This is a genomic window from Halobacteriovorax sp. ZH5_bin.2 (assembly GCF_043196375.1).
In the GTDB taxonomy this organism is placed as follows: Bacteria; Bdellovibrionota; Bacteriovoracia; order Bacteriovoracales; family Bacteriovoracaceae; genus Halobacteriovorax_A.
Window position 1 is genome coordinate 173015 of the sequence record NZ_JBEBMJ010000004.1, and the last position, 115343, is coordinate 288357.

104 protein-coding genes, 2 tRNA genes and 1 pseudogene (2 of these 107 running past the window's edge) are annotated in these 115343 nt (G+C 34.4%); 44 read left to right on the forward strand and 63 right to left on the reverse strand.

The genetic code is table 11. From position 1 onward, the window contains the following. On the forward strand, window positions 1-907 hold the 3' portion of the coding sequence (locus ABMA76_RS11690; RefSeq protein WP_392910903.1) for a bacteriohemerythrin. Its footprint begins 590 nt before the window's first position; the window shows 907 of its 1497 coding nt (coding positions 591-1497); its start codon lies off the left edge, out of view; the stop codon is at window positions 905-907. Window positions 908-913: 6 nt separating this feature from the next. Here the strand turns inward: ABMA76_RS11690 and ABMA76_RS11695 are convergent, their stop codons facing one another. The 19 genes from ABMA76_RS11695 to ABMA76_RS11785 all read right to left on the reverse strand — a co-directional run bounded on the left by ABMA76_RS11695 (window position 914) and on the right by ABMA76_RS11785 (window position 18946). Then, a complete protein-coding gene (locus tag ABMA76_RS11695; protein WP_392910901.1) occupies window positions 914-1894 on the reverse strand; it encodes an alpha/beta fold hydrolase in 981 nt (326 codons plus the stop codon). A gap of 99 nt (window positions 1895-1993) precedes the next feature. Further along, window positions 1994-2557 (reverse strand): outer membrane beta-barrel protein, encoded by a 564-nt coding sequence (locus ABMA76_RS11700; protein WP_392910899.1) that lies wholly within the window; start codon window positions 2555-2557, stop codon window positions 1994-1996. Window positions 2558-2832: 275 nt separating this feature from the next. Beyond that, a tRNA-Ser gene (locus ABMA76_RS11705) sits at window positions 2833-2920 on the reverse strand. Between the two features lie 14 nt (window positions 2921-2934). Then, a tRNA-Ser gene (locus ABMA76_RS11710) sits at window positions 2935-3020 on the reverse strand. 59 nt (window positions 3021-3079) lie between these two features. After that, window positions 3080-6247, reverse strand: a complete 3168-nt coding sequence (locus ABMA76_RS11715; RefSeq protein ID WP_393061658.1) for a hypothetical protein — start codon at window positions 6245-6247, stop codon at window positions 3080-3082. 37 nt (window positions 6248-6284) lie between these two features. Further along, complete coding sequence (locus ABMA76_RS11720) at window positions 6285-7268, reverse strand: hypothetical protein (RefSeq protein WP_393061660.1); 984 nt, start codon at window positions 7266-7268, stop codon at window positions 6285-6287. Continuing rightward, entirely contained in the window at window positions 7258-7986 is a 729-nt protein-coding gene (locus tag ABMA76_RS11725; RefSeq protein WP_393061662.1) for a hypothetical protein, read from the reverse strand. Before ABMA76_RS11725 ends, ABMA76_RS11720 begins: the two co-directional genes overlap by 11 nt. Window positions 7987-8093: 107 nt before the next feature. Then, window positions 8094-9380, reverse strand: coding sequence for a hypothetical protein (locus tag ABMA76_RS11730; protein WP_393056983.1), 1287 nt, complete (start codon window positions 9378-9380; stop codon window positions 8094-8096). Further along, window positions 9377-9637: a hypothetical protein gene (locus tag ABMA76_RS11735; protein ID WP_392861294.1), complete on the reverse strand. Its 261-nt coding sequence runs from the start codon at window positions 9635-9637 to the stop codon at window positions 9377-9379. The genes ABMA76_RS11730 and ABMA76_RS11735 overlap by 4 nt, the downstream gene beginning before the upstream one ends. Further along, complete coding sequence (locus ABMA76_RS11740) at window positions 9630-10076, reverse strand: hypothetical protein (RefSeq protein ID WP_392861296.1); 447 nt, start codon at window positions 10074-10076, stop codon at window positions 9630-9632. Before ABMA76_RS11740 ends, ABMA76_RS11735 begins: the two co-directional genes overlap by 8 nt. Beyond that, a complete protein-coding gene (locus ABMA76_RS11745; protein WP_393056981.1) occupies window positions 10066-10890 on the reverse strand; it encodes a hypothetical protein in 825 nt (274 codons plus the stop codon). Before ABMA76_RS11745 ends, ABMA76_RS11740 begins: the two co-directional genes overlap by 11 nt. A 26-nt stretch (window positions 10891-10916) precedes the next feature. Further along, window positions 10917-11216, reverse strand: a complete 300-nt coding sequence (locus tag ABMA76_RS11750) for a hypothetical protein (RefSeq protein WP_392861299.1) — start codon at window positions 11214-11216, stop codon at window positions 10917-10919. Window position 11217: 1 nt separating this feature from the next. Beyond that, window positions 11218-12693 carry an NADH-quinone oxidoreductase subunit N gene (locus ABMA76_RS11755; RefSeq protein WP_393061664.1) on the reverse strand — a complete coding sequence of 492 codons (1476 nt, stop codon included), beginning with the start codon at window positions 12691-12693 and terminating at the stop codon, window positions 11218-11220. 18 nt (window positions 12694-12711) lie between these two features. Further along, window positions 12712-14244, reverse strand: a complete 1533-nt coding sequence (locus ABMA76_RS11760; RefSeq protein WP_392861301.1) for a NuoM family protein — start codon at window positions 14242-14244, stop codon at window positions 12712-12714. A gap of 18 nt (window positions 14245-14262) precedes the next feature. Further along, window positions 14263-16446: an NADH-quinone oxidoreductase subunit L gene (locus ABMA76_RS11765; RefSeq protein WP_392861302.1), complete on the reverse strand. Its 2184-nt coding sequence runs from the start codon at window positions 16444-16446 to the stop codon at window positions 14263-14265. 21 nt (window positions 16447-16467) lie between these two features. Beyond that, window positions 16468-16773, reverse strand: coding sequence for an NADH-quinone oxidoreductase subunit NuoK (nuoK, locus tag ABMA76_RS11770; protein WP_103218558.1), 306 nt, complete (start codon window positions 16771-16773; stop codon window positions 16468-16470). Next, window positions 16770-17303 (reverse strand): NADH-quinone oxidoreductase subunit J, encoded by a 534-nt coding sequence (locus ABMA76_RS11775; protein ID WP_103218559.1) that lies wholly within the window; start codon window positions 17301-17303, stop codon window positions 16770-16772. The genes nuoK and ABMA76_RS11775 overlap by 4 nt, the downstream gene beginning before the upstream one ends. A gap of 18 nt (window positions 17304-17321) precedes the next feature. Next, on the reverse strand, window positions 17322-18530 hold the full coding sequence (gene nuoH, locus ABMA76_RS11780) for an NADH-quinone oxidoreductase subunit NuoH (protein ID WP_392993901.1): 1209 nt from the start codon (window positions 18528-18530) through the stop codon (window positions 17322-17324). Further along, a complete protein-coding gene (locus ABMA76_RS11785; RefSeq protein ID WP_393056977.1) occupies window positions 18530-18946 on the reverse strand; it encodes an NADH-quinone oxidoreductase subunit A in 417 nt (138 codons plus the stop codon). The genes nuoH and ABMA76_RS11785 overlap by 1 nt, the downstream gene beginning before the upstream one ends. Window positions 18947-19113: 167 nt before the next feature. Between ABMA76_RS11785 and mfd the strand changes: the two genes are divergently transcribed. The 6 genes from mfd (at window position 19114) to ABMA76_RS11815 (ending at window position 28896) form a co-directional block, all read left to right on the forward strand. Beyond that, window positions 19114-22593 (forward strand): transcription-repair coupling factor, encoded by a 3480-nt coding sequence (gene mfd / locus ABMA76_RS11790; protein ID WP_393061666.1) that lies wholly within the window; start codon window positions 19114-19116, stop codon window positions 22591-22593. An 85-nt stretch (window positions 22594-22678) separates the two neighbouring features. Then, a complete protein-coding gene (locus ABMA76_RS11795) occupies window positions 22679-23485 on the forward strand; it encodes a peptidylprolyl isomerase (RefSeq protein WP_393056973.1) in 807 nt (268 codons plus the stop codon). Between the two features lie 90 nt (window positions 23486-23575). Beyond that, a complete protein-coding gene (locus ABMA76_RS11800) occupies window positions 23576-24496 on the forward strand; it encodes a hypothetical protein (RefSeq protein WP_392861308.1) in 921 nt (306 codons plus the stop codon). A gap of 5 nt (window positions 24497-24501) precedes the next feature. Next, window positions 24502-25359, forward strand: a complete 858-nt coding sequence (locus tag ABMA76_RS11805) for a PdxA family protein (protein ID WP_393056971.1) — start codon at window positions 24502-24504, stop codon at window positions 25357-25359. Beyond that, window positions 25349-28156: an excinuclease ABC subunit UvrA gene (uvrA, locus tag ABMA76_RS11810; RefSeq protein WP_392861312.1), complete on the forward strand. Its 2808-nt coding sequence runs from the start codon at window positions 25349-25351 to the stop codon at window positions 28154-28156. The genes ABMA76_RS11805 and uvrA overlap by 11 nt, the downstream gene beginning before the upstream one ends. Beyond that, a complete protein-coding gene (locus ABMA76_RS11815; RefSeq protein ID WP_393061668.1) occupies window positions 28153-28896 on the forward strand; it encodes a TrmH family RNA methyltransferase in 744 nt (247 codons plus the stop codon). Before uvrA ends, ABMA76_RS11815 begins: the two co-directional genes overlap by 4 nt. A gap of 169 nt (window positions 28897-29065) precedes the next feature. On the opposite strand, the gene ribE is transcribed toward ABMA76_RS11815, so the two are convergent. The 5 genes and pseudogenes from ribE to ABMA76_RS11840 form a co-directional block, all read right to left on the reverse strand. Next, window positions 29066-29533 (reverse strand): 6,7-dimethyl-8-ribityllumazine synthase, encoded by a 468-nt coding sequence (ribE, locus tag ABMA76_RS11820; RefSeq protein WP_392861316.1) that lies wholly within the window; start codon window positions 29531-29533, stop codon window positions 29066-29068. A 40-nt stretch (window positions 29534-29573) separates the two neighbouring features. After that, a pseudogene (gene ribB / locus ABMA76_RS11825) lies at window positions 29574-30173 on the reverse strand (3,4-dihydroxy-2-butanone-4-phosphate synthase); the annotation flags it as partial. Then, complete coding sequence (locus ABMA76_RS11830) at window positions 30166-30816, reverse strand: riboflavin synthase (protein WP_392910855.1); 651 nt, start codon at window positions 30814-30816, stop codon at window positions 30166-30168. The pseudogene ribB and the gene ABMA76_RS11830, both read right to left, overlap by 8 nt. Further along, window positions 30816-31949, reverse strand: a complete 1134-nt coding sequence (gene ribD / locus ABMA76_RS11835; RefSeq protein ID WP_392910853.1) for a bifunctional diaminohydroxyphosphoribosylaminopyrimidine deaminase/5-amino-6-(5-phosphoribosylamino)uracil reductase RibD — start codon at window positions 31947-31949, stop codon at window positions 30816-30818. Before ribD ends, ABMA76_RS11830 begins: the two co-directional genes overlap by 1 nt. Window positions 31950-32061: 112 nt before the next feature. Then, complete coding sequence (locus tag ABMA76_RS11840; protein ID WP_392910851.1) at window positions 32062-33312, reverse strand: Fic family protein; 1251 nt, start codon at window positions 33310-33312, stop codon at window positions 32062-32064. A gap of 322 nt (window positions 33313-33634) precedes the next feature. On the opposite strand from ABMA76_RS11840, the gene ABMA76_RS11845 reads away from it, so the two are divergent. Further along, the gene (locus tag ABMA76_RS11845; protein WP_393061670.1) at window positions 33635-34822 is read left to right on the forward strand and encodes a hypothetical protein; all 1188 of its coding nucleotides are present in this window, start codon (window positions 33635-33637) and stop codon (window positions 34820-34822) included. 35 nt (window positions 34823-34857) lie between these two features. On the opposite strand, the gene ABMA76_RS11850 is transcribed toward ABMA76_RS11845, so the two are convergent. The 3 genes from ABMA76_RS11850 to ABMA76_RS11860 form a co-directional block, all read right to left on the reverse strand. Beyond that, window positions 34858-35298, reverse strand: coding sequence for a hypothetical protein (locus ABMA76_RS11850; protein WP_393061672.1), 441 nt, complete (start codon window positions 35296-35298; stop codon window positions 34858-34860). A gap of 8 nt (window positions 35299-35306) precedes the next feature. Then, window positions 35307-36068 carry a hypothetical protein gene (locus tag ABMA76_RS11855; RefSeq protein ID WP_393061674.1) on the reverse strand — a complete coding sequence of 254 codons (762 nt, stop codon included), beginning with the start codon at window positions 36066-36068 and terminating at the stop codon, window positions 35307-35309. Between the two features lie 405 nt (window positions 36069-36473). Further along, on the reverse strand, window positions 36474-37601 hold the full coding sequence (locus ABMA76_RS11860) for an ATP-binding protein (RefSeq protein WP_392910843.1): 1128 nt from the start codon (window positions 37599-37601) through the stop codon (window positions 36474-36476). 183 nt (window positions 37602-37784) lie between these two features. Between ABMA76_RS11860 and ABMA76_RS11865 the strand changes: the two genes are divergently transcribed. Next, a complete protein-coding gene (locus tag ABMA76_RS11865) occupies window positions 37785-39017 on the forward strand; it encodes a hypothetical protein (protein ID WP_393061676.1) in 1233 nt (410 codons plus the stop codon). Between the two features lie 26 nt (window positions 39018-39043). Here the strand turns inward: ABMA76_RS11865 and ABMA76_RS11870 are convergent, their stop codons facing one another. Both ABMA76_RS11870 and ABMA76_RS11875 read right to left on the reverse strand, forming a co-directional pair. Further along, window positions 39044-39490 (reverse strand): hypothetical protein, encoded by a 447-nt coding sequence (locus tag ABMA76_RS11870; RefSeq protein WP_393061678.1) that lies wholly within the window; start codon window positions 39488-39490, stop codon window positions 39044-39046. A gap of 8 nt (window positions 39491-39498) precedes the next feature. Continuing rightward, window positions 39499-40257: a hypothetical protein gene (locus ABMA76_RS11875; protein WP_393061680.1), complete on the reverse strand. Its 759-nt coding sequence runs from the start codon at window positions 40255-40257 to the stop codon at window positions 39499-39501. A 343-nt stretch (window positions 40258-40600) separates the two neighbouring features. Here ABMA76_RS11875 and ABMA76_RS11880 point away from each other — a divergent pair, with 343 nt between their 5' ends. After that, window positions 40601-41974, forward strand: coding sequence for a sulfatase-like hydrolase/transferase (locus ABMA76_RS11880; protein ID WP_393061682.1), 1374 nt, complete (start codon window positions 40601-40603; stop codon window positions 41972-41974). On the opposite strand, the gene ABMA76_RS11885 is transcribed toward ABMA76_RS11880, so the two are convergent. From ABMA76_RS11885 to ABMA76_RS11915, 7 genes are all read right to left on the reverse strand, one after another. After that, window positions 41954-43744 carry an LTA synthase family protein gene (locus tag ABMA76_RS11885; protein ID WP_393061685.1) on the reverse strand — a complete coding sequence of 597 codons (1791 nt, stop codon included), beginning with the start codon at window positions 43742-43744 and terminating at the stop codon, window positions 41954-41956. The two genes, ABMA76_RS11880 and ABMA76_RS11885, sit on opposite strands and share 21 nt — an antisense overlap. Window positions 43745-43812: 68 nt before the next feature. Beyond that, the gene (locus ABMA76_RS11890) at window positions 43813-44757 is read right to left on the reverse strand and encodes a glycosyl transferase family 90 (protein WP_393061687.1); all 945 of its coding nucleotides are present in this window, start codon (window positions 44755-44757) and stop codon (window positions 43813-43815) included. 7 nt (window positions 44758-44764) lie between these two features. Then, entirely contained in the window at window positions 44765-45496 is a 732-nt protein-coding gene (locus ABMA76_RS11895) for a polyprenol monophosphomannose synthase (protein ID WP_392861331.1), read from the reverse strand. A gap of 75 nt (window positions 45497-45571) precedes the next feature. Then, window positions 45572-45850: a hypothetical protein gene (locus ABMA76_RS11900; RefSeq protein ID WP_392989051.1), complete on the reverse strand. Its 279-nt coding sequence runs from the start codon at window positions 45848-45850 to the stop codon at window positions 45572-45574. Between the two features lie 44 nt (window positions 45851-45894). Continuing rightward, window positions 45895-46029, reverse strand: coding sequence for a DUF4160 domain-containing protein (locus ABMA76_RS11905; RefSeq protein WP_393061689.1), 135 nt, complete (start codon window positions 46027-46029; stop codon window positions 45895-45897). A gap of 85 nt (window positions 46030-46114) precedes the next feature. Continuing rightward, a complete protein-coding gene (locus ABMA76_RS11910) occupies window positions 46115-46384 on the reverse strand; it encodes a helix-turn-helix domain-containing protein (RefSeq protein WP_392910826.1) in 270 nt (89 codons plus the stop codon). A 270-nt stretch (window positions 46385-46654) separates the two neighbouring features. Next, complete coding sequence (locus ABMA76_RS11915; protein ID WP_393061691.1) at window positions 46655-47419, reverse strand: glycosyltransferase family 2 protein; 765 nt, start codon at window positions 47417-47419, stop codon at window positions 46655-46657. Between the two features lie 66 nt (window positions 47420-47485). Between ABMA76_RS11915 and ABMA76_RS11920 the strand changes: the two genes are divergently transcribed. Further along, window positions 47486-48700, forward strand: a complete 1215-nt coding sequence (locus tag ABMA76_RS11920) for a UTP--glucose-1-phosphate uridylyltransferase (RefSeq protein WP_393061693.1) — start codon at window positions 47486-47488, stop codon at window positions 48698-48700. Here ABMA76_RS11920 and ABMA76_RS11925 read toward each other — a convergent pair. Further along, window positions 48674-49765 (reverse strand): glycosyltransferase, encoded by a 1092-nt coding sequence (locus tag ABMA76_RS11925; protein ID WP_393061695.1) that lies wholly within the window; start codon window positions 49763-49765, stop codon window positions 48674-48676. The two genes, ABMA76_RS11920 and ABMA76_RS11925, sit on opposite strands and share 27 nt — an antisense overlap. A gap of 74 nt (window positions 49766-49839) precedes the next feature. Between ABMA76_RS11925 and ABMA76_RS11930 the strand changes: the two genes are divergently transcribed. The 4 genes from ABMA76_RS11930 to ABMA76_RS11945 all read left to right on the forward strand — a co-directional run bounded on the left by ABMA76_RS11930 (window position 49840) and on the right by ABMA76_RS11945 (window position 53744). Further along, window positions 49840-50907: a hypothetical protein gene (locus ABMA76_RS11930; protein ID WP_393061697.1), complete on the forward strand. Its 1068-nt coding sequence runs from the start codon at window positions 49840-49842 to the stop codon at window positions 50905-50907. A gap of 89 nt (window positions 50908-50996) precedes the next feature. After that, a complete protein-coding gene (locus ABMA76_RS11935) occupies window positions 50997-52064 on the forward strand; it encodes a Gfo/Idh/MocA family protein (protein ID WP_393061699.1) in 1068 nt (355 codons plus the stop codon). Between the two features lies 1 nt (window position 52065). After that, window positions 52066-52647, forward strand: coding sequence for a DapH/DapD/GlmU-related protein (locus tag ABMA76_RS11940; protein ID WP_393061701.1), 582 nt, complete (start codon window positions 52066-52068; stop codon window positions 52645-52647). An 11-nt stretch (window positions 52648-52658) separates the two neighbouring features. Next, window positions 52659-53744 (forward strand): DegT/DnrJ/EryC1/StrS family aminotransferase, encoded by a 1086-nt coding sequence (locus tag ABMA76_RS11945; protein ID WP_393061703.1) that lies wholly within the window; start codon window positions 52659-52661, stop codon window positions 53742-53744. Here ABMA76_RS11945 and ABMA76_RS11950 read toward each other — a convergent pair. The 3 genes from ABMA76_RS11950 to ABMA76_RS11960 are packed head-to-tail and all read right to left on the reverse strand — an operon-like array spanning window position 53736 to window position 57226. Next, window positions 53736-54785, reverse strand: coding sequence for a class I SAM-dependent methyltransferase (locus tag ABMA76_RS11950; RefSeq protein ID WP_393061705.1), 1050 nt, complete (start codon window positions 54783-54785; stop codon window positions 53736-53738). The two genes, ABMA76_RS11945 and ABMA76_RS11950, sit on opposite strands and share 9 nt — an antisense overlap. 1 nt (window position 54786) lies before the next feature. Beyond that, on the reverse strand, window positions 54787-55665 hold the full coding sequence (locus ABMA76_RS11955; RefSeq protein WP_393061707.1) for a class I SAM-dependent methyltransferase: 879 nt from the start codon (window positions 55663-55665) through the stop codon (window positions 54787-54789). Continuing rightward, complete coding sequence (locus tag ABMA76_RS11960; protein WP_393061709.1) at window positions 55643-57226, reverse strand: hypothetical protein; 1584 nt, start codon at window positions 57224-57226, stop codon at window positions 55643-55645. The genes ABMA76_RS11955 and ABMA76_RS11960 overlap by 23 nt, the downstream gene beginning before the upstream one ends. Window positions 57227-57354: 128 nt before the next feature. Here ABMA76_RS11960 and ABMA76_RS11965 point away from each other — a divergent pair, with 128 nt between their 5' ends. Further along, the gene (locus tag ABMA76_RS11965; protein ID WP_393061711.1) at window positions 57355-58689 is read left to right on the forward strand and encodes a polysaccharide biosynthesis C-terminal domain-containing protein; all 1335 of its coding nucleotides are present in this window, start codon (window positions 57355-57357) and stop codon (window positions 58687-58689) included. A 4-nt stretch (window positions 58690-58693) separates the two neighbouring features. Here the strand turns inward: ABMA76_RS11965 and ABMA76_RS11970 are convergent, their stop codons facing one another. Genes ABMA76_RS11970 through ABMA76_RS11990 form a run of 5 tightly spaced genes read right to left on the reverse strand, consistent with a single transcriptional unit; the run spans window position 58694 to window position 65072 of the window. Next, window positions 58694-59857, reverse strand: a complete 1164-nt coding sequence (locus ABMA76_RS11970) for a glycosyltransferase (protein WP_393061713.1) — start codon at window positions 59855-59857, stop codon at window positions 58694-58696. Continuing rightward, window positions 59847-60944, reverse strand: a complete 1098-nt coding sequence (gene wecB / locus ABMA76_RS11975) for a non-hydrolyzing UDP-N-acetylglucosamine 2-epimerase (RefSeq protein ID WP_393061715.1) — start codon at window positions 60942-60944, stop codon at window positions 59847-59849. Before wecB (ABMA76_RS11975) ends, ABMA76_RS11970 begins: the two co-directional genes overlap by 11 nt. Further along, window positions 60937-61518 (reverse strand): acyltransferase, encoded by a 582-nt coding sequence (locus ABMA76_RS11980; protein ID WP_393061717.1) that lies wholly within the window; start codon window positions 61516-61518, stop codon window positions 60937-60939. Before ABMA76_RS11980 ends, wecB (ABMA76_RS11975) begins: the two co-directional genes overlap by 8 nt. Window positions 61519-61528: 10 nt before the next feature. Beyond that, complete coding sequence (gene wecB / locus ABMA76_RS11985) at window positions 61529-63763, reverse strand: non-hydrolyzing UDP-N-acetylglucosamine 2-epimerase (protein ID WP_393061719.1); 2235 nt, start codon at window positions 63761-63763, stop codon at window positions 61529-61531. Between the two features lie 16 nt (window positions 63764-63779). Then, window positions 63780-65072, reverse strand: a complete 1293-nt coding sequence (locus ABMA76_RS11990; RefSeq protein ID WP_393061721.1) for a sugar transferase — start codon at window positions 65070-65072, stop codon at window positions 63780-63782. 77 nt (window positions 65073-65149) lie between these two features. On the opposite strand from ABMA76_RS11990, the gene ABMA76_RS11995 reads away from it, so the two are divergent. Continuing rightward, on the forward strand, window positions 65150-66133 hold the full coding sequence (locus ABMA76_RS11995) for an EpsG family protein (protein WP_393061723.1): 984 nt from the start codon (window positions 65150-65152) through the stop codon (window positions 66131-66133). A gap of 2 nt (window positions 66134-66135) precedes the next feature. Further along, on the forward strand, window positions 66136-67185 hold the full coding sequence (locus tag ABMA76_RS12000) for an MraY family glycosyltransferase (RefSeq protein ID WP_393061725.1): 1050 nt from the start codon (window positions 66136-66138) through the stop codon (window positions 67183-67185). On the opposite strand, the gene ABMA76_RS12005 is transcribed toward ABMA76_RS12000, so the two are convergent. Next, entirely contained in the window at window positions 67182-68282 is a 1101-nt protein-coding gene (locus ABMA76_RS12005; protein WP_393061727.1) for a glycosyltransferase family 4 protein, read from the reverse strand. The two genes, ABMA76_RS12000 and ABMA76_RS12005, sit on opposite strands and share 4 nt — an antisense overlap. 54 nt (window positions 68283-68336) lie before the next feature. On the opposite strand from ABMA76_RS12005, the gene ABMA76_RS12010 reads away from it, so the two are divergent. Continuing rightward, on the forward strand, window positions 68337-69596 hold the full coding sequence (locus tag ABMA76_RS12010) for a nucleotide sugar dehydrogenase (RefSeq protein WP_393061729.1): 1260 nt from the start codon (window positions 68337-68339) through the stop codon (window positions 69594-69596). Beyond that, window positions 69596-70588 carry an NAD-dependent epimerase/dehydratase family protein gene (locus ABMA76_RS12015; protein ID WP_393061731.1) on the forward strand — a complete coding sequence of 331 codons (993 nt, stop codon included), beginning with the start codon at window positions 69596-69598 and terminating at the stop codon, window positions 70586-70588. The genes ABMA76_RS12010 and ABMA76_RS12015 overlap by 1 nt, the downstream gene beginning before the upstream one ends. Here ABMA76_RS12015 and ABMA76_RS12020 read toward each other — a convergent pair. From ABMA76_RS12020 to atpB, 5 genes are all read right to left on the reverse strand, one after another. Continuing rightward, window positions 70525-71808, reverse strand: a complete 1284-nt coding sequence (locus tag ABMA76_RS12020; protein WP_393061733.1) for a hypothetical protein — start codon at window positions 71806-71808, stop codon at window positions 70525-70527. The genes ABMA76_RS12015 and ABMA76_RS12020 overlap by 64 nt on opposite strands. 11 nt (window positions 71809-71819) lie before the next feature. Then, window positions 71820-73739 (reverse strand): acyltransferase family protein, encoded by a 1920-nt coding sequence (locus tag ABMA76_RS12025; protein ID WP_393061735.1) that lies wholly within the window; start codon window positions 73737-73739, stop codon window positions 71820-71822. A gap of 1 nt (window position 73740) precedes the next feature. Beyond that, window positions 73741-75042 (reverse strand): flippase, encoded by a 1302-nt coding sequence (locus ABMA76_RS12030; protein WP_393061737.1) that lies wholly within the window; start codon window positions 75040-75042, stop codon window positions 73741-73743. Between the two features lie 106 nt (window positions 75043-75148). Beyond that, on the reverse strand, window positions 75149-75373 hold the full coding sequence (locus tag ABMA76_RS12035; RefSeq protein WP_021267602.1) for an ATP synthase F0 subunit C: 225 nt from the start codon (window positions 75371-75373) through the stop codon (window positions 75149-75151). Between the two features lie 66 nt (window positions 75374-75439). Further along, window positions 75440-76243, reverse strand: coding sequence for a F0F1 ATP synthase subunit A (atpB, locus tag ABMA76_RS12040; RefSeq protein ID WP_392861376.1), 804 nt, complete (start codon window positions 76241-76243; stop codon window positions 75440-75442). 427 nt (window positions 76244-76670) lie between these two features. Here atpB and ABMA76_RS12045 point away from each other — a divergent pair, with 427 nt between their 5' ends. After that, window positions 76671-77843 carry an O-antigen ligase family protein gene (locus tag ABMA76_RS12045; protein ID WP_393061739.1) on the forward strand — a complete coding sequence of 391 codons (1173 nt, stop codon included), beginning with the start codon at window positions 76671-76673 and terminating at the stop codon, window positions 77841-77843. A 6-nt stretch (window positions 77844-77849) separates the two neighbouring features. Here ABMA76_RS12045 and ABMA76_RS12050 read toward each other — a convergent pair whose 3' ends face one another. The 8 genes from ABMA76_RS12050 to dnaA form a co-directional block, all read right to left on the reverse strand. After that, window positions 77850-78734 carry a polysaccharide biosynthesis protein gene (locus ABMA76_RS12050; protein ID WP_393061741.1) on the reverse strand — a complete coding sequence of 295 codons (885 nt, stop codon included), beginning with the start codon at window positions 78732-78734 and terminating at the stop codon, window positions 77850-77852. Continuing rightward, the gene (locus ABMA76_RS12055) at window positions 78709-78915 is read right to left on the reverse strand and encodes a hypothetical protein (protein ID WP_393056901.1); all 207 of its coding nucleotides are present in this window, start codon (window positions 78913-78915) and stop codon (window positions 78709-78711) included. The genes ABMA76_RS12050 and ABMA76_RS12055 overlap by 26 nt, the downstream gene beginning before the upstream one ends. After that, on the reverse strand, window positions 78916-79752 hold the full coding sequence (locus ABMA76_RS12060) for a tetratricopeptide repeat protein (protein ID WP_393061743.1): 837 nt from the start codon (window positions 79750-79752) through the stop codon (window positions 78916-78918). Further along, window positions 79700-82219, reverse strand: coding sequence for a DNA gyrase subunit A (gyrA, locus tag ABMA76_RS12065; RefSeq protein ID WP_393061745.1), 2520 nt, complete (start codon window positions 82217-82219; stop codon window positions 79700-79702). Before gyrA ends, ABMA76_RS12060 begins: the two co-directional genes overlap by 53 nt. 19 nt (window positions 82220-82238) lie before the next feature. After that, complete coding sequence (gene gyrB / locus ABMA76_RS12070; RefSeq protein WP_392861390.1) at window positions 82239-84701, reverse strand: DNA topoisomerase (ATP-hydrolyzing) subunit B; 2463 nt, start codon at window positions 84699-84701, stop codon at window positions 82239-82241. A 65-nt stretch (window positions 84702-84766) separates the two neighbouring features. Continuing rightward, window positions 84767-85849: a DNA replication/repair protein RecF gene (gene recF / locus ABMA76_RS12075; protein WP_393061747.1), complete on the reverse strand. Its 1083-nt coding sequence runs from the start codon at window positions 85847-85849 to the stop codon at window positions 84767-84769. Between the two features lie 4 nt (window positions 85850-85853). Continuing rightward, window positions 85854-86966, reverse strand: a complete 1113-nt coding sequence (gene dnaN, locus ABMA76_RS12080) for a DNA polymerase III subunit beta (protein WP_393061749.1) — start codon at window positions 86964-86966, stop codon at window positions 85854-85856. Between the two features lie 769 nt (window positions 86967-87735). Further along, window positions 87736-89367 carry a chromosomal replication initiator protein DnaA gene (gene dnaA / locus ABMA76_RS12085; RefSeq protein WP_393061751.1) on the reverse strand — a complete coding sequence of 544 codons (1632 nt, stop codon included), beginning with the start codon at window positions 89365-89367 and terminating at the stop codon, window positions 87736-87738. Window positions 89368-89609: 242 nt separating this feature from the next. On the opposite strand from dnaA, the gene rpmH reads away from it, so the two are divergent. From rpmH to ABMA76_RS12175, 18 genes are all read left to right on the forward strand, one after another. Beyond that, entirely contained in the window at window positions 89610-89762 is a 153-nt protein-coding gene (rpmH, locus tag ABMA76_RS12090) for a 50S ribosomal protein L34 (protein ID WP_021267474.1), read from the forward strand. Further along, window positions 89762-90121 carry a ribonuclease P protein component gene (gene rnpA / locus ABMA76_RS12095; protein WP_392861398.1) on the forward strand — a complete coding sequence of 120 codons (360 nt, stop codon included), beginning with the start codon at window positions 89762-89764 and terminating at the stop codon, window positions 90119-90121. Before rpmH ends, rnpA begins: the two co-directional genes overlap by 1 nt. A gap of 81 nt (window positions 90122-90202) precedes the next feature. Then, window positions 90203-91675: a membrane protein insertase YidC gene (yidC, locus tag ABMA76_RS12100; protein ID WP_393061753.1), complete on the forward strand. Its 1473-nt coding sequence runs from the start codon at window positions 90203-90205 to the stop codon at window positions 91673-91675. Between the two features lie 6 nt (window positions 91676-91681). Beyond that, complete coding sequence (locus tag ABMA76_RS12105; RefSeq protein ID WP_393061755.1) at window positions 91682-93229, forward strand: tRNA modification GTPase; 1548 nt, start codon at window positions 91682-91684, stop codon at window positions 93227-93229. A 141-nt stretch (window positions 93230-93370) separates the two neighbouring features. Beyond that, complete coding sequence (gene mnmG / locus ABMA76_RS12110) at window positions 93371-95212, forward strand: tRNA uridine-5-carboxymethylaminomethyl(34) synthesis enzyme MnmG (RefSeq protein WP_393061757.1); 1842 nt, start codon at window positions 93371-93373, stop codon at window positions 95210-95212. After that, the gene (locus ABMA76_RS12115; protein WP_392910764.1) at window positions 95209-95874 is read left to right on the forward strand and encodes a 16S rRNA (guanine(527)-N(7))-methyltransferase RsmG; all 666 of its coding nucleotides are present in this window, start codon (window positions 95209-95211) and stop codon (window positions 95872-95874) included. Before mnmG ends, ABMA76_RS12115 begins: the two co-directional genes overlap by 4 nt. 36 nt (window positions 95875-95910) lie before the next feature. Next, window positions 95911-96762: a ParA family protein gene (locus tag ABMA76_RS12120; RefSeq protein ID WP_392910762.1), complete on the forward strand. Its 852-nt coding sequence runs from the start codon at window positions 95911-95913 to the stop codon at window positions 96760-96762. Between the two features lie 16 nt (window positions 96763-96778). Continuing rightward, the gene (locus ABMA76_RS12125) at window positions 96779-97747 is read left to right on the forward strand and encodes a ParB/RepB/Spo0J family partition protein (RefSeq protein WP_393061759.1); all 969 of its coding nucleotides are present in this window, start codon (window positions 96779-96781) and stop codon (window positions 97745-97747) included. A 103-nt stretch (window positions 97748-97850) separates the two neighbouring features. After that, the gene (locus ABMA76_RS12130) at window positions 97851-98183 is read left to right on the forward strand and encodes a polymer-forming cytoskeletal protein (RefSeq protein WP_103218611.1); all 333 of its coding nucleotides are present in this window, start codon (window positions 97851-97853) and stop codon (window positions 98181-98183) included. A 144-nt stretch (window positions 98184-98327) separates the two neighbouring features. Further along, window positions 98328-98771, forward strand: a complete 444-nt coding sequence (locus ABMA76_RS12135) for a hypothetical protein (RefSeq protein WP_392910759.1) — start codon at window positions 98328-98330, stop codon at window positions 98769-98771. Window positions 98772-98794: 23 nt separating this feature from the next. Continuing rightward, window positions 98795-99322 carry a hypothetical protein gene (locus tag ABMA76_RS12140; protein ID WP_392910757.1) on the forward strand — a complete coding sequence of 176 codons (528 nt, stop codon included), beginning with the start codon at window positions 98795-98797 and terminating at the stop codon, window positions 99320-99322. 16 nt (window positions 99323-99338) lie between these two features. After that, window positions 99339-99878 carry an ATP synthase F1 subunit delta gene (gene atpH / locus ABMA76_RS12145; RefSeq protein WP_393061761.1) on the forward strand — a complete coding sequence of 180 codons (540 nt, stop codon included), beginning with the start codon at window positions 99339-99341 and terminating at the stop codon, window positions 99876-99878. Window positions 99879-99903: 25 nt separating this feature from the next. Further along, window positions 99904-101412, forward strand: a complete 1509-nt coding sequence (gene atpA, locus ABMA76_RS12150) for a F0F1 ATP synthase subunit alpha (RefSeq protein WP_392911198.1) — start codon at window positions 99904-99906, stop codon at window positions 101410-101412. Between the two features lie 17 nt (window positions 101413-101429). After that, on the forward strand, window positions 101430-102302 hold the full coding sequence (gene atpG, locus ABMA76_RS12155; RefSeq protein ID WP_392910753.1) for an ATP synthase F1 subunit gamma: 873 nt from the start codon (window positions 101430-101432) through the stop codon (window positions 102300-102302). Window positions 102303-102312: 10 nt separating this feature from the next. Then, window positions 102313-103731, forward strand: coding sequence for a F0F1 ATP synthase subunit beta (atpD, locus tag ABMA76_RS12160; protein WP_392910751.1), 1419 nt, complete (start codon window positions 102313-102315; stop codon window positions 103729-103731). A 57-nt stretch (window positions 103732-103788) separates the two neighbouring features. Further along, window positions 103789-104199 carry an ATP synthase F1 subunit epsilon gene (gene atpC, locus ABMA76_RS12165; RefSeq protein WP_021267680.1) on the forward strand — a complete coding sequence of 137 codons (411 nt, stop codon included), beginning with the start codon at window positions 103789-103791 and terminating at the stop codon, window positions 104197-104199. A 105-nt stretch (window positions 104200-104304) separates the two neighbouring features. Further along, window positions 104305-105864: a hypothetical protein gene (locus ABMA76_RS12170; protein ID WP_392910749.1), complete on the forward strand. Its 1560-nt coding sequence runs from the start codon at window positions 104305-104307 to the stop codon at window positions 105862-105864. 42 nt (window positions 105865-105906) lie between these two features. Continuing rightward, the gene (locus ABMA76_RS12175; protein WP_393061763.1) at window positions 105907-106398 is read left to right on the forward strand and encodes an outer membrane beta-barrel protein; all 492 of its coding nucleotides are present in this window, start codon (window positions 105907-105909) and stop codon (window positions 106396-106398) included. 47 nt (window positions 106399-106445) lie between these two features. Here ABMA76_RS12175 and ABMA76_RS12180 read toward each other — a convergent pair whose 3' ends face one another. Continuing rightward, window positions 106446-107624: a patatin-like phospholipase family protein gene (locus ABMA76_RS12180; protein WP_393061765.1), complete on the reverse strand. Its 1179-nt coding sequence runs from the start codon at window positions 107622-107624 to the stop codon at window positions 106446-106448. Between the two features lie 78 nt (window positions 107625-107702). Between ABMA76_RS12180 and ABMA76_RS12185 the strand changes: the two genes are divergently transcribed. The 4 genes from ABMA76_RS12185 to radA are packed head-to-tail and all read left to right on the forward strand — an operon-like array spanning window position 107703 to window position 112756. Next, the gene (locus tag ABMA76_RS12185; protein WP_146037886.1) at window positions 107703-108017 is read left to right on the forward strand and encodes a hypothetical protein; all 315 of its coding nucleotides are present in this window, start codon (window positions 107703-107705) and stop codon (window positions 108015-108017) included. After that, the gene (locus tag ABMA76_RS12190; RefSeq protein WP_393061767.1) at window positions 107989-109476 is read left to right on the forward strand and encodes a hypothetical protein; all 1488 of its coding nucleotides are present in this window, start codon (window positions 107989-107991) and stop codon (window positions 109474-109476) included. The genes ABMA76_RS12185 and ABMA76_RS12190 overlap by 29 nt, the downstream gene beginning before the upstream one ends. 32 nt (window positions 109477-109508) lie before the next feature. Next, window positions 109509-111386 (forward strand): NAD-dependent DNA ligase LigA, encoded by a 1878-nt coding sequence (gene ligA / locus ABMA76_RS12195; protein ID WP_393061769.1) that lies wholly within the window; start codon window positions 109509-109511, stop codon window positions 111384-111386. Then, a complete protein-coding gene (gene radA, locus ABMA76_RS12200) occupies window positions 111386-112756 on the forward strand; it encodes a DNA repair protein RadA (RefSeq protein ID WP_393061771.1) in 1371 nt (456 codons plus the stop codon). The genes ligA and radA overlap by 1 nt, the downstream gene beginning before the upstream one ends. Before the next feature lie 12 nt (window positions 112757-112768). On the opposite strand, the gene glpK is transcribed toward radA, so the two are convergent. Both glpK and ABMA76_RS12210 read right to left on the reverse strand, forming a co-directional pair. Further along, window positions 112769-114247: a glycerol kinase GlpK gene (gene glpK, locus ABMA76_RS12205; protein ID WP_392909557.1), complete on the reverse strand. Its 1479-nt coding sequence runs from the start codon at window positions 114245-114247 to the stop codon at window positions 112769-112771. Between the two features lie 37 nt (window positions 114248-114284). Then, window positions 114285-114503 (reverse strand): hypothetical protein, encoded by a 219-nt coding sequence (locus tag ABMA76_RS12210; protein WP_021267463.1) that lies wholly within the window; start codon window positions 114501-114503, stop codon window positions 114285-114287. A gap of 53 nt (window positions 114504-114556) precedes the next feature. On the opposite strand from ABMA76_RS12210, the gene ABMA76_RS12215 reads away from it, so the two are divergent. Beyond that, window positions 114557-115120 carry a TlpA family protein disulfide reductase gene (locus ABMA76_RS12215; RefSeq protein ID WP_392909559.1) on the forward strand — a complete coding sequence of 188 codons (564 nt, stop codon included), beginning with the start codon at window positions 114557-114559 and terminating at the stop codon, window positions 115118-115120. On the opposite strand, the gene hutI is transcribed toward ABMA76_RS12215, so the two are convergent. After that, window positions 115113-115343, reverse strand: the 3' end of a protein-coding gene (gene hutI, locus ABMA76_RS12220) for an imidazolonepropionase (RefSeq protein WP_393061773.1). The gene runs 996 nt beyond the window's last position; only the last 231 of its 1227 coding nucleotides appear in the window; its start codon lies beyond the right edge, outside the window; it ends in the stop codon at window positions 115113-115115. The genes ABMA76_RS12215 and hutI overlap by 8 nt on opposite strands.

Here is a 115343-nt window from a genome sequence, read left to right on the forward strand (position 1 = left end):
TTCAGTTGAGGCTGCACGTGCAGGTGAGCATGGGAAGGGATTTTCAGTTGTAGCTGAAGAAATTGGAAAACTAGCATCAACAAGTGGAGAGAGTGCTGAGGCCATCAATGCGACTCTTCACGAAGCACAATTAAAGCTAAATTCTCTTATTTCTAATATTCAAGAAAATAGTAAGAATCTAAATGAAAGACTTGATCAAACTGCTGATTCTTGTGACAGCACTCTACAAGAGTTCAGACATAGCTTTAATCAGACAAATGATGAAACAGTTAAGATGAACGAGCAAATTCAAGAAGTAACAATTGCGGCAAAAGAGCAAGAGAATGGTGTTATCGAATTACGTGATGCAATTCATGCCATTAATAACTCAACTCAAAGAAGTGCACTCGTTGTATCTCAAACGCTTAACTTAGCAAATACAATTAGCCAGTACCTTGGTGAGCTTTCTGGATCGATTAATCATACAAAAGAATCACAGAATATTAGAATCAATGAAAATATTGAGCTGATTCCATGGGAAGACAAGTACAACATTGGTATTTCTAAAGTAGATAGTGAACACCAAGAACTTCTACGTAAGATCAATGGACTTATTAACTCAATGAACACTGGAAAGGGAATGAAAGAGGCTTTCCAAACACTAAAAGAATATACTGTTTTCCACTTTGATGAAGAAGAAGAGTACATGCAAAGTATCAACTACCCTTCTTATGAGTCACACAAGAGAGTTCACGAGAAGCTTTTATCTGCAGTTGCACGCTTTGAGCAACAACTACATAACGGAACACTTGAAAAAGATAAATTAGCAAGTTTCTTAAAGAACTGGTTATTTACGCATATTATGGGAATTGATACTAAGTATGCAGCTCATGCAAAGAAGCAGCGAACAACTAAGTTCGCTGCCTAAATAGAGTTAAAACTCGGGATAGAATACTTTTGCAAATCTTGAGTAATTTTCAAATTGAGGCATATGCCCTAAACCATCTAATTCAATTAGCTTAAGTTTAGGGTTTTCCTTTTTTAAGTCCTTACCTAAATTCTGATATTGACCTAACTTCCTCTTAATACCTTTTCTCTTCCAACCTCGTCCAGGACCAGTTCGATCACGAGTCCCTAAGATTAAAACCGTTTTGGCCTTAATCTTTGAAAATTTAACAACAATATTATCATTAAAAATTGGGCCATAAGTTAAGGCCGCATTCCATGCAACATCATCATAATCAGGGCCATTTAACCACCCTTTAAAAGGAGTCAGAAGTTCTTCATATGGTTCGGCCCAGGCACCATCATAGTAATTCTTCTTTTGATAATTTCTAGCACCATCAACCGTTTTATTTTTTTCTATATGATAGAAAAACTCTGGGTCTTTATATTCTGCATAATCAAGATATGCTTCTAGGCCAATAGGATTTACAAGAATTACTTTCTTAATATCTCGATACATTGCTCCCATATTAACGGCCAGCATCCCCCCCATTGAGTGGCCGACAACAGTATACTTTTTTATGCCAATAGACTTTAGAAGATCATGTGTGTTCTTTGCTAGTTGAGGAAAGCTATAACTATAGTTCTTAGGTTTAGAACTTTTTCCAAAGCCAATTTGATCAGGGATGATAACTCGGTAACCTTTCTTTACAAGATCATTTGCTACTCGCTCCCAGTAAAATCCTGCAAAGTTTTTACCGTGAAGAAGAACGGCCACCTTATGTTTTGATTTGCCAATATCCATATAGCGCATTTTTAACTTCTGCCTTTGAGAAGAAAGCTCATATGTTTTTACAGGAAAGGGGTATTTAAATTGTGATAATTCAGCATCAAAGCTTAGTTTATTTTCAGTGCTGGTTGCACAAGAAACGAGAAGTAGCGCTAGAATTAGCGTCGAGATAATTTTCATTTTACATCCTTTGTTAGCATGTAAAATTCTAAAAACGACTAGCGTGGATGTAAACCCAACTAACAAAGAGTTAACAAATCAAATGTTTAAGTCGGATACTTAGATACGAATTCCAAAGCCTAGTGATGACTGATATTCATGTTCATCATCAGTGAAGATAACGTTCATCCCTGCATTTAGCGTAAATACATTCATAAGATTAATTGCAAGACCTGTTCCTGCATATGGATTAACGTATGTGGCAGGCTCAACAGTTGTTGTCACTCCTGCTTCAGTTCTTTCATACTTACTATCACGTGCGTGTGCTCCGGCCCTTAAATACCAATTTAGAGCTCGCCCAACATTGAATGAACTTCTAAGCCCAAGCATATAATTAGTTGAATTATCGCTGATATCAACACCTGTATCAAATGACTCATCTTCTTTTGCCTGTGTCACCTCTGCTTCAAGTGATAAGTACTTTGGGCCATAGTTTGCTCTTAGGCCGTAAAAGAGACGACTAGACGTATGAGGAGTTGGAAGAATCTTTTGTACACGCTCATACCCTACTACAGGCTCAATTTCCAAATTACCGCTCTTAAAGCCACCAAAGCTTCGTCCTTGAGCAAAAGTTGAAAGAGAGATAATAATTGTAAGTGCAGCTAGTAGTAGTTGAGTTTTCATAAAACTATTATCGCACGTCTATAGGGGCAATGTATTTGAGAGGTAAATTTGGCCTAAGGTGAAATTTAGGTACAAAAAAAGACCGCATTTGCGATCTGACATTTAATTGGGAATTTTAATTTGATTCAAAATGGCGGAGACTGACCTGCGGCACGTGCGTAAGCACAGTGACGTTGAGTCTGCTTAATATGCATAAGAAAAAAACAAGCGTTAGCGCCAGTTTTTTTGTGATCAATTTGATGTTGGATTTAATAAAAGAATTATTTGATTCAAAATGGCGGAGAAGGCGAGATTTGAACTCGCGGTACCCGGAGGTACGACACCTTAGCAAGGTGCTGGATTCGGCCACTCTCCCACTTCTCCACTAAGAAAAAAAGTGGCGGAGGACACAGGATTCGAACCTGCGGAGCTCGCGCTCAACGGTTTTCAAAACCGCCGCTTTCGACCACTCAGCCAATCCTCCGCAAAATACAAATATTTTGCATTCGTGAGATATATTATTAAGATTCTTACACACATTTGTCAACGCTTTAATGCATTTATTAATGCAAGAATATTTTGACGGTCTCTTGCGGCTGGGCTGAGCGTCAAATATCTTTGAAATTTATCAATGGCAAGGTTAGGTTGACCAAGTTCTTTATACAGAAATCCCATCATCTTATTTAAGTCTGGATCGTTCGGATTAAGCCTGTTAGCGCGCTGAAAGAACTGTAGTGATGGTACAAACTCTCTTGTTTGAAACGTTAGTTTTCCCATTGAGAAAATGGCATCAAAATAGTTTTTATTAATCTGTATTGCCTTAGATAAATTCTTTTTGGCCTCTTGGACTTTTTTGCCTATTAAATAAATTTCCCCTAGCATATAGTATCCAAACTCTGAATTTGGATGCTTTTCAATTTCAACGAGGGCCGCTTTTTCAGCATCTCTGAATTTTCTTTGGCTAAAAAGAATCTTAGAACGATAGTAATTAATCCTAGGGTAAGTAGGTAATCTCTTTTCTAAGATGTCTATATGCTGATTAGCAAGGCCGTAGTTATTCATATGAATATACGTGATGATTAGCTTTTCTCTTACGAGAAGGTTTCCTGGCTCGTATACAAGAAGTTTAATCGCGTTCTCTACTAACTCTTTATAATTTCTTTCAATCTCAGAAACTTCAACTAGGTAAGAGTATAGTGCACCATCTTTTTTATTCAGACGATCCAGAACCTCTTTCATCTCACGATAGGCTTCGTAGTTCTGATCACGATAGTAGAAGACTGCAATTTGCCCATAAAGCTTAGGGTTATCTCTGTGCTCTAAGAGTTCTTGACGAAGATAACCAATAGCAGTTGTCACACCATCTGTTTCGTAAAGGACCTTACTGTTTAAGATTTTATAATCAATATTGGAAGGGTTTAATCCCATCGCCTCATTTAGAAAAATCTTTGTTTGTTTAAACTTTTTATTTTTGAAAGCAATCTTGGCCATTTCAAACTGAGCAATATCACTAAGAGGATTTACTCTTGCTGCGGCCTTAAATTTATCAAAGGCCATCTTATCATTTGCAATTAAATTATAATAAAGTCCTAAGAGCATATGAAATTCAAAAGTCTCTCTAAATTTCTCACTTGTCGATAAGGCCGATAGTAAACGTTTGGCCTCATCTTTCTTGTAAGACATAATATTTGCTTTAATAAGCGCATAATTAATTCGAGGATTAACCGGATGCAATGCTCTAAGTTTAGTTAGTGTTGTTATCGCAAAATCAAAATACCCTCTTTTGACTTGTAGCTCTGCTAAGTAAAGTTTTGCATCAATACTCGTCTCATCCAACGAAACAGCTCTTAAGGCCAATTCAAAGGCCCTATCCCAATTTAAAAGCGCAACTTCGTCTTTTGATTGCCTAATAAGAACTTTAATCTTACTTGTTGAAATAACTTTTTGAGTGAGATCACTTCCCGCTACATCTAAAGTTGCAAGAGTATCTCTTAGAGATTCATCATCATAGATCTTAAGTGATTGTTGGAATAACTTTGTCGCACCTTGAATGTCCTTATTATAGGCTTTAACAAAACCCATAAATTTTAAACCTTGGGCAAAGTTATATGGTGATCCACCACCGTATTTTGCAATTAAGATCGAGGCAATCTTATTTAGTTCGCCCATTTTTTCTAATTCTAAGAGGAGGTCTCCATATATAATTAAGAATCGGTAATCACTTTGAAATTTTGTCTTATTCTCAGTTATAAGCTTAAGGGCCTCTGTACTATTCTCATTTAAGAGTAAGTAGTTAACCATTGCATCAATCGATTCAACTGTTCTTAGCTTTGCTTTAAATAGCTTGTCATAAACAATCTTGGCCTTATCGAGCTCACCTGCTTTTAAAAGATAATTCAAGTAAATTGAAAACATCTTAATGGAAGGCTTATTCGATTTTAAATAATTATATCTCTCGATAGCAAAAATCGCCGTTTCATACTTTTGAAAATAGGCATAGAATTGAGCGGCACCAATAACGACATCAATATCTGAGAGAAGCTTAGACTCTTCAATTCTAATAAGCTTAGACAGAACCTGACCTGCTTCAAATTTATTTTGTGTATCAATTAGTAAATCACTATAAGCGTGGATTAATTTGCTAATTGCAGGGTTTCCTGAAAACTTATAGCGAAGCGAGAGATTAAATTTGTTGGCCGCACTAATACGATTTACAAAGCCTTCTTGTTTAAACAAGGCCATACCTTCTTTATAGGCTAATTGTGCTTTTTGAGGTTGAGCAACTTCAGTTGCAACAGGAAATGAGATCTTTGGAACAACGACTGTTTCAATATCTTTCTTCTCTTCTGGCAATAGGAAGATGATTGTCACCACAAGAAATAATACAACAACGAGGTTTCTTTTCTTATTACTAGTAACTTCTTTCTTTTCGACTTTCTTTTGAACAACTTTTTTCTTCGGCTTCTTTTTAAGTCTACGCTCTTCCTGCATAATCTGAAGTTCAATATCACTATAATCTTCAGTCTTTGTTGGAAGCTCTTCTTTCTTTAATTCTGCAAGATTAAACATCTGAGTTGCAGCATCAGCATCCACAACTTCCTCAGGTTCCGGTTCTGGCTCTTTATCTTTCCCCTCACCTTCTTCACCTTCAGAATCTTCGTCATCGCTATCAAGATCAAACTCTTCTCTAAAATTATTTACAACGACAGTTTTAGCTACATCCTCGTCATCTTCTTGATTAGGACTTTGCTTTTTCAAACTAGAAACATTAACGAGAACTGTTTTATCAATTGGAGGAGGGCCTTCTTCTTCGACCTCATCCTTTGCTTCATCTTCTAATTCTTTCTTGGCCTTAAACTTCTCTTCGATCTCCTGATAGTCAATATCGATATCTTTGTCCTTAGAGAACTTAAATTCATTAAAGGCCGTCTTATCTTCACCAATTAGCGTGTGATGCTTTTGCTCACTATCTGTTTGAGCATATTTTACTTCTTTTTCTGTTTTTTCTTTAACAGGCGCTGGTTCTTCTATTTTAGAAAAGAGCTCACTTAGTTCTGGAATTGCATTTACAGGGGCCCAATCCCCAGTTGGAAACTTTTGAAATAGACATGAGTCATCGATTGCATCTTTATGACCCAACTCGATTAATTCTGAAAATACAAAGGGGCCCAAAACCTTATTCGATTTGGTTTTGACACGAAACTTTATCATGTCTTCATTATCCTAAGTATTTGAATTTAAATCAAATCTAGGCTGTGCGTGGATTATTTTTCACAATACCGAATATATTCTGTCTGTATGCTAGTGAAATAATCAAGAATATCGTCGAAAGTAATTGTAAATTCGTTAGATAATCCATGTGTAAATAAACAATATGTCCTATTAAAAATAAGTAGGCCACATGTACAATCCCCATTAGTTTTGAAACAAGCGGAGAATAATCAACCTTAATAGCAAATATTAATAAGTAGATGACTAAGAATAATTGATAAAAACTATCAATACCAAATGTTGGAAGATAGATAACTGCACTAGTCAAACATATCGACATAAGTTGAATGGCCTGATAACGAGTATCCACTTTTATAAACGAGAATATCACCTGCACACATAGGAATAGAAGGTAGAAATAAGGACTTAACTCTATATTCAAACTGATAAATCTTTCTAAGACAGATAAGCAGAAAATATATTGTAGGATTGATAGATATGGGCGCTTCTTTTCCTTAGGCATTAATAATGCTGTCGTAACAACAATTAAGATCTCATAAAAGAAATTCCCTAACTCAACACCTTGGAACTCTTTCACAAAGAAATAAACTACTGCGATGACAATCCAAGCGAGGATATAAAATAGGCTATGCTCACTCTTTTTGTCCGTATCAAAAAAACATAGTGCCCCTAAAAGCAGTACAATATCCGTAACACCAGTAAAATTCCAAATATTAAAAAGTGAAAACCATAAAAGTGTAAAACCTTTAAATAAAGATCTTAAGTCACCCTTACTATTAAAAAAGAAAAATGAAAAAGTAACTGCTGTTACAGCAAAATAACTTCTCTCTGTTGAAGAGAAAACAAAATCTTTAAATAGAAAATAAAACACACCTAAGAAAATAACTGAAAGAATCGATGTGCGTTGCTTTTCATTAATCCCAGAATATTTCTCTAAAATAGAGTTTAAAAAATATGTAACAGGATAGAATAATAATAGTGAATAAAAATTAGCTTGCATGGTTTAACTCCATACTCTTGTTACAGAAATCGACAAATATTGTAAGTAGAACCATCAAAGGTATCAGCTTTGCTAGACCTGAAACAAATGAAATCGATAAGATTATCGTCAGCATTGAAATATTAGCTGTCATAATAAATTGCATACGCTCCTTAGAACCTTTAATGAACTCAGATAATCCAAGTAAACTAAGGGACGTAAGTAATAGTGGTAATGTATGAACTTGAGTAAGTAGCAATAGAGATAGAGCAAGAATATTAATCGAATTAGTAACTCTTGATCTAAAATGAAGTCCTATTAAAAGAAGAACAATAAAAGGAACTATGATAATTGCGGAACTTGAAACATATTCTGCGTAATTGATAAGTGTTAGATATTTCAAAATGATAAGAGATAGTAAGACATTATCTTCTTTAGAAAAGAAAATGAATAATAAAGATGAAACGACTAGTGAATAGAAAAGATAGTAGAATTGATCTTTGAAGATTAATAGTCCTATTAAATTCACAAATAAATAAGCTAGAAATTTAAAATTATGTAATTTTGCAATCGAAAGTAGTGACATCGCTGCAAGGACAAAAGTTGCTAAGTTTGTAGCACCAAAGATAGCAAAAGCAAGAGGTGCCATTAATGACAAGCTTAGTGAATCAGACTTTCTTAAAAGATATAAGGTAAATAAGGCACCAACTGCTGGTAAGAAGCCAAATTCTATTCCCAAAGTTAATCCTGAGAATCCTGTTGCATACATAGTGCCACTAAATACAAAGCATAAAATAGCCGAAATAAGTATAGAAGCTATAAGAATAAGATGCTCTTTATTATAACTCATTTCATTACCACCTGGATAATTAGTACGAGAAAATACGATGCCATAAGAATCATACTTAATGCTCGTACACTTCGATAAGATAGAGCAAATACGCCAATATGTGATCGACTCATACTTATCTGAGAACTTGCTGTATCTTTAGATGCAAAAATTTCATCAAGAAATGCAAATCGTTTCATATTTCCTAAGTTAACTTTAGTCCCAATCATTGTTGTAAGTTCGGTTAACTTGATAGCAAGCCCAAAAACTAAAAGATTTAAAGTAAAATAAGAACCTACTGCATAGTAAATAGGGCCTCTGTTGATATCACCAATAAAGCCTTGGAAATAAATTAGCCCAAAAGAAATTAAGCTAATTGTGATTAAACAATAGAGAAATTCGAACCACTGAAGCTCTTGGCGATTCTTTAGTGTAGATTCAGTATTTAGTAGAAATACTATCGTCGCAACAAAGAAGGTTAAGACGAGAATCCCCGTATTTTCAATTGTAAAGGCCAAAGTAAATAGGCCCAATAACCAAACCTGATCAAATAATTCATATGAAAAGTACTTTTTTAGTACTTGTATCTCTTGCGCTAAAATATTCTTTGTAGCGATCAAGGACTTCCCTACATAAAAGAAAACTAGAATCGACATCAATAGCGACTCTAAATTCAATAAGACTGCAATAATTGAAGTTAGTAAGAATACGGCCTTAAAGATACTGGCCTTACTAATGACAGCTAAGAAAAGTAGAATCGATAAAGAGATAAGGAATATATTAAGAGTCGGTGAAATATGCTGGATATTTGATAATAACAAAAATGACATTATCACGCCGTCCGTAATAGCAAAGTCATCATCATTTGAATGTAAAAAGCTTAAAAATAAATATGCCGAAAATAGGTACTTGAATGAAGCGGACTTATCAACAAGTGTAAGAAAACAAATTATAGCTATTTTTAAGATTGCTAAAGATCGAAACTTAAAGTCCACCCTTGAGAAATTAAACAAGCTACATGTACTAAAACCTATAATCTTTAAATTAATATCAATTGGTAGAAGTAAGATACCAAATGGTAAAACTTCAAAAACCTTACGCTTAGACTGATCAATTACTAAGTAAGAAAAAACAAAAGGTATAATGGTATTAAAGAAATCAAATTCAACACCAGCAAAGTAATAAGTAAAATTTAAAAGTATAGGAAAAATGCTAATAAAGGCCTTAGCATAATTATTTAATCGACTACTAAAATGAAGGCCAATTAATGCTAGGATGAATAATGAGATATTAATATAAATCATTTTAAACCCTGCCTTACTTTAAACTCTTTGAAGATAGCATTGATAATAAGAAAGATAGGAGCTGAATAAATAAAAATCATGACTCCATCACCTAAACTAATAGACTCTTGTACCCTTAGATCAATTAACAGAAGAAAAATTGCTATGATTGTAAAAAGAGAGAAAAGTTTTTTTGTAAATCTCTTAGTGAAGAGATAAACACCAATATTAATAACAAATAGAGTTGATAATAGTGTAAATGGATCGATATTATGCATTCTTATCTCCATCTAAATTCACAATTGATAAAAATGCTATAAATACTAGCAGTACACTAAATTTTAATAATATTGTCCAATCAACATGTGTATCAACATTAAAGTTGTTAATTGAACCAATTAATCCACCGCTACTCTTAAGGTGATAGATATTAACTGAGAATACACCCAGTACGATTGTCGTAAATAGGAAGTAAGGCAGATACTCAAAACGCTTAAACCTAACTTCAGAAGTTGGAAAACAATATTCAACAACACTTAGAATTAGAATAAGCAGAGATAAGAAAATAAATAAGAAGTACAGTAGCACAGTTGATGATACACCTAGAAAATTTAAGAGAAGCATCGTTAGTGATACTGGATATAGAATCATCGTATATCTCTTCTTAGAAAATGCTGCCAACAAGAAGAATATAATGATTAAGATATTAAAATACATTGAATACCTTTGTAATACATAAAATCATAATAACGACTAAACTAAAGACGGCCCTACTGCGAGCGCTACTAAGTATAGTCGAATAGTCTTTGAGTGGTTGAAACTTTAAGTAAGTGTTACTCAAGATAATTAAAATGGTTTGATAAATTAAAACAAAAAGCGTTATGACAAAATAGTATAAAGCTACCGATTCAAACTTACTTTTAAACAGCAGTGACCAATCAGTATTAGTAAAAGTTAAATTAATAAAGAAGAGAGCAATAAAACTTTGGTATAAAAGCCTTACATATGAGCACTGTATACTAATATATTTCTTATCAGAGTAAATAGAACCAGCCTTTATAACTTCAATCTCAGTCGTATAAAAAAGAGCTAAGATCGGAAAAGCGAAAAATAATTTTATTAGGAAGCTATTAGACTGAATCAATGAGTAAATAATTAAAAGAGTACTCAGGACAATAAGCTGGCATATAACAATTTGAGTCTTTTCAATAATCTCAGAACGAATAAGAGAGAGTCTAAATCTAAAAATACCAACGAATACAGTGACCGCAACCATTAGAGCATAGAATGGTAAGATATATCTAATCTCATTTGTGAGTAAGAAAAACGCAGATAATGTCTGTCCAAAGATGGCCAAAAACAAGATCACGATAAAAGAGTTAAAACTTAAAGCATCAACACTTTCAACACTGTGAGAAGCTGCTAAATATTTCTTCAGGCTCAAAGTTGGTAAGATTTCTTTTGAGTTAAGAAGAGAACCCATTAATTGAATAACGATTAGCCAAAGCGGCAAAGCAATAATTAGTTCCAAGAACTATCCTCTTTAATTTTAGATAATTACAAAATAAGTAGTATTAAAATTGTAGCAAGACCAATCAATATTGAATACGCTTCTTTGTAAAAATCTAGCGTTTGGGCACCAAGAATGACAACAGTAATCATGGCAATAACCTGAAATACAATAAGAAGCTTAAATGTCGTCTTAAATGAAGTTAAGTTTGATTTGGCCAGATGAGACTCACGATTAAGTTTCTTGAAAGGAGCCTGGGCCATTTTAGGTTTGAAAAACAAGGGGTAGCCTAAGACTACCCCAAGAATAATAAAGAAAATTAAAGATGTTAGTAGTACTAATTCCATACTACTTAATTAGGAGCAAGGCTCCGTTAGCAAGAGCGATAAGCTTTTGCCAGAAAATACCAAGAAGTACAACTGGAAGCGTATAAGCACCAATTACTAGTTGGTTGATAAATCCGAAACCACCGATTTGCTCATCAGACTCTGCATCTTTAAGAATCATTACACGAACAACTTTCATGTAGTAATAAAGAGAGATTACAGAGTTAAGAGCAGTAATAACCGCTAGTACATAGAATTTCTTATCAATAATTGCAGCAAGAATGTTGAACTTAGCTACGAATCCCGATAATGGAGGAAGACCAGCTAAAGAGAACATTGTAATCGCCATAGCAATTGCCATAACTGGATGCTTCTTAATAAGACCTGAGAAACGATCGATATGATCATTACCGTAGTGATCTTGAATGAATGAAGCAACATAGAATGCTACAAGAGTCATAAATAAGTAAGTTACAGAATAGAAAAGAATTGCTGTCCATCCTGATTTACCAAGTACAATCGCACCAAGCATCATTACACCAGCGTGTGAAATTGAAGAGAAAGCAAGCATTCTCTTAATTGAGCGCTGACCGATAGCTGAAACGTTACCAACTGTCATTGTAAGAGCAGCTACGATACTTAGAAGAACTAGCCAAGAGTCCTTAAGAACACCAACATCTCCACCAAAGAATACCTGAGTTAGACGAGCAAATGCTACGATCCCTGCAAACTTAGGAACTAATGAGAAGAATGCTGTAACTGGCAGAGGTGAACCTTCGTAAACATCTGGAGACCACATGTGGAAAGGCACACAAGAAATCTTATAACCAATACCTACAAAGAAAAGTAGGAATGAAGGAATAAGAATTGCTGTTTGCTCAGTTGATAGAGTTGATAGCATTGGCATAAGTTCAGAGAAGTTAATTGTCCCTAGAACACCAAAGATGTGACTCATACCAAATAACATCATACCAGCAGTTACACCACCGTATAGAACATACTTAAGACCAGCTTCAGTTGAACGTTCATCGTTCTTCTTAAGCGCGGCCATTGCATATGATAGTAGTGAAAGTGTTTCGATCCCTAAATAGAATAGAAGCATATTGTTTGCAGAAGCTAGAAGCATCCCACCAACTAAAACACCCATTGCTAAAATTGTGTATTCAGCTTTTGTTCCTTCGTAAAGATCCTTAGAGATCTTAGAAAGGTAAATAACACCAGCTGTACTTAGGATCATTACGATCTTTGCAAAACCTGAGAAGTGATCAATAACTAAAGACTTAGTAAAGATATGTGTCGGTTCAATACCAAGACCTTTAACTTGATAGATAAGCGCACATAGTAGTCCAAGCATTGAACCCCAGTAAAACATGTTTTTTGAGCCACCTTTTTCATCATTTCCGTAAGTAGCTTCGATGAGGATTAAGGCCCCCATCGTGAAGCACACTAAAAGCTCCGGAATATAATGTGAGATACTCGCTAAATAATTTAAAGCCATCACTTCACCTATTGACTATTAAAAAGTCGCTAATAATGAAACTAGTTTACCTACAGAAGCCTTCATCATATCTAGTAATGGAGATGGCCAAATACCAAATAGGATTACTGCAATACATAGTGGAACCATGTAGAAGATTTCTCTAGCATTCATATCTGTATAAGATTTGTTTTCTTCAATAACCTCACCAAAGAACATTCTCTTGAACATCCATAGTAGGTAAGCAGCACCAAGAAGAAGACCAACAACTGCAAGAACAGTGATTGTTGTAAATCTATTGTAGATCCCTAGGAAAATTAGAGCTTCAGAGATGAAACCTGAAAGTCCTGGAAGACCCATTGATGCGAACATCGCGATGATGAAAACAATTGAGAACTTTGGAAGTTGTGTATAAAGACCACCAAAACCTTTTGTTCCATCTGGTCTAACGATCCATCTGTGGTGTGATCTTTCATAAAGAATACCGATAAGAAGGAACATCATAGCTGTTGAAGTACCGTGGTTGAACATCTGAAGAACAGCACCGTTCATACCTTGAACTGTCATAGCAGCAAGACCTAGCATTACGAATCCCATGTGAGAAACTGAAGAGTATGCAACAAGTTTCTTAACATCTGTTTGTGCCATGGCACAAAATGCACCGTAAATAACGTTAATTAAACCTAGCCATGCAATTGCGTCTGCAAAGTAAACAGAAGCTGATGGGAAGATTGGGAATGCAATTCTTAGGAAACCATAAGTACCCATCTTAAGTAGTACACCGGCAAGGATAACTGAGATCGCTGTTGGTGCCTGAACGTGTGCGTGTGGTAGCCACGTGTGGAATGGGAAAACTGGAACTTTGATCGCGAAACCAATGAAAAGTGCTACAAAGAATACTTTTGCAAATGGAAGTGCCATACCAAAGATATTTACAGTTTCGTTTACAAATTTACCGCCTGAAAGCGCTAGAATATTGAATGAATCAACACCTTGTCCTGTTACGAAGTATAGAGCAACCATACCAACAAGCATTAGGATTGAACCAAAGAATGTATATAAGAAGAATTTAACAGCTGCGTACTCTCTATTCTCACCACCCCAAATTCCGATTAGGAAGAACATTGGGATTAGCATTACTTCCCAGTAAACATAAAACAGGAAGAAATCCATTGATAAGAATACACCGTAAACAGTTGATTGAAGCATTAGTAGTAATGCAAAGTAACCTTTAACTTGCTTTTTAACTGTCCATGAAGAAAGGATACAGATCGCAAAAAGAAGCGAAGTTAAAAGAACCATTGGTAATGAAATACCATCAATTCCTAGGTGATAAAAAATGTTAAACTGCGAAATCCAAGAATGTTTAATTGTAAACATCTCTTGCATACCTGGCACAGTATTGTCGAATTTCATGTATAGACAACCTGATAAAACAAGTGTGATCACAGTATTAATCAAAGACCATACTCTAATTGCCGTCTCTTTCGTCTTAGGTAATAAAAGTACCCCAAGAACACCGATCATAGGCATCCACAGAATCCAACTTAATAGATTAGAATGTGCGTTCACTGTAACTCCTTAATTCTCTTATAAAGCTAAAATATAACCAAATAGTACTAAAATAATCATTGCGATGTAGAACTGGATCTTTCCGTTTTGGATCGTTCTTAAGATAACGTTGAATAAACGTACACTTGCCCCAGTACCATCTACCATCATTGTGTCGACAAATAAGTTATCGAACCACGCTGAAACTCTCATTACAAAACGTGTAACCGTTGCCCAACCGTCAACTGCGTATCTGTCATAGACCCCCATGTCAAACTTAGCTAATAGGTTGTTAAACGGAAGAAGTCCCTTCTTGATGAAGCCACCAATATAAAGATCATCCATAAAATATTTGTTTTGTAGTGTTCTGTAATAACGGTTAAATGAGTTAACCCAGAAACCTGGATTCCATTTACCCCATAGGTACATCATCATCGCGATGAATACACCAGAGAAAGCAATCACAATCGACATACCAGCACCAATATAGTGAACCTGGTGGATGTGGTGTGCTTCTTCTTCAGATAGTCCGTAAGTTGAATCATACTTAGAAGTTGTAAATGTACCTTTTTCACGTACATCAATTGATCCAAGTTGCTCACGCTTATAGTTTTCGAACTGACCTTTCTTAGGCTTTTGAATTAAAGTTTGGAACCACTCATACTTACCGTTTGCTTTATCTGCAACTTTAACAAAACCTTGTCCTGTTAATGAACCAGAGAACCAAACACCTAGAGTAAATACAGCTAGGATAAGTAGAGGTACGTTTCTGTTCCAAGTAAGCTTTTCTTCATGACAGTGATCGTATACTTCTTTGTCTCTTGGCTTACCGTGGAAAGCTAGGAACATCATACGACACATATAGAAAGCTGTTAGTAGAGCACCCATGAAACCAAGAACTGCCGGAGCAACCATTACTGGTGAGTGAAGTGCTTCAATTAAAGCATCCCCTAGGATTCTATCTTTCGATACGAAACCAGAGAAGAATGGAATACCTGCGATTGCAAGAGTACAACACCACATTGCAAACCAAGTAAATTTCATTTTATGTCTTAGACCACCCATTCGTGGCATCTCTTGTACGTGAGCATGCGTGTGGTGATCGTGTAGAGAGTGAATAACAGAACCAGCAGCTAGGAATAGACATGCCTTGAAAACAGCGTGTGTAATCAGGTGCATGAATGCAGCATTATATGACCCAACACCAATACCTAGAACCATGTATCCTAGTTGAGAGATTGTTGAGAAAGCTAGTACCGCTTTGAAGTCTGTTTGAACAAGAGCAATTGTTGCAGCACCGAAAGCAGTAATACCACCGATATAAGCAACAAAAGTTAAAAGTCCACCAGCATCAAGTAGCGGGTAAATTCTTAGTGATAGATAAACACCAGCAGCAACCATTGTCGCAGCGTGGATTAGCGCTGAACATGGAGTTGGACCGTTCATCGCATCTGGTAGCCAAACGTTTAAAGGGAATTGCGCTGACTTACCAATTGTTCCCATAAAGATACAGAAACCAGCAAATGTTGCTAGAGGGATACCAAGTACCGCCTGACCAGCTAATCCACCAGCATCGATCGCTTTATATAGGTCTACAAAACTTACTGAACCAACAACAGTCCAAAGAGCAACAATACCTAGTAGGAAGAAAACATCCCCTACTCTTGTTGTCATGAAGGCCTTAACGTTAGCAGCACCAGCAACTTCTTTCTCGTAGTAGTGACCGATTAGAGAGTATGAACAGAATCCCATAAGCTCCCAAAAGATAAATACTGAAAATAAGTTATCTGAAAGTGCAAGACCAAGCATTGCAGAAGTGAAGAGTGACATATAAGTGAAGAAACGACCGTTTCTACCGTAGTTCATGTCATCTTTCATATACCAAGTTGAGAAAACGTGGATAAGTGTAGCAACGGCCGTAACCATCATAAGAAGAACAGCAGTCATGTTATCAATATAGATACCCATGTTTACTACGAACTCTTGCCCACCACCAGTTAGGTCAAACCAAGTGAATACTTTGTGGATATGATAATCAGCAGAGTACGTTCCGAAAACGAAGTCGCTAAAAATTCTCCACGCATAAATTGTCGAACCTGCGATTGCTGCACAACTGATCGCTACAGCAGTTCTCGTAAAGCGTGATGCAATAAATGCATTAATCACGAAAGCAAAGAACGGTAGTAGAACAATTGGAGCAATACTTGAAATCGTATAATCCATTTTTTTCCCTTATATCTCTAATTAACTTTTTAGTTCAGTTGCATCATCAATATGAATCGAATCTTTAACTTGGAAGAAACGAATCACGATTGCTAAACCAACGGCCGCTTCAGCAGCAGCAACAATAATAATGAATAGTGACATGATATTTCCGTCAATATTCTGGTTTGCGTATCTTGTGTAGGCAGCAAAGTTAAGAGCAGCTGCGTTTAAAATTAGTTCAACACCAAGAAGGATCGCGATAATATTCTTTCTCGCTACCATTACTGCAATGCCTGCAAGGAATAAAAAGAAAGAAATTAGTAAGTAAGAAGATAAAGTCATCATTTTTTTAATCTCCTTGGTCTAGAAATTACTGCTGCACCAACAAGAGCTCCAAGAAGCAGGATTGAAGAAATTTCGAAAGCTAGTACGTGATCCGTAATTAGCTTAGTTCCGATCTCTTCAACTGTTGATTGCATATCTTCCAGTTGCACATGTTTTTGAATTTTTAAAACAGGTGCTAGGATTTTCATTAATACAAAACTGATTACAAGCATCATGATTGCTGCAATAGTGTACGTTTTAGTCGTTCCCATTGCTGCTACTTTCTTGATCCCCAGCTTATTGTAAGCTTGTTCAATCCCACCAGTTAACATGATGGCAAATAGCATGAGAATAACAACACCACCAGCATATACAACTAACTGAGTAGCAGCTAAGAAGTCAGCGCCTAGAGTTGCATAAAGACCAGCTACTCCAAAAAGAGTAAGTAGAAGGTAGATACATGCATGCATTAAATTTTTTGAAACGGCGACAAGGAATGCTCCTATAACTGTAGCCGCTGCTGAAATTAAAAACATTGAGTTAATAAACATTTCAAATATCCTTAAATATTAGTGTCCGCCCGCACCAGCAGATGCAGATGCGATTACTTTTCCAAGAATTGCCCACATAGACTTACCATTAAATAGGTAAAGCCATACAGCACAACCAATCATATTAAATAGTGCAATTGGAGTTAGATATTTCCAACAAAGTACCATTAGAGAGTCAACTCTCATTCTTGGTAGTGTCCATCTGATCCAAATTACAACGTAATAAAGAGCAAGTGTCTTAGTTACGAAAGATCCAAGTTGTAAAAAGTTTCCAATTTGCTTACCGATCATAGGGTGAGCTGAAGGAATAAGTTTATTTACGAATTCACCTGAACCAAGACCGAAAGGAACTTGATAACCACCTAGGAATAAAGCAGCACAAACACCACAAACAACGAAAACTTCGATGTATTCTGCAAGTGCAAAGAATGCAAACTTCATACCTGTAAATTCAGTGTGGTAACCAGAAACTAGTTCTGATTCCGCTTCAGGAAGATCAAAAGGAGCTCTGTTTGTTTCAGCAAGTGCACCAATAAAAAGTACGAAGAACCCAATAAAAGTAAATGGGTTATGAAGAACAAACCATTGGTGTGGTAATCCACCCTGAGCTTCTGTAATTGTTTTAAATGATAGTGAACCAGTCATGATGACAATTGCTAGAATTGAAAGAGTTACTGGAACTTCGTAAGAGATGATTTGTGAAGCACCCCTCATACCACCAAGCATTGACCACTTAGAGTTCGATGCATAACCACCAAGGAAAATACCAACACCTACTAATGATGAAACACCTAGTAAGTAGAAAACACCAACATTAAGGTGAGTTAGAGTAAATCCACTTGAGAATGGTACAACAGCAAGTGACATGAAAACACCTACTAACGCTAGTAGAGGTGCAATGTTAAATAAGAACTTGTCCGCATCACGTGGAACAACGTCCTCTTTAAGAATCATCTTCACACCATCAGCTAAAAACTGAAGAATACCAAAAGGACCAACACGGTTAGGACCCTGTCTCATTTGAAGGTCAGCAGAAATCTTTCTTTCAGCATAAGTACCAAGACCACCCACTGTTGCAAGAGCACCAACGATGATTAATGAGAAAACTAAGAAAAGTAAAAACGTTACGATTCCAGTTGCATCAGTTCCTAAAAGTTTTGACAGTGCATCCACGGCCATTGAATAGCCTGGTGCTTGTGATAAATACGATACAATCGTTGAATTCATTATTTATCCTTTCCATTAATATTTGCTTGGAATGACTTAACCCAATCAAGGTCACCTTTCTTCCAGCAATAAACTAAACCTAAACTTAAAATAACAATGAATAGAAGTAGTGATCCAAGAACTGCGCCACCCTGTCCGATGTCGACAAAGTTTTTATAAACTGCTGCAACAGGGAACATTAAAGCTCCTTCAACATCAAAGATTAAGAATATTAGAGCGATAACATAGAAACGTACGTTAAAGTTAGACCACGCAGTACCAGTTGGTTCCTCACCACATTCATATGGCGTAAGTTTCAATTCTGTTGGATTATTTGGCCTTACAAGACGACCGACAAGTAATGTTCCAAAGAAAGCGACTACTGCTACAGCGGCTAAAATTAACACCGGCATATAGACGTCAAAGTTTTGCGACATCGATTTATCTCCATGTATAAGTAAAGTAAGTTCCCAAATATTACACGATTACTAGCACTTTGGAAATAAATTGGCCCCTCTTTTTTTGAGTAATATCTTCTATTTAGTAACGCATGGGCCAATGCATAAATTCTTTGTTCTCACTATATTTTATGTTAAAAAACGACATGGATTTATTTTCACCACTACGCACAAAACTAGAAACATGGTTAGACACTAGGCAACACGACCTTACCATCGACGGTATTAATAGGGAGCACTGGGCATTTGCTAAGTTCTTATTACAAGAAAAAAATGGTAAAATTAATCCATCGAATTTATTTATTTTTGAAAATTATGATGACGCAGAACAGTTCTACGAGCTTGTAAAAACGAGCTTTTCTAAAACAAAACTTGTTTTCTACCCAGGACTAGACGCGTCACCTTATTCGGGAATGTTTGCCTCAGAAAGTGCACAACTTGCCCGACACTCAGCATTAGAAAAAATTATTCGTGCTGAAAATAAAGAATTAATAGTTATCACTTCAATAGAATCTCTTGGATTAAAAGTTCCACCGGCCAACTTTTTCAATGAAACTAAAATTGAAATTAATGAATCAGATATTATTTCTCCAGATGAGTTAGCTGGAAAATTAGTTCAGCTTGGATACAGCTCTTCTTTTACAGTGGAAGAACAGGGAACATTTTCTAAAAAGGGTGAGATTTTTGACATCTACCCTGTTGGTCATCATCCAATTCGTATTCATTATTTTGATGAAATGATTGAAGAAATTTATGAAATTGATAAAGAAACTTTAAAGACTATTAAAGATAAGAAACTTGAATCAATTATCATTGCACCTGGGCCAACAATTTTTTGTGAGTCACAATACTCAAATAACTTACGAAATAATATTCCTCGCCCAAGGGCCAATCAAAGAGACTTATTAGAAAAACGTAATGATATTTTTAGCAAGCTTTCCAGTGGAATGCTTTTTGAAAATCATCCAATCTATACGCCTTTATTTTTTAATGAAAATGAAACAGTAACACTTCTCGACTACATTAACGAAAATTGGATTATTTCAATCTTTGATCGTGACAATGTTGAAGACTATTTTTCAAATTACTGTGATGACCTCGCTAGAGATTTCGAAGACTGTGAAGAATTACTTCCTGAACCAAAATATTTTTACGACTTATCAACAATTGATCGTTTAAAAGATATCGCTTGTTTAAATCTCAATCATTTAAATATTACTGTTAACCTTGATAATGACAGTAATATCGTTGATCTTGGGTTTAGACCTTTCAAGTCTTATATCTCTTATCACGACATTAACTACTTAGTTAAAAAAGAGTTTTTAACAGGACTCTTTAAGCATATTAAAAGTGAATTCAAATACTCCGGGAAAATTATTTTCACAATTCAAAATGAAAATTCTCGAAAAGAAATTGAACACTTAATTGAAACATTTGAAGTAGATGGTGAAATCAAGAAACGTATCGAATTTGTTCCTTTCAAATTAAGTGAAGGATTCTTCTACCCTAGTGATAAATTACTTACAATTTCAGATAGTGATTTATTTTCAATTAGAAGAGACAAGGCCAAGGTTTCAAAGATTCACGACTATGATCTCTTTGCAGAACAGCTGGCTTCTCTTAAAGAAGGTGACTTCGTAATTCACTCTAAACACGGTATCGGAAAGTACTTAGGCTTAGAGGCAATGGATATTGGTGGCTCTAAAACTGACTACCTCGTTCTTCTTTATAAAGGTAATGATAAAGTATTCGTACCAATTTATAAGATGAATCTTATTCAAAAGCATGCCGGCGGAGAACTAAATGTTAATGTCGACAGCTTAAGAACAAATAAATTCTCGGCGCTAACTTCTAGAGCTCGTGAATCTATTAAGAAGCTAGCTTTTGACCTCTTAAAACTTCAGGCCGAAAGAGCATCGGCCAAGGCCTTTCAATTTTCTCCACCAGATCATGACTTTAAAGAGTTTGAGCTTTCATTTCCTTTTAATGAAACACCAGACCAAAAGAACGCTATTGATTCTGTTATTGATAAGATGCAAGCAAGTACAGCGATGGACTTTCTAGTTTGTGGAGATGTTGGTTTTGGAAAAACAGAAGTCGCCATGCGTGCAGCTTTTAAAGCTGTTCTTGATGGTAAACAGGTTGCGGTCTTAGTTCCGACAACAGTTCTTGCGCTTCAACATTATAATTCATTTGTTAAACGCTTTGAAAAGTTCCCTGTTCGTATCGATTACCTTTCTCGTTTTAAAACAGGAAAGGATGAAAAAGAAACAAAGGAAAAATTAGAAAAAGGCGAAATTGATATTATCGTTGGTACTCATAAACTTCTAGGTAAAACCATTCGTTATAAAGACCTAGGACTTGTTATTGTTGATGAAGAACAACGCTTTGGTGTTGGCCATAAAAACCAACTTAAACTTCTAAAGTCATCAGTTGACTTCTTAACATTAACGGCAACGCCAATTCCTAGGACACTACAACTATCTTTCTTAGGACTTAAAGATCTTGCTCTTATTAAGACGGCTCCTCCTAGAAGACAGTCGATTAAGACATATGTGATTAAAGAAGATGATCACACAATCCAATCGGCAATTAATCGTGAACTAAAGCGTGGTGGCCAGGTCTTTATTGTCCACAATCGCGTACAAGATATTGAAAATTACACGGCCTATATTAGAGAACTCGTTCCTGAAGCAAAGATTGTTTTTGCTCACGGACAGATGGCAGAAAAAGAACTTGAGTCTCGCATTTCCGCTTTCTACAACGGTGCTTACCAGATTCTTATTTCGACTACTATTATTGAATCAGGAATTGATATTCCAAATGCCAATACAATGATTGTTGATCGCGCTGATCGCTACGGCCTTGCACAACTTCACCAGTTGCGTGGGCGAATTGGCCGATCTGATAAGAAGGCCTACTGTTACTTTGTTGTTCCAAATAATCGCAATATTACAGAAGTTGCGGCCAAGCGACTTAAGGCCCTACAGACATATGCAGATATGGGAAGTGGTTTCCAAATTGCCAATTGTGACCTTGAAATTCGAGGTGCCGGAGATATTCTCGGCGCACACCAATCTGGTCATATTGAGGCCATTGGTCTTGAACTTTATATGGAGCTTCTAACAGAGGCGATTCAAGAACTTCGTGGTGAAAAGAAAGTCATCACAAAAGATATTGAAATTAACACGCCATTTGCGGCCTTCATTCCTGCCCACTTTATTAGTGAATCAAGTGAGCGTTTAAAATATTACAAGCAATTATCAAATTCAAAATCAATTGATGAAATCACTGCTTTAAAAGAAACAATCTTTGATATCTACGGCCCAGGGCCTGAAGAATTTAATCAACTGATTGCCATTCTCGAAGCTCGCTCGTACCTGATGCCTTGTGGCGTAAAATCAGCGCAGCTAATTGATAACACGATCGTCTTTCAATTTGATCAAAATGTCGTTGAGGCAAATGAACAGCTTCGAAATAATATTTTAAATAACTTCCTAGGCATGCCTAGAAAATATCGTTTCACACCAGATTTCAAACTGATTTTTACCAATAAAATGACAATATCTCCGAGTGGATTAGTCGAGTTCTGTCAGGAAATTGCGGAAAAAATAGTTCCATCTTAGTGAAATTTATAAGTTTTTAAGAATTTTTGGTACAATTAGATATAGTTTAAGAATTTGATTTCTATAATTTGAAAAGGATATCTATATGTACGGTAAAATCATCTTAGTTTTACTACTTGCACTAGGACTTGAAGCTGCACCAAAGAAAGTTGTAGCTGAAGTTAATGGTCAAAAAATCACGAAGGAAGAATTAGACCAAGCATACCTACTAAATAAGTATGTTGTTTCTGATGATCCTGTAACGATGAAGAGAGTTCTTACAGACCTAATCAACAAAAAGCTAGGTGTTGAAAAGGCCAAGAAAGCAAAGCTTGATAAAGACCCTATCGTTGTTAGAAAGCTAGAAGAAGTCATCTTCAATGCTCAAGTTTCAAAAGATCTAGAAGGTGAATTCCAAAAGATTAAAGTAACAGATGCAGATGTAAAGAAATTCTATAGTGAATATCCAGAGTATCGTACAGCACATATCTTACTAAGAGTAAGAGTTGCTCCATCAGAAAATGAAATTAATGCTGCTCAAAAGAAGATTTTCGAAATTCATCAGCAAGTAACTCAAGAGCCAGCTAAATTTGCTGAATTAGCTAATAAGTATTCACAATCACCAAACGCTCATACTGGTGGTGACGTAGGATATCAACCAGCTTTCTTTATGGCACCAGAGTATTTTGCGGCCATTAAGGGAAAGAAAGATGGATTTATTACACGTCCGGTTCGTACTCAACTTGGTTACCATGTAATTAAGGTTCTTGGTGTGAAAAAGTACGAAGAGATCAATATGGGCGCTTACAAGAAGTTTGTTTATGACAGGAAGCGCGATAGAATTATTGAAGATTATTTCGCAGACTTACGTAAAAAAGCCAATATTAAAATTTTAGACAAAAATCTAAAGTAATTCAGATTAAATAATTTGCACAAGCCTCATGGGCACGATAAATTATTGTTCTATACTTCATCGATGAAAGAACAGTAATAAGAGGTGTTCATGAGGCTTTTTCTTTTTTTGGCCCTACTTTTTTCAACATTAAACTTACAAGCAAAGAATACAAAACTATTAGATAAGATTACGGCAGTAGTTGATGAACACGTCATCACAAAATCAATGATCGAGCGTGTGAAGAAATCACTTCCTATTCGCCAAAATATTTCACCATTTATCTACAAGAAAGATATGAAATATACAGATAAGGCAGTCGCAGATCTTATTATTAGAAAATACATCATTCGCTCAACTCTTGCTGAGCAGGGATATGTAATTTCAGACTCAACTGTAGAGAAAGAGATTAAGAGAAAAGAGCAAAGACTTGGGCTTAGCCGAAATGACCTTATCGCCTTCTTAAAGAAATCAAATACAAACTTTGAAGAGTTCTTTGAACTAAATAAAGAGGCCATTGAGTTTAACCACTTCAACTCAGTTGTAATCATCCCTCTTATCTCTGTCAGTGAACAAGAAATTAAGAACGAGTTCTTCAAGGAAAACGTAAATAATAAGACTGTTTCTTATCGCTATACTCTTGTGGACTTCTCAATCGATGAGTCAATTGTCACAAAGAAAGACTACTCTAAATTTAAAAAGACTATGGAGTCTTTCCAAAAAGGTGGACCCCTACCAAGTAAGTACGGCTCAATTGAAACTTCAACTCTTGGTGATATCACGGCCGATGGCCTAACTGCAGAGTTACAAAAGCTTCTCAATAAAACACAAGAAGGACAATTCACTCAACCAATTAATATGATGGGTGAAACACATATCTTCTATGTAAAAACTCGTGATGTTGTTGAATCTTCTCTATTTCAAAATGCTAAGAATCGAATTAGAGCTCAACTATATGAAGCAAAAGCAAAAGAAGTTACAAGAATGTGGTTTGAACGTGAAAAAGCAAATCACTATGTAAAAACATTATAGAAGAAATGATCTATGTTACTGCTGGCCATGAAAGAGGAATAGGACTTGAAGTTTTTTTAAAAGCTTGGAGCCTTCTATCATCAAGTCAGCAGTCTAAATTCCACCTCTTTGTTGGTGAAGAATTTAAAAATCAATTACCTGCCGAATTAAATCATACACTAGTTCAAAGCCCCTATTCACATAATGCCCTTGAGCAAGCTTGTGATCTTTGTGGGCCTAATGACATTTTAGTAACCATGCCTACGACAAAGAATGAATTATTCTTTGAAGGCAAGCCTGTGTCAGGACACACTGAATACTTTCGCAAGAGATATCAAAATGAAAATCTTGTGATGTTCTTTAAGTCGTATGATGCCAATGTACTTTTAATTACCGATCACATTCCTCTTAAGGATGTGGCCACAAAAATAAATCATGATCTTATTCACAACAAGATTAAAATTTGTGTTGATAATTACAAAAAATATTTTGGCCATTTAAATGATGTCATTATTTCTGGTATTAATCCACATGCCGGAGAAGGTGGTATTCTTGGTAGCGAAGAAAAAGAGATTATAAGAGCAATTAAAGAACTCGATATCGATGAGAGAATTATTGGCCCTCTACCAGCAGACGGTCTCTTTCTAAATGATAGTTTTGCAAGTGATAAGCTCTACGTCTATATGTACCACGATCAAGGTCTTGCACCATTTAAGACGATGTTTAAATCTAAGGGTGCTAATATCACCTTAGGTATGCCCTATCTTCGTCTAAGTGTTGATCACGGTACGGCCTTTGATCTCTATGGAAAAGATTGTGCCAATTATATGGGCTGCTACTATGTTTTAAAGTTAGCTTTAAAGGTTATAAAAAATGAACAATGAAATTAAAGTCGTAAAAGCACGTGTTCACAATTTAAAAGACGTCACGATTGATATCCCCAAGAATCAATTGACTGTTATTACCGGTCCTTCTGGTTCGGGGAAGAGCTCCCTCGCCTTTGATACAATCTATGCCGAAGGACAAAGACGCTATATTGAATCTCTTTCATCTTATGCTAGGCAATTTCTTGGCCAGCAGCAAGCACCAGATGTTGAATCAATAACTGGCCTTTCACCGGCCATTGCCATTGACCAGAAGACAACAAGCAAGAACCCGAGATCAACAGTAGGTACTATTACTGAGGTCTATGATTATATGAGAGTACTCTTTGCTAGAGTCGGAGATCTCTATGATCCAAACAATGGTGAAAAAGTTATTAGCTACACACCAGGACAGATCACACGTGATCTTATGGATCTACCGGAGAAAACAAAACTTCATATTACAGTAGAAATAACTGATGAAACGAAGAAGGCACTTGAACAGCAGATGGCAAAGTACCTATCGATGGGGTTTTCTCGTTTTATCGTAAATGATGAAATCATGCTTCTTGATAGTAGCGAGATAAAATCTCTTAAAGCATCTGACGAAATCCTAGTCGTTATCGATCGTATTCTCGTTAAAGCCGATATCGAAAAACGCCTAACAGACTCAGTTGAGTTAGGACTTAAATTAGGTAATGGAATTATTCACGTCATGATTGATGATGAATACCATACATATTCTGAGATCAATATGTCTCATGTAACAGGAGAAGTTTTCCCTGATCTTGAACCAAGACTCTTCTCTTTCAACTCACCTGTTGGTGCTTGTGGAAAGTGTAACGGACTTGGTGAATCAAAAGAGTTTGTACTTAGCGAGATTATCTTTGATGACTCTCTACCTGTTCTTAAGGGAGCAATTCCACTTTTAACTAAGAAGAATAACTTCCTTCACAAGATGGTTGAGTGCATGCTTAAAGAAGAGGGTTTTGATTTAAAACTTCCTCTTTCAAAAATGCCAAAGAAAATATTTAAAATCTTAACGGAAGGTACTGATAAGGTTTATACCTATAAGTTCAAATCAGAAAATTCTGTCTTTGAATTTTCAAAACCATTCCCTGGCCTAATCAACTGGCTCGATAAGAAGTATCAAGAATCGACTTCTGAAAGAGTGCGCTCTGAACTTGAAAAGAGTATGCGTGTTCAAAAATGTTCTGAGTGTAATGGCCGTCGTCTTAATACAATTGCTTTAAGCACGAAAGTTGGTGAGAAAAATATCATTGAACTTTGTGAAGTACCACTTAGTGAAACTTATGAATACTTTAAGGATTTAAAGCTAGAAGGTATCAAAGAAAAGATCGGTGCCAAGCTACTGATTGAAATTACTTCACGTCTTAAATTTTTAAATGATGTAGGCCTTGATTATTTAACACTTAACCGTTCTGCTGGAACTTTAAGTGGTGGTGAGTCACAACGTATTCGCCTTGCCACTCAAATTGGTTCTGCTCTTTCAGGTGTTCTCTATGTCTTAGATGAGCCTAGTATCGGACTTCATCAAAGAGATAACGTAAGACTGATTCATACATTAAAAGAGCTGCGTGATCTTGGAAATACTGTCCTCGTTGTTGAGCACGATGAAGATACAATGAAGGCCAGTGACTATATCATTGATATGGGACCAGGGGCCGGTGTTCACGGTGGAGAGATTGTTGCGCATGCGACAACTAAAAATTTCTTAAAGAAGAAATCTCTTACTGCCGACTACCTAAATCACAAAGTTAAAATCGAAGTTCCTAGCGAGAGGCGCAAGCTTAATGAGTTCATCAAACTTAGAGGCGCTCAACATAATAACCTAAAGAAAGTCGACGTGGACTTTCCGCTTGGAGGACTCGTTTGTATCAGTGGTGTATCTGGTTCGGGAAAATCAACTCTAGTACACGAAGTTCTCATTCCTGCAGTAAAGAGTAAATTAACTCGCATTAACCGCTCAATATATGAAAAGGCCAATTACAAATCAATTACTGGCCTAGAAAAAATCAAAACTGTTATTGAATTAGACCAATCACCTATTGGCCGTACACCTCATTCAAACCCTGCAACTTACTCGGGTCTATTTGATGATGTAAGAAAGCTATTTGCCGCAACAAGTGAATCACAAATTCGCGGCTATAAGCCAGGACGCTTTAGCTTCAATGTTAAAGGTGGGCGCTGTGAAGAGTGTGAAGGAAATGGAACTCAAAAAATTGAGATGCACTTTCTACCAGATGTTTATGTAACTTGTAATGAGTGTAACGGACGTCGTTATAATAATGAAACTCTTTCTGTTCTCTACAAAGGAAAGTCAGTCGCTGACATTCTTGAGATGACAATTGAAGAAGGATACGAATTCTTCAAGAACCACCGAAGACTTGGTAAAATTCTAAAGACCATGAATGATGTCGGTCTTGGATATATGACTCTTGGTCAACCAGCTACAACACTTTCTGGTGGAGAGGCGCAAAGACTAAAGCTGGCAAGAGAGCTTGCAAAGTCAACGAAAGGTCATACTCTCTATGTTCTTGATGAGCCTACAACAGGTCTTCATTTTGAAGATATTAAGGTTCTTATGAAAGCAATCAATGAACTTGTTGAAAGCGATAACTCTGTTCTTATTATTGAACACAATCTAGATGTACTTAAAGTCGCTGACCAAATAATTGATCTCGGCCCTGAAGGTGGACACCGAGGTGGAACAATTGTGGGTACAGGAACACCGGAAGAGATTGCGAAAATTAAGACGTCACATACTGGTAAATTTTTAAAGGAAATTCTGAAGTGATAAATGGTTTTGAAGAATTTTATAATTTAAAGGATAAGAATCTTATTAAAGATGATTACTGTATCGCTGAAACAGAAAAGGTTGTTTGCAAAGCACTTCGTTCTAATCACGAAGTTGAAAAGATCATTGCGACTCAAGAGTTCTACGATGCCAACAAAGAATTAATCGATCAAAACTGTAAGCATGTTTTAATAAAAGATAAGAAAGAGCTCGAAGAAATCACTGGCTTTAAACTCCATCATGGAATACTTGCTAAGGTTAGAACTAATGGCCTTAAAAAGATTGATGAGCTTGGCGATAAGATTCTTATCTTTAACGGTGTTACGTCACCTGAAAATGTTGGAACGATGACGAGAGCAGCAATGGCCTTTGGATTTGATAATATTATTTATGATGTAAAGAGTGCTTCTCCCTATCTAAGACGTTGTATTAGAGTATCAATGGGAAATGCATTTGAAGCGAATATATGTAAGTCACTTAACATTATTGAAGACATTTCTTTACTTCAAAAACTTGGTTATGCAGTTTGTGCTACGGCAAATGAAGAGGGTGCCTTATCGATTACAGACTTTAAGTATCCGCAAAAAGTTGCCTTAATTATTGGAAATGAGGGCAATGGTATGGATCGTGAAGTTATTGACGCCTGTGATAAGAAACTATTTATACCTATTACAAATTATGTGGCGCACTTAAATGCTGCGAGTGCAGCTTCAATTTTTCTTTATCATTCGATCTTTTAATTAGATTTTTATTTATCTTTATTAACCTGACATTGGTGATGATAGTCTATAACTTAGGCCCATAAGCTCATCACCACACACCGATAGAGTTTGTATCTTTTTCGTTTTTTTCCAATAAAAAAGGCCACTGTCGTAGTGGCCTTTTCTTTTACTATATTTTCAAAATTAATTAGTCAATTGATTTAAGAAGCGTCGCCATTTCAATTGCAGACATCGCAGCTTCCCAACCTTTGTTTCCAGCTTTTGTTCCTGCTCTTTCAATCGCTTGCTCAATTGTATCAACTGTAAGAACACCAAAAGTTACAGGAACTCCTGTCTCAAGTGATACTTTTGAAATCCCTTTAGCAACTTCATTTGAAACAAAATCAAAGTGTGGAGTTGATCCACGAATAACAGCACCAAGAGTAATGACAGCATCATATTTTTTAGAAGCTGCAAGTCTTTGAGCAATTAGAGGAATTTCGAAGGCACCTGGTACCCAAGCAATATCCATTTCATCAACGTTTCCGTCGTGTCTTTTAATGCAATCAATTGCACCACCTAATAGTTTGCTTGTAATTAGTTCGTTAAAACGTCCAGCTACAACAGCAAATTTCTTTCCAGATGCATTTAAGTTACCTTCTAGATTTCTAGGCATGTGTTTCTCCTAAATTTTCAGCACTTTCACCAAGTGCTTCTTTTCTATATTTAATTAAGTCTTTAATCGTTACAAATTTTAAACCGTGCTCTTGGGCAATCTTAGCAAGCTCAGGAGCTTTGGCCATTGTTCCATCTGCACTCATGATTTCACAGATAACACCTGCCGGATAACAACCAGCAATGCGGGCCATATCAACAGCGGCTTCAGTGTGGCCATCTCTTTCAAGAACTCCACCGTCTTTTGCAATCAGTGGAAAAATATGACCTGGCCTCATAAAGCTATCGGCCGTTGAATTCTTATTAGCAAGAAGTGAAATCGTAAGGGCGCGATCTTGGCACGAGATTCCTGTTCCACCATTTGCAGCATCAATAGAAACAGTGAATGCTGTGTGATGTACTGAATCGTTTTCTTTCACCATAAGTGGAAGATCTAATTCATTGGCACGCTCTTTCGTGATTGGTGCGCAAATTAATCCGCGTCCAATCGTGGCCATAAAGTTGATTGCTTCAGGTGTAATACGGTCTGCCGCCATAACAAAGTCACCTTCGTTTTCACGGTCTTCATCATCAATTACAATGACCATCTTCCCAAGACGAATATCTTCAATGGCCTCTTCAATTTTATCAAATTTAATCATTTAGAAATGACTCCAAATTTTGTGTGCTTGCTCCATTACTACGTCTAGCACCGTTAAAAAGCAAGTTTTCTATATATTTTCCCAGGATATCCACTTCAATATTCACTAAACTCTGAACACTGCGATTTCTTAAAACTGTGTTCTCCCAAGTATGTGGAATAATAGATAGCTGGAATGACGAATCGGCCTTAAAGACGTCCGCCACGGTTAGTGAAATCCCATCAATTGTTATTGATCCTTCTTTCACAATATATTTCATTTGCTTTGAATTCACTTTAATTGTCACAAGGTAGTTGTTCCCGCGACTTTGAATTTGAACAATTTGTCCAACATCATTGACGTGACCCTGAACGATGTGACCACCTAGTCGATCACTTGCACGAAGAGCAAGCTCTAGATTCACTTCTTCACCAGACCTAAGACTTCCAAGAGTCGTCTTCTCCAAACTCGTATGTACTGTTTGCACAACAAAAGTAGAGTTCGTAATTTTCACGGCCGTCTGGCATGCACCATTGATTGCAACTGAATCATCAATGGCAATTTCAGGGAGAAGCTCTTTACAGCTTACTTCAATAAGTTTCCCCTCAGCATTAGAGCGTACACTCACAACTTTTCCAATTTCTTTAACTAGTCCAGTAAACACTATGACCTCGTATCAATCTCAAACATTGCTTGAGATCCTATATTTTTAACTTCGACATTTTTAAAATTTAAAGCATCGGCCATGGAATCAAGTTGTTCATCATAGTAACCAATACCATTCCCTAAAATTTTCGGGGCCACAAAGATTGTCATCTTATCAGCAAGTTGCTTTTTCAATATTGTCGAGGCAAGCATACCGCCACCTTCAACCAGAATTGATTGAACACCAATGGCCTTTAGTTGTGCCATGGCATCTTCGATAACAATTTCATTATTCTCACACTTAGCAAATACAATGCGAATCTGCTTTTCAGTAAAAAACTTCACGACATCATCTGGCGCAGATTGATAGTCTGCTCCCGTTGTCACGATAATCGTTTTCTTCGTGTGCTGGTCATTAAAGACTTTTGAAAGTGGGTCCATCTTTGAAATCGAACCCATTACAATTCGATATGGAATTTTGCCACTATCATCAAGACCAAAACGAATATTTAAACTTGGATCGTCATTATTAAGAGTCTTGCGACCAACCATGACACCGTCATATCTCTTTCTAAAAGCGTGAACCATCTTGCGAGCGCTTTCGTCTGTAATCCACTTTGAGTCACCTGTCATCGTCGAAAGCTTACCATCAAGAGTTTGCGCAAGTTTAAGATGAACAAACGGAAGATTGCTTTGCATCGATTTAAAAAAGATGCGGTTAAGCTCTTTCGATTCTTCTTCAAGGACGCCAACTTTGCACTCTATCCCCGCCGCTTCTAAAATCTTAATTCCATTGCCAGCAACTTGTGGATTTGGATCAAGACAAGCAACAACAACACGAGCAAAACCGTGCTTTAAAAGTTCGTGCGCACATGGAGGAGTTCTTTTATTCGTGTGACAACAAGGCTCAAGCGTTACATAAATAGTTGCGCCCTTAAGTTCGCCCTTTTGTTCTTTGGCAACATCAGCAATTGCTTCAGGTTCTGCATGTGGAAGCCCGGCCTTCTTATGCCAACCTTTTCCAAGTACAATTCCATCCTTTACAATAACAGCACCAACCATCGGATTGGGAGAAGTTGTTCCCTCACCCAATTTCGCTAGATTAAGCGCCATTTGCATATAAGCAATATCTCTAGAAGCCTGATTTTCCATGCCTTTTCATAACATATCTAATCATATGGTTCCAGCAGACTTTTACGTAAGCGCTGCATCGAGAACTTTTTGTAGGGTACGATACTTTTCGAACAATCAATAACTTAAAGTCTCAATTCTTAATTAACGAAATAGTCTCTTTTAAGTATTTACTATTAACTTTATAGACAAACTTTTTTCCCTGTTTATGTTCAAAAACATAACCCTTGACCTTAAGATCTTTCAACTCTCTACGGGAAATCTCACGAGATTTATTTATATCTAAAGCATATTCTTCAATTGATATAGCCTTGTATTTATTTAACGCCATTTTCTGTAAGAGAGAAACTTGAGTTTCACTAAGGCCATCTCTTGAAATGAGTTCAGAAATAGTGATTAGGAAGTTCACTTTTTCTTGAACTTTTTTAAGTGACAAAAGTAGTGAATCAAGACAGAAATCAATGAAGTAAGTCAGGTCTAATTGGTGTTCTTTAACGAGGTCAAATGACTTTTCATAACGTTTACCATGTTGCTTTAAATTTGCAGAAATTGAGAGCAGCTCAACAAATTTTAAATTATTCTTCATGGACTTAAAGTAGAATAGTGTTCTTGCTGTACGCCCATTTCCATCAAAGAAAGGGTGAATATATGCAGTAAAGTAATGAAGGAGAATTCCTTTAATCAACCCATGAAGATAACGTGGATTATTTGTTGTGAGCTCAATCACTTCATCAATAGTATCTTCAATTTTTGTATAATCGATACCTTCGTGTGTTCCGACATATACTTTGTTGTTTCTAAACTTTCCACTAAAGTTCGCATCGTCGCCCTCTAATGTATTTTGTGAAACAATTTCATGTACTTTTAAAATGAGATCTTTTGAAACCTGTTTTGAAACGTTCTCCTTAATCCACTTCATCGCTAAGTAGTTATTAATCAGCATATACTCATCTTTGTCCTTTGGTTTTTCTCCAGACGAGATGAGTGCTTTAGCTTTTGAACGTGTACTATTTGCACCTTCATAGATGGCAGATGTAATGGCCTCTTCAACTGCAGCATTTATTAAAAACTCTTGCTTAAAATTTTGATGACGCTGGATTAAATCAAATAAAGATCCACCCAAGCTTTCAATTTGATGGAGTTTTTTATTGATGCAATCTGCTGGATAAAACCAAAATTTCTTATCAATTTCTTCCACATATAGTGGTATTGAACTCGCTCTTCGCAAGCGCTGAATTGTCCCCTTGACCTCTGGCCAATCTCTTAGAGACACACCCAAACTATCAAGCCTATACTTAATATCATCGAGAGGAGTGTACCTCTCATGAGTGTATTTTAGCCAAAGTGGTGTATTTAAAAATTCGTAGTCTTTTGAATTGTCCATTAGCTGTATTGTATCTCTTTTTCTACAATTTTCTAGTGCAAAAGTTGTAGAAAGAAAGGATTACCGGTAATAATTACAAGATATCAAAAGGTTACAGCTACAACAACTGTTGTACTTGGCCAAAAAATCCTTACATTTACTACAACTTTATGTGTTCATATTTGTAGAAAAATTACAAAACAACACCAACCTATTTAATTTCAATAACTTACAAATACAACCAAACTAGTAATAGCAATAAGAGTACGTCGATACTTTTAACACCCTCTAAATAAAATTCACTAAACAACACTTGTATTGAATATTTCGCTAAATTAAATTCATGAACAAGTTAATCGCACCACTTATTTTAATCTTAGCCTTCTCGGTGACTTCATGCTCAAAGGATGCCCAGAAGCTCTTAAGCTCCAACACGCCAAACACAACTCAGTTGGAACCAACAGATAGCAATTCAGACAAGGTCATTCTTAATGCCAAGGTTGGAAATTTCTGCGAAGGCCATGACTGTCCGGACGGGATTGTTGCGGTTAAAACAAACGACAAATCAGTAACTTGTGCCGGAATTGTTCAATCAGCAACAGAAGTTCTGATCTCACAAAATTGTGCTGAACCTAACAATACATTTCACATCCAAACAACGGCCGGTGAGATCATCAAGGTCGAGTCTGTTGAAGAGACTCTATCCAACGAATTTAATGACAAAGTACTAAAGCTCACAACTTCTAAAGAAATTGAAACTCAAGCATCAATCTCAATTCCAGATGCTGAAAATCAAACTGTAGAACTACTAAGCTTTGATAAATTTGGAGTCCTTACAAAACAAAGCTGTGAACTTACATACGCTTCGCTTGCTTACGCCAACTCATTCGACAACGAGTCCCAACTTCTTAACATCAAAAATTGTGATGGTGTAAAAGACGGCTCACTCATTTCTCAAGACGGAAATGTTATTGGCTTTCTAACTAAGAAGCATGAAGAGATTGCGTTGTATGAGGGTGTTAGTCTTGAGGGTATTTATTTTAAAACCAATATATTAAATAAAATTGACAAAATTAGCCTAAGCCTAATATCAGAGGATGCCTTCATATTTGGTTATCTTGCAGCCTCTTATCCTCTTAATGATGCTGATAATGTTCAAGAAACTATATCTTTCAATGAGAAGACGATGGAGTTTAAAACAACTTTAAAATGTTACAAAAATATGAACTTCGAAGCAGAGGATAAATTATTTAAGCTAAAGCTCGATAATCGTATTTTAGAGTTTAATAATGAGTCTGTTCTTATTGATAAACTGATAGCATCATATATACCTAAATCTAAAGTTAACATACCTCTTAGAAGTGGAATACAGCAGAAATATAAAGATTATAATTATTTGAAATACTATGGAAACATTAACAATCTAGAAAAGCATTATGTTAAGAACCCATTCACTGGTGATGTAATTAATCAGACATATAAACTACCTAAGAATAATAGTGAATTTATAAAATTGGACATTTGTAAATAAAAAGAGCGGAAATTCTCCGCTCTTTTTAAAGTGAATTAATAATTAAAATCTTTGAACTTGAAATTTTTAAATTTAACGCCCATTTTAATTCTTCTTTCCAACATTCTAGTTCCCATATTTTTTAAACTCTTTTTAATATTCGAAGAATAATCTAGGACTTCAATTTGTTTGTCTTGATACTCATCAATTAATTCAATGCTTTTAACGCTAAGAATGCGTTCTCTAGTTTTAAGTATCCACCTATTATTAGTTGAATCAAAATCAAAATCACCTGACTTAAGCAACGTTCTGCTTGATAAGTCTAAATATAAAGAATCATTGTTTTTAATATCAATAATACTTGGCAATTTTCTTAAAGTATCAACATCTCCAATTACGCCCGACTTTCCAGCGGGAGCGAGAGTATCAGTTCCACCAATAACACCGCCATTCGCATATACTGAAAAAATCGTAAAGATTATAATTACATATTTCATATTAACTCCTAATTAATTTTTCTTACTAAGCTACTAACAAAGAATACATCTTCACCACGGTTGTCCGGTGATAACATAATTTTTCTAACATTATATGAGAACTCTGATGCAAGTTGTTTTAACTCATCTTTTACTTTCTTAGCATCAACTGACTGATAACAAATATCTGCCTTACTTGCGAGTGGATCACCATGAACTCTAACCTCTGTTAACATTTCACTATAAACTAAGTTAGTTAAAGACAATGTGGCTTCTGTATCTATACGCTGAAGCTCGTCTGAGTGATAAAACCTTCCATCTTTATTCTTCAAAACACCATCTGACGCTAATTTCATAAAAATTTTATGACCATGTCTACCATACTCTTGAAGTACTTCATTCTCACTTAAGCCATAGTAAGTTGAAGCTTTAATCATCATCTTATAAGTAGATTCATCTTTGAAATACTGTATTTCATTTCCAGTAATTGTGTTCTGTGTTTGAACTTCATAGAAATGCCCATACAAACTCTCATGCACTTCAGGGAAGTATTCCCTCACGAACTCTGCAGTCTCTTTTTTTGAGCACAGGCCATTGAGGACAGTGACACAAATATCGAGGCCAGGGTTTTTAACATCACCCATTTCAAGGCGGTGAAATGTTGAAGGTGGAAGTCCAAGCCTTCTAGCAATTTGATTGCTACTTAAGCGGGAATGCTCTTTTTTGTACTTTCTGATCTTGTCCCGCAAAACTTCGTTTACCGAAGGTCTTTCTAGAAAAACCTTATCCATTTTGCACTCCTCTCTCTATATTTTCCCAAAGTTGTTTAGTAGTTCTTCATACACCAGAATCCAATAGAATTTATGAACACTGTAAAAACTATTAATAAAACTTATTGTTAAGTATTTGATGAGACATAAATAAAATTTCATAAGTGAAATTTCTCGATTTTTTCAAAAATGAAATGAATCATTTCAAAATGGAATGTGGTACATCGATACTTTTCGATAAATCAGTAAGTTAGCTTAAAACCCAGCATGTAAACTTTATCACCAAAACAAGATTTCAATAACTTAACTATATTCCAAACATCAAACTGAACCGAATGATTCATAATTTATCTGAAAACACAGATTTTAGGACCTTAATGCCATCTAACTCTCGAGAATATCGAAAAGTATCGACGTACTTCTTAATTATATTTTCGATAATTTAGAGATGACCTCTAGATAATTATCTTTATTAACAACATAGGTTTTTGATTCAGGATATAGCCTGGAGAAAGCCTCAAGACCTTTTAAGCTACGAGATTTTTTGTATTTTGCTTCAATTGCATGAATCGACTTTCCTTCTTGATAAATAAAGTCTACTTCTGCATTTCTTTCTCGCCAATAATAGACCTCACCAGGAAGCTTTAAGAGTTCTTGTAAAACAGATATTTCAAATGCATGGCCATAATATTCATCATCACAATCTAGATCCAATGCAGAGGAAAATAGTGAGGGGGCCAATGGAAATAGCTTAGGTGAAGATGACTTTTTTTTAAGTGCCTTATTCGAAAACTTTTGTAGTGATTTAATAAGAAAAGCTTTCTCAAAAAGTTGAATATAGTTTTTAACAAGGTCAGTATTACCTTTATCTTGAAGCTGACCTAGTAACTTTGTATAACTAATCTCTTGAGCGGCATAGCTGCAAATTAAATCGAATGACTGTCTAAAAAGAGCAGGTGATTTTACATGTGTAAATGAAAGAATATCTTTACTTACAACTGCATCGACAATTGAATGTTTTATATAATGGAGCCAATCTCTTTTCGAGCCCAGTAAAACATAAGATCCTGGATAACCTCCGTATTTAAGGTAATCAGCAAAACTAATATCAATGAGCTTTAAAGTTTCAGGATAGCTCCAGTGATTAAAATGATGAAGATAAAATCTGCCGGCCAAGCTCTCAGACAATCCACGGTGAAGATCTAAAGAGCTAGAGCCAAGAACAACAACCCTCATCGTCCCTTTTTCCCGATACTCCCATAATTCCTTCAAAGCTTCTGCCCAATTTTCAACTTTTTGAATTTCATCAATAATTAAAAGCTCAACGCCAGCATTAATAGCATTATTATAATTAACTTTTAACCATTCAGGAGAGCGAGAGATCTCACCATCAGCTGTAGTATAGAATGAATTATATGAAACATTTTCTGCAATTTGTTTCACAGACGTCGTTTTACCAACTTGCCTAGGCCCAATAATGACGTGGATTAGATCATTAAGCACTTCAAGCTTATCGATCACTTCTTGATTAATATCACGAACTATTATCTTCATAACGAAAGATTAACACAAAATACTAGACCAACCTAGTAAAAATGATAGAGCTATCTAGCATTATGTAAATCACTGTAAAAACAGTAAGATAGCAAGATAAAAAAAAGCGTCAAATTATATAACACCCTCTAAATAAAATTCACTAAGAAACACTTGTATTGAATATTTCGCTAAATTAAATTCATGAACAAGTTAATCACACCACTTATTTTAATCTTAGCCTTCTCGATGGCCTCATGCTCAAAAGATGCCCAAAAGCTCTTAAGCTCCAACACGCCAAACACGACTCAGTTGGAACCAACAGATAGCAATTCAGATAAGGTCATTCTTAATGCCAAAGTTGGAAATTTCTGCGAAGGCCATGACTGCCCAGACGGGATTGTTGCGGTTAAAACAAACGACAAATCAGTAACTTGTGCCGGTATTGTTCAATCAGCAACAGAAGTACTGATCTCACAAAACTGCGCCGAACCTAACAATACATTTCACGTCCAAACAACGGCCGGTGAGATCATCAAGGTCGAGTCTGTTGAAGAGACTCTATCCAACGAATTTGATGACAAAGTACTAAAGCTCACAACTTCTAAAGAAATTGAAACTCAAGCATCAATCTCAATTCCAGACGCTGAAAATCAATCTGTAGAACTACTAAGCTTTGATAAATTTGGAGTCCTTACAAAACAAAGCTGTGAACTTACATACGCTTCACTTGCCTACGCCAACTCATTCGACAACGAGTCCCAACTTCTTAACATCAAAAATTGTGATGGTGTAAAAGACGGCTCACTCATTTCTCAAGACGGAAATGTTATTGGTTTTCTAACTAAGAAACATGAAGAGATTGCGTTGTATGAGGGTGTTAGTCTTGAGGGGGATAAAGTTGAAATTGATGTAATATCTAAGATTGATCAAATTTCATTAACTCTACCTCTTGATTCTGATGTATCAATTTACGCGATGATTTTATTTGAATATCCAAAATTTGAAACAGATGAAACAATCCAAAAAATTCACTTTGATAGTAATAACCCTTTGAAGTTTAAACTAGAAACAACTTGTATAAAAAAGGGGATTAATAAGATATTACCAGATTCAATTTCTGAATTAAGTTTTAACAATAAAATACAAGAACTCAATGAACAGAGCACACTGAAAGTTACTAACTACCAAACATTCATACCAAAAGAAAAAGTTCATTTACTAAAAATTGATACAAATAAGAATATAAACTTCTTAGAAACTGAATATTACCTCAGTTCTGTTGATATTAATAAACTAACAACTATTGAACAAATAATTGATACAAGAAGAAACATCACTAATTTATCAAACAATCTAAAAACTGAGATTAAATATTTATATATTGGTGATACGAAAGAATTTTCAGCAATTGATAAAAATATAAGATGTAATTAAAAAGGGGAGCAAAAGCTCCCCCCTCCTTAATATTCAAAATCGCCTATTATATAGTTCTTAAACTTAACATTCCTTTTAAGCTGTCTTTCTAACATTTTCTTAGGAATACTTCTTTTATAGTTATTCAAAATATTGTCTTTTGTAATTGTAACTTCATCTTGCTTAACACTATACTTATCTACTAGTTCAATAGTCTTTACACTTAGAATACGGCCTCTTGTTTTTAAGATCCATCGATCATTTACAGAATCAAAATTGAAGTCACCTGGACTTGAAAGTTTTAAAGTATCATCTCCGCTAATAACTCCACTATTCAATTCAATGACATTAGAAAGCCTCCAATCACCTGTAGATGTTCCCGACCCTGTTCTTAGGTCCCAATCTGTCGTACTTGTACCGCCTCCACGTGAAGCTAAATTTTGACCTAATGTGTTTATATTAAATAATAATGCTAATATTAAAATTTTTCTCATATGAGCTCCTAAAGTAATTTAACTAAAGCAGAATAAGCTATTAAGTCTTCACCAACATTATTTGGATCCATCATAATCTTTTTCATGTTGTAGTTATACTCAGCTGTCAATTCATTCAAAAGAGGAACAACCTTTTCTTTGTTAATAGATTCCACCCATAAACAATTAGTACATTGCTTATTCCTATTTGTTACTAGTGCTTCATCTGCCATTTCTTTATATATATTCGACTGTATTTTCGCTGACGTATAAAGACTGTAGGTAGTATCTTCTAAGTTTAAAAAGAAGCGATCGTTCTTATTAATAAAAACTCCATCTGCAGCTAGTTTCATAAAAATCTTATGTCCCTCTCTCCCATACTCTTGGAGTATATAGTTTTCACTTAAACCTGCTTTAGAATTTGCTCTTAACATCATCTTATACGTTGATATTTCTTGAAAATACTTATCTGTACTAGGTAACTGCTTCTTAAGTGAAGCTGTCTCCTGAAAATGCCCATACAAACTCTCATGCACCTCAGGGAAGTATTCCCTCACGAACTCTGCAGTCTCTTTTTTTGAGCACAGGCCATTGAGGACTGTGACACAAATATCGAGGCCAGGGTTTTTAACATCACCCATTTCAAGGCGGTGAAATGTTGAAGGTGGAAGTCCAAGCCTTCTAGCAATTTGATTGCTACTTAAGCGGGAATGCTCTTTTTTGTACTTTCTGATCTTGTCCCGCAAAACTTCGTTTACCGAAGGTCTTTCTAGAAAAACCTTATCCATTTTGCTCTCCTCTCTCTATATTTTCCCAAAGTTGTTTAGTAGTTCTTCATACACCAGAATCCAATAGAATTTATGAACACTGTAAAAACTATTAATAAAACTTATTGTTAAGTATTTGATGAGACATAAATAAAATTTCAAAAGTGAAATTTCTCGATTTTTTCAAAAATGAAATGAATCATTTCAATGTGGAATAAGAAAGCGCTAAATCTTTGTAAATACGAAGCACTCACTATAAAATAAATACATAGATTTTAATAAACTACTGAAATCACGAAAAGGACCCGCGTACCTTATGCTTGCATTGGCCACTATTTTCTTCGTTAATTACTATATTTTGGCCATGAAGAAGGGCCAAAGATTCGAGATCTCTCTACCAATTATCTTAATCAACACATTCTTTATCGCTGGCTACTATGTAGCAAATAGCTTAACTGGTGCAGGTGTAAATGAAGTCGTAAAGTTTCAACTACTAACAAGTTGGGAAGGTACAGGTTACGGAGAATTCATACCGCAATTACTACTTGGGCTACTCTATATCCTTATAACAATGGTACTCGTATTTATTGCAAGTAAGAAGGCAACAACTAAGAATAATTATTTTGTAACAATAGTTGGACTTATCGCTATTTTGATCAACCCAACAACAAGTGACTTCTATGAGTGGTTTAGGCCATATACTCATTTTGCTGAAATCGATTCAATCAGTATTTCAAAGTTAAAGAATAATTCAAAAGTCGTGTTCTCTGAAAAACCAAAGAGCTTCATCTATATTTATGCAGAAAGTTTTGAGAGAACATTTTTTAATGAAGAGATCTTTCCTGGCCTAGTAACAGAACTAAAAAAGAAAGACTCTAATTATATCGACTTCACAAATGTAGAACAAGTCTACGGTACAGGTTCAACAATGATGGGAATGGTTGCATCACAATGTGGTGTCTTTTCCGTTCCTTCAATTACTGGCGAATTCATGGGAGGTATTAGCTGTCTTGGAAATAAGTTACAAGACGCAGGATATGATCTTCACTATATACAAGGTGGAGCCTTAGACTTTGCAGGTACAAGAGAGTTCTATACTAATCATGGCTTCAAAAATCTTACTGGTATTAGCTTTTTTAAAGAAAAATATAAAGAAGATAAGTACTTTAGTCAGTGGGGTGTTTATGATGAGTACTTACTAAAAGAAAGTTTTCAAAGATATCGAAAATTAAAAAGTGAGAATAAACCATTTGGCCTATTCTTAGTTACACTTGATACGCATTATCCAAAGGGACACAAATCACTTTTATGCGATTTGAAATATGAAGATGGTAAGAATCCATTCTTAAATGCAATTAAGTGTTCTGATAGAAATATTGCTAGTTTCATCAGACAGGTACTTGAAGAAGATAATGGTGAAACACTAATCATATTAGCTTCTGACCACTTGGCCCTAAAAACAACTGCGAGTTATCTACTTAAAAGTATCCCACGCAGAAACTTATTACGTTTCTATAATTTAGAAAAACAAGATGTGAATAATCTCAAGCCTGCTTCTACCCTTGATATAGGGACAACTCTTTTACATGCTCTTGGAATCAAAGATCAATTAGGTGTTGGAGTGAATCTTTTTTCAAATGAAAAAACACTACTAGAACGCTACGAAAGAAAGACGAATAACTTTCTAAGAAGTCTAACTCCTAAAATTGAGGAAGCATCACTCACTAGCAGAAAGTAGTTTTCTCTTTGTTGAATTTAAATTCAAAAAACGATTTTCACTAAAGATAATGTAATCCATTTTATCCCAAAGCTTCGCTGTAATATCTGGCTTATCAGAAATAGGATTCTCTTCTTTTGGGTCCATCATTAGATTAAAAAGTAGCTTTCTATCAGACTTCTTCTGCCATACTAATTTGTAAGGCCACTCAACAGCTGCAAGTGTAACACCATTATATGGTTGAACGAGTAAAGCAGTCGATCCCTGCTCATTAAGCATTGATACACCGGCCGTTTCGATTTTTTCTGAAATCCCCATTAAATCTAAAACTGTTGGTAGGATATCAACTTGTGAAAAGGTTTTTTCTTTAATAACTTGAGGAGCAATTTCGCCTTTCCAGATAGCTAGAAAAGGAATCTTAAAGAACTCTTGAAAGTAAGATGTTTGTGCATCATAGAATCCATGTTCACCATTAGGATAACTATGATCGGCCGTAATTATGATTAGCGAGTTATCATATAATCCATTTTCTTTTAATTCCTTAATTAAAGTCCCTAGATACTTATCTGATACATTTAAAGAATTAAGAAATGCTTCTTCTTTCGATCTTTGTTCAGGGAATAGTTCACGCTGTTCTTTTGGAACATTACCAAATTTCATATGATGAGATACCGTATGAATTGTAGCAAAAATCGGTTTATTACTCTTTGATGTAATATTCTTAATGTTTTTTACAAATTGCTTATAAGAAATATCATCTTGCACACCCCAACCCCAAACATTGTGCGTTTTTTCATATTCCGTCATTTGTGACATATCTGTTTTAAGGACGTGATCAAAGCCAATATCCACCATGAAGTTATGAGTATTATCAAAACTTAAGTCTTGAAAACATTTGTGAAAGTACGATTGATATCCAATTTCAGAAAATACTTTTGGTAGGCATTTTATCAAAGTATTATCGAGTTGATATGAAGCTTTACCTCTAATAAGAGGTACTTGAGAACAATATGTTGCAAATTGTCCCTTCACTGTTTGAACTGAGTTTCCATAAAAATCATCAATTGATAGACCTTCTTTTAACAATGAATTAAAGACTGGAGTAATCTCTTTTCCGCTCTTCGTTTTCTTATTGATATAGAGGCCATTAAAGGATTCCATTGAAACTAAAATAATATTTGGTTTTCTCACTTCTTGAAAATGAGATGATATCTCTCTTTCTACCTTATAAGTATGTTTTGCTTCTAGTGGCCTAAATGATTCCACGACAGACTTCACTGAATATGAAATTTCTCCAAATGGATATGGTAGAGCAAAAATCAACGCAAGGTATGAAGTAAGTAGCCCTAGTCCTTTCAAAGGACTTATTTGATTTTTAAGATTAAAGATCTTGAATTTAAATTGTGCAAAAAGAAGTAGTGGAACAAGTGCTAAAGTCTCGTAAAAATCTTTAAGCTTCATTGTATTTAGAATTACATCTCCACTCGCAGCATTAAATGTTTCTCTGAAGTTTGAAATGAAAACCACTAAATCAAAGCTTGTCTTTACTCGAAAATGATATTTACCTGCAATATAGTATAAGCAAATTAGAAAAATACTTAGTAGTACACGAAGAAATGCTGGCTTCACAAGCTTATTGATTGCTTCACTGTAGAGGTATATTAAACCAAAACCTACAGCTATAACTAAATAGTCCGTCAGATGCAGCGAGTTATATAAGCGCCACTTTAAAATTAGCCATGTATTAAAATAAAAATATAGAAACCAAAGTGCTTTTGTAGTGAAGAACATAGTTAACTATCTTAACACTTTCTTAACATAGAAAAAAGAGTGCAATAAAATCAAAAGCTTAACGTTTTTTATTGCAAATAGTTAAAATACTTATTTACAACGAGAAGAGAAATTAATAACTCTCTGCGTTCATTTTTAAATTGTTCAACCCACTCGTGTGCATTCTTGATAATGGCCTTCGCTTCTTCTGGATTTTCAATATAATATTGAATTTTCTCAGCAAGATCTGAGTAGTCGTCTTTTACTTCAACGTAGTGCTTGCCCGCAACGAGCCTTCCTTCCATGAACCAAGTCTCATATTTTGGTTTAGAAAGAATACAAAGAGAGTTTGATGACATCGCCCATTTTAAGTTAGTGGCAACATCATTACCTTCTAAGCAAATAATGAATTTATATTTGAGCTGATCTTCAATCGATAGAAACTCTTTCTCCCAAGGGTTCCCCTCAATAGGAGAGACTTGTCCGATATTACAAAGAGGATGGTTATAGAATTTTTCCACGACCTGCTTTCTTTGAGGAACTAGAGCTGCACCTCTCCAAACGGCCACATCTTTCTTTTCATCAAAAGAAAGGGTGTCATTAATAAAATTAAAATGCCTAACTTTGTTCAGTTTTAAAACGATAGAGTTATCGTTATTTGATACAGGTCTACTTTTAATAAAAGTTGGAAATTCTGGAACATAAGTCACATCTCCTGCTTCATAACGAAACCTTAACTCTTGTGAAAAATGTCTAATTATATCCAAGATATCAAAGAAGTAAGTTGTTCCTTCATACTTCTTAAAATTTTTAATCTTTAAAGTACGAGGAATATTTTTTTCTTTTTTAAATTCGTTTTCTGATTCAGGAAGCGTAAACGAGCTCGTTAATTTATTATAATAATTTACGCGATCTTCAATATAAGTGTCTTTTGAACTTTCGTAAGCCTTAAGTATATTACTGGCCTTGTTTCTGTACCAACAATTTGGCACTAAAAACTTTAAAGCATTCTTTAGATAATATACTTGCTTCATATGATCTCTATAGCATTCCGAAGATTTTTCTAAGCCTTAAATTAATAACGTTAAAGAAGGCTTCAAAAATAATTCCACCACCCATTTTTGATTGCCCATCACGACGCTCATAAAAGATAATTGGAACTTCCTTAACAGATAGCCCCTTGGCCCACACTTTATAATTAAGCTCTAGTTGAAAGATATAACCATTAGAGATGATTCCATCTAGGTTTAAAGCTTGAAGTGCTTTTCTAGAAAAACATTTGAATCCGCCAGTTGTGTCCTGAACAGGAATTCCTGTCATAAAGCGCGTATAAATTGAAGCGCAGTAAGAAAGAAGTAATCTTCTAAATGGCCAATTGATAATTCTGATCCCATCAATGTAGCGAGAGCCGATAACAAGATCATTTTCTTGAGCTGCCGCCAATAAATCTTTTACAGAATCAGGATCGTGAGAAAAGTCACAGTCCATTTCAAAGACAAAATCAAATTCTCTTTCTAGGGCCCATTTAAATCCTGTGATATAGGCCGTCCCTAAACCAAGCTTTCCTTTTCTCTCGATGATGTGAAGATTTGAATTTGTTTCCATTTTCTTTTTCACAACATCTGCCGTTCCATCAGGAGATCCATCTTCAATAATTAAGAGAGATACTTCTGGGTATTTCTCAAAAATTGTATCGATCATGCGTTCGATATTCATGATCTCATTGTATGTTGGAATGATAATTAACGACTTGTTCCAAGGAAGTTGATTCACTGATTTCTCCATAATTTCTTAGGGATTCAAGATAGCGTCTATTGCACCAATTTTCCAGAGTTTTTCGCAGTCAGACTAACTCCACGCCTTGCGGCCAAGAGAAGGATCAAATACTACTTTATCTTTGTGGGTAATAGGTTTCATCGTTAGTATTGAATAAAGGATATTGGAATCAATTTCAGTATCAGAATACTCAATAATATTAAATTCACTATTAAGTTGTAGATCTGTTAGGTCAACATCATTAAAGTATAATGCTAAATCGATAACACCTTTTTCACCGCTCTCATATCTAAGTTCGACTTTAGTATTTGAAATTTTGTTAGCTTCTAATAACTTCGGTGCTAATTCCATTATTCTAATCCTAGTATTTTGCTTACTTTCTCAGCTAAGCAAAACTAATCCAATACTTCACCAGTATGTATTGCAATTATAGCATTATATTTATTGTATTTTACATGAAAGTGCGGTGGATTATGATCCATCGGTGGCATGAAAATTTTAATTCCATAAAACATTGAAATTGTAGGCATATTAGCTCCTTTAAAATGAACTAATATGCAAATCTCTCATTTATCAAAGATTGAATAACTTCATGAAATTATTAGCTACAACAAATTACATTAGAATTTTTTTGTTACTTTTAGGGTGAAACACGATCTCCATCTCTAGCCCACAAGCCTTCGCGTACTTATTCAAAGTGGATAGCTTCAGATCAAGACGATTCTCAATTTTAGATACATCTGGTTGGTCAATACCAACAAGATCCGTTTGTTTCAAGCCAAGTGATTTTCTTAAGGCCTTTAGGTCAATGTCATAGTAGTCGTTTTGTTTGATTGCCGTCTTAGCATACTCAAAAAACTCGAGGTCTAAGTTGTCATAACTCATTAAGTTTCTCCCTGTTTCATCCGTAAAACAGATATTGATTTATTTAAATTATAACATGAATCAATTTTTGTGCGACTATTCCTTCAAGTGCATAATGAAGTGGTCAGGTATTCCCTTGAGTGAATATCAGAAACCGGATGTATGAAACTATGCACTTAAGTGCATATAACATCAGTTTATTCACAAAATATTCACTTGTGTGCATAAGTCTGAATTTCACGCTGGAAATATGCATTTTAGGGCATAAAAAATATGCACCCTAATGAATATTTAATTTCTTTCTTTAAGCCAGAGCTCGCGAAGCTTAGCATATTTTAGAAAAGCATAAAGTCCGTTGATATAACAAACCATAAAGCCACGAGAACCATCTAAGAATCCGGCCCTAAGAATATAATCTCTGACAAAAACAAGAACGGGGCGCGTTATAACTTGAAGCATTGTCGATTTCTTACCCCTGTCAAAATAGGCCTTTGCAGCTATTGTCGAAAATTTGTCTTGCTGCACAATATGTTCTTCAATTGAAAAGTAAGTATAGTGCAGAAGATCTCCATCAAGAAATTTAGTCCTGGAGTTTGGAGACATTTCAATAATGTCGTGTGGGTTCACTCCTCCCCACTTGGCCTTGTCTTTATGAAAAATTCTAAGCTTACGATCTGGATACCAACCGCAGTGATAGATCCAGCGATCAATATACCAATTTCGACGATTAAAATTATAGCCGTCATAATCACCAAGCGTATCTTTAATTGCCAAAATAGAATCACGAAGCTCGCTTGAGATGGCCTCATCAGCATCGAGAGAAAGGATATAATCGTGACTTGTTTGAGAAATGGCGAAGTTCTTTTGCTGGATATGACCTTCAAATGTATTCTTGATAAATCGAACACCTTCAAATGACTCACAAATCTCTTGTGTGCGGTCAGTCGAAAATGAATCGATCACGACAATTTCATCAACGAGTCCACCGAGTGACTTTAGGCATCGCTCGATATTTCTTTCTTCGTTGAATGTGATCACTGTTGCTGAAATCATCATTATATAAATTTAACACGTAGTTTTTAATATTAAAATTTCTTTAATTCTATGCCATACTCTAGCCCTATGAATTTAAAAGATTTTATTACTAATCCGATCGAGCTCGAATATTTTGAGGGTTTGCTTTCTCAGTTAAATGAAAAAGCTGAACACTTAACAATTGCGACCCCAGAAAATGACACAGGAGTCTACCCTACTGCGATAGCTCCAAGAAAACTCCTTCGCGATGAACTTCCTTTTCATTCATATGAAGACATCAAACAACGCTATTCTACAAAGGAAGTCGTTGACTGCACCCTTTGGCTAAGAAAGATGCATGGTGGGCTTGGCTCAAGCCTTGATCGTTCGGACTACTTAAAAAAGTATGGCCGTTCAACACCTGGTTCAAAATCTACAGACCTTTATATTGAGACAGAGGAATTCGGTGCAATTAGCTTAGCAGAAGCTCAAATTATTCAAGCATCAAAGAAAACAAGCTCATTTAAGAAAGTGGTCCTACAGGACCTCGTTAATAATGATGTGAAACCAATCCTCGATGAAATGTGGAAAAAGTATGAACATCTTCTAAATGATAATTTCTCTCGTCTCGACTCTGTCATTCAACAAAAGCTTCCAACTATTAAGAATGGTGAGCTTTCACTAGAACGACTTGCCCCTGCTGGCCACGGTGTCTTTGGTTATGAAGTTTTTAAAGGACCAAGGCCTGAAGGTGAAAATGTCATTGCCTGTATTGGAAATGGTGAAGATTTAAGCTCAACTCCAGATCGTGCCATCGTTAATTGGATGCTCACAGAGAATATACCAGTTGTTATGGTTACAACGACTAAAACAGAAAGAGATATGAAAGGTGGTCAAATCGCTCTTAAGACAGAGGGCGATAAAACCTATCTTACAATTATTGAAAAAGCCCAAGCTGAACAAGCTGGCCAATTAGAGTATTTTGAAAAGCTTGGATTACGCGAAGAAGACGATGATGCTTTTTTTAATACGAATTTAGTACTCGTTAATTTAAATGCGGTTAAAGATTATAAAATAGCACTTCCTGATTTGATCAAAAATCAAAAAGGTGAGTTTTTACAACTTGAAGGTGCGATGGGTTCGGTGCTCTTGAACTCGGATCGGTTGGCTAGAGATGATGCGAAAAAGCTAGTTCATATTCTTAACGTTAATAAAGAGAATAGATCTAAGTTTTTTAATCCAATAAAGAGTATGATGGATTATAACTTTATCATTTCTTATAAGAAACTTAATGAATCAAATTTTCATTTCAATAGTTTTTAAAACAAATTCACAAAAAATAGCTGATTGATTTTGCCTAGAAAATTGTAATGGCACCTCATAATACGTCTTTTGAAAATTTAATTTCTTGAGTTCAATTACTTTTTTTACGATTTTATCCACATCATTATTACTAAATTCAAAGATACCATTATATTCTTTAAATACTGTCCCCACTTCTGAAATAGGTGTGGAGATTATATTTAAACCGGCTCCAATATATTCGAACACCTTCACTGGCAGTGCCGTTGAATTTACTAAACCATCATTACGAAGAGATAAACCGACATGAGAACTATTCACATATCTTACTAGATTCTTATGAGCTAACTTACCTAAGTAGTTAATGTTTTTTTGAGCTTTAACTTTAAATGATTGAGGACCATCTCCAATTACGATTAACTTTATATCATCAGGTAATTGATTTGAAATTTCTAACAATAAGTCTATATTTTGCATTTTAGACATATTTCCATGAAATATCACTGTGAACTGACTACTCTTTCTAGAATTTTTAAATAATTCTAAATCAAAACCATTATAAATAACCTTTGAGGGAGTGTTGGTCTTATAATCATTAATAATTTCAAGTAATCCGTTTGTAACAGTTACGACACCTTGTGCTTTTAGATATACTCTTCTTGTTATTTTTTTTAAAATTCTTCCTAAAAGACTATTTTCTTTTACAATACCTAAATGAAAAAATACTTCAGGATAAATATCCCTAACATCTAAAAAGTACTGTTTTTTAGTTAAGCCCAAAAACAATGCTTGTATGACTACCGTGACGAAAGAAGGTGAGCTCAAAATATAAAAATCATATTTCTTAAATATGAATTTTCTAACCACAAGTTCTAGGCCGACTAATATCTCTAACACTAATCTTTTGATTAACGAATCTTTATTAGAAGGTAGATTAAAGAATAGGTTTTCATTATTTGTTGCATAAGAAACCTCGATATCAAAAAATTTCTTTAAGCCTTCTGTATTGTGATACGCTCTAACAGCAGAAGCATCAGATTCATTAATATTACTTGGAGTGAAATAGTATAAAGTTCGCTTTTTCATATTTTAAAATCTATATTAACAGATATATTATTAAATAATAATATATTAGAACTATTTTTAAAATTGGATAATAATTGAAAGCGCTATTTATAAATGCACGAGATATAACTTTTGATAGTCGCAGCAAAAGAAACTGTGAGCTTCTTGCAAATATATACGATATAAAAGCACACCACATTGGTACTAACTTCAATATTAATAATAATCTAATCTCAATTGGATCAAAAAATAAAGCTACATTCTGTTTAAATATCTTAAAGGCATCACTTAAAAAGGATATATCATTTATCTATACGATTGGATTACCATCATTAATATTGGCACTACCAGCTAAGATAATTTCAGGTAAAAAATTAATATACGACTCTAGAGAGCTATATATTTTAGATGCCGAAGGCGAATCAACATATACATGGAAACATCGCTTACTTGAAAGAATAAGTATTACATTTGTTCATGCAATAATAGCTGCAAATGAGTTACGAATGAATGTTATGAAGAATAAATACTTCAGTGTAAAATATTTTTCATATCTTTTAAATATTCCGTATCAAATTACCGTCAAGAAAAAAGAAAAGCTAAATATCAAAAAGAACACTCTCGTTTACCAAGGACACATTGGAGCCAAAAGAGGTTTAGATAAACTCATTAAAAGCTGCAATATCATTAGCGAAAAAGTTAAGATAATTTTCATTGTTCCTAAAGATAATCGTGAGGAGCTGAAGGAACTGATGCGTTATCATGGAAGTGATCTTGAGTACGACATTTTTGAGTTTATGCCACAAGAAGAAATGCTTTCATTTATTTCACAATTTGATATTGGTTTTTTATCGTATGAGCTAGTAGGATTAAATAATATCTACTGTGAACCCAACAAGTTATACGAATACGCACTGGCACATTTAAAAATACTATCCAGCCCCCAGGAGAAATTTGTTAAAAGCTTTAAAGAATTCAATATTGGTCATGCTTTAACAAAGGAAGCATGGGACAGTAATGATTATAAAAAAATGAGTACTCAAATTGAACTTCTAATCAATAAAGATTGTCCGAAATCTGAATTCGAAAAATTCAACAGCTTTCACTCGAATGAAAAGGAGTTGTGGCGCCTTAAAAAATTTACGCAAAGCATCTTTCAGTAAACCCTCTCTTACAAATTATTAATATTTAATAATGTTCGAAACATATTTGATACGTTAAAGTATTAACATAATTATTACAGGAGTTTGAGATGTTAGGCTTTGCACTAGTAGGTTGTGGAAGAATTGCTAGAAAACACGCAGGTAATTTAGGCGAAGGCAAGATACCTGGAGCCAAGCTTGTTGCGGTGTGTGATATAAAAGAAGATAGAGCAAAATTTTATGGCGAAAAATACGATGTACCTTGGTACACAGATATGCATAAAATGATGGAAACCGAAAATGAGAATATTGACGTCCTTGATATCCTTACTCCTTCAGGTGATCACGCCAACAACACTGTAGAACTTGCTCCATATGGTAAACATATCATTGTAGAAAAACCAATGGCACTTACTCTTCAAGATGCTGATAGAATGATCGCAGCTTGTGACAAAGCCGGTATTAAATTGTTCGTTGTTAAGCAAAATAGACTAAATACACCTGTTAAAAAGTTAAGAGAAGCGCTAGAGGCAGATCGCTTCGGAAAGATGGTTCTTGGAACAGTACGTGTTAGATGGTGTAGAGACCAAGCATATTACGACCAAGATGAATGGCGTGGAACTTGGGAGCATGATGGTGGATGTTTTGCCAATCAAGCGATACACCACGTTGATCTACTGCAATGGATGATGGGTCCTGTTGAGAGTGTTTTTGCAAAATCGGCAACTAGGCTTGTTAATATTGAAGCAGAAGATACTGGTGTAGTTATTCTAAAATTTACATCTGGTGCACTAGGAGTAATTGAAGCTACAACAGCAACTCGTCCAAAGGACCTTGAAGGTTCAATATCAATCCTTGGTGAAACTGGAACAGTAGAAATTGGTGGCTTTGCTGTCAATGAAATGAAAACATGGAACTTTTTGGACGAATCAGAAACAGATAAAGAAGAAGTTCTTTCAAAATATAAACAAAACCCACCAGATGTATATGGATTTGGGCACACTGAATATTTATCTAATGTTGTCGAAACTATTACAGGAAAAAAAGAAGCACTAGTGGACGGCCTTGCTGGACGAAAATCACTTGAGCTAATTGCTGCAATTTACGAATCAATTGAAACTGGTAAAGAAGTAAATGTAAACTTTGTACCTCAAAAATGCAGACTAGGTTTAAAGTAATATGACTATAGCTAATACTTCAATTATTCATCCAAATGTTAAACTTGGTAAAAATGTAATAATAGAAGACTTCTGTATTATTGGTGCTCCTCCAAGAGGAAAAGCTCCAGGTGAGCTTGAAACAATTATTGGGGATAATTCAGTAATTAGATCAGGAACAGTGATTTATGCTGGCAACATCATAGGATCTAATTTCCAGACTGGTAACAAGGCCAATATACGAGAATTAAATAATATTGGAAATAATGTATCAATTGGTACACTAAGTGTTATAGAACATCATGTAGAAATAAGTGATAATGTACGCATTCATACACAAGTTTTTATACCTGAATTTTCAATTCTTAACAGTGGTGCATGGGTTGGCCCAAATGTTGTATTTACAAATGCAAAGGTCCCATTAGCACCAGATGCAAAAAATAATCTCATTGGTCCCACTTTAATGGCAAATGCAAGAATTGGTGCAAACTCAACTTTACTACCAGGTGTAGTAATTGGAGAGAATGCACTTGTTGGAGCTGGAAGTGTAGTGACAAAAAATGTAAAACCTAATACCGTTGTATATGGCAATCCCGCCAAATAAAGAGTAATCAAATGAAAATACCATTTCTAAACCTAGATGCACAATACCAAGAAATTAAAGATGAAGTTCTTCCAGCTATTGAATCTGTACTTGAATCAAAAAAATTCATACAGGGTAGTATTTGTGAAGAATTCGCAGGTAATTTTCTCAAAGTACATGGTGGAGAATTTGGAATTGGCTGCTCAAATGGTACAAGCGCTATAACTCTTGCGTTAAGAGCACTTGGAATTAAACAAGGTGATGAAGTTATCACAGTAAATAACACCTTCTTCGCAACTGTTGAAGCAATTGTAGAAGTTGGAGCTACTCCAGTTCTTGTAGACTGCTATGAAGACACTTATGGAATTAACGAAGAAGAAGTGGAGAATGCAATATCAGAGAAAACGAAATGTATTATTCCAGTCCATCTATATGGTAATCCATGTGACATGCCATCTATTATGAAGATTGCAAACAAGCATAATTTAAAAGTTATTGAAGATTGTGCTCAAGCTCACCTTGCCTCCATTAATGGTCAAGCCGTTGGAACTTTTGGTGATGCTGGAACATTTAGTTTTTACCCTGGTAAAAACCTTGGGGCATATGGTGATGCTGGCTTTGTTATTACTAAAACTAAAGAACTAAGAGACTTAGTTGAAATGTACCTTAATCATGGACGTACGGAAAAATATGAACATGAATTCATGGCCGGTAACTACCGAATGGATGGAATTCAAGCGGCCATACTTGATATAAAACTAAAATATATTGAGAAATGGACAAATAGAAGAATTGAAATCGCTAAAAAGTACGATGCAGCCTTTTCAAACTTAAAAACAATTAAAACGAATGGTAAGTGTGTTTATCATCTATACACAATAGAAGTCGACAATAGAGAATCATTTATGAATTCTCTTAAAGAAAAAGGTATCTCTACAGGAATCCATTATCCAATAACGATGTCTAATCAACCTGCCATTAAGACTGTTAATTCAGTAATTAATAAGACTGAGACTTCAAATCAAATTTCTTCTAGACTAGTTTCACTACCAATTTGTCCTTATTTAAAAGATGAAGAAGTTGATTATGTTATTACAAATGTAAAGGAATTACTTTAAAACTTTCTTGTAAATATATTTAACGAATGACTTTAATTTCAGACTTTCAAGTAAAGCTTTTGTCTTATTTATAAGTTGTCTTTTATAAAAGTAAAAATTTAAACCTGAGTTGTATTTCCTTACTTCATTCTCTAAATATAAATAATGAGAATCTATATTTTTCCCGAACTCTTTTAGCTTATTCTGTATTTCTTCAATAGAATTAGCACCCCTATTGTTTTGACAAACAGCACGTAAACTTTCATCAATATAAAGGACATCGAATCCAAAACTCTCTAAAATAAACCTTAAATAATCACCATAAAAATTATATAAGTGCACACCTTGAAAATATCTTTCCATTACACCTTTGTGTAACTCTAAAATCCCTGGAACTTCTATAAGTAAGGTTCCACCTGGATTAATTTGTTTTTTAATTTTAGAAAGAAAATCTAGAGGCTTATCGATATGCTCTAAGAGATGTGATAATACAATAATATCAAAACTAGTATGCTCAAAGGTAGAATCGAATTGTCCTGTTCTTATATCAATACTATGTTTTCGACCATAATTCATAAAGTCCTCGTCAAAATCACAACCAAATACATTTGCTCCTGATCTTTTAAAAGATTCTAAAATTCCACCTGGGCCACACCCCACCTCTAATACAGTTTTACCACTTGTAGTAATATTCACATCTTTCAATGTCTTTATAAAATTATGACCTTGGTTTACTTGACATTCGAATATATATTTCGGTGTACGATATGACTCTGAATAGATTGGCCTATAGTCATTTATATAAAAGTTAATCAGAGACTCTTCGTCTAAATATTCTCCTACGATCAACAATGAACACTCTAAACATTGTACTATCGGAGAATAAATACCATAACGATCATAAGTAACACTTGTGGATCTAAATTTTGACTTATTTCCACAAATACATGCTTTCTGTTCACAAGTTAACTTACCTGATTCAATCTTATTATTGTATTCTTGTAAACTTTTGAATTGGGAAGGATCGAGATCAACGGTACACTCTTTTCCAATATTAAACATATTATTTCCTAACAAGCCTTTTAACCTGCTGCTTGAAAAATATATATGGGTATTTTATAAAGCGATACTTCTTTAGAGAGTGGATCACATCATTGTAGTAATTTTCACTTAATTCCAATTTCTTATTATTTTCCTTAGCCTTCTTAAGTAAAAATCGACAACTCGTATTACTAACTTTACTCTTTTCAATTATTGAGAAGCCAAGCTTTTCTAAGTAGAAGCTAAGATTAGAATTATTGAAGTAAAAGAGGTGATAAGGCGCTATATATTTATTCTTGAGATTACTATATGGTGTATATAAATCTGGTACTTCTAAGTAAAATACTCCCTCATCACTTAATAAATCATAAATTATTTCTAATGATTCTTCAGGTTTAGGCATATGCTCGAGTACATGAACAAGAGTTACAACATCAAAAGAACCCATAGGTAAATCTGCATCTTCAAGTGCACAATTTTGAGAAAGTTCAGAATTTAAATTGAGATCACTTCTTTGCTTTGCATAAGAGAAGTAGTTTTCATTAAGCTCAATACCTACACAGTCTGTAGCATTTAAACGACTTTTAATATTGTATAACAAAGTCCCTGTACTACATCCAACATCAAGTGCCATAGTTACTTCTAAATTATTAGAATTATTCTTAATAAATGGAATAATAATATCTGCACGTTTTTGCTCATAATTTAATGCAAAATCTTCAACATGCTCGTTTTTATTATTTTTTCTATAAACTCGAGCATAGTATTTATCCAAATATTCCTTTGTAGGCTGTGGGCTTAATTTACCAAGACCACATTTCTTACAAATTAAAAAATCATAATCACTGTAAGAATAGTACTTATCCCATTCCTGATTATTACATATCAAGCAAGAGCTCATCTTCTCTCCAAAAATTATACTCACAATTATTTAGGTAAATCTTATCATGACTCCCGTAATCATTGAAAAAAACATTTTCAATCAGAATCTTTTCTAATTCTAACTCATTATGTGCACATGGGAGTATATTATTTTCATTTAAAGTTCTATAGTTTTCTACTCCTAAAAAGTTGATCTGAAGTACTCTACGTCTTAAAAGAAGTGCCTCATGTAGAGCATTCGAAAAAACTGAAACAACTAAATCATGTTCAAAATATTGTTCAAAAATCGATTGATTATTATCAAGAATTTTAAAATTATCATCCAATAGCTCTTTACAAACTTCGTAATAGCCATCGTTTAATCTACACCTTACTGAAACTGATGCTCCTATCTTAGAAGCAACCTCTTTTATACCACCCAAATAGCGTCGAGCATCATAAGCATTAAAAGGTGAACCGTAGTATTTATCATTAGAAAAGTACTCACCGATAATTAATATTGTATTTATTTTATTTGATGTTTTTTTAGTTTTAAATTTGTCATACAAGTTTTTGTAAACAAAACTTCCAGTAATCTTAGTTATTGCAGCATATGGATCATTAACTGATTTACGAATCTGTTTCTCATGTTCTTCACTCCACAAGCTATAGTAATTTGTACCATAACTTATATATGACGCTTTATATTTATAATTCACTCCATGTGGTACACAAATAGTTTTAACATTATTTAAATTAACTACTTTTGTTAAGTAATCTATTCCAAAATTACTATCAAAACTTCCATATATATATTTAATGCTACTTTGCTCAACTAGTTTTAAAATAGGGAAACTCCACTTTTCCATGGATATCACTGAGTTCAATATATATTTTGCAGGAATGTTTCTAAGTGTCTTTTTAATATCTCGATAAGTTAATATCAATCTTTTCAAGGAATAATAAAAATCTTTCAAATTTGCCTTAGGCATCTTGTTTATTAAGGTTGCATTACTTAAAGACAAAGTACCTTTTTTACTCAGATATGGCCAAAAAGCAATATTCTTCCTATCTAGGTCTTTAAAGTATGAATAGCTTATATTATCTGCCCAACAAATAGCTAAGCTTTTTATATTTTCAAAGTTTCTTTTTTTCGAAAATAACATTGTCGAATATCTAAAAAATAATGAGATAAGCTTCTTTGTAATATAAAAATAGCTTAAGCTATTATCATTCAGTACAATAACCTTAGGAAAAGAAAAGGCTTTAGATAAATATTTATCTGCTTGATAAATATAAATTTTATAATCATTTTTATAGTTTTTAATTATCAAATTATCTCTTACTATATTATAAAAGTATGAATCGCTATGCTTGAAAAAAGAAAGTACTTCAGGACTTGTATTAACTATATCACCAAGAATATTATTCACAAGAGCTCTAGTTTCCTTATGAGACTCCATAAAGAACTTAGGTAGATGTACATATGAAACATTATCAAAGCTAAAGTCACCTTCATCAGATTTAACAATAATCAAATCATAATGATCTTTATCAATTTTGTTCAGAAACTCTTTGTCTACGAGCAATAGCTTTTTCATGACTTTATACTTAGAATATTAGATAATATTGCATTACATTATCAACAGGAGTGTTTAATATCAAGGAATATCGAAAGAGCGGCTGGTACTTATTAAATGTTCTGTTATCGAATATCTCTACTATTATAATGGCACCAATTTACACTTACTATATTAGTCCTGAAGCTTTTGGACAATTTAGTACTGTTAAATCATTTTTACCATTATTCACAATGGTGTCATCTGTTTCAATTGATCTCGCATATTTCAAGGTTTACTTTGATGAAGGTATTGATCGTATAAAGCTACTCAGCACCGCGCTATTCTTTTTAGTATTTTCTGGAATCGTCTTTTCTTTTATCTTTACCCTGGCCGCATTGAATATAAGCTTCTTTAAAGATCTAGAGTTACTTGAATATCGCTATATTTATATCTTTTTCACAATTATCACCATTCCGTTAATAAACCTTGCAAATACACATATCAAGGCAATAGCAGAACCAAAGCATTTATCGAAAATATCAATTATCACTTCTCCTGTTTTATTTCTTACAACCTTAGGGCTATTAGAGTACTCAGACCTTGGAGTAAATTCTATTGTCGTTGGAATTATTACACAACAGTTATTACAAGTTACACTATTTCTTAAGTTGTTTAAAAACTTTAATTTGATCAAGTTTGATTTTTCATTTGCTTATTTAAAACTTCTATCTAAAATCTCAATACCGATGATACCAACGATAGCAACGGGATGGATCAATACTCTTTCTGATAGATTTCTTTTAACATATTTTGGATTGGTAAGTGATACTGGTATATATAGTATTGCTTTCGTTTTCTCTCAAGGTGTGTATTTTATTGGAGATTCTATTTCAAAAATAAACGCAAAAATATCGATGCAAGCAATTAGTAAAAGTATTGAAGAGTATAATAAAAATAATAAAGCATACTTTGAAAATATAATTACACTCATTTTACTTTTGATATTTTTATCTAATACTATTGGAGTTGAAATACTACCGTATCTATTAAGTGATGAATATTCTGATATAGGTCTAGTTTTTTCAATTCTCACAGCAAGTACATTTATTGGCTTGAGTTATAGACCATTTACTTATTACTTGCTCAATAAAGAAAAAATTAAAAACATTACATATGCAGGAACAGCTTCAGCACTATGCAATACTGCTCTTAATATAGTATTGATTCCAAAATTTGGAAAAGTAGCAGCAGCAACTACAACTATTATTTCAAATCTTGTTTATTTTTTAATTATTACTGTATCTAGTCGAGAAGTATCGAAAAACCTGATCTTCTCAAAGAGATTCATCTTATCAGTGATTGTTTTAATATTATCAATCTCGTATTCTATTACTGATATCATAGAGATAAAAACTGCTATAGTTATTTTTGGCTTAATACTTCTGTATTTATTAGATATAAATAAAGGACTTAAAAATATTATAACGTTAATTAAGAGATAGAGAATTAATTCAATTTATTTTCTATAACATCACACATTAACTCTAATGTTTTATTAGAGCTCAATAGATTTCGATTCTCTATTACACATTTCCTAAAATTTGAAACATCATATTTTTCTACAATATTGATTAATTCATTAACAAGTTGCTCTTTATTTCCATGAACGACACTAACACCAAAATTATACTTTTCAATAACATTAGAAATTTCACAGTTTTCTGCAACAATAGAAAGTACTGGTATTCCAATCCCAAGGTATTCATAAAACTTAGTAGGCATCAATGTCTCTAACGGTCTAATATTCTGTGCAGTAACAATCGCATAGTCGTATTCATTTGCGCACCTATTAATTAGCTCTTCTCTTGGAATATACGATATCTTTTCAACTAAGTTTGAGTTTTTAATACGTGAATTTTGCTTAAAATCACCAATAAAAGTAATGTTAAGTTTTTTTCTAATTTTACCAGGTAAACTTTTCAATGCATCTAGAATGACTTCTGGTGATTGAAGTTTCCCCATTGTTCCAATATACACTAATTTAATTAGCTCCTTAGAAGGTGATTTTTTCTGTTCATAGATTTCAGGTATCCCGAAATACATCGAAGAAATTTTATTTTTTAACATTGGGAATTTTTCAGATAATATTTCGGACATTCTATTAGACTGTGTTATCACATAATCAACATGGGAAATATTTTTTCTTTCTATGAAATCAATAGGAAGGTGTGGGTGTGAAAATGATTTCTGACCTTGATATCTAGAATAAATTAATAAATCATGGTAATTCATTACAACTTTTAAGTCAGGTCTATATTTTTTTAGATACTGTACCTTTTGAAGAAAGCCAAGCTCGCCACCAGATGTTATAAAAATAACATCTCCTTCCTGAGCATTATTAATTATATAATCAGCAACTTTTTTTGACCAAAGAAATAAGTAATCAAACAACAGGCATAGTCTTTCCATGTACCTAAGCAATCTACTTGAAACCATGTGATCAATGATAACGACATTCGTATCATCAATCTCAGCTGCTTGTGGTTGAGTTAAAACAGTTACTTTGTAACCCTTAGATATTAAGAATTCCACTTGTTGTTTTCTAACAAATGGCCCTCCTCCTTTTGTTGGAGGATAACTTCTAGTAACAAACCAGATATTATTTTTCATTTAACTTTCTCAGTATAGCGTTACAAATTAATTCACTAGGCTTATCTGAGATTACTAATTCTTCAGAACAAGATTCATTATTTTTAATACGATCAATACTGTTAAATATTTTATACTTATCTACACCTGTCAAAAATAGCTTTCCTTGCTCTACATAATTTAAATATTCCGTCTCATTTCTTAAAACAATCGCAGGTGTTGCGATTACTGCCGCCTCTTCTTGCATACCACCAGAATCTGTCAAAATAAATTTAGCTTCTTTAATAAGTCCAATTAATGACAAATATGACTGAGGTTCTATTATTTTAATATTTTTAGACTTGAAGGAAATATCAAATCTTTCTAAATTTAACTTTGTTCTTGGATGAATAGGGAAGATAATAGTATGTTTTTCAGCAATTTCATCAATAGTTTTAACAATAGATGACAGCTTCTCCTTATTATCAACTGTTTCTTGTCTATGCATAGTTAAAAGTACAAAGTTCTTTGAAGTTAATTTGAATTTACTCAACAATTCATCTGTGTTTACTAAAGAAGAAGCTCTAGTACATGAGTCGATTACAGTATTTCTTGTAACAAGTATTGTATCTTGATCATGACCTTCACCTAAAAGATTATTCTCATCCCTTTTGTTTGAAGCAAATAACAAGTCACTAACGGAATCAACTAATATCCTATTTAACTCTTCTGTTTGCTTCTTATTAAAAGAGCGGCATCCTGCTTCAACATGGAATAATTTAACATCAGACAGAGAACTTTTCTTTGCCGCAATAGCACCTGCTAGTGTTGTATTAGTATCACCATGCACAATAACTCCTTGAATATTTCTATCAACAAGAATTTCTTCTAATTTTTCAGCAATATAACAAACTTGATTAACAGGATTCTTTTCATTAACTTTTAAATTATAATCAGGTTTACGGATATCTAATTCATCGAAAAATATCTTATCCATATTTTCTGAGTAGTGTTGACCAGAATGAACAAAAATATGCTCAAACGATTCATCTAACAATGGAATTAAAGGTGACATCTTGATAAGCTCAGGTCTAGTACCAATAATTGTTAAAACTCTACTTTTACTCATGTATATCCTTTTTAATTTTATCAATCATATGATCCGGAAGTTTCTCCACACAGCAATCAAAGACTACTTTATCACTTTTTTCTAATCTTCTATCTCCACAAGCGCAAACATATCCTTTTTGTACAGAAGGTAATCCTAAATGTAATGAAAAGTCTTTAGTATTTTTAGTTACAACTGAACCAGCACCTATCATTGTAAAACGACCAAGTTGTACACCACATCTAATAATGCTACCTGCACCTAGTGATGCACCTAACTCTAATTTTGTATTTAATATTTCCCAGCCCTTTTTTAATACTCTAGGACTTTGGTCGTTAGTAAAAATAACATGTGGTCCTACAAAGCAGTATTCATCAATTGTTACACCATTATATATAGACACACCATTTTGAATTCTTGAATATGACCCTATCGTAACTTGAGAGTCGACATAACAATCACGTCCAATCGAAACATTGTCCCCTATCTTAGCTCCAGCTCTAATGTGACAAAAGTGCCAAATTTTTGTATTCTCCCCAATTTCTGCACCCTCTTCAACAATAGCTGTAGGGTGAATATAAGTTTCATTGCTCATAATTATCTCGTTATAGTCTTATAAATTTTTTAATGCTTTTATCTTTATATTCAGAATGTCCTGTAACAATTATATTTATATCAGACCATTCCAGAACTTCCCTGGAGCTAAATATTTGATGATCCCAATTTTTTACAAATGGATCACTACAACGTACTTCAAATCCATTTCTAATTAACTCTTCAAAAATTACTTTTGCCGGTGTTTCCCTTGCATCATCCACATCAGGCTTATATGCAATTCCAAATAACCCTATCTTTTTATGTCCTGCTAGTTTCTTAAGAACTTTTTCAACGACATTATATGGTCGTTTGTCATTAATTTCTCTAGCATTTCGAATTAATTTAGCTTTAGAGGAGTCCTCGATTAAAAACCAAGGATCAATAGCGATACAGTGACCACCAACACCTGGACCGGGAGTAAGTATATTTACTCTAGGATGCTTATTAGCTAACCTAATTGCATTAGATGTATTAACCTTTAATTCATCAAGAATATAATCAAACTCATTTGCCAATGCTATATTTACATCTCTAAAAGTATTTTCCATTAACTTTGCACACTCTGCAGTAGAAGAGTCTGTTTTATACATTTTACCTTCTATGAAATTTAAATAAAAACTATAAGTTAGTTCTGTTGCTTCACTAGTTAAACCACCAATAATTCTATCGTTTTGAACTAATTCATATACAGTATTTCCAGGAATGGCTCTTTCTGGACAATGAGCGAGGTGTACTTTTTTGTGCTTAAAAATAGGCGCAATTATTGACTTTATAGTATTAGGTTTAATTGTAGACTCAATTATTATTAAGTTTCCATCTTCAACAGTATCTTTAAGCTGATTACATACAGCTAAGACTACAGATAGATCACATTTATTATCCTTTTTATCTGTTGGAAGACTTAGTAAAAATATGTCTGATTTAGGAATTTCAGATTGAGCTCTAAGCTTACCTGAGTCTACCGCTTTTTTAACCAACTCTGGCATTCCCTTTTCATCAAAAGGACACATGCCATTATTAACAGTTTCAATTTTAGATTCATTTAAGTCAACACCTGTTACTTGAAAACCTGAATTTGCAATAATAGACGCCATAGGAAGTCCCATATAACCTAGTCCTATAACTGTTACCTTTTCTTCCCTTGTTATATTTTCTCTTAAACCAAAGTCTTTAGATAGTATATCAAAAATCTTTTTAGAAGTATTCCCTTCGCCAAAAGGATTTAACCAATCAGTTTCTCTTTTAAGCATTGTTTCGGTACCATACAAGACAGCATCTTTTTTTCTACCTGTTAAAACATTTGAACCCACTTCAAGTGTTTCCGGTCTCTCAGTATTATTTCTTATCGTTATACATGGAACTTTTAAACAACAAGCTTCTTCTTGGATACCACCAGAGTCTGTGATAATTAATCTTGCATTATTTTGTAATTTTATAAAATCAATATATCCACAGGGATCTAGAAGCTTAATTTTACAGTTTATATCTATATTATATTCTTCAATATATTTTTGTGTTCTTGGATGTATCGGCCAAACTAAATCATAATTAGAATATTTCTCTGAAAGAACGTTCAAAATATCGATTACTTCTTCCAAACTTTCTCTTCGATCTACGTTAGAAGCTCTATGTATTGTAATCAAAAAATAATTTTTCGATTCTAAATTATGATGCTCAAGAACTTTTGAATTATTCTTTGCTGTTTTAGTGTTTAATACTAATGCATCTACTACAGTATTACCTACGACATGTATTTTATTTTTAGATATACCTTCAGATAATAGTATCTCATTTTGTTTTGATGTGACGGCAAAAAGATAGTCAGAAATATGGTCTGTTACAATTCGGTTTGTCTCTTCAGGCATAGTTCTATCATAAGATCTTAATCCTGCTTCTATATGTCCCACTTTTATACCAAGTTTTGAAGCTGCCAGTGCTGCTGCTAATACAGTGTTTGTATCACCTTGAACTAAAACAACATCAGGTTTTTCTTGCTCTAAAATTGGCTCCATTTTTATTAAAATATTACCGGTCATATTTGAGTGCTTACCAGAACCTACATTAAGATTATATCTTGGATTTGGTAACTGTAACTCTTCGAAAAATACTTTATCCATATTTTCAGAATAGTGTTGATTCGAATGAATAATAAAGAAATCAATTCCCCTTCTTTGACTTTCTTTTACCACGGGCATCATTTTAATGATTTCAGGTCTTGTGCCAACTACTATTCCTACTTTCATATTTACTCTCTTTTATTTAGTGCCCTATTCCTGTTAATACTGTCTTCACTGTTTTTAAAAATATTCTTAAATCAAGCCAAATATTTTTATTTTTAACATAATATAAATCGTACTGTAGCTTTATAAATGAATCATCATCACTATAACCATAGCCATAATTTACTTGTGCCCAACCGGTAACACCTGGTTTAACAAGATGTCTAAATTTATAATATGGAATTTTACCTTCTAAATTTGAATCAATAATCTCAGGTCTTTCAGGCCTAGGTCCGATTAAGCTCATATCGCCACGTAATATATTCCACAATTGAGGTAACTCATCCAATCGAGAAGCACGTAAAAAACGACCTATAGGAGTTACACGATCATCATTAGGAGTTGCCCATTTTGCACCTGATGTCTCAGCGTCCGTTTTCATAGTACGTAATTTATAAATTCTAAATGAGCGGTTTTTATATCCAGTTCTTATCTGTGAATAAAAGAAAGGTCTACCTGAAGTAATTAGTAAAATTGGAAACAAAATTACATAAATAGGTATTGTTATAAAAATCAATAAAAGAGCAGAAAAACGATCAACTACAAATTTAATCGCTTCATATAAATAATCACGTCTTCCAATTTCATTATTATAAAACCAACTACTATCCAGTGAAGATACGGGAACTTTACCTATAATAGATTCACAAAACTTCGAATTACTTATAATATCTTTCCCATTAAATCTTTGATTTAACACCTTAAGAATATCTTTTTTATTAATATCATCTTCTATTACGAACAGATCATACTTAGCAAAATCTTCTCCAGATATATCTCTTTTACTAATGACATTGTAGCCAAGATATTTTTTTGAGTTCGCAAAGTTCTTAACTTCAGTCACTTCTGAACCATCACCAACTATTAAGACATCCACTAAATTTCTTTTATTACTTAAAAAGAAAAAGCGTCTTAATAAGTATATAAACGATGAAGATACTAATACTGAAATAATCATGTTAGTTTTTGGACTTATGTGAGTGAAAGGATTTAAATAAAAATATCCAAATCCTATTGCAATATTTAGCAAACTAGAGCGGATTACACTTACAGCTAGCCCATCTTTTGAAATTGAGCGTAAAGAATATAATCCTTCAATATAGTTGAGAATTATCCATAAGAAAAATAATAAAGAAAACTGTTCAAAGTGTTCAATTATCCTATCAGCTAAATCTCTTCCTCCTCTTAAATAAAGAGTCAATGCAAGAGACGTATAATATACAAGAAAATCGAGAAATATGAAAAATTTTGCTCTAGTTAAATAATTATGCACTCTAAGTCCTAACAGAAATTTTAATTTCGTTTATGATAATATAGTAAATTTACAGATTCAAAGCTATATTAACAAATATGTTTTATTACTACTTAACGACATTAACACTTAGCGCATATCTTAAACAGAAGAAATATAATTTTATCCCCACTCTATTTCTCGCCACTATTTTCTTTTTATTTTTCACTAGGAATAATATCAGTGCAGACTGGGAAAGTTATAAGCTTATATTTAACGGCGTTAAGTCAATTTCCTTAGAACCTGTATGGAAAATTTTGATTTCCTACAACCCATTACAACAAAACACGTTTCAATTATTTATATTTACACAGTCCCTTTTGTATATTTCACCTATTCCTTTTTTAGTCAAAAAATACAAAGGCTCATTCTCAGTTGAGTATTTTTTAATCTACTCACTGGTACTTGGATTTATCTTACTAGGGCATGGCTACCTAAGGCAATCTGTAGCAAGTTCTATGCTTTTATTAGCGTTCGTGTTTTTCAAAGAGCAAAAATACGTTCTATATGTATTATTTGTAATCGTTTCAACTTTATTCCATCTTTCTGGAGCCATAGGCTTAATTCTCTTATTGTATCCACTAGTTAAAAGGTTAAGTCTAAAGAATACTATTTTAATATCGGTTTTAATTCCAACGGGCCTATTTATTCCATATATTTTAAATGTTCCTATGAAATATTCTGATAGAGTATCGACGGGACTAATTTTAAGAGGTGTACTATATCTATATTTGAGTTTGAGCATTTATAAGTTATCTAGCTCATATAAGGAAAAGCGTATATCAATAGGAATATCGAGTTTTATAATCTCAATAATACCGATATCATTTCTACTCGGCTATAGTACTATTGTTGATAGAAGCTTACACTATCTTGCACAGCCCCTGGCCCTAACACTAAGCATGATAGGTTATAATAGGAAAAGTTATAAAAACTTAATTGGATTCATAATTTTACAATTTCTTTTTCTATTTTTATGGCTACACTTAGGTAAACATGCAGAGAAATGGGATTATAATAATATATTTTTCCCATTTATATAAATATGGATAATTATACACTTTTATTTTTTTTTCTTTCTTCTTTTCTGGTTACCTATTTCGCGATTCCAAATTTGATTAGAATCTCAAAAATCAAGGCAGCACATACAGAAATTAATGAAAGGAGCTCACACTCACATTTAGTATCTTCATTTGGTGGAATAGGAATTTTTCTGGGGCTATTTTTTACTTGTTTAACCTTTAGCCCAAACCAAAATCTCACGGAAATTAAATTTTTGCTCGTGACACAATTTATTATTTTCTTTCTAGGATTAAAGGATGACATAAGGCCTGTATCAGCAAAGACAAAAATCGCTGTGCAATTTATTTGTTCTTTAATAATAATTTTTGCAGCAAATGTACGAGTTGAAAGCTTTTATGGTGTTCTTGGTATTAATGAAATCCCAAATATACTCTCTTATATTTTTACGATTTTTCTATTTATCAGTTTAATTAATGCTTTTAATTTGATTGATGGTATTGATTGGTTGGCGGGTTTAATAACTATATCTGCAAGCTCATTTTTACTACTATGGTTTTTTATAAATTATCAATATACCGAAGCTTCGGTTACATTAGCCTTAATCGGTTCTACCTTGGCCTTTTTAATTTACAACAAGAGTCCAGCAAAAATTTTTATGGGTGATACTGGATCACTTTTAATAGGGCTTACAATAACTTATTTGATTATAATGTTTATAAAACTTAATCATGAGACAACAGGTTTAGAACTTAAATTACGTTCAGCTACGACAATGGCGGTGAGTCTTGTATTCATACCTGTTTTAGATACTCTTAGAGTTTTCTGCTGTCGATTGATGGAAAGAAGAAGCCCATTTAGTCCTGATAGAAATCATATACATCACATTATTGTTGATAAAGGCTTCTCACACGTAACAGCTTCTATAATTCTTTTCATTATAAATAGTGCGGTAATAGTTATTTCATTTTTCTTAAATCAGATTACAGGAAAAGTGACGATACCATTACTGTTCTTACTGTCATTCGGTATACTAGGATTATTCTCAACTTCTAAGATTAGAAAAAGCCATTAAGATTTCAATAGTGCAATTAAATTAGAGTTTACACTACTTACTGAAAACCTATTCTTAACAAGGACTCTACCCCTCTTAGCATAAGACTCCTGCTCGTCTAGGTTCATTTGAATATATTCTTTCATTTTCTCGTATAAAGAGTCTGAATCTCTCGCTACACAAAGAAGACCATTCTCATTTGATAGCACTTGAGTGCAACCTGGAACGTTACTTGCAATTAAGAAGCACTCCATTGAAGCAGCTTCTAAAAGTACTCTAGACAAACCCTCCCTATAAGAAGGCAATACGACACATTTTGTGTTTTCAAGTATATTCTTCACAAAGTTTGAAAATCCCATCATATGTATACTTGTATTATTGCTATAATTTAAAAATTCTTCTTCACTTAATGATGACGAATTATTTAAATCGATATCTCCAACAACATTTATATTAAGATCGGGATATTCTAATAATATTTTTTCTGAGGCTTCTAGAAATTCTCTTACTCCCTTATCCTTAATTAACCTGCCAATAAAAACAAAATCATACTCTCGCTGATTATATTCTTTTATTGGAATAAAAAATTCAGGATCAATTCCACTACCTTCTATCAATCTAAAGTTTGAAGGTTGTAAATATCTCGAAATAAGATCCATATCATCACTATTTTGAAAAACTATATATTTTGCTTTAGGAAATATAAATTTAAACATGAAAAGCACAACAAATTGCAACAATTTACTCGATAAGAAAGCTGTTCCAAGTCCTGTAACATTATTGATAAATTCACGACCTTGTAACCAACAAACAAAACCAGAAAACACATTTGGCTTTATTGTGAAGTTAATAACCCTTGTAGGGTTATATTTATTGAAAATATTCCTATACTTATTAATAAGAACTAGATTATTGAAAATCCCTGTAGATTTTCTATCTAAATTTGAATTGACGACTATAACTTTTTTCGAAATCTCTGATAAAAACTTTTCATTCCCATCATATCCAGCAATCAAAACTACTTGATCATATTCATCTTGTAATACCTGAATAAGTTTTAATCGAAAATTTCGTAAATACCACATATCAGTTGCACATAAAGCTATTACGTTAGACACAAGACCTCTTTTCCTTTAAAATTCTTTATAATTTTATACATTTAAAGGTTCAAAATGAGAAATATTTCAGTAATTGGTCTTGGCTACGTCGGCCTCCCTGTAGCAGTAAATTTTGCAACAAAAACAAACGTGATTGGTTTTGATATTAACGAAGCAAGGATATCAGAATTAAATAGTCGATTTGACTCTACTAATGAAATAAACTTCGAAGACTTCCCTAATCTAGATATTAAGTTTACATCTAATCTAGAAGAATTAAAACAAGCTGATTTTCATATTGTTGCTGTACCTACTCCAATTGATAATGCTAAAAAACCAAATCTTAAACCTGTAATAGGTGCAAGTAACTCAGTTGGTAAAGCGCTCAAAAAAGGTGACATTGTGGTTTATGAATCGACAGTCTACCCAGGTGTTACTGAAGATATTTGTATTCCAATTCTAGAGAAGATATCAGGTTTAAAACATGGCAAAGATTTTTGGGTAGGCTATTCTCCCGAAAGAATCAATCCAGGAGATAAGGAGCATACATTTACAAAGATTACTAAAGTTGTATCTGGATGTTGTACAGATTCATTAGATATTATAGCTGAGACATATTCATCTGTCGTCGAAGCCGGCGTATACAAAGCATCATCTATTAAAGTAGCAGAAGCTGCAAAAGTAATCGAGAATACACAACGTGATGTAAATATAGCACTAGTAAATGAACTTTCAGTTATTTTTGAAAAGATGGATATTAACACTATAGAGGTATTAGAGGCGGCTGGTACAAAATGGAATTTTTTAAATTTCAGACCTGGCCTTGTTGGTGGACACTGTATTGGTGTTGACCCATATTACCTTACACACAAAGCACAAGAGTTAGGCTATCACCCAGAAGTCATTTTAAGTGGTCGTAAAATAAATGACTATATTCCTAAGTTTATTGCTGAAAAAACAATTAAACTAATGATACAAAATAACTTAAATCCATCTAATGAAGTTATTACTATTCTAGGTCTAACCTTTAAAGAAAACTGTCCCGATTTAAGAAACTCGAAAGTCGTAGATATTATTACAGAGTTAAAAGCCTACGGTGTAGAAGTACAAGTGCATGAGCCGGAAGCATCTCCGGAAGATGCGATGAAAGAGTATGGAATAAAGATTGAAAAAGGTTTTGAAAATTTAAAAAAGTCCAAAGTAGTGATCGGTGCCGTATCCCACAATACATACACCGCTGAAAAACTAAATAAACTAATTGATGATAATTCTATTGTCATTGATGTAAAGAATTTTTTAAAGAATATACATAAAGGTATTTATTGGAGTCTTTAATGAAATTAGATACAAAATATAAATGGTTCGTTACAGGGGCAGCAGGTTTTATTGCTTCTCACATTTGTGATTTTCTAATAAAGAACAATCAAGAGGTCATTGCTATTGATAATTTTTTAACTGGTCTTCAGTCGAATATAGACTACTTAAAAGATCAAGCTGCTAAGTATCCTCAATCTAAATTTACATTTGTTAATGCTAACATATGTGACACAGATAAAATGATCGAACTGTCTAATGGATGTGACAAAATTATTCACCAAGCGGCCTTAGGTTCCGTCCCAAGAAGTATCCTTGAACCAATAAACTCGCATGAGAATAATGTAAATGGATTTATTTCAATATTAGAAGCCGCAAGAGCAAATAAAATTCAAAGAATTGTTTATGCTTCAAGCAGTTCTGTATACGGAGATAGTCCAACTTTACCCAAAATCGAACAAAATACTGGAAAAGTACTATCGCCTTATGCAGCAACTAAGGCCATAAATGAAGTATATGCTGATGCCTATAGTTCTGCTTATAACATGGAGATTATTGGATTGAGATATTTTAACGTTTTTGGTCCAAGACAAAATCCAGAAGGTGCATATGCAGCAGTAATACCTAGATGGATTGGTGAACTTTTAACAGGAGAAGCACCGACAATTAATGGAGACGGAACAACATCAAGAGACTTTTGTTTTGTAGATAATGCTGTTCAAGCTAACATCTTGGCTTCAATTACAGACAATTCAAAAGCATATGGAGAAGTCTTCAATGTAGCCTGCGAGCAACAAACATCATTAACTGAGCTTTATGATTACATAACTAAATCATTATCAAATATCAAAAAGGAATTCAAAACACCTAAGGCCAAATATGTTGATTTTAGGAAAGGCGATATTAAACATTCTCTAGCGAATGTAGCAAAAGCAAAGAACCTCCTTAATTACTCACCAAAAGTTCTTGTTAATGAAGGTATTGAACGTACAGTTTTAAGTTTCTTTAAATAAGTAATAAAATATTCCAATATTAGTGAATACCCAATTACTAATATTGGAATTATATATGGACCCCTAAATCTAAAAAAAGTTCCGAGATTAATCACACTAAAAAATAAAACCATGATAATTGGATATATTGGCAGTATAATAATCCTTTTAAATTTACAAACTAATAGTGATACTAACGATCCGAAAACTGCAATAGAAACCAATATAGCTTCAACATTAATTATCATTTTTTTAAATTTAGATATATTAACATTGTCATCAATAAAACTGAAAAATGACCAATAGAGAATTTTAGGAACGTACATTAAAATATCAAGATAAGAATTAAAGTATTGATATTGATCGATATTAGTATTTCCATTGAGCCATCTTGATGAATAGCTTCGTGCAATTAAAGTTTTTTTCGTAATAGGATCAAAGTTCTTTTTATTAAATACAAACTTAATATTATAGTTTTTTCTACCTTTCTCCATTGTAATAGTTTCAGTGCCATTACTTGTTATTCTTTCACTTAAATCATTACCTTTGTCATTCAATTTAATATAAAGATAAAAAGAGAAAACTAATGACAACATTACTATAGATTTTATCAGTAATTCTTTTTCTTTATGTATAATTGCTAGTAAGCAAAAAAAAGAAAAGTAAAATAATAGAAAATAAGAACTGTAAAATTTTGTATAAATAACTATAGCTAAACTTAAAACAATTAGTAATATATTTACTAGATTCTCAGTTAATGTATTACTTCGTAGTGAAAGTTTTGATAAGCCAAATGAGAGAAGAGAAAAACCAAAAAGAATAAATAATTCGTTATGAACATATTGTGACCACATTATTATAGTCGGTAAGATTGTAATTAAAAATAATGATAGATATGTGTACTTAAATTTTAAAAACTTATCGAAAGATAAAATGAGTAAAAACATAGAGAATGTAAAAATTAAATTCGAAAAAATCCCCGTAAAAAGAATATTACATCCAATTATCTTAGTACTAAAATAATAAAACATTTCAGGCAATAGATATGTTCTTATCTCTGAAAGAGAAGATGCCGAACAAGCATTTTTTACAAAAGCCAGAGTATCGACACTAACACTAGGTATTTTTTTATTAAAATGACCTGGAGCAAACTTTGTAGCAATATTTGTAATAAAAAACCATATAAAAAGAGAAAATGAATAATAGAACAAGAAATACTTAGTTAAACTCTTCTCTTTCATAATTTACGCCCTCAGTCTGACTTACGCTTCTTCAATAGATTTAAAAATTGTTCATAAAAACCAGAATTCTCAAATGTATCACTAGCTTTCAATGATCCTAAAAGTGATAAATGCTTGCCATCAAATGTATAAGGAAGAATATAACCTTTGAATTCAAAAGTATTACTTTCATTAAACATATCCTCTCTTTTTACCATATATACGTTTTTATATTTTTTCGCGAAAGAACTGAGAATAGAATTAGCTTTATTGTTTAAATAATCATTAGCACCTATTCGACTGACATCAAATTTAAAAAATCGACTAAAGTAATATGAACGATAAAAATCAACAAGAGGACTTTTTTGATAACGATACGGCGTTTGTATTATAAAAACATTTACATCACTCTTAGCTATTTGCTTAATAACCTTAAGAGTATTTTCTAAATTGTCTTCTTTTAGAGAATCTCCCCACGATCCAGCAAAAATTATACTCTTAAATTTTTTATAATTATCCTTTAAAAACTCTCTATTTAATAAGCATTGATCAAATGACACATTTGATTTTTTACCATTAAAATCGTCATTAAAAGAAGCTGTACACCAATTTGTCGTAACAGATAATATAGATAAACCTTGCTTCTTTAACAATTTATCAAAAAATGGTTCCATATGGGCCGCGAAAGAGTCACCAAATAACATAATATTAGAATCTTTGATTTTAGAACCTAGATAACAACTAGTTCCGTATTTTTTATCTAATTTAAAATTATTATCAAATGCAGAGTTGAAACAATAACCATGCTCCTTTAAAGGCATAACTAATTGATCAAAAAACTCTAATTTTTCAAATCTATTTTCAAATCCATTTTTTTTATAAATTACAGAAGAAAAAGCAAGTATAGAAATAAAAATATATATTGGTTTAGATTTTAGATTACGAAGAATACTATTAGATTTCTTTGTTCGAAATTTACTTTCGATCATATGAAAACTTATCAAAGAAAAAATTATAGAACATAATAATGCGACAATACTAATAATTAAACTGTCGTTATTAAAATAATAAAGTGCGACAACAAATGGCCAATGCCATAGATAGATCGAATAAGAATAAGTACCTATCTTCTGTATAAGATACGAATTTAAAAATTTATTATTCTGAATATTTGCGTATAAGAACAATAATGAACCAGAAATTGGAAGTAATGAATATATACCTGGCCATCTACTTCTCTCATCAAAAATAAAGTAAGATAACACTATCCCTAGTATCCCTAAACAGAATAAAAAGTGTTTTCTTCTATTACTAAATTCAAATTTATATAAATATAAAATTGATCCAATTTGCATTTGCCAAAATCGTGATGAAATATAGTAATAAGCTTTAGATGGTGATGTGTAAGTAAGATAAGTACTAAATAATATCCCTAATAAAATAGTCACTAAAAATACTCTTTTTAATGAATCTTTTGAAAATACCTTGTGTGTGGTTAAAATAAATATAGGATATATTAAGTAGAATTGCCATTCTACAGATAAAGACCATGTATGAAGTAACCATTTTTCTAAAGAAGCGCTATCAAAGTAACCTGACTCTTTATAATAAATAATATTTGAAATAAATGTAATACTGCTAATTACGTGTTTGGATAATGTTCTATAATCAAGAGGTACTAGAAAAAACCAACTTATAATAAGCAAGAAGAAGCATAGAGTTAGTAAAGCAGGAACAATTCTCGAAAATCTTGCGAAATAAAATTCAACAAAGCTAAAGTTATCTTCTTCAAGCTTTTTAAAAATAATCTCTGTCATTAAGTATCCAGAGATAACGAAGAAAACATCAACACCAGCAAAACCACCTGGAACTAAATTTGGAAAAAAGTGAAATAAAACTACACCTATTACTGCAATTGCACGTAATGCATTAATGTCTTTTCTAAAAGTCATATTATGCCTTTTTAATTTTAAATTTTAGATAATTAATAATCACAAATGGAGATAAGGATGACAGCTTTGTACTAAACATAACCTTACTATCTTTATGTGTGAGGTCTATCAGTAAAGCTGCAACAAAAAAGCTTATTAATGTAGAATAAGCAGCGCCAATAATACCAAAACTAGTTATAAAAAATGAGTTTAAAACTATATTTATAACTAGCCCGACAACAGTTCTCAGTAATAAAAAACCAAACATGTTTTTAGTTATATAATACTTACCTGATATAACATTCATTGAAATAAAAACACCACTCCATATATGTATACTAAGAATAAGTGCACTTCTAACGTAGTCAGTACCAAACAGCCCTAAAATAATTTTTTCACCAAATAAAGACATAAATAAGGCCATACAAATCATCAACCAATTTGAAGCTGAAAGAACTAATTTATAGTTAAAGATCTCTTTAGCACTCTGAGCCTTTAATAAAATAGGAAATAAAGAGGCTGCAATGATTGTTGGTACAAAGTACCAAGTACTACTTAGTTTAACAGCTACAGAGTAAATACCTAACTCATAAGAATTTAACATTTTTTCAATCATCAACTGATCAATTCGCATATACAAAGTAAAAGCTACAAATGTAAGCGACAAAGGTAGTCCTGATCGAAAATATTTTTTAATAAGATATATATTAAAATAGTTTGTCTTAATTATTGGTTTATATTTAAAGATAGCGAAAATATATAAAGTAGCTAAAAAAGCATGCTCAACTAAAGTTATATAAGCAAATACATATATATCTCTTTTATAAAAAACTGCTAAAATTTTAAGTACAGACGCTATTATAATAGAAAACGTCCCAATAAGAGCTATATCTCTACCTCTCATACGACTTTCTAAAAAGTACCTAATGACATCAAATGGCTTAAATAAAATACTAAGCCCTATTATATATATCAAATCTTTATTGAGAAAATTTGTCTCTGTATAGCCAACAAGAAGAATAAGAACAAAATAGAATATGAGAGAAACTAACAACCTAAGAATAAAACTATTTATTAATATTTCAGATGCTGAGTATTTTTCTTCAGCCAAATCCCTAACCAAAAGTTCATCTAGACCTAAAATTGTAAAAGCTGTAAGAGCTAAAACATAGCTTTGTGCATAACTAAGAATACCAAATTCACTAGGACCTAAATATCTTGCAACCCATGCTGTGATAAATATTGCACCCAATAACCTAACTATTTTTTCAGATAACATCCAACTGGTGTTTTTAATATATTTTAGAGTATTTCCCTTTAACATACTTAATAATTTATCATAAAAAATAAGAATTTACGTTTGATTAGTATAAATAAAAAAGGCCTCGCAAAAGCGAGGCCCTCATTAAAATCAATTTTAGATTTTCGAATTAACCAGCAAGGAATACTGAGATAAGTACGAAAATTACAAGTGATTCCATAAGTGCTAGACCAAGGATCATTGGAGTTTGAATCTTGTCAGCAGCAGATGGGTTTCTTGCGATACCTTCTAGAGCAACAGATGCAGCTCTTGATTGTGCAGCAGTACCACCGTATGCAGCGATAGCCATTGCTAAGAAATACGCGATGTACTTAATTGCTTGAGTGTTTTCCATAATAGTCTCCTAAAACGTTAGTTACTTTGATCAAGTAACAGTTAAATTATTAAGTTTAAGTTTTAATTAGTGTGCGTGGTGCTCATCATGATCGTGGTGAGCAGTTGCAAGACTAATATAAACCATTGATAACATTGTAAATACGTAAGCTTGAATAAAACAAACTAGAAGCCCAAGTAAGTAGAATGGAATAGCAGCACCAAACATACCAACGTTCACACCAAGAATTTCAAGGTTAAGGAAAGTTGTAAGTACGTGGTGGTCACCCATCATGTTACCTCTAAGACGTAGTGCTAGAGATAGTGGACGAATAAAGTTTGAAAGAATCTCAATTGGGAAAATTAAGATTGCCATGTACCAAAGTGGACCTGCAAAGTGTGCAAGGTAGTTCATTGTACCAAGTTCTTTACAACCTTTGATGTTGTAATAAACAAATGAAAGTACACCAAGAGCAAGAGTTGTGTTGATGTATTCAGTTGGTGGTAAGAAACCAGGAACAAGACCGATAACGTTCGCTAAGAAAATTGTAATAAATAGGAACGAAATGAACTTGAAGTATTTTGGTGCATCATCTTCACCAAGAACTGCACGACATTGAGTGTAGATAAATGATCCATACATCTCAACGATGTTTCTTAAAGAAATTCCTCTATCTGGAACTACTGTCTCATCTAGAGTCATTTTAGAAACACGCATTCTATAAAGAAGTGCTACAAGTAAAATGATGATTGCAACGAAAGACTTAGTGAAGATGTGATCTACATAACCTAAGTGAAGAGCATGTGAAAGTTCACCTAACCAAAGGAAACCACCTGCTGCATGTGCATTTGTTGCTAATAAAGTAGTTAAAAGAAGGGCTATTTTTTTCATTATTAGTCCTTTTTGATGCTGACACCCAGCACAAATATATTTAAGAAATAATTTATTACCGGTATAATTATCTTACTTTGAAGTATTTGTACACCAAATAATAGGGACCCGATTAAAATAACAAGCTTTCCTATAAATAAAAACGCTAGATACTTTCCATTGGCCTTATATCCATCAACGCGATGTGGCTTTATCAGCTCATCCACGGCCATCCAAAACATCACTAAATATATTACAGTAGCCGCATAGCAAACAGCGAACGCTATCCATTCCTTTCCTGGAGTCAATAAATATAGACATACAAGTGCCATAGGAAGTGACAACAGAAAATATCGAATGAAATCGATTTTATTAAGAAGTTCTTTAAACATGGCTGCATTGTTACTATAATTTGCGTTGATTTCAAATACTTTTGACAGGAATATCTATGACAGAATCAAGAAAGCTCAATTTGTTTGCTTGGGCCATTTTCTTTTATTTAGTAATGACAATTTTTCACAAGGCTTTTGTTGCTATTGGTATGTTGCTTTTTGCAGTTTTAGCTTTCTACACATCAAAACAGTCTTACAAAGAAGTCTTTAAAGATAAGAAACATATATTTTTAGTTTCACTTGTCCTTTCATTCATTGCATCAGTTATTTTTAGTGATGCTGGTAGTTTAAATAAAATAAAATACTATCTACCACCACTTTTTTTAGCGGCTAGTTTTTATCAATATGGTCCTAAAATTACAGATAAGTGGATTAAGAAAATTATTTTTTGGTTTTTAACTCTTACTGCAATAAGTTCTGTAGTAGGAATTTTGACCGTTATCTTTGATTACAATATTTTAAAACTTAAAGTTGATACATACTATAGAAATAAAGGTGCCTTCCTCGGTATTATGTACTACTCATACACTAACGCAATAATTTGTATTATATCTGTTGCGGCACTTGTTCATTATAAAAAATTTAGTAAATATATTAATTACAAATTATTAATTATTTCATTAGTTTGTAATTTAGTAGGATTGTACTTTACTTTAACACGTGGAGCTGTTCTTGCATTTGTTGCAGGTCTTCCTTTCGTCTTTTATTATACGAATAAGCGAATCTTCACCGCTCTATTACTTCTAGGAGCTGCTTTAGCTTCTCTAGTTGCATACATAATTTTTGCTCAACCAAATTTACGATTTTATAGATTTCGTCCAGGCTCAGGTAGCGACAGCCAAAGAATCGTAATGTTCAAATCCGCTGCTTATATGTATCTAAATAAACCTGTGCTTGGATACGGATTATATAATTACAAAAAAGGTTGTCAGGAAATCCAAGAAAAATATGATCTCAAACCAAGGTTCTGTGCCTATCACTCACATAACCAATACCTAGATGCATTTGCACTAGCTGGAACATTTGGTGGTCTCTCATTCTTATTATTTTTTGGAAGCTGGTTTTTTACTTACTTAACTGGTTATCGAGATATCTACTTATTTTCACTACCAGGACTTGCGACATTTCTTGCAATTTGTATGACTGACACACCATTTTACATGAGCTCAGTCGTTTCAATTATATTTGTACTCTACGGAATGCTTTACGTAAAAAGAGAAAATACCTAATTATAATTAAGCGTCGATATTGCCATCAATATCGACGTACTTTCCTACTTCATTAGCACTTAGAAATTTTTCACAAAGCTTCTCACCTTCACGAATACTTCCAATTTTAATTACTGAATTAGAATTTAAATAACTAATAATTTTTGTAGCGATATCAATAATCTTAAGGGCCGATTCTTGTTTCAAAAAATAGCGTCCACTATCATATGCCACTGACTTCAAAATAAAGTCACACGCTTCATTACATGTGATAAAATACCTTTCCATTTCACTACTAGTGATGATCAGTTCTTCACCATTAGATGCATGTTCATAGAAAGTTTCCACAACACTTCCAGATGATGCAATGATATTTCCAAAACGTAGAACTTTAATTGAAAAGATTTCACTATTTGATAGACATAATTCTTCGGCCGCAAGTTTTGATTTTCCCATAACACTAACTGGTTCACAGGCTTTATCTGTCGAACAAAAAATGAAATCTCGACACTGATATTTTTTTGCCAGTTCAATTAAATTGCGAGTGCCTTCAACATTTGTACGCCAAGCTTGTTTTTTAAGACCTTCTAAAAGTGGAACATGTTTTAGAGCCGCTGCATGAAATATTATATCAAATTGGTACTTTTTAAATAAGTCTTCGAGATCATCTTTAAAGTTAATATCACAAAGCTTTTGTCCTAACTTAAAGACACCATATTCATTATTATCAATACCAATGACATTAAAACCAGAAAGCTTTTCTAATAAATGAGAACCAATTGTACCTGCAACTCCAGTAATGAGAATTTTCTTATCCTTCAAATATGAGAGTTCATTTTGTAAATTAAATGAAAAGCGATCTCTTTCTAAGAATAAGTTTTCAAGATCAGTTCTTATTTTTTTTGAGAGCATACACAACCATCGAAATTAAAATATTCCCAATTACCGCCAGAAAAATCCCCACGGCCCAGCCTTGAGTGATGACATCTTTTTTAACGAGTTCCCAAAGTCCCCAGGCAACGACGAGGGCCGTTGAAGGCAGAGACATGGCAAGTGCCATTGGCTTAATCCATTTCGGGTCATAAAGGGCCATCTAACGTTTCCTCGCAACACGACGCTCGTAAACGGAGTTAAGGCGATCTTGAATAACTTTGTTATTTGGGTATTCCCCTAGGATTGAATAGTAGAGGTCGTATGCAGTTTGAAGGCGTTCAAGTGTTTCATAGCAGTTGGCCATGAGAAAGATTGCACGAACTTTTAGGTCGCGGCGATCTTCACGCTTGATGTACTCGCGAAAGTACTGAACGGCGCGGTTCCAATCTTGGGATTCAAAATACATGATGCCAGATTGGAAGAAGCTATCAACGAAGTATTTGTGATTTCCATTATTGTGCATGGAAACTAAATGTTCGGTGGCCTTATCGTATTGCTTTAATTTGATATATGAACGGGCCAGACGAAATTCATAGAGGTCGTGATTAGAAAGCTTAGGCCTGAATGCAGATAGCTTATTATAAACCTCAGCGGCTTTGGCGTAGTCGTTGATATAAAGAAAAGCAATCTCACCAATACGCTCTTGTGTTTTTACCAGCCAGACTGGGTCTGTTGTAAGTTTTGGAATTTTCTCATAGAAGTGAATTCCGCGCTTATACTGGCCAAGAGAGACGGCATAGAGTTCTGCGATCTGATAATTAATCTTAATTTTGATTTCATCATTTGGCGCCATCTCTAAGATCTTGTGGTACTGCTTCACTGCTTGGGCGTACTCTTGATTTGAGATGTGATTTTGCGCAATAAGGATATCTTTGTGAATTCTTGGTGTGAAATCACAAGACGTAAGTAAAACGAGGGCCAGTAAAAAACTGGCCCTTATGAATTTATTCTTCAGAAGTTGATCCATCTTCGTCATCTGCTTCAATAATTTTTGCAATTGAAACAACCTTCTCACCTTCTTTAGGCTTAATTAGACGTACACCTTGAGTCGCGCGTCCCATTAGAGAGACACCACTTACTTTCGTACGAACAACTTGGCCGCGGTCAGTAATGATCATGAGATCATCTTTATCAGTAACAGGTTTAATCTGAACAATCTCACCGTTCTTCTCAGTTAATCTCATTGCGAGAATACCTTTCCCACCTCGAGTCTGCTTACGGTATTGAGAAGATTCAGTTCTCTTTCCATAACCTTGAGAAGTTACAGATAGAATTTCCATATTATCGTCAATTAATTCCATACCGATGATTTTTTCTTCTTCTGGATTAATATTGATCCCTTTTACACCTTGAGAAACACGGCCCATTGGTCTTGCATCGTTAGTATCGAAACGGATAATCTTACCAGCTGAAGAACATAGAAGGATATCTTTTGATCCATCATTAATTCTTACGTTAACAATATGGTCACCGTCTTGCAGTTTAATTGCAATTAGACCCGATTGTTTAACATTTGAGTACTCTTCAAGAGCTGTCTTCTTCACTAGACCTTTGTTAGTTGCAAAAATTAAGTACTTCTCATTCAAGTCCATATCATGTGGTACACAGATAATTTCTGTTACACGATCACCACTTGGGATTTGAATAAGGTTTGCAATATTACGTCCCTTAGAAGTTCTTGTTCCTTCAGGAATTTCGTAAACTTTCTTCGAGAATACTTGCCCACGGCTTGTAAAGAATAGAAGCTTATCGTGAGTATTTGCCGTAAAGATATTTGTGAAGAAGTCGTCTTCGTTAGCAGCACCCTTAACACCCTTACCACCACGCTTTTGCGCTTTGTAAGTATCAAGAGGCATACGCTTTACGTAACCCTTGTGAGTGATTGTTACAATCATTTCTTCACTTGCAACAAGGTCTTCGATTTGAATTTCGTCAGCTTTAGCAACGATTTCAGTTCTTCTCTCGTCACCATATTTCTCAATCACTTCAGTAAATTCTTCTTTGATGATTGCTTTAATCTTATCTTCAGAACCAAGGATTCCTTCTAAGCGTGAGATCTCTTTCATAATTGCTTCGTAATCAGCAATAATCTTATCTCTTTCTAGACCAGTTAGACGTTGAAGTCTCATATCTAGAATAGCTTGTGCTTGGATTTCACTTAGCTTAAATGTAGACATTAATTTCTCACGAGCATCTTGAGGCCCGTCAGATTTTTTAATCATCTCGACAACTTCATCAATATTTTCAACAGCTACTTTTAAACCTTCTAAGATATGCGCGCGCTCACGTGCCTTCTTAAGTTCGTATACTGTACGACGAATAATGATCTCTCTTCTGTGATCAATGAAACACTCAAGTTGTTCTTTAATATTAAGAACTTTTGGAGAAGAGTTAACAATTGATAAGAAGATAATACCAAATGATGATTGTAGTGCTGTTTGCTTATATAGCTTATTCATTACTACTGTTGCGATCTCACCTTTTTTAAGGTCGATAACAACACGAATCCCCTCACGAGAAGACTCATCACGTAGATCAGAAATTCCTACAAGTGATTTAGAGTTTACAAGATCAGCAATTTTTTCAATAAGCTTAGCTTTGTTAACTTGGTATGGAAGTTCAGTAATAACAATTCTTTCACGATCTTGTTTCTTACCATGGATTTCCACATCCATTTTTGCACGCATCTGAACAACACCCTTACCTGTTTTGTAAGCAGAGCGAATCCCTTCAGTTCCGTGAATCGTCCCCGCAGTTGGAAAGTCTGGACCAGGGATAATTTTCATAATGTCTTCAATCGACATTTCGCGATTATCAACAAGTTCAGTTAATGCCGTCATAACTTCAGTTAAGTTATGTGGAGGAATATTTGTTGCCATACCTACGGCAATACCAGCAGATCCGTTAACTAGAAGATTAGGAATCTTTGTTGGAAGAACTGTTGGCTCTTTAAGAGAGTCATCGTAGTTTGGTTGCCAATCAACTGTTTCTTTATCTAAGTCTTTTAGCATCTCTTCAGAAAGCTTTTGCATTCTGATCTCTGTATACCTCATGGCCGCAGCATTATCACCGTCAATTGAACCGAAGTTCCCTTGACCTTGAACCATTGGATATCTCATTGAGAAATCTTGGGCCATACGTACGATTGTATTATAAACCGCAGAGTCACCGTGTGGGTGATACTTACCAATAACGTCACCAACAACACGGGCAGACTTAAGGAATGGTTTATTGTGGTAGTTACCTAGTGAGTGCATTGCATACAGACAACGACGGTGAACTGGTTTCATCCCGTCACGTACATCTGGAAGAGCACGACCAACGATTACAGACATTGCGTAATCGAGGTAACAATTTTTCATCTCATCGCGAATACCGATTTGTTGAATATTTCCGTGGTTATGGCTTCCACCGTCTCCACCATTATTATCATTTTCATTTGTGATATTTGTTTCATCAGTCATAATCTAGTCCTATACGCCTTTATACATCAAGATTTCTTACATTAAGTGCATTCTCTTCAACGAATTGTCTTCTTGGTTCTACCTGGTCACCCATTAGAACAGAGAATACTGAATCAGCTTCAATCGTATCTTCAATCTTTACTTGTAGAAGTGTACGGTTTTCAGGATTCATTGTTGTTTCCCAAAGTTGTTCAGGGTTCATTTCTCCAAGACCCTTATAACGTTGGATGTAAGCACCTTGTTTTGCATCATCGATAATATAAGAAGCAAATGCTCTTAGTGATTCAAATTCCTTTGCATCACCTTTTTCACCCTTAACGATAAATTTCCCAACTTTAAATTTTTGGATTCCATCGTATAGGTTCATCAAATCTGCATACTCAGACGACTCTAGGAAGTATGAGCTTAATTTAAATTTCTTAGTTCTAGCAGTTGTCTTAACATTGATACGAATAAGATTTGATTCATGCTCTTTGTCTTCTTCAATTGAGAAAGTGTAATTTCTTAATGTTTCAGACTCTTGAGTTTTGAAGTGTTCATCAAGTTTATTAACGATACCATCAAGCTTTGAACGATCCTTAAGATCTGCAGCTGTGATCCCAATTTCTTCGATTAGGTGTCTTAGTAAGAAAGTATCAAAGTGAATATCGTATGACTTAAGAGTCTTATCATATTGAGTAAACTTATTGATTAATCCCTTAGCAACTTCTTCATCAATCATTTCACCGTCGAAATTAATAGAAGTACCTTCGATTGCGTTTGCAACTAAGAATGTCTCAAGAGCTTTTTCATCTTTTAGATAGATCTCTTTCTTACCTTTCTTGTACTTATATAATGGCGGTTGTGCGATATAAACATAACCTTGTTCAATCAGTTCAGGGAACTGACGGTATAGAAGAGTTAAAATAAGAGTTCTAATGTGAGAACCATCGACGTCGGCATCTGTCATGATAACAAGCTTGTGGTAACGAAGTTTTGAGATATCAAAGTTACCTTTTCCAATCCCTGTACCCATTGCTTGAACGATCATTTTAATTTCGGCGTTACCAAGCATTTTGTCATAACGTGCTTTTTCAACGTTAAGAATTTTCCCTTTTAGTGGAAGTACTGCTTGATACTTTCTATCTCTACCCTGCTTAGCAGAACCACCGGCAGAGTCACCCTCTACGATGTAAATTTCTGAAAGAGCTGGATCTTTTTCCTGACAGTCTGCCATCTTACCTGGAAGGCCACCCATATCTAGAACTGACTTTCTTCTAGTTAATTCACGAGCACGACGAGCAGCTTCTCTTGCAGCTGCAGCATCAACTGATTTTCTAATAATCGTTTTTGCTGTCGATGGATTTTCTTCTAAGTATCTCTTAAGTGCATCACCAACTAGAGAGTTAACGATACCTTCAACTTCAGAGTTACCTAGTTTATCTTTTGTTTGACCTTCGAATTGAAGCTCTGGAAGCTTAACAGAAATAATTGCTGTTAACCCCTCTCTCATATCATCACCTGTTAAATTCGTTTTAATTCCTTTAAGCAGGTTATTATCTTTTGCATATGCATTTAGAACACGAGTAAGTGCCGTTTTAAATCCAGAGATGTGAGTTCCACCACCTGGAGTTGTAATAGCATTGGCATAACCAGAAAGAACTTCTGAGTATGAATCAGTCCATTGCATTGAAATTTCAACTTCGTAATCTTCTCTTGATTCTGCAATATAGATTGGCTCTTTGTGAACAACAGTCTTTGCTCTGTTTAAGTACTCAACGAATTGAATAAGGCCACCTTCATAATGGAAAGTTTCATTCTTATCTGTTCTCTCATCCTTAACAACAATCTTAAGACCTCTGTTAAGAAATGCCATCTCTCTAAAACGATTTGTTAATGTATCGTAATTGAATTCGTGTACTTCAAAAATTTCATTATCTGGTTTGAATGTTACAGACGTTCCAGTTTGAGTTTTATCTTCTAATTCACCAACAACTTTAAGTGGCTCTTTAGTTACACCATGGTTGAATTCTACTTGGTGAATTTTTCCATGCTTTTTAATTTCAACTTTAACCCACTTAGATAGTGCGTTTACAACTGAAGCACCTACACCGTGTAAACCACCTGAAACTTTATAAGCTCCACCGTCTTCGTTAAACTTTCCACCAGCGTGAAGCTTTGTATATACAAGTTCTGCCGCAGATACACCTTCTTTCGGGTGAATATCAACTGGGATCCCTCGCCCATCATCGATAACAGTTACAGAGTTATCAACGTGAATAATAACTTTAATTTCGCTACAATAACCCGCAAGAGCTTCATCGACTGCGTTATCAACAATTTCATATACACAGTGATGTAGACCACGATTGGCCGTATCACCAATATACATCCCTGGTCTTTTTCTTACGGCCTCTAGTCCTTCAAGAACACTAATCTGGCTTGCACCATATTCTTGTCCGACCTTACCAATACTTCCTGCTTGATTTTCTTGATTTTCCAAAAGGAACCTCTCTTCCAATTTCTTGTGTCAGTGTGTTGTTTTAAAAAATATAAATTTTTGGAAGACTAGTTAACGGAACCGTTCGAAATATAGATCTTATTTGCGCCATTAATTTTTTCTAATTCTTCCTTAAATTTTTCATTAGCTGTCGTGATTAAAACTTGGAACTCTCGTTGTTCCAAAAATTTAACCAGCCTACCCCATCTCGCCTTGTCTAGTTCCCCTGAGACGTCGTCGATAAGTACAATTGGATAGGTGTTAAAGTTATACCTAAATAGCTCTATATAGGCAAATAAGAGGCTCAAATAAGACATTTTTTGTTGGCCTAAAGAACAAAATTCGTATGCATTCATCCCATCAAAAAGAAGCACGTAGTCATCTTTATGAACTTGATAGGTCGTATGCCCTACTACTAAGTCTTTTTCTAGCCTTTGTTGCATATAATCAAAGATCATCTCTGGTGAATAACCATGAAAACGAGAATCAACTTCAATTTTTAGGGAATGATCTTCTGAAAAGATATCGCGATATGTATTTTCACAAAATGGAATAAGTTCAGTGACGAATTGGTTTCTCATGGCCACTAGCTCATACGCATAGTCTGCCATTTGACGATCAATAATATTTAACTGATCACGAAATTGTGAAGGCTTTTTAGATAAGAGTACATTTCTAAACCTAAGAGCAGAATTGTACTGATTTAATACCTTCTTGTAATCGCGACTAAGCATCGACAGATGATCATCAAACCACTTTCTTCTAAAGCTTGGAATATTAGAAAAAGAGTATGAATCAAATGGATTGATAAAAACTAACTTTGCATCGAGCTTCTTTTTCGTATTCTTACCATTTAAGGCCCAAGTTGAACCTTGAGGATTCATCTTTCCACTGAAAGTAACATTGTCTCCATCGTGATCAAATAGCGAAGAAAATAATATCTCAGGGTTATCCCCATCAATACTTAATAGCTGTGGAAAAGTAGTGTTTTTACGAAATGATTTTCTCGTTACTAAGACATGTAAAGCTTCTAATATATTTGTCTTTCCATTTCCGTTCTCACCTAAGATACAATTGATATTTCCGTTGAAAGAAATAATATCTGGTTCTAGGTTTCGAAAATTTGTTACCTGAAGTTTTACAAGTTTCAATTTACTAGATTCTAAGTGGCATAATGATTCCAAGATAATTTTGGATATCATTTGATCTTACAATTACCGCTGAAAATTCATTATTAAATTCAAAAGTAACATTCTCTGTATTTAGAATTGCAATTGAATCTAATAAGAAACGAGCATTAAAACCAATTTCTATTTCCTTACCTTCGTAATCAACTGGAATTGTCTCTTTTGCATCACCAAGTGAAGGATGGTTTGCAGAGATCGTCATATGGTTCTCAGTAAGCTTAATCTTTACAGCATTAGACTTCTCGTTAGACATAATCTTAATGCGTCTAATAGCGTTTTGAATAACTTCTTTATCAGCTGTTAGTGAATAAGTTGTCTTAGCAGGAATTACTGCTTGATACTTTGGGTACTCTCTAGCAATTAAACGAATACCAAGTTGATATTGTTCATTAGCTGTTACATATAAATATGAGTCATCAACAGAAATAAACAGATTAGCACCTGGATAAGTTTCTGCGATTTTTCTAAGTTCTGCTACACCCTTCTTAGGAATAATAATTCCATTGATAAGAGCTTCGTTATTTTGTTCAGAGATATCATTTTCAATTAGAGACAGACGATGTCCATCAGTTGATACAGCTCTTAACTTCCCTTCTACTTCTTGAAAATAAATTCCGTTAAAGTGAAGTCTCGTTTCATCGTTTGAAATAGCATATGAAGTTTTAGTGATTAAGTTTAGTAGATCATCTGAATTTAGAGTGAAAGTATTTTCGCTTCCAAAGTGTAACTTAGGAAATTCATCTGCTTCGTAAATTAAAAGTGAATAATGGATTTCTTCACAATTTATTTTTAGGAGATTTTCACCATCTTCCAACTCAATGTTGATATCTGTGTTAGGAAGTTCTTTTAATATATCAAATAGATTCTTAGCGTTTATACAAAATGAAGCTGTTCCTTCAGTTGACGCATTAATTGAATACTTTGCTGATACTTCTAGGTCTGTAGCTGAAAGATATATTTTATCATTGCTAACAGTTAGTAACGTATATGTTAATATCGGTCTTGAATTCTTCTTATCAATAACAGTTAAAATTTTATTTAATGCATCTCTTAAGTTATCTGTATCAACCCTAAGCTTCATTTTTAATCCTATCAGAAAATTATTTGTAATGTTGTATAATGGAAAACACTAGTTAGCAAGCGTGTCTAGAGCATTTAACTCTTCTTCTTTTTATATATATTTATATATATATTATATATAATCCTGTGGATAAGTTCATAAGTGGCAACTCCCCTTTTATTAGCTTGTCTTCTCAATTTGGCCTTTGTTAGCAATCGTTGACTACTTTTTTTTATGCTTTGCATTCATTCGTATATTATTAAAATTGTAACAAAACTATCATGTTATTAGATTTTTGCTCACGGCCTATTGTGAATAATTTTTGGGCCAAGAAAATTTCTTTAAAAAACCCTATTTTGGCCAGTCATTTACTCACAAATTACAAACATGTTGATAACTTTTTTATCCACGGCCTTAGTTTGTGTCGATAATATTATTAACGGCCGTGAATAAGTTTTAAAATATTATATAAATAATTGAAATAACTACATTTATTAATTCACAATTAATTTTCTTGGCCGTGGATTGGCCGTCTAGGGCCGTGAATAACTCCCATTTCGTAGGACCAAAACTGACTAGTCAAATACTGGTGTGAATTTGTCGGCCTAATGACTAGTCAATATATCAACATTCCACAAATTTTTCGTTGATAGAGTCGGGGACTGGCCACTCAATTATTCACGGCCGACTGGCCAAATGGCCGGCCAATATTGAGCATACAAAAAAGGCCGTGTATAACACGGCCTATATCTTGGTTAGTCAATTGACTAGTCAATGGTTTGATAGGGGATTATAACGAGTTTTCAATCGTCATAATTGTCTTAGAAAGCATTGGATCTTGCGACAGTTGTTTTGAAATCTTTTGTTCAGCGTGAACAACAGAGCTGTGATCACGTCCACCAAAGAACTGACCAATTTCTTCATGGGTTGCACTTGCAAGCTTACGACTTAAGTACATGGCCACAAAACGAGCATTAGCAATATCTTTTACACGTGATTTAGATTTTAGATCAGCAACTGGAATTTTGAAGTACTGTGAAGTTTGCTTCGCAATTCCCTCAATCGTTATTTTCTTTTCGTCTTCGTAGTCTCTAAGTCCTAGAACCTCTTTAACCATTTCTAATTCGATATCAACCTTCATGATATCAGAGTAGGCTGAAAGCTTAATTAGAGCACCCTCAAGCTCTCTAATCGAGTTTTTAACATTACAAGCAATCAGGTTCACAATATCTTCAGATAGGAATAGGTCAAGATCATCGGCCTTAGCATTAATGATAGCAACTCTTGTTTCAATATCTGGCTTTTGAATATCAACAACTAGACCCCATTGTAGGCGAGTCTTAATTCTTTCTTCTAGTCCGTTAATCTCTTGTGGTGTTTTATCAGACGTGAAAATTAACTGTTTTCCTTTTTGATAGAGCTCATTAAAGATGTGGAAGAACTCACGTTGTGTTCCTTCTTTACCTTTAAGCTCATGAACATCATCAATCATAAGAACATCAACTTTATCAGAATACTTTGAACGGAATTCTGGGAGTTGTTTGTTGCGAATCGATTCAATCATTTCCTTCATGAAGTCACGTGCTGTAATCAAGCAAATTACATAGTGAGGGTATTGATTGTGAATACCGTTGGCCATGGCATGTAAGAGGTGAGTCTTACCAAGTCCCGAGTTTGAATGAATATAAAGTGATGGATATTTACCAGCTTTACCAGGACTTTTTGCAATCGCTAAAGAAGCGGCATAGGCCATATTATTAGATGGACCGATGACAAAGTTTTTAAATGTTTTGCTTCGATCAATAACGATATTATTATAGTCATCACTTACATGATCAATATACTTAGATTCAACTTGAGAGAGTAGATCATCTTGAACCGGCTCTAAATCTAACGAAAAAGAGATTTCATTGGCCGATTTTGGCCTATTTTGAGTTGGTTCTATAGGACCATTATTTAAGTGTTGTGATAGGCTGTTTTGAGCTAAGTTGTTGTTATTATTAGCTATTATCTCAATCTGATATGATTTACCTAACGTATTTACAATACTTTGGCTAATTTGGTCTAGGTTCTTCTCAATAAATGACTTAATAAAGTTAGTCGTCGTTGAAAAGATTGCTCTTTCACCATCAATATTCATCAATCTAAAGAAATCACCTTGGAAGAATGATGCATATTTTTGTGCATTTATTAATGATTTCAAAGAGTTATGAATTTCTGTATTCATCATATCTAGTTCTTCAGCACTAAAGAAATCATCCGATAGGCTAGAGTTATTATATGATGGTTGATTTAAACTTTGCTTAATATTGAAGGGATCCTCAATAATATTCTTATTGGCAAGATCTTCTATGTTGTTGATTTTATTATTTGATGGGTTAGAATTCTTTAAAAATTCATTAAAAGGAAAATTTCCCTGCATGTTGGATTCCCTTGAGCATCTACTCGTCAATTTTTCTTTAATTACGTGTTGTGGGGAGAATTTGTATCATGGCCCAAAATCCTAGGCCAATAAAAAAATGGGTTTTTTACGCATGGCCAAATAAATCAATTATTTTGGCCTGCACTATGTACAGGGCCATTGACCAGTGATGCGAAATGGTATAATACTAGCCCTTACAATATTAATTTTTAGTTAAACAGTTATAGTTAGGTAGGTTGAAGATGTCTAAAAGAACTTGGCAGCCAAAAAGAAAGAAAAGAATGAGAGTACACGGATTCCTTAAGAGAATGGAATCAGCAGGTGGGCGTAACGTTATCAAAGCTCGTAGAGCTAAGGGACGTAAGCAACTTACAGTTTCTCACGGTAAGAAATAATGACATCAGTTGATAGCACTTTTGATAAAAGTTCAAGACTGCTATCAACTGAAGATTTTTCTTATTTAAGAAAAAATTCTCATGTAGTCACTGATCGTTGGCTTCGTATTTATTACAAGCCATCACGTCTTAACTCTGAAACTTCCAGAGTTGGTTTTTCTGTTACCAAAAAAGTCGGTAAAGCTAATAAGCGTAATCTTTGTAAGAGAATAATTAGAGAATTCTTTCGTACGAGTTCCTACCGTAACAACGGTAAGGACTTTATGATTGTTGTTTCTAATCGTCTTTTTAAAAATTCACAAAATCCCAAAGAAGATCTTCGAAATTCCCTTGTGAACGCCTTTGCAAAAATTCAATAAAAGATTAACAACTCCTTTATAGCGTGTTAAAAATCTCCATACTTAAGCACTTAAGAAAATACACTCTAGGAGTATTAAAGAATGAATAATGATCAAAAACGCACTGTCTTAGCGTTTGTTCTAACTGGTGTAATTGTTTTCACATGGCAAGCACTTTTCAGTTCAAACCAACCAGTTCAACAACCAGTTAAGCAAGAGCAAGTACAAACTCAAAACACACAAGGCACAGCAACGACTTCTTCATCTGAAACGAAGCCAATTGCTACGCAAACAAATAAAGCTACTAATCTAACTTCAGTAACTCTTAAAGCAGGCTCATTTTTATATACAGTAAATAGTGATCTTTCTTTTAGTGAAGCTGTTGGAAATAAAACTTCAATGACTTTAAAAGAGCTTTCTGACAAAGATAACTTTTTTAACTTTAAGTTAATTGATACGAATAACAATCTACAAAATTTCAACTTTGTATTTGATGAACAAACACAAGAAAATGAAGTTGTAGGTAATGACCTTAATAAGCAAATTTCAATTCGTTTAAAATTAGAAAATGATGGCCGTCTTTCTTACCAACTAAATGGTAACCAAGACTTTAGACTTTCATACAATATGTCAGCGACTGAAAAACAATCTGATAATAGAACTTATCGTCAGTATGTTGTTCAGGGAATAGATACTGATCGTTATAACTTAGAATCAGATGAGAAAGGTGAGGGGAGCTTAAAGTGGGTTGCTCTAGACTTTAATCACCATGTTTTCTTTAACGTATTTAATGAAAAGCAAACTATCAATTACATGGCCACTGAAAGTGGTGAGATCTTCTTCCAAACTGTAAATGGTAAGAAGAACTACAACGGTTATGTTCTTTATGCTTTAAAAAATTATGACTACCTTTTAGGATTTGATAATCAATTAGATCTATCAATCGATTTTGGTATCTTTGGAATCTTTGCTGTTCCAATTCTTAAAGCAATGCAAATGCTTTACACTTATGTAGGAAACTACGGTGTTGCAATTATCCTTTTAACAATTGTTATTCGTCTTGCTACTTATCCTCTTCAAGCTAAGTCTTTTAGATCAATGAAGAAGATGCAAGTTCTTCAACCAGAGATTGCAAAGCTTAAAGAAAAATATGCTGACGATCCAATGAAGCAGCAAAAAGAAACAATGGAATTATTTAAGAGATCTGGTGCTTCACCACTTGGTGGATGTCTTCCAATGGTTCTTCAAATTCCAATTTTCATTGCCTTCTATCAAGCAATTTCAAACTCTGTTGAACTAGTTGGTTCACCATTCTACTTTTGGTTAACTGACCTTAGTGCAAAAGATCCGTACTATATTCTTCCTGCAATTATGGGGATTACAATGCTTGTGCAAACAAAGCTTAATCCTTCAACTTCTGCAGACCCAAATCAACAGAAGATTATGTACATTATGCCGATCGTTTTCATTTTCATTATGAAAGACCTTCCAGCTGGTTTAAACCTGTATTTCACAGTTTCAAACATTCTGGGAATTGCACAACAACTATACGTTTATAAAACTGCAGAAGCATAATTAACCATGATATATGAAACGGATGACCTACCTATTGTCGCTTGCTCGACTGGCCTAAATGAGAATACGGCCATAGGGGTTATCCGTTTATCTGGTTTTTCCCATATTGGTTCTATAGGACCATTTTTCAAAAAAGATTTATCAAACCTTGAAGTTCGTAAAGCAACCTTTACTAAATTATATGACCAGGATGGAAATTTCCTAGACGAAGTCGTTATTACGTATTTTAAGGGCCCTCATAGTTATAATGGTGAAAATATACTGGAGATAGCTGCACACGGTAATACACTTAATTTAAAGCGTATTATGAATGCATTCATTAACTCTGGTGATTTTCGTTTAGCAAAGAATGGTGAATTCACTTATCGAGCACTAAAGAATAAGAAGCTCTCTCTTGCACAAGTCGAAGGACTTGATGCTCTTTTAAATGCTTCTTCTTCTCTAATGCTTGATGAAGGACTTAAACTTCTTAATGGAAGCCTTTATCAAAAATATACTGATCTCTACGATAAGTTTTTAAAACTAAAAGCAGCTGTTGAAATTAATATCGACTTTGCTGAAGACGTAGGGGAGGAACAGTCTCAAAAATTATTAGACGATGCTGTTGCTGATATCAGTGGTCATATTACTTCACTTCATCGAAGTGCCAGTGTGAATGCTAAAAGTCTAATGTCTCCAGACATTGTTCTTTGTGGTGAGCCCAACGCCGGTAAGAGTTCATTATTCAATTTATTCTTAAATGAATCACGATCAATTGTTTCTGATATTGCAGGAACCACTCGTGACTATATTTCTGAATATATCAGTCTTGGTAATGAAACTTTCAAATTAGTTGATACGGCCGGACTTCGCAATACCACTGACGTTATTGAAGAAGAGGGGATTAAAAGAAGCCGTAATCTAATTGAAAATGCCTTCTATAAAATTCTTCTTGTGAATATTAATGAAGTTGAAAAATATCAATATCACGATATTAAAAAGACTCTTTTTGATGCTTTAATCTTTACACATTTTGATGAATTTAAAGGTTCTTTCAACTTAGATAACTTAAAAGAAAATCTTCCTAAGGCTATTAAATACTATAGTGCCGACACTTCAAAAGGTGAGGGAAGTCTAGTTCAAATAAGTGGTCCTATCGGACCAGATTCAAAAAGTGGTTCTATAGAACCAGAACAAATTAATAACGGTCCTATGGGGGCAATTCAGAATAATGGTCCTATAGAACCAAAAGAAATCGATGGTCCTACAGGGGCAGCCAAAAATGGTCCTATAGAACCAGCTCATATAACTGACTTAATTACTCAAGATATATTGTCTAAGTATCTAAAATTACGTAACAGTGATCCAATCTCAATAGAGAGACACCGTGTTGTTATCAATGATATCTATGGAAAATTCACGGAGTTCTCTAATAATATCAAGCACTTAGATGATATTGCTATTATTTCCTCTGAGGTTTCAATCCTAGAAAAGAAAACCGCAGAACTTATTGGAATCATTAGTCCAGACGATACTCTTACACATATCTTCACTAACTTCTGTATAGGTAAATAATATATAAACCATTGATTTTTCTTAAAATATAGCTTAAATGTTCCACGTAGAACTTTATTATTAGAACTGCGCCTATTTGTTCCACGTAGAACAAATCTTGGCAAAAGTTCCACGTGGAACACGTGTAGAATCGGAATTAATATGTTTGATGTAGCCATCATCGGTGGAGGACACGCAGGACTTGAAGCTGCTTGGGCCGCCGCTCAGTTTGATTTAAAAGTTGCAATCATAACTATGCCTGGTGTGAGTATAGCATCAGCACCCTGTAATCCAGCAGTAGGCGGGGTGGGGAAAGGTCAGGTTGTAAGAGAGATTGATGCTCTAGGTGGCATCATGGGGAAATTAGCTGATCGAAGTGCAATTCAATATCGTACATTAAATGAATCCAAGGGTTATGCCGTACAGTCAACTCGTGTGCAAATTGACAAGGAAGTATACGCCAGAAATGCAGAAGCTGAAGTTGAGGCCAATGACAATATAACTGTTATTCGAGAGATGGTAGAGAGAGTAAGTAAAGATCAAGACTCTTTCGTTATTAAAACAGCTGAAGGCGAGTATCTTTCAAAGAAGATCGTTGTTACGACTGGTACTTTCTTAGCAGGTAAGATGCATACGGGAGAGGAACAGTCTGACGGTGGACGAGTTGATTGCCTTAAGGCAGATTCTCTAGAAAATATCTTTGTAGGTGTAACTGCATTAAAGACTAGGTTTAAAACTGGAACTCCTGCACGCTTAAAGAGAGACTCAATTAATTTTTCCAAGATGGTTGAACAAGAAAGTGATCCTACTGCAGTAAATTTCCACTTTGGTCATGATTTAAACGAAAGATTTGTTAAGCAGGTCTCTTGCCATCTTACTAAGACAAATGAAAAGACCCTAGGGATTATACGCGACAATAAAGAAAGAAGTCCTATCTTTAATGGTCAGATTAAAGGTGTTGGGCCTAGATATTGTCCCTCTATTGAAGATAAGGCCTATCGTTATGAAGACAAGGATGTTCATCACGTCTTTGTTGAGCCGGAATCACTAGAATTAGATACGTTTTATCCAAATGGTATCTCTACATCTCTTCCACGTGAGATACAGTTAGACTTTATCCGTACTATAGAAGGTTTAGAGAATGCCGAGATTGCTATCTATGGATATGCTGTAGAATATGATGTTGTCGATACAACATGCCTAGATAGAACACTTCAGTCAAAAGAAATGCCAGGCCTGTACTTCGCTGGGCAAGTAAATGGTACTTCTGGTTATGAAGAAGCTGCGGGACAAGGTTTAATTGCAGGAATTAATGCTGCTAGATCAGCTATTGGGGCAGAGAAGTTTATATTAGATCGTGAGGATTCATATATTGGCGTTATGGTAGAGGATCTTGTATCGAATAAGAGAGATGAGCCTTACAGACTATTTACTGCACGTAATGAAAACCGTCTCTACGTAAGAGAGGATAATACGATTTTACGTATGAAAAAGTATCGTCAACAGTTAGGCTTATATGCTGATGTAGACCAATACCAAGAAACATTTGAAAGAAGTTTTAATATCATATGGAATATAGCTAAGAATTATACATATAAAGCTAATCCAAAAAATAAAGACCATTTTACACAAAAAGGTTATGGACCTCTTAGTTCGAATATTACACTTGCTGAATTATCTAAAAGAGCACATTTAAATCCAGTTGATGTACTAGCAGCGGAGTTGAATGAGAATAATATGGCCTTCGATCCGAATGTTATCCGTACAGTAGCTATATCTCTTAAATACGAAGGTTATATTGATCGTGCACTAGTAGAGAATGCAAAGATAAATCGTTTGAGTAAAAAACCAATTGATTGGACGGTATTAGTAGCTAGTGAAAATATCTCATTTGAGTGCCGCCAACGAATAACAGAAATTAAGCCAGAAAGTTTTGGCCAATTACAAAGAATAGTAGGGATTCGTCCTGCAACCTTAGCCTATGTAGCAGGTAATATTTTATGATGAAAGATACAGAGTTTTGCCAGAAGTACCTAGAACAAATCAACGGTCCTTTTGCAGGAATTAACTTAACAAGAATTAATACACCAGAAGAATTTTTTGATAAGCAATATGTAGATAGTGTTAAACCTATCGAAAATGTAGCTTCACTTAAGAAGATCTATGACAATACTAAAATCCATGTCGATATTGGTTTTGGTGGAGGCTTTCCTTTACTACCACTTGCTAGCTTGAATCCAGATAAGAAGTATATTGGTTTTGAAGCAAGAGGGAAGAAGTCAAAGGTTGTTAATCAGATTGCTGAAGCCATCGGTCTTGATAATGTAAAGACATATCATCAAAGATTTGAGAACGTGTATTTTGATCGCGACTGTACAATTACATTCAAGGCAGTATCAACGATACAAAACCTTCTTCCATTAATTATCACAGATAAAACTGTAAATGTTATTTTCTACAAAGGTCCAAACTTCTATGAATTAGAAGACCTGGATTGGCTTGGTAATAAGTGGGAGATTGTTGAAGAGACACTTGTTGATATTCCTAATACTGAAGGGCGTATGATGATTGCCTTACGTAATAAGAATGTTCTACGTGGAACAGAAATAACGAGTTTTAGAAAAAATAAAAATAAACAGCTTGTCACTTTGTCTTCATTTCTTTAAAAATATAGTAACAACTATATCTTTTGGGAGACATAAATGGCTAAAATTATTGCACTCATGAATCAGAAGGGTGGTGTTGGTAAGACAACTACTACAATTAACCTTGCTGCCTGCCTTGCAGTAGCCGAGAAAAAAACTCTAGTAATTGACCTAGACCCTCAGGGTAACGGTAGTGTTAGTTTAGGGCTTGATTCAGCGCAGCATAACGGAAGCAATATCTATCATGCAATGATTGGTAAAACAGATATTCGTGAATGTATCTACGAAACTGAATTACCTAATCTTCATATCTGTCCATCTGATAATAACTTATCAGGAGCAGAGATTGAGTTAGTAAGTGAATTCGCTAGAGAATCAAAGCTAAAGACAGCTTTTATGCCAGTGATGGATTCTTACGACTATATCCTAATTGATTGTCCTCCTTCACTTGGTCTTTTAACTGTGAACGCGCTTAACGCTGCTCATAGCTTTATTGTACCAATGCAAACTGAATACCTTGCAATGGAAGGTCTGGCACAACTTGTAAACACAGTAAAACTTATTAAAGCAAATTTAAATCCTACATTAGAAATGGACGGAATCGTCCTTACTATGTTTGATGGGAGAGCATCTCTTCACAAGCAAGTTGCAGAAGAGATTAGAAGGCACTTCGGCGATAAAGTATTTCAATCGGTAATACCTCGAAATGTAAAACTCGCCGAGTGTCCATCTTTTGGTAAACCAATTATCCTTTACGATATTGAATCAAAAGGTTCTGAAGCTTACTTATCACTAGCTAAAGAACTTATTATTAAAGATCGTGCACAATCAGTAGAAATTCAAAATGAACTACCACAGGTTCCATCTTCAAATGAAGTTGATGGTTCATTAGCTGGTAACATTCAATAGGTAAGGGGAAGAGAGAATGGCTAAGAAAATGGCGTTAGGAAAAGGAATGGGATCGTTACTTGGTGGCACTCAAGGTGCTTCTAAAGCATCAAAGGCTCAAGCAGCTTTTTCTGATCTACAAAAAGTAGCAGCAGATAATCCAGCTCCTACTAATAAACCAGTGCTTAATGCAACTCCTGCAGTACAAGTAGAAACTAATCCTTCAATGCTTGATATTACAGTAATTCATGCAAACCCAAACCAACCAAGAAAGATCTTTAAAGAAGAAGAACTTCATGAGCTTTCAAACTCAATTAAAGAAAACGGTGTTATTCAACCACTAATCGTTGTTAAGGCCGATAATGGATATGAACTTGTTGCTGGTGAAAGAAGACTTCGTGCTTCTAAGTTAGCAGGTCTTACTCAGGTTCCAGTTGTGATTAAAAGAGCGACTGACCGTGAAAAGATGGTTATGTCGATCATTGAAAACGTTCAAAGATCTGATCTTAACTGTGTTGAAGAAGCTCTTGCATACTTTGCACTTATGGAAGACTTCAACTTAACTCAAGAGGAAGTTGCAAAGAAAGTAGGTAAGGAAAGATCTACAGTAGCTAACTTCCTACGTATTCTTAAGCTTCCACGCGATGTTGTTGAATTAATTCAAAAGGATCAACTTTCATTTGGTCATGCTAAAATTTTAGCTGGTGTTAAAGAGAGAGAAGATTGTATCCGTATTGCAAATAAAGCAGCTCTTGATAATCTATCAGTTCGCGAAACTGAAAAATTAATCAAGTCAGCAAAGAGACCAACAAAAGTTGGCAAAGAAGAAGAAAACTTCGACTTTTTTAATGGAAAAATGTCACAGTACCGTGAAAAATTAGAACAAAAAACTGGTTATCATTTCGGTATTAAAACAAATAAAAACGGTGGAGGAGAAGTTGTACTGAAGTTCTCTAATGAAGCCGAATTTAATGATATATTTGAATACTTACTTTTAAATAGATAATGTTTTATTGGTCCTATGGGACCAGTCTTTATGGCCGGTCCTATAGAACCAAAATTTAAATCAAATATGGTCCTATAGAACCAGCCACGGAAAGGGTAGATTTATGACACAGGGAACAATGGCAGCGATTATCGAAGACGGGTGTAAGCTCGAAGGTAATATCACACTAAACGGTGTAGGGCGCATAGCGGGAATTGTGAACGGAACTATCTTTTCAAACGATACGGTAATTATTTCCGAGGCCGCTGTAATTAATGCAGACATTATTGCAGATGTAATTATGATTAGTGGAATCGTAAAAGGTGACATCAAGGCGACTTCTCGCGTTGAGATTATTAAACCAGCTCGCTTCGAAGGGACTATCACTACACCTTCGCTTATTGTGGAAGACGGCGTTATTTTCCACGGTACAACGAAGATGCACGACGAGAAATAATTAAATAAATTTGATTATTTACAACTTAAATAAATATTAACAATCATTCAGAAAAAAGCGGTTTATCTTGACGATAGGCCAGATAAAGTTTAATTATTAGTGAACTTTTAACCAATCTTATTACACAATTTGGGGTAGTCACTAATGGATACTATCAATACAGTATTAAACTCTCTAGGTATCAACTCTACTTTTTTCATTCAATTGGCCATCGTTACAGTTCTTTACTTTGTAACAAGAAACCTGATCTGGTCTAAGCTTCAAGAAGTTCTTGAAAATCGCGAAGCAAAAACTACTAAAATGGAATCTGGTGCTGACGAAAAGTCACGTCTAGCGATTGAGCTAGAAAATGAATATAAGTCAAAAATTGAAGGTGCTCAATCTGAAGCTTTCAACTTAATTCAAAATAAGAAAGAAGAAGTTACTAAGCGTGAAGCAGTTAAAGTAAAAGAACTTGCTAATAAGCTTGAAGCAGAAGCTAACTCAGAAAAAGCAAAATATTCTCAAGAATTAGAAGAGAAGAAAGTTGCTATCATGAAAGATGCTGATGAGCTTTCATCACTTCTAGTTGATAAAATTGTACAGTAGTCATTAAATTATAAGGATACTAAATGAAATTATTATTAGCTCTAGTTTTTAGTAATATCGTATTTGCAGCTGGTGGCGAGTACCACGGTGGTCATTTATCAGACCTACTAGTTCCTGCAATTAACTTCACAATTGTTTTTGGATTCATGGCATGGAAAATAATCCCATTCATGAAAAACTCATTTGTAGAAAAAGCAGATTCTATTAAGGATCTTGTAGAGTACGCAGCTGAGAAAGATGCAAAAGCAGAAAAAGAATTATCAGCTTCAAAAGCTAAGCTTGATAATATCGAAGGTGAGAAAGAGCAAATCATCGCTAATGCAAAAAATGATGGTGAAAAGTTCGAAGAAACTTACGTTCAAGAAATCAAAGCATCAATGAAAAAAATGGAAGTAGATTCTTCACATAAGTTAGAATCTGAAAAGAAGATGATGCTTAAGCAACTTAATGAGTCACTATTAGATGAAGTAATTTCTAAAACAAAGAATAAAATTCACTCTGATAGTTCATTATCAAATAAAGCAACAACCAATTTAATTTCAAGACTATAGTTCTAGGGTTAGTAAGATGAAAGAAAAGAATGTAGCCAAAGCGTATGCAAAAGCGATTTTCAGCCTAGGTAAAGAGTCTAATATTAATACAGCACAAGAGCTTACTGCTCTTACAGAAGTAATCAATGCAAGCAATGATTTAGAAAACGTTATGTTTCTAGATGTATTTACTATTGAGGAAAAAGCTTCTGTTCTTAATGATGTATTAGCAAAGTTAGGGCTTTCTCAAGTTGTAAAATCATTTATTAATTTCCTACTTCAAGAAAAAAGAATTGGTATTCTACCTCTAATCTTTAAAGAAGTTATCGTTATGGATGATCATGAAAAAGGTTTCATGAGAGGAACAATTGAAGGTAGTTCAGATTCAATTGATACTGAGTCACTTAATAAGATCAAATCTTTTATTAAGTCACAACTTGGATCAGAGCCTGAGTTAACTTATACAAAAAACGAAAAAATTACAGCAGGTGTTCGTGTGACAGTTGAAGACTATCAAATCGATGCATCTGTAGATAAACAACTTAATACTTTAAAAGAATCAATTATAAATGGCTAATGGCCAATTATTGTAGAGGTAAATGATGTCAATGAATCCAGAAGAAATTACGAGCATTATCAAAGACAGAATTGCTAACTTCGAAACTAAACTTCAAGTAGACGAAGTAGGTACAGTTCTTACTGTTGGTGATGGTGTTGCTAGAGTTTTCGGTCTTAAAAACGTAATGGCCGGAGAGCTTGTAGAATTTGCTACAGGTACAAAAGGTATGGTTCTAAACCTAGAAACTAACAACGTTGGTGTTGCTATTCTTGGTGATGATCCAAAAATCACAGAAGGTTCAACAGTTAAAAGAACTCAAAAGATCGTTGAAGTACCAGTAGGTGACGCTCTTTTAGGTCGTGTTGTTGATGCTATTGGTAATCCAATTGATGGACAAGGTGAAATCGTTTCTGAACACACTAGACGTGTTGAAATTAAAGCTCCAGGTATTCTAGGTAGAAAATCTGTACATGAGCCACTTCAAACAGGTATTAAAGCAATCGACGCTATGATCCCAATCGGACGTGGTCAACGTGAGCTTATCATTGGTGACAGAAAGACAGGTAAAACTGCTGTTGCAATCGATACAATCATCAACCAAAAAGGTAAAGATGTAGTTTGTATCTACGTAGCTGTTGGTCAAAAGAACTCAACAGTACGTCAAGTACAACAAAAACTAAAAGAAGCTGGTGCTCTTGATTATACAATCATCGTATCTGCAACTGCTTCTAACTCTGCACCACTTCAGTACCTAGCACCATATACTGGTTGTACAATGGGTGAGTACTACAGAGATAGCGGTAAGCACGCACTAATCGTTTATGATGATTTAACAAAACAAGCTCAAGCTTATCGTCAACTTTCACTACTTCTTAGACGTCCACCAGGACGTGAAGCATTCCCAGGGGACGTTTTCTACTGTCACTCAAGACTACTTGAGCGTGCGGCGAAACTATCTGATGACCTAGGAGCTGGTTCACTAACTGCACTTCCAGTTATTGAAACTCAAGAAGGTGACGTTTCTGCATATATTCCAACAAACGTAATTTCGATTACAGATGGTCAGATCTTCCTTGAAGGTGACCTTTTCAACTCTGGTATTCGTCCAGCTGTTAACGTTGGTATCTCAGTATCACGAGTTGGTGGTTCTGCTCAGATTAAAGCAATGAAAAAAGTTGCTGGTACACTAAGACTTGATCTTGCTCAGTACCGTGAACTTCAAGCTTTCGCGGCTTTCGGTTCAGATCTAGACGAAGCTACTCAAAAACAACTTTCAAAAGGTGAGAGACTTGTTGAGCTACTTAAGCAAGCACAATATTCTCCATTCGACGTAATCGATCAAGCTGTATCTGTATATGCTGGTACAAAAGGTATGTTCGATTCAGTACCTGTTGATAAGGTAAGAGTTGCTGAAAAAGATCTTCTAGATCACCTAAATACTTCTCACTCAGATCTTATGAATTCATTAAGAGCAGAGAAACAAATCTCTAGTGAGAACGACGGTAAATTAGCAACTGCAATTAAAGAATTTATTGCAAGTAAGAACTACTAATTAATTGAGGAGCCATAATGGCAAATATTAAGGATCTTAAAAAGAAAATCAAAAGTACTAAGGGTACTTTAAAGATTACGGAAGCTATGAAACTTGTTTCAGCTGCAAAGCTAAACAAGGCTCAGAATGCGATTCTGAATGCGCGTCCTTATGCAAATGAATTAGAAGATTCAATTAAGACAATTTCTGCTTTAGTTGAAGATTACAACCATTCTTTCTTAAATAATAACGAATCTAAGAAAGAAGTACTTCTTGTAATTTCTTCGAATAAAGGTCTTTGTGGTGGTTATAACTCAGGTCTTGCAAAAGCTGTTAAAGCTTATCTTGCAAAACATGAAGATACTAACAACCTAGAAGTTCACTTTATCGGTACTAAAGTAAAAGAACTTGTTGTGAAACTTGTTAATGAAGGTGAAACTTATGGTTTTGAAAGAACAGAACCACAATTTCATGAAGTTCAAAATATTGCGTCTAAGCTTTCTGAGCTTTTCGCAACTGGTGAAGTAGGAAAGGTAAGTATTGCTTACAATATCTTCCATTCTGCTATCCAGGTTGAACCAACTGTTAAACAAGTACTTCCAATGACTCTTGATTCATCTGAAAGAGATGAGCTAAAGGAAAAGTATCCGTTTGATTTCAGATACAACCCTGGTGCTGAAAATATTTTAGATGGCCTTATCCCAGAAGCATACACAAGTGCAATGTGGACTGCAGTATTAGATGCTACAGCAGCAGAGCATGGATCACGTATGTCAGCAATGGATAGTGCCGTTGGAAACTGTAAAGATGCAATTAGAACACTAACTATTAAAATGAATAAATTGAGACAAGCGGCGATTACGACTGAACTTATTGAAGTTGTATCAGGTGCTGAGTCCCTCAATGGTTAAGGAGCGTAGAATGTCACAAGCAAAAGGTGTTATTCGTCAAGTTATGGGTCCTGTTGTAGACGTTGAATTTGCTGATGGAAATTTACCGGAAATCTATAACGCCCTTTTAGTTACAAACTCAACAATCAACGACAAAGAAAATAACCTTGTTCTTGAAGTTGCAACTCACCTAGGTGATAACGTTGTTAGAACGATCGCTATGGACCAAACTGAAGGTCTATCAAGAGGACTAGTTGTTACTGACAGTGGTGCTCCAATTCAAGCACCTGTAGGTCGTGAATGTCTTGGTCGTATCATCAACGTAGTTGGTGAGGCGATTGATGAAGCTGGTGAATTAGGTAATAAAAAATCTTACTCAATCCACAGAGAAGCTCCATCATTTGAAAATCAATCAACAAAACTTGAGCCATTCTTTACTGGTATTAAAGTTATTGACCTTCTTGCTCCATACCTAAAGGGTGGAAAGATTGGTCTATTTGGTGGTGCTGGTGTTGGTAAAACAGTTCTAATTATGGAACTTATCAACAACATTGCTACTCAACACGGTGGTTTCTCAGTATTCGCTGGTGTTGGTGAAAGAACTCGTGAAGGAAACGACCTTTACGAAGAAATGAAAGAATCAGGAGTTATCGATAAGACAGCTCTAGTATATGGTCAGATGAATGAGCCACCAGGTGCCCGTGCACGTGTTGCTCTAACTGGTCTTTCTCTAGCAGAATACTTCCGTGATGAAGAGAAACAAGACGTACTATTCTTCGTTGATAATATCTTCCGTTTTACACAAGCTGGTTCAGAGGTATCTGCACTACTTGGACGTATTCCATCTGCCGTAGGTTACCAACCAACTCTTGGTACTGAGATGGGTGCTATGCAGGAGCGTATTACTTCAACTAAAGATGGTTCGATTACTTCTATCCAAGCTGTATACGTACCTGCCGATGACTACACGGATCCGGCTCCAGCAACTACATTCGCTCACCTTGATGCGACTACTGAACTTTCACGTTCAATTGCTGAAAAAGGTATCTACCCAGCGGTAGACCCACTAACATCATCTTCAACTATTCTATCTCCAGCTATCCTTGGTGATGATCACTATGATACTGCTCGTTCAGTTCAACAGATCCTTCAAAGATATAAGGAACTTCAAGATATCATCGCGATTCTTGGTATGGATGAACTTTCTGAAGAAGATAAAGTACTTGTTGGTCGTGCAAGAAAGATTGAGAAATTCCTTTCTCAACCATTCTTCGTTGCTGAGCAGTTTACAGGTATCCCAGGTCAATTCGTTGATATCAACGATACGATCAAAGCATTCAAGGCTATCCTAGCTGGTGAATGTGATGAAGTTCCTGAGCAAGCTTTCTACCTTGTTGGTAACCTAAACATGGTATATGAAAAGTGGGAACAACTTAAGAAAGACGCATAACTAAGTAGTAGGTTCCATGGGCCAAAAGCCTGTGGAACTTAAGCAAAGGATTAATAAATGAGTAACTTTGTTGTAAATATTCTAACGCCTAGCTCAGTTGTTGCGAAGAACGTACCAGCAGACTCAGTTTTCATTCCTACTTTAAAGGGTGAGATTGAAGTTCTTGATGGTCATACTCACATTGTTGAGAAGCTAGCTACTGGTAGCGTTGCTGTACACGGTGATGATTCTGAAAGATTTTTCACTGTTACTGACGGTATCGTAAAGGTTTTAAACGACCAAATTACTATCCTATCTCTGACTTCAGAAGAAAACTGTCAGATTGATGAGGAAAGAGCTACAAATGCACTAATCTACGCTCGTGAAAAGCTGAAAGGAACTCTTACTGATGAAGAATTAGTTAAGTACCGTCGTAAGCTTGAAAGAGCCGAACTTAGATTACAACTAGTTAAGCAAATTTCAAAATAATAGATTAGGCCCTGGAAACAGGGCCTTTCTTTTGCCTGTCAGTGACCACTCGGCAATTTTTGCCCCTTAAGTCCTAAATATCCCAATAGTGAGAAAATAGAGCTAATGATTATTAGGTTTATTTATCTCTTCATTTCTTTATTTCTAGCAAATGCTTATGCATTAAGTGGCGGAGATATAGTTACTCTTAAGCCTAAGAGTTTCGATGTTAAAGAAACATTTGAATTACATAAACGCTTTGTTCCACCTATTGCTTATCAAGGTCATATTGAATCTGATGAAATTATTATGGCAAGTTCAGGGGTTAAAAAAGGGACTAAGGTAAGCGGTAATATCAAAGATGGGGAAGAACTCGTATTCTTTTCTTACGGCGATAATAAAGGTAAGAAAGAAGCTCTCAAGAAGCCTTCAGCTTTAAAGAAAGCACCAGTAGTAACTGCTACACAAAAGGTTGCTGGTAAACCTAAAAATTATAAACCAGTCATCGATTTTTCAAGCTTTATTCAGTCAGCGGCACGTAAGAAGAAATCTGTTTCAAATTTCAAGGTGAAACTACGTGAGTTTGGGCCTAAGGGTATATCAAAGAATAACTTAACTGATTTTGACTTAGTTCCTACTTACAATTTAAATGAATTATTTACCGATGCGGGGATGGGGGAAATCTCAATTCCAATTTCTAGTGATGATAGCTTTTCTACTTTTCGGGGATCCGTTGCTGCTCAAGGAATTATTAGAACAAATTTTGAGTTAAGTGCACGTAGTGATACGACCTTTGATATTCCTGTCATTAATGATGATTATCTCTATAAAATATTAGAAAAGAATAAGGTAAAAGAAGAGACTGGGGCACATATTTTAGTGGATCTAGGTGATAAGATCGATACTTCGACATTTATGGGTGCCTTTAAAAAGAAGGTGTTTTTAAATCGAAATTTTAAAGAAGTTGAACCTGGTGATTCCTTTGTTTATGAGCTTTATCTCGATGTTGAGCTAGGAAATCATTTAATAAAGTATATGGACTTTAAAGGTAAGGTCGCTCAAAAAATTATCCATCTTGTCCAAGATGAAATTACATATGAAGCACCTTATCTTTTAGACGCTAAGGCCATTAATTTTTCTGTATATGAAGAAAATCTCGCAGCTAAAACCTTACAGTCATTGAACTTGAACGATAGTGATATTCGCTACTTTAATCGTGAGATCAGTGCTTCTAAAGTCGGGCTTAATCGCTATAAAATTCTTACCCCGTTGCGGGATGCAAGTTTTAAACACTATATTGAAGTTGGTAAAGAGACTTCGGTCTTTGTGGGATTCAATGATATTAAAAAAGTCGTTATTCCCTCCATTGAGTATATTGACTACTTAAAAGAGCTCTTTCAAAATCGGGCCGATAATGGTGCATGTGTTATTCAAATAAACTTGAATAATCCACTCGTTGGTTTTGAAGCTTATATGTCGTCGCAGCGACCTTCTGGTTCATATGATTTCTATTATATGGACAAAGATGGAACAGTTAGTGCTGAAATAACAGGACTTACGGAAAAGGTATTTGTAATTTCTCATGACTATGGGATTATGAATACGAAAATTGACTCTGGGGAAGGCAATATTCAATACACGCAAAGTTTCTGTACTGAAGGATTATATATTATTGAAAATATCTAGTTTGAGAGAATATTACTAGATTTATCTTATTGAGGAGATTGTATGAAAAAGATTTTAGTTGCAATGATGATTATGATTGCTGGTTTCCAAGCACAAGCTGGAATTTATGTTGAACCATACCTAGCGTATAATATTTTAGGTGACACTGATGGCGATGATACTACTGGTTTAAATATCGGTGGTCGTCTAGGTTACTCACTTCCAATGCTTGTAAGCTTTGGTCTAGATTACAATATGGGAACTTATGATGTAGACGGAACTGACGCCGATGTAACAAATATGGGTGCATACGTAGCAGTTGATTTACCGATCCTTGCAAGAGCTTATGCTAGTTACTACTTTAATTCAGAGCTTGAAGACCTAGAAGGTTCAGGTATTGCACTTGGTGTTGGTCTTACTATGCTTCCATTTGTTTCTGTAAACTTTGAATACCGTAAAATGACTTATGATGAATTTAATGGTGTTGCTTTAGGAGCAAATGAAGTTGAAGCAGATGAAATCCTAGTTGGTATTTCAGTTCCACTTGATCTTTAATTTTAAAAAATTAATAAATAAGAAAGGCCCACTTAAGTGGGCTTTTTTTATGACTCGTATTCTTTATTATTAAAAATTTCCATTGTTCGCTTGTAGCCGGCCTCAAGCATCTTAGTCATTTTCTTTGGATTTAAACTGAAGATATCTGCAAAGAAAAGATTATAATCGTCATGCTTTGGATAAATATCAATAAGCTTTACATCAGGATTGAAGTTAAGCTTTCGCTCGATGATTGAAGTAATATGACGTCTCTGTTCATTGCTGAATTTTTCATTGATCATATACTGGTTTACAGTATCGATAATGTCTTGAGCAGCGATACGTCTGGCCCTTGAATCAACAATTTTCTTTTGAATCATTAAATAAATGGCCTGAGTACAAATAGCAGGAAGGCCATAGTTAGCAAGGGAGCCAATTTCATCTTGATAATGATATGGCGTATGGGTCCAGCTTGAGATGATATATTCACAACTATTATCAACGGCCACGTGAGTTGATAGTGTCTCGCGAATTTCACCATCAATATAAAAGTCAGTTGTATCAGTTACCGTATTATGAATAGGGTATGGAGTGTAAAATGGTGGAACACTCATCGAGGCAGTGGCCGCTTCTGCAATTGGAATATCTGTATAGTAATGTGCCGTTGGATCATGACTTGGATTTGGATAATTGTAGCGTGAGAATATTGTCTTACGCGAGTTATCTAATTGAGTCGCAATAATGAAAAGGTCAGCATCATAATCGTCAAAATTATTTGATTTGATTATATTTTCAATAATGTAGTCGTGAAGTCCCGTTGTTGAAAAGAGGCCAGAGACTGTCATGATAGGCTTTAAAAGACTTTTGATAACAAGTGGAAAGCCATCCAAAGGATCATAGAGATTAGGGTGATGAGGCTTTAAACTTGGTCTCTTTAGAGAAAGCATATCCTTGTATGTAATAGGCTTCAAACCGGTTTTGTTTTTATGAATAAAAGCTTCAATGACTTCTAAAGGTGAATGTCCAGAGGCTAAAAAGAGACTGATAAGTGCCCCTGCACTTGAACCAACATAAGTTGAGATTTCATAATCAGGATTTACATCAGAATGATTATGCTTGAATGTAAAACCAAGATCGTGGAGTGCCCAACTTACTCCAAGGTGCCATGCGGCAGCTTTGACGACACCACCCGACAGAACCAGGGCAGTCTTTTTATTCTTGAAGTTTTCTATATCAACTCTGTTCATAAAAAAATTATACTCGAAATACGAATTTATGTATTGATAATTTTTGGCAAAGCACGTCAAGTTGGTTAAAATTAAGAAATGATTTGGATGGACATAAATGACTATTCATTGTTGAAGGGAATCTCAATATCAACAATTCGTCGCTATATAAAAAGAGATAAATTAATTTGGAAATTTGATCAGGGTAAATATCTGATACAAATGAACGAGTGGGAATATAACGATTCACTAAGTGCATCGAATGCCATCGTATACCTTAAGCGTTTACAAGAAGAACATGAGCTTCTTAAAAAAGAATTAATTAAAACCAAGCAAGAAAATAATGAATATAAAATGCTCGTAGATCTCTACGAAGGTCGTCTCAATGAAAATAATCAAATTACTTATAACTAGTTTTTTACTTTTACTAGCACTTGATATTTTTGCTGCACCAAGCGCACGTCGTTGTATGATTCTCCCTGTAAGGGATTCTGTTGGTGGAGCACTTGGTTACGAAGTCTTTGCTAAAATTGAAGGCTATTTAAAATCATCACGTTGGTGTTACTACCAGTATAATTCTGAAATTATCAATATTTTATCAAACTATAAGAAGAATTTAGATGCAGCTCTAGAGAATCCAAAAGTTTTAAAATTAGTTTCTGAAAAAACAAATGCAGGATCACTAATTAAAGTGAAGATCGAAAGTTTACCAAAAGGTGTTGCTGTTAATATGCAAATTTTTGGTGCGAATGGAAGAGATATTTACTTTAATGAGAAAATTGAACTCAATAGTGATGATCCTGGACTAATTGCTCAGACGGCCAATAATTGGCTAGATCAATATGAAAAACAAATCCCTTATGATGCTCGTGTCTTAGGTGTCCTTGGTCAGCAGTTCTCTATTGATCTTGGTAAGGATGCCGGAATCTTTACTGATTATGAAGTGAAGGTCGTGCGACCTATGCGACGTAGAAAGCACCCTCTTCTTCAGGAAGTTGTTGACTGGGAAACAAAAACGATTGCTACGGGAAGAATTATTCATGTCGGTGAATCACTCTCTCAAGTTAAAGTGCTTCGCTATGAAGACAGGAGTCTTATTCAAGCAGAAGACTGGGTATTAATTTCTAAGAATACGAAAGAATCTGAAAAAAGAGATTTAAAATATGACCCAGTTGAAGGAAATGATCGTACTTCTTCATTTGGAAGATTAGGTGAATTCGGATTAGCTCTTAAGATTGGGACAGGATCTAATAATAATTCATCAATTTCAAATGGAACGAAATCGATTAACGGTGTTGATTTTGCAATTGCCTTCGATAGCGAACTTTGGCTTACTAGAAATTATTGGGTAGGACTTGAGTTAGAAAAGGGTTTTGGAAAATATTCTAAGGATGCAGGTAATTTAGTGTCTGATAGCAACTCGATGGATTCATCTCGTTTTAGACTACTTGCAGGTTATAAATATCTACCGATGGGCTTCTTCTATGGACCTCAGGTTGATGTATTTATAGGGTATGGATCTTATACTCATGGATTTGATAATCAAGTTGCTGATGGATTCACTGAAATTAATTTTAGCGGGATCTTAGTGGGTGCCAGAGCAAGTATGCCACTAGTTAGAGGTATTAGAATTTATTTTCAATTCGATTTTATGCTTGATCCTGGTTATGAAGAAGATGTTTCAATATTCGGTAGTGCAAAAGATACAAGTAATTTTCATGTTGCTGCTGGTGCGGAATATAAATATGGACCAAATATCAATCTATACGGTGGAATCGACTACTTAAGTGATAAAGCTGAATTTGCAAGTGATGGTACTAAAGTAACTGTTAAGAACACGGCCTTGAAGGGCGGTGTGAAGTTTGCATTCTAAAAAATGACAATCTAGATCAGAAGAGAATTAAAATGAAACGTATAAAAGAATTGGCAGATCAAATTAAGATCCATAAGGCATTGTACTATGCTGGAAAACCAGAAATTTCAGATATTGAATACGATAAATTAGAAGATGAGTTAAGACTATTGGATCCAGAAAACTCTGTTCTTAATCTTGTTGGTTCAACAGTGACTTCACTTGATAAAGTAAAACACGATAAGAAAATGCTTTCATTGGGAAAAACTTATAAAGTGGATGAATTAATTTCATGGGCAAAAAAATATGAAGTCTTAGGGATTTATAAAGTTGATGGTGTCTCATGTTCTCTTATCTATGAAGATGGTCATTTAGTTCTAGCAAAAACTAGAGGTGATGGAACTTACGGTGAAAATATCACGCAAAAAGTTCAGTGGATGAAGGGAGTTCCAGGATCTATTTCGATTAAAGATAGAATTGAAATTAGAGGCGAGATGTATTGTGATGAGCAGTCTTTCTTTCATCTCTCAGAAACGATGGTTGCCCAAGGTTTAGAGAGACCTTCGTCACAACGAAATATCGTAGCAGGTCTGGTGGGCAGAAAAGAAAATATCAGTCTCTGTTCTTATATAAATTTCAAGGCCTTTGATTTGATAGGTCTAGATTTTGAAAAAGAAAGTCAAAAATACGATACACTGAAAAAAGAAGATTTTGATATTCTTGAATATACCCTCATGCATACAAAGAAAGATTATGAGGTGGCAATTGATGATGCTAAAGATTTTATGGCCAATGGTGATTATCTAATTGATGGCCTCGTCTTTGTTTACAATGAAATTAAATTACATGATGAACTTGGAGAAACAGCCCATCATCCTCGTTATAAGATGGCCTTTAAGTTTGAAGGAGAGACGGTACAAACAACTCTCAACTCGATAACTTGGCAAGTCTCTAGAAATGGTATCTTAACTCCTGTAGGAGAAGTTGAGCCTGTTTCTATTAGTGGAGCCGTTATTTCTCGTGTGACCCTTCATAATTATGGAATGGTTAAACAGCATAATTTAAAAGCTGGTGATAAAATTGAAATCATCAGAAGTGGTGAAGTTATTCCTAAATTTCTGCAGACAATTGAAGAATCTCAAAATGATTTTTCAATCCCAGAATGTTGTCCAAGTTGTGACTCAAAAGTGGTTATCGAAGATATTCGACTCTTTTGTAAGAACCCAGCTTGTCCTGCTCAAATTAAAGAAGCAATCTTAAACTTTATACAGAAGATTGGGATTGATGATTTAAGTTCGAAAAGACTCGAAGAGATGATTCGTAAGAATTTAGTTACGAGAATTGAAGATCTTTATAAACTTGAAATGGATCAGTTACTAACCCTCGATAAAGTAAAAGATAAATTGGCCACAAAGCTCCTTGCAAGTATTGAAAGCTCAAAGAAGGCAGATTTGATCACTTTCATTTCCGCATTAGGAATTACAGGTGGTGCTTATAATAAATGTGAAAAAGTTATTCATGGTGGTTTTGATTCAATTGAAAAACTTTTAAATATGAGTGCAGATGAGCTTGCTACTCTTGAAGGTTTTGCTGAAAAGTCAGCTACTACATTTGTAAACTCATTACAGGAAAAAAGAGAGTTAATAAATAATCTTCAATCTCTTGGTTTCACTTTTGAAGTATTGGAAGAAGAGATTGGCTCTGGATTGGCTGGATTGAAAATTTGTATTACTGGTTCTTTATCACGAAAAAGAAGTGATATCGAAAAAGATATTAAAGCTGCTGGTGGAACACCTGTAGGATCTGTTAGTAAGAATACTGATATTCTTCTTACAAATGAGACAGAAGCTAAATCTTCCAAATATAAGAAGGCTTTAGACTTAGGAATCATAATTAAATCAGAAGATGAAGTAATGGGAATGATTGATTAATGGCCAAGAAAAGTAAAAAAGTTTTTGAATGTTCAAATTGTGGATTTCAAACTGCAAAGTGGATGGGACGTTGTACTGATTGTGGTGAGTGGAATAGTTTTGTAGAAGAAACTTTTACTCCTGTCCAAGAAAGTATAAAGGTTAAGGCCGTTGGAGAGACTGCTCCTAAAAAATTAAAAGAAATTGAAGTCGAAACTTATAATCGAGTTAGTACTGGCATAGGTGAATTCGATCGTGTCGTTGGTGGAGGATTAGTTCCTGGCTCCCTTATACTTATTGGCGGTGAGCCTGGGATTGGTAAATCGACTCTATTAACAGAAATGCTATCTAAACTTTCTGGTCAGCAAAGTGACCAAAGCTTTCTTTACGTTAGTGGAGAAGAAAGTGAAGGACAGGTCGCTGGACGTGCCAAACGTATGGGCCTGAAAAATGATTCGTTCTATATTTACAACGAAACAAATTGGCAAAATATTTTAAATCAAATTAAAAAGATTAAACCTCGTTTCATGGTTCTTGACTCGATTCAAACGACCACATCGAGTGAGCTACAATCACCTCCTGGTACAGTTTCGCAAATTCGTGAGGTTACTTACGAGTTAATGAATCATGTTAAAGCAACAGGTATTACTTGCTTTATTGTAGGCCACATTACCAAAGATGGTGCTATTGCTGGTCCTAAAATCCTCGAGCATATGGTTGATACAGTTATCTATTTTGAAGGTGATCAATTTGGTCACTATAGAATGCTTAGAGCTATTAAAAACCGTTTCGGAAATACTAATGAAGTTGGAATTTTTGAAATGCAGGAAGATGGACTAAATGAAGTTAAAAACCCTTCGCAATTCTTTTTAGATGATGATCTTGAAGATAGCTTTGGAAAGAGTTTAACTTGTATTAAAGAAGGAACCAGACCTTTGTTTGTCGAAGTTCAAGCTCTTGTAGCAGAAAATAAATTTGGAAATGGCAGACGTACAACTCAAGGGCTTGATAATAATCGTGTTGCTATGATGGTTGCGATCATTGAAAAATATGCAAATATTCCTATGGGGATGAACGATATCTATGTCAACGTTGTTGGCAGTATGAAGCTTACAACGAGAGAGTCTGACTTAAGTATTATTGCTGCTCTTTTAAGTTCATATAAGTCTAAACCAATTCCTAAGGATACTGTCTTCTTGGGAGAAGTGGGGCTTACTGGTGAAGTTAGAACTGTTCCACATATGGAAATGCGTATTAAGGAAATGGAACAACTTAATTACAAGACGCTTGTGGCCTCACCAAAAGTTGCAAAAGATTACTCTAAAAAATCAAAATTAAAAATTATACCAGTAAGAAAAGTTACAGATATTTTTAAAGTACTAGGGGACTAGCCCCTAGTATTTTCAAAAATTTACTTGAATATATTTATTCCAAAGATTCTTTTTGTATTCAAAATATTGAGAATTAGTTTTAGAAGATTCAAAGAATGATTCTTTTTCCCATTGCTTACTAACATCATCAATAGACATTAGACCAGCACCAATAGCTGCTGCTAGTGCTGCTCCATATGAAGTTGTTTCAATCACCTTCGGTCTTGTCACATTGATTCCAGAAATATCGGCCTGAATTTGCATAAGAAGATTGTTTGCAACAGCACCACCATCGACTTTAAACTCTTCGAGATCACTACCCATATCGCTTTTCATGGCCTTAATTAAATCATTAATACTTAAAGCAATTCCTTCAAGGGCAGCTCGACAAATATCATTAGTGTCGGTAGCTCTTGTCATGCCGATTAATGCAGCCTTTGCGTGTGGTTTCCAGTACGGCGAACCTATACCCGTGAAGAATGGCAGTAGAATCAGATCTTTAATTTGATTTAAATCTTTAACAGCATTTGCTTTATCTTCTGTTTGGGCCGCATTGTCGATGATTTGAAGGTTGTCTCTAAGCCATTGAACACATGCTCCTGCAATATAACAAGAGCCTTCAAGCGCATAATAAGTTTTACCCTGGTACTTGTAGGCAACTGTAGTTAGAAGTCCGTGTTCCGAATATTTTTTTTCTTCCCCTGTGTTAACAAGCATAAAAGCACCTGTACCGTAAGTACATTTACCTGTTCCTTTTGTGAAGCAAGCTTGGCCAAAGAGCGCGGCCTGTTGATCACCAAGTATACCGTTAATAGGGAGTCCATCTGGTAGAAAGTCTAGGCCTTTTGTATGTCCAAAATCGCAAATTGACTCACAAACTTCTGGTAAACAATTCTTCTCAACTCCCAAAGTATCACACAGATTAGAGTCCCAATTACATGTATCAAGTGACATTAGTAGAGTTCTCGATGCATTAGATACGTCTGTCTTAAACGATTCACCATTAGTTAGGCGATAAAGTAGGAAAGTATCGATAGTACCAAAACGTAGGTCATGATTCTTGTAGGCCTCTTTTACATATTGGTTATTATTTAATAACCAGTGCATCTTCGTTCCTGAAAAATATGGATCAAGTGGAAGTCCAGTGACTTTTTTGAAGTTAGCTTCATGCGATTTCATGCTCTCGCAGAAGTCTGCTGTTCTTCGATCTTGCCAAACGATGGCCTTTGCCAAAGCATCACCTTTGCGATTAAAAGCACAAGTTGTTTCTCTTTGGTTAGTGATTCCAATCGATGCAATGTCTTTGGCATCAATATTATTTCTTTTAAGAACACTTTGTACGGTGCTCTTAACACTCTTCCAAATTTCGTCGAGATCGTGTTCAACCCAACCTGTGTCTGGGAAGTATTGTTTGAATTCTTGATTTTCTTTATCAACAAACTTAAAAGTTTTGGCGTCGATAATAGTAGCAGTAGTACCAGTGGTACCTTGATCTAAAGATAAAATATACATTTTTACTCCAGTATAAGAGTTAATTTATAGTAAAAAGCTATTCAGTTAATTTTACACCGGGATTATGGCCTGGGTAATTACGCGCAATGCTGTTGATTGCAATTTCCCATTGTTTAGCTAAAAAGAAGTTACTTCCCTTTAGAAGTGAGACGGATAGACCGATTAAGATAACAAGTAAAAAGATGAACTCGACAAAGGTTTGCCCAGCTTGATTAAGAATTTTTTTCTCTAGCTCTTTGTCTTGTGTTTTTTGCATAGTGCAATCTTACCTAATTAAGTGTATAATACCATTCTAACTGGGGTTAAGAGTTGAGTACAGAAAGAAAAAAATTTCCATATAAGATCCTGCTAGTTGCATGCATACTAGTTCTTGGATCACTATTTGTGACTGATGACAGTTTTACTACTGCAAAGGTTGCTGGTGTGGATGTTAAAAAGATTCAGCATTATGAATCAATGCTCGTTCGTCCCGATTTGAAATCAACAGAAGGTAAAACTTATAAAAAAGAAGAGCTTTCTAAGGGTGTTGTTATTTTAAATTTCTGGGCCAGTTGGTGTACACCATGCCTTGAAGAATTTCCAAGTTTGGTAAGTCTTCGTTCTGAAATCAAAGACCCAAAACTTAAGATTATTGCAATTAACTCTGACGAAGGTCAAAAGCAACTCAAAAAAATTAAAGACGTTGTAAAAAAATACAATGTGAATTTTGATGTCGTTAAAGATACTCAAGGTAAGTTAACAGATGCCTTTATGGTTTCTGCCATCCCTGTATCGATCGTTTACAAAGATGGCCGTGTCGTAGAAGTTGCAAAAGGCTCTAAAGATTTTAACTCTGAAGAATTTAAAGAAAAAATTCGTGAGTGGCTTAAATAGAGCTCTTATCAACTGCTAAATTTCTACCCCAATTATAAGTAATTTCAGAAATCGTATCTGTTTTAAAAATACTAAAACGAGGTTTGAACTTTTTGATGATTGCACCTTGGTCATACTTTCCAACTGCAGCAGCTGCATTCAAAGTAATTCCCGCCCACATTTGAGTCATGTTGATCTTATACATTGGAGCACAGATTGAAGCTAACAAAAGTAGGTTGTCACA

Bases quoted from the DNA above. Each gene is read 5' to 3' on its own strand.
- radA (WP_393061771.1), top strand. From the start codon at position 111,386: ATGGCCAAGAAAAGTAAAAAAGTTTTTGAATGTTCAAATTGTGGATTT.
- ABMA76_RS11925 (WP_393061695.1), bottom strand. From the start codon at position 49,765: ATGAAAAAGCGAACTTTATACTATTTCACTCCAAGTAATATTAATGAA.
- atpG (WP_392910753.1), top strand. From the start codon at position 101,430: ATGGCAAATATTAAGGATCTTAAAAAGAAAATCAAAAGTACTAAGGGT.
- ABMA76_RS11900 (WP_392989051.1), bottom strand. From the start codon at position 45,850: ATGGAATTAGCACCGAAGTTATTAGAAGCTAACAAAATTTCAAATACT.
- ABMA76_RS12010 (WP_393061729.1), top strand. From the start codon at position 68,337: ATGAGAAATATTTCAGTAATTGGTCTTGGCTACGTCGGCCTCCCTGTA.
- ligA (WP_393061769.1), top strand. From the start codon at position 109,509: ATGAAACGTATAAAAGAATTGGCAGATCAAATTAAGATCCATAAGGCA.
- ribD (WP_392910853.1), bottom strand. From the start codon at position 31,949: ATGGAAAATCAGGCTTCTAGAGATATTGCTTATATGCAAATGGCGCTT.
- ABMA76_RS12120 (WP_392910762.1), top strand. From the start codon at position 95,911: ATGGCTAAAATTATTGCACTCATGAATCAGAAGGGTGGTGTTGGTAAG.
- wecB (WP_393061719.1), bottom strand. From the start codon at position 63,763: ATGAAAGTAGGAATAGTAGTTGGCACAAGACCTGAAATCATTAAAATG.
- ABMA76_RS12105 (WP_393061755.1), top strand. From the start codon at position 91,682: ATGATATATGAAACGGATGACCTACCTATTGTCGCTTGCTCGACTGGC.
- ABMA76_RS12190 (WP_393061767.1), top strand. From the start codon at position 107,989: ATGAAAATAATCAAATTACTTATAACTAGTTTTTTACTTTTACTAGCA.
- rnpA (WP_392861398.1), top strand. From the start codon at position 89,762: ATGACATCAGTTGATAGCACTTTTGATAAAAGTTCAAGACTGCTATCA.
- ABMA76_RS11730 (WP_393056983.1), bottom strand. From the start codon at position 9,380: ATGATTTATATTAATATCTCATTATTCATCCTAGCATTAATTGGCCTT.
- ABMA76_RS12210 (WP_021267463.1), bottom strand. From the start codon at position 114,503: ATGCAAAAAACACAAGACAAAGAGCTAGAGAAAAAAATTCTTAATCAA.
- dnaN (WP_393061749.1), bottom strand. From the start codon at position 86,966: ATGAAGCTTAGGGTTGATACAGATAACTTAAGAGATGCATTAAATAAA.
- ABMA76_RS11960 (WP_393061709.1), bottom strand. From the start codon at position 57,226: ATGAAAAAGCTATTGCTCGTAGACAAAGAGTTTCTGAACAAAATTGAT.
- ABMA76_RS12050 (WP_393061741.1), bottom strand. From the start codon at position 78,734: ATGCTCTCAAAAAAAATAAGAACTGATCTTGAAAACTTATTCTTAGAA.
- ABMA76_RS12020 (WP_393061733.1), bottom strand. From the start codon at position 71,808: ATGAAAGAGAAGAGTTTAACTAAGTATTTCTTGTTCTATTATTCATTT.
- ABMA76_RS11740 (WP_392861296.1), bottom strand. From the start codon at position 10,076: ATGTATTTTAATATCTTAATCATTATATTCTTCTTGTTGGCAGCATTT.
- yidC (WP_393061753.1), top strand. From the start codon at position 90,203: ATGAATAATGATCAAAAACGCACTGTCTTAGCGTTTGTTCTAACTGGT.
- ABMA76_RS12135 (WP_392910759.1), top strand. From the start codon at position 98,328: ATGGATACTATCAATACAGTATTAAACTCTCTAGGTATCAACTCTACT.
- ABMA76_RS11755 (WP_393061664.1), bottom strand. From the start codon at position 12,693: ATGGCTTTAAATTATTTAGCGAGTATCTCACATTATATTCCGGAGCTT.
- gyrA (WP_393061745.1), bottom strand. From the start codon at position 82,219: ATGACTGATGAAACAAATATCACAAATGAAAATGATAATAATGGTGGA.
- ABMA76_RS11880 (WP_393061682.1), top strand. From the start codon at position 40,601: ATGAAGAAGGGCCAAAGATTCGAGATCTCTCTACCAATTATCTTAATC.
- ABMA76_RS12175 (WP_393061763.1), top strand. From the start codon at position 105,907: ATGAAAAAGATTTTAGTTGCAATGATGATTATGATTGCTGGTTTCCAA.
- ABMA76_RS11870 (WP_393061678.1), bottom strand. From the start codon at position 39,490: ATGAGAAAAATTTTAATATTAGCATTATTATTTAATATAAACACATTA.
- ABMA76_RS11765 (WP_392861302.1), bottom strand. From the start codon at position 16,446: ATGGATTATACGATTTCAAGTATTGCTCCAATTGTTCTACTACCGTTC.
- ABMA76_RS11980 (WP_393061717.1), bottom strand. From the start codon at position 61,518: ATGAGCAATGAAACTTATATTCACCCTACAGCTATTGTTGAAGAGGGT.
- ABMA76_RS12035 (WP_021267602.1), bottom strand. From the start codon at position 75,373: ATGGAAAACACTCAAGCAATTAAGTACATCGCGTATTTCTTAGCAATG.
- ABMA76_RS12115 (WP_392910764.1), top strand. From the start codon at position 95,209: ATGATGAAAGATACAGAGTTTTGCCAGAAGTACCTAGAACAAATCAAC.
- ABMA76_RS11915 (WP_393061691.1), bottom strand. From the start codon at position 47,419: ATGATGATTTCAGCAACAGTGATCACATTCAACGAAGAAAGAAATATC.
- ABMA76_RS12025 (WP_393061735.1), bottom strand. From the start codon at position 73,739: ATGACTTTTAGAAAAGACATTAATGCATTACGTGCAATTGCAGTAATA.
- ABMA76_RS12185 (WP_146037886.1), top strand. From the start codon at position 107,703: ATGATTTGGATGGACATAAATGACTATTCATTGTTGAAGGGAATCTCA.
- ABMA76_RS11750 (WP_392861299.1), bottom strand. From the start codon at position 11,216: ATGGAATTAGTACTACTAACATCTTTAATTTTCTTTATTATTCTTGGG.
- atpC (WP_021267680.1), top strand. From the start codon at position 103,789: ATGAGTAACTTTGTTGTAAATATTCTAACGCCTAGCTCAGTTGTTGCG.
- ABMA76_RS11865 (WP_393061676.1), top strand. From the start codon at position 37,785: ATGAACAAGTTAATCACACCACTTATTTTAATCTTAGCCTTCTCGATG.
- ABMA76_RS11885 (WP_393061685.1), bottom strand. From the start codon at position 43,744: ATGTTCTTCACTACAAAAGCACTTTGGTTTCTATATTTTTATTTTAAT.
- atpH (WP_393061761.1), top strand. From the start codon at position 99,339: ATGAAAGAAAAGAATGTAGCCAAAGCGTATGCAAAAGCGATTTTCAGC.
- ABMA76_RS11860 (WP_392910843.1), bottom strand. From the start codon at position 37,601: ATGAAGATAATAGTTCGTGATATTAATCAAGAAGTGATCGATAAGCTT.
- ABMA76_RS11735 (WP_392861294.1), bottom strand. From the start codon at position 9,637: ATGCATAATATCGATCCATTTACACTATTATCAACTCTATTTGTTATT.
- ABMA76_RS11905 (WP_393061689.1), bottom strand. From the start codon at position 46,029: ATGCCTACAATTTCAATGTTTTATGGAATTAAAATTTTCATGCCACCG.
- ABMA76_RS12130 (WP_103218611.1), top strand. From the start codon at position 97,851: ATGACACAGGGAACAATGGCAGCGATTATCGAAGACGGGTGTAAGCTC.
- ABMA76_RS12180 (WP_393061765.1), bottom strand. From the start codon at position 107,624: ATGAACAGAGTTGATATAGAAAACTTCAAGAATAAAAAGACTGCCCTG.
- ABMA76_RS11945 (WP_393061703.1), top strand. From the start codon at position 52,659: ATGAAAATACCATTTCTAAACCTAGATGCACAATACCAAGAAATTAAA.
- mnmG (WP_393061757.1), top strand. From the start codon at position 93,371: ATGTTTGATGTAGCCATCATCGGTGGAGGACACGCAGGACTTGAAGCT.
- wecB (WP_393061715.1), bottom strand. From the start codon at position 60,944: ATGAGTAAAAGTAGAGTTTTAACAATTATTGGTACTAGACCTGAGCTT.
- ABMA76_RS11875 (WP_393061680.1), bottom strand. From the start codon at position 40,257: ATGGATAAGGTTTTTCTAGAAAGACCTTCGGTAAACGAAGTTTTGCGG.
- ABMA76_RS11805 (WP_393056971.1), top strand. From the start codon at position 24,502: ATGATCTATGTTACTGCTGGCCATGAAAGAGGAATAGGACTTGAAGTT.
- dnaA (WP_393061751.1), bottom strand. From the start codon at position 89,367: ATGCAGGGAAATTTTCCTTTTAATGAATTTTTAAAGAATTCTAACCCA.
- ABMA76_RS11800 (WP_392861308.1), top strand. From the start codon at position 23,576: ATGAGGCTTTTTCTTTTTTTGGCCCTACTTTTTTCAACATTAAACTTA.
- ABMA76_RS11720 (WP_393061660.1), bottom strand. From the start codon at position 7,268: ATGCAAGCTAATTTTTATTCACTATTATTATTCTATCCTGTTACATAT.
- nuoH (WP_392993901.1), bottom strand. From the start codon at position 18,530: ATGAATTCAACGATTGTATCGTATTTATCACAAGCACCAGGCTATTCA.
- ABMA76_RS12030 (WP_393061737.1), bottom strand. From the start codon at position 75,042: ATGTTAAAGGGAAATACTCTAAAATATATTAAAAACACCAGTTGGATG.
- ABMA76_RS12055 (WP_393056901.1), bottom strand. From the start codon at position 78,915: ATGGCCCTTTATGACCCGAAATGGATTAAGCCAATGGCACTTGCCATG.
- atpB (WP_392861376.1), bottom strand. From the start codon at position 76,243: ATGAAAAAAATAGCCCTTCTTTTAACTACTTTATTAGCAACAAATGCA.
- ABMA76_RS12170 (WP_392910749.1), top strand. From the start codon at position 104,305: ATGATTATTAGGTTTATTTATCTCTTCATTTCTTTATTTCTAGCAAAT.
- uvrA (WP_392861312.1), top strand. From the start codon at position 25,349: ATGAACAATGAAATTAAAGTCGTAAAAGCACGTGTTCACAATTTAAAA.
- ABMA76_RS11965 (WP_393061711.1), top strand. From the start codon at position 57,355: ATGGCACCAATTTACACTTACTATATTAGTCCTGAAGCTTTTGGACAA.
- ABMA76_RS11850 (WP_393061672.1), bottom strand. From the start codon at position 35,298: ATGAAATATGTAATTATAATCTTTACGATTTTTTCAGTATATGCGAAT.
- ABMA76_RS12015 (WP_393061731.1), top strand. From the start codon at position 69,596: ATGAAATTAGATACAAAATATAAATGGTTCGTTACAGGGGCAGCAGGT.
- rpmH (WP_021267474.1), top strand. From the start codon at position 89,610: ATGTCTAAAAGAACTTGGCAGCCAAAAAGAAAGAAAAGAATGAGAGTA.
- ABMA76_RS11785 (WP_393056977.1), bottom strand. From the start codon at position 18,946: ATGTCGCAAAACTTTGACGTCTATATGCCGGTGTTAATTTTAGCCGCT.
- ABMA76_RS11840 (WP_392910851.1), bottom strand. From the start codon at position 33,312: ATGGACAATTCAAAAGACTACGAATTTTTAAATACACCACTTTGGCTA.
- ABMA76_RS11775 (WP_103218559.1), bottom strand. From the start codon at position 17,303: ATGTTTATTAACTCAATGTTTTTAATTTCAGCAGCGGCTACAGTTATA.
- ABMA76_RS11995 (WP_393061723.1), top strand. From the start codon at position 65,150: ATGTTTTATTACTACTTAACGACATTAACACTTAGCGCATATCTTAAA.
- mfd (WP_393061666.1), top strand. From the start codon at position 19,114: ATGGATTTATTTTCACCACTACGCACAAAACTAGAAACATGGTTAGAC.
- ABMA76_RS11955 (WP_393061707.1), bottom strand. From the start codon at position 55,665: ATGAGCTCTTGCTTGATATGTAATAATCAGGAATGGGATAAGTACTAT.
- ribE (WP_392861316.1), bottom strand. From the start codon at position 29,533: ATGCCTAGAAATCTAGAAGGTAACTTAAATGCATCTGGAAAGAAATTT.
- ABMA76_RS12140 (WP_392910757.1), top strand. From the start codon at position 98,795: ATGAAATTATTATTAGCTCTAGTTTTTAGTAATATCGTATTTGCAGCT.
- ABMA76_RS11715 (WP_393061658.1), bottom strand. From the start codon at position 6,247: ATGATAAAGTTTCGTGTCAAAACCAAATCGAATAAGGTTTTGGGCCCC.
- ABMA76_RS11890 (WP_393061687.1), bottom strand. From the start codon at position 44,757: ATGAAGCAAGTATATTATCTAAAGAATGCTTTAAAGTTTTTAGTGCCA.
- ABMA76_RS11920 (WP_393061693.1), top strand. From the start codon at position 47,486: ATGAATTTAAAAGATTTTATTACTAATCCGATCGAGCTCGAATATTTT.
- glpK (WP_392909557.1), bottom strand. From the start codon at position 114,247: ATGTATATTTTATCTTTAGATCAAGGTACCACTGGTACTACTGCTACT.
- ABMA76_RS11855 (WP_393061674.1), bottom strand. From the start codon at position 36,068: ATGGATAAGGTTTTTCTAGAAAGACCTTCGGTAAACGAAGTTTTGCGG.
- atpD (WP_392910751.1), top strand. From the start codon at position 102,313: ATGTCACAAGCAAAAGGTGTTATTCGTCAAGTTATGGGTCCTGTTGTA.
- ABMA76_RS11970 (WP_393061713.1), bottom strand. From the start codon at position 59,857: ATGAAAAATAATATCTGGTTTGTTACTAGAAGTTATCCTCCAACAAAA.
- nuoK (WP_103218558.1), bottom strand. From the start codon at position 16,773: ATGATGACTTTATCTTCTTACTTACTAATTTCTTTCTTTTTATTCCTT.
- ABMA76_RS11795 (WP_393056973.1), top strand. From the start codon at position 22,679: ATGTACGGTAAAATCATCTTAGTTTTACTACTTGCACTAGGACTTGAA.
- ABMA76_RS11935 (WP_393061699.1), top strand. From the start codon at position 50,997: ATGTTAGGCTTTGCACTAGTAGGTTGTGGAAGAATTGCTAGAAAACAC.
- ABMA76_RS11845 (WP_393061670.1), top strand. From the start codon at position 33,635: ATGAACAAGTTAATCGCACCACTTATTTTAATCTTAGCCTTCTCGGTG.
- ABMA76_RS12045 (WP_393061739.1), top strand. From the start codon at position 76,671: ATGACAGAATCAAGAAAGCTCAATTTGTTTGCTTGGGCCATTTTCTTT.
- ABMA76_RS11910 (WP_392910826.1), bottom strand. From the start codon at position 46,384: ATGAGTTATGACAACTTAGACCTCGAGTTTTTTGAGTATGCTAAGACG.
- ABMA76_RS11700 (WP_392910899.1), bottom strand. From the start codon at position 2,557: ATGAAAACTCAACTACTACTAGCTGCACTTACAATTATTATCTCTCTT.
- ABMA76_RS12000 (WP_393061725.1), top strand. From the start codon at position 66,136: ATGGATAATTATACACTTTTATTTTTTTTTCTTTCTTCTTTTCTGGTT.
- ABMA76_RS11695 (WP_392910901.1), bottom strand. From the start codon at position 1,894: ATGAAAATTATCTCGACGCTAATTCTAGCGCTACTTCTCGTTTCTTGT.
- ABMA76_RS12125 (WP_393061759.1), top strand. From the start codon at position 96,779: ATGGCTAAGAAAATGGCGTTAGGAAAAGGAATGGGATCGTTACTTGGT.
- ABMA76_RS11940 (WP_393061701.1), top strand. From the start codon at position 52,066: ATGACTATAGCTAATACTTCAATTATTCATCCAAATGTTAAACTTGGT.
- ABMA76_RS11950 (WP_393061705.1), bottom strand. From the start codon at position 54,785: ATGTTTAATATTGGAAAAGAGTGTACCGTTGATCTCGATCCTTCCCAA.
- atpA (WP_392911198.1), top strand. From the start codon at position 99,904: ATGTCAATGAATCCAGAAGAAATTACGAGCATTATCAAAGACAGAATT.